Consider the following 115,343-nt stretch of genomic DNA (forward strand, 5'->3'; position numbering starts at 1 on the left):
TGCGGGAATATGTGAATCAGCATCCGGAAAACGCTCTGATAGGGTCAGTCATGACATTGGGACCCCACGAGGACTTTATCAGCCCGTCATTAATCGAAAATCAAAATAATCACTCTCACTAACGTTATCAGCCCATGATGCTGTTAACCCTTTTCTTAAGCGCCTGACCAGGGAGCCGAAAACACCTTCCTGATATCGGGCGGGTGTTTTCTTTATTTGACATTCAATCAAGGAAATACCGATGAACCCGATTTTTTTACCGGCATCAGATGAAGCCGGTACGACATTCCATGAAGACATTTTTACCGTACAGGTCACCGGCCTGATGCAACACCCGCAAGCGAGGCAATCACTGCGGGAAGAAACCCTGGCCGTGTGCGAAGCGGCCTCGGTAACCGAAGCGGTGCAGCGCCTGAAAGTTATCCATTTACTGGGTGACTGGCCGGTGCCGGAAACGTTATCTCATCAAACGCAGGGCGTTTTTTCCCCGCTGACCGTGATGATTTATGACGCCGGGGACAGAAAAGTGCTCGGTGGCCGGTTTTATGACGAGATTGTCTGGGCGCAGCCGGTGACACGGGCATCAGAACGCCTGTCACTGGAAAAGCAACAGCAGCAGTTGTGTCAGTCAGCCGTGCTTGAGCAGGGGTGGCAGAATACAGAGGCTGCCCGGGCATTATGGCATAAGGCGCATTTATTGTCGCTGCATGCGGTTTCGCCCTGTTACCAACAGTGCCGTGAAGTGCAGGATATTCTCCGGCACGGCACGACAGTCAGCGTTTAACCCATGAGGTATGACTATGGCACCTTTACGTTTAACCGTCTGGCAGGTGATTGCCGGTACGCTGCTGAAGCGGCATTTTGGCCTGAACCTGGAGGACACGGCGCTGTGTGAAACAGACACGGTCGCTGAACTGATACAAAACGGCATCCGGCCCTCTGAGGCCATTAACGAATTAGTCGATAAGTACGATTTAACCCGGCTGAATGCTCCGGTCATCACGCACAGTACGCCTTACCTGGAGGTGCATGACGAACTGATGGTCATTTTCGACAGTCAGCTGGCTGATGTTTTCAAACCGGATAGTCACTAAATCCTTTTTTACTTACCCAACGGGGGAACTGACTCCCCGCCGGGACAGTTCCTCCTTTATTTAACATTATCAATCAAGAGGAACTTAACCATGGCAGAGTGGATCACGAATCAACTGGACATCACCGGCAAATCCGTTTGTATCGATGTGATGCAGCAATGGGTCTGTGGCGAAGAAGCGCCCCGTTACCGTCAGGCAGTCTTGCAGAGTCTGCGGCTGTTTCTGGCCGGGTGCGCCGGGATACTGAAACCCACCAAACCCCAGACTTATGCCCCGTATCCGGAACTGGTACGGGGGACGGCGGCCCCGACGGCGCAGCATCTGGCGTTTGAACAGTGGCTGATGCTGTTGCAGGACAATGTGCCGTTAAACAGTGACAACATTAAACGTATCGATAACCTGTACCGCCAGTCGGGTCTCAGCCTGCTGCGCTGGGAGAATGTACCGGCGCCGGCGCGTGACATCATGGCTTCTCTGCTGACCCGCCAGTATACCGACTGGTTTGGGATGGTGAGCTGGTCTGAGACGCCTGATATTGGTGCCTGCTGGGATAAACTGAATACGTACCCGGCAGCGGCGCAACCCTGCGATATGCTGATGATGATGCCGACCCGACTGGCCTGTGAGATTAACGGTAACAGTGGGTTGCTGAAAGGCATTGCCAGTACTGTGCAGTTTTACGGTGAGCAATACGGTCTGGAGTGGCCGTTCGGTCATCATGTCCGCTGGGAGCGCCGCCATGTCAGCAGCCTGACCGTGCGGTTTGACTCCCCCTGGGCACCGCCGTCGGCCGAACTGATGGGCGAGCTGTCATCGGTGTTTGACTGTGAAATCCGGCACTGGTACAGCGAATCGTCAGGTCAACTCAAAGGCTACGATTGCTATGACCAGGGCAAGCATGTGGACAGTGGTAACGGGCTGTCAGGACGGGAGAACCGGCCCGCGCTTTATCTGGTCAACGAGGAAAAGCGGGCGGTGAACCTGCCCGTGCCGGCCATCGCGGTCGGGCAATAGCCATTTGTTTAGCTCATCATTAAGTTACTTTTTTATCTTCACTTCAACCGAAAGGGGAAAACAGGCTCCCCTTTCGGAACGTGTTTTCCCTATTTTTATGCGACAAGGAAAACACGCCATGGCGTCTCGTACCGATTACCAACAGGAATTTATCTCGCTGTTTAATCAAACCGCCCGCTATCAGCCTCGTTATCAGGTCTTCCGGGATTTTTGTCACTGCGCAATGGCGGCCATTCACAATAAATATTGTTTCAGTGAGGAACTGGAGCAGTTTTACCTGAAAACCATCAGGAAATATGCGCGGGAAGATGTTGACCGGATTGTAAAACTCTTTTCCACTGCCGTGCTGGCACTGGCAGAAGCGCCCGGCGATTTTCTCGGCACGGTGTTTATGCGGCTGGAGCTGGGGAATAAACACCTTCAGCAGTTCTTTACGCCCTGGAGTGTCGCCAGAATGATGGCGGAGATACAGTTGCAGGATGTTTCCACACGCTTGCAGGAGAAACCCTTTGTGACCCTGTACGAGCCGGCTTGTGGGGCGGGCTGTATGACACTGGCCGCTGCCGACGTCTTGAGAGAGCAGGGGCATGATCCGTTATGCAGTTTGTGGGTGTCAGCGATTGATATTGACCCGCTGGCCGCGGTGATGGCTTACGTCCAGCTTTCCCTGACCGGCATTCCGGCCGCGGTGACTATCGGTGATGCCCTGCATGATGGCGGCAGCAAACGGACACGTTACACACCGGCACACTATCTGGGTAACTGGTCGAGCCGTTTACGGGCGCATCAACAGCCACAGGCCGCCTGAATTTTTTCAGCTTCTATCCTATTACTCTAATGCGCCTTTCGGGGCGCTTTTTATTTTTAAATCATATTAATATATTGATTTATAATGGAAATTAAGATGACTGAGTAAGCGAGTCAATGAATGAATCGTATCAGTTTAATTTTCATTTCCGCAAAAAGAGTTTTTCCTTGTTTCAGACTGGGATTCACCGACACTGGGCCCAATTTGAACCGAAAGAGGAAAAGCCATGTTTCAGCGTTTTAAATCGCATTTTGCCCGTCAGTCTGCCACACCGCAAAAATCATCCGAACAACAACCGGAAGCCATTCGTGACAGCCGGGGCTATTTCCGGCCACAATCGGTAGATGAGTTACTGACCACCCCACTGCGCCGTCAGTGTCTTCAGCAATTATGGCAAAACAGTGCCCTGCCCGAAGGGTTGTATCAGCGTTTTTATCTCTCGCCGGTGAAGCAATTGCTGGGCAGTGTGCAGCAGGTGCCCGCCACACCGGATGGCGACTGGTCAGGAGCAGGGGGATTTGCTGACCTGACGCTGCAATTTACCGCCTGTGCCGTGCGACTGGCGAAAGGGCATCTGTTACCGCCGGGGGCGGCACCGGAAACACAGGCCGCCCAGAGCCTGTTATGGCAGGCCGTCGTGTTCTGGATGGCGTTGTTTTATCACCTGCCATTGTTGCGGCAACTGGAAGGGGAGCTGGATGACGGGCATTTTTGGCAGCCGGGTGTCTGTGTCCCCGGTAGCGCTTTTCGTTTCCGCTTTCGCACACCGGAAAATGCCCTGACGGTGCCACAGGAAGCCTTGCTGGCCGCCAGTTTGTTACCGGAAAAAGCCATCATGTGGCTGGTTTCCGTGCCGGAAGCCTGGCATTGCCTGATGTTGCACCTCAATGGTCGTCCCTCCTCCGTCCCCCTGATTGACGCGTTGCTTCAGGACGCAGCCGGGCAGGTGCATTCCCCGCTAGTGAAACAGGGGGGGTTGCCAACGGCAGCCGAAACTGCCCTGGCTTCCGAAGCTGGTACAAGGCCGGAAACTCAATCGGCTGCCTCCACAAGTGAAATGAAAAGTCCCTCTCCATCGACGGCCGACGATACCCGGACGTTATTGTCATTATTTCAATCCAATGATGAAGTTTCATTGCTCATTAATGCAAATGAGAATGATAACAATTTGAAAATAAGCAAACGCACAGGCAGGCCGTCAGAAAATGTTGCTCCTGCCGGGAATGAGTCGTCATGATATTAACAATGAAACAATTTTAGTTTGTAATTAATTTTAACGGAATGATTAACGGCTTTCTATATTGAAAAGCCGCCGGGTTGGGTTGTTGATAACAGGAAAAAATGATGCACGGAACAGAAGAAATAATGGGCTGGGAAGAATTATTAGACGAGTACTTTTTTTCACATATCCTGAGACCGGATACCGAGTGGAGTTACCGTAAAGTGGCGAAGGGATTTACCCAGTTTATGGGGGAAGCGGCCTCACCAGCGCAGGTTATTCACCGGGATGTGCTGCGGTGGCGGCGCCATCTTCTGGTGGAGAAAAAACAGTCGAGCCACACCTGGAATAATAAGGTGGCTCACCTGCGGGCGATCTTTAATTTCGGCATGGAACAAAAACTGCTGCCCCACACCGAAAACCCGTTTAACAATGCGGTGGTTAAAAAAGAGAAGAAAAAGAAGAAGATTTTGAGTCAATCGCAGATAACCCGTATTAATCTGTTGATGGGAAAGTTTGCTGAAGAAGAAAGAACCGGGGTGATGCCACGGGGAGGGCGTTGCGCCCTGTATCCGACCTGGTATTGGTCAACAGTATTGGCGACATTGCGCTTTACGGGGATGCGCCAGAACCAGTTACTGCACCTGCGGCTGCGGGATATTAATCTGGAAAGCAATTATATTGAACTGGGGCTGGAAGGCAGTAAAAACCACAGTGAATGGGAAGTACCGATTATCCCGCCGCTCAAACCCCGGCTGGCAAAATTAGTGGAAAGGGCGATGGCTGCCGGCGCTAAAGCCGACGATCCGATTTTCGATCTCAGCCGGTTAAGTGTGCCGCACCCCAGCCGGCTTTCCCGTTACCAATATGATATCAACCGGGAAAAACAGCAGCTCCGTTCTTTCTTTCGCCGGCTGTCCAGAGAGTGTGATTTTGCGGTCTCGCCCCACCGTTTTCGTCATACCGTGGCCACGACATTGATGAAATCGCCGGATCGGAACCTGCCGTTGGTAAAAAGATTACTGGGGCATCGTAATGTCGCGACCACGATGGAGTACATTGATCTCGATATGGAAGTAACGGGCAAAACGCTGGAGCGGGAATTGGGTTTGTACACCGATCGTTCTGATGATAAGGAATAAAACGGATTAAAAAGAACAGGGCGGCTTTCAGTCAGGAGGATGGTATTGACTGAACTGCCCTGCATCAACAATGGATGGTATATGGTATGAAAAGATGATTAATACCGGACTGGCATCCCGCGAAGTTTTCACCTCTTTCAATCCCCTCCAAAGTTAAGAAAATGTAACCAGTTGATTTTTGCATTGGTTTGTACGCTCAAACTACTGAGTGTACAACATGATAATTCTTCCGATAATTTCCCCCAAAGGTGGCGAAGGTAAATCCACCCATGCCGCGAATCTGGCTGGCTTTTTTGCTGATGCCGGTCTACAGACTCTCCTGATTGATGCCGATTATTCACAACCCACGGCCAGCAGTATTTTTAACCTGGACTATGAAGCTCCGGCGGGTTTGTATGAATTGCTGATGCAGACGGTGGATCTGAAGGAATCGAATCAGATTATTTCGCGTTCGACGATCCATAATCTCGATATTATTGTCTCCAATGATCCCGATGAGCTGCTGCCGACAGCCATGCTGCACGCCCCGGATGGTCGCTTGCGTCTGCGTAATATTCTGCAACATCCCCTGTTTCATCAGTATGACGTCATTCTCATCGACTCCAAGGGCGCGACCGGCGTGATGACGGAACTGGTAGTACTGACTGCAACTCAGTTTGTGCTGGGGATCATTAAACCTATCCTGCCGGATGTCCGTGAGTTTCTGCGCGGCACGTTGCGGATGCTGATCCGACTGCAATCCTTTGAGAATTACGGTATTCAGCTGCCGCTGATTCAGATACTGGCCAATGGCATTGAAGGCACCAATCTGGACAGAGATACACTCAATGAACTGACCGATATTATCGAACAGCAACGGTATGATGCGTCCGCGCTGGGCGGCAGGTGTGTTTATCAGTTGCTGAACACCCGAATAGATCTGCTGGATATCTACAAACTGGGTCATGTTCGTGCCCAGCCCGTTCATCGTCTTGAGTATAAAACTCCCCGTAAAAGTCCCGCCGCTGCCCAGACCATACACAGCCTGGCCTGTGAACTGTTCCCTGAATGGCAAGCGAAATTTGATGCCGTGCTGGTCAACCAACCGACGGGGAACGCGCAATGAATGTTATCTGGCGAGCCGTCTGTTTTTGTTATGACAATGCAGAATTACCCTTTACGGATACACAGGATGAATGGTTTGTGTTTGTCGATGCGCCGGATCGTAAAGCGGCACTGGCGAAATTCCAGACATTATTACCCATTATCTGGGAAGTGTCGCCTGAGAAAGTCGAGCATTTCAGTCCCCGTCATGAAGACGAATTGCGCGAGCTGTCACTGATGCCCGGTACACCAGATGATTTGGCCCTGCTGGAGTGTGGCTGGGAAAATGGCAAGCCGCAGTATTTAACCGCCAACGAAGTACTGTTCTGGGTTTCTTCTCCATGTCTGCAACAGCGGTTAGTGCGGGCGCTCACTCTTGTCAGCAGGGAGGCGGATAATGAACAGGGATCATGATTTCTTAGAGATGGTCAGCAAAGAGCAGCCCAGCAATGGTTATGCGGAAGTTTCCGTGATTGGCGGACTGATACTGGACAATGATCGCTGGGATGACCTTGTTCAGCTACTCACCCCTGACGATTTTTTCTTTCCGGCACACCGAATAATGTTTCAGGCTATGGCCGAGCTGACAGAAAAAAATACGCCGTATGATCTGTTGACACTGACGGATTTACTGGCACATCAGGGGCGTCTGGACAGTGTGGGGGGCTTTGCGTATGTGGCCGAAGTGTGCAAAAACACGCCCAGTGCCGCCAATATTGTGGAATACGCCCGCATGGTGGCAGAAAAAAGCCAGTTACGTCAGTTGCTGGCGCTGGGTAACTCGTTGCGTGCTGACGTCTTTCAGCCGAATGTACAGGCTGAAACGCTGATTGAGCAGGCAGAAAGTCAGCTGTTTAGTCTGGCAGAAAAAGGCGCTGCCCGCCAACAGCAGGCAGTGACTCTGCTGCAAGGGGCGGAGGCGCTGATTTCCCATCTGGAGCGCATACAGGGCAGCAACGGGATCACCGGCACACCGACCGGGTTTCAGGCGCTGGATGAAATGACCTGTGGCTTACAGCCGGGGACCTTATCCTGCTGGCCGCCCGTCCTTCCATGGGGAAAACCGCACTGGGGCTGGCCTGTTGTCTCGGTGCGTTGCGACATCAAGACGATGCGGTGGTACAGATTTTCAGCCTGGAAATGCCGGCTTCACAACTGATGATGCGTCTGTCTGCCATGGAAGGTGGCGTGGTATTAACCGCGCTGCGCAGTGGCCTGCTGGACGACGAACAGTGGGGACGCATCAGCCAGAGTCTGGATCAGTTTGCTCAATGGGATCAACGATTGATTATCGATGATTGCAGTCACCAGACCCCGCGCTGTTGCGCGCCCGGGCCCGCCGTTATACCCGCCAATACGGCAAACCTGCTTTGATTATGGTGGATTACCTCCAGTTGATGTGTGCCCCCGGACAGGAAAACCGCACACAGGAAATTGCCGATATCTCCCGCAGCCTGAAAGCGTTGGGCAAAGAATTGGATTGCCCGGTACTGGCGCTGTCCCAGCTTAACCGGCAGGTGGAAGGCCGCGCCGATAAACGTCCCAACAATGGCGATCTGCGTGATTCCGGCTCACTGGAGCAGGATGCGGATTTGATCCTGCACCTTTACCGCGATGAAGTCTATCACGAGGATAGCCCGGATGCGGGGATGGCCGAAATCATTATAGGCAAACAGCGTCAGGGACCGACTGGCACAGTACGTGTACGGTTTGAGGCGCAATATACCCGTTTTTCGGATTTCGATGGCAGCGGGAGGTAAAGGATGGGACGTAATACACTGAATTTAAGCAGCGCTTTGTTACAGCAGGGGCGGCAAGCCGTGGCCATGCTTAATAATGGTCAGCCGATGGCCGAAATGCCGATTGTGTTAACGCTGGATCAACTTCGCCCTAATCCGGATAACCCCCGTACCAGCCGCAACCCGCGTTATGACGATATCAAAGCCTCGATCAAAGTCCGTGGACTGGATACGGTGCCGAAAGTCACCCGTGATCCGGACGGTGACGAGGTTTACATCTTCAGTGATGGCGGGAATACGCGTTACCAAATTTTGTCCGAGCTGTTGCAGGAGACTGGCGATGAACGTTTTTACCGCATTCACTGCCTGTTTAAACCGTGGCCGGGGCGATTGCAGTGTGTGATCGGGCATCTGGCGGAAAACGAGCTGCGGGGTGAACTCAGCTTTATTGAAAAAGCGCAGGGCGTATCCGCAAGGCAAGGGCAATTTATGAAGCGCAGCAACAAAAAAATCTCCCTGCAAAATGAATTGTCAGCGCTGTTGCGTCAAGCGGGTTTCCCTGTCAGTCGATGGTCACATCAGCCGGATGGAGCATACTGTGAAATACCTGTACCCGTGGATGCCTAATCTGCTGAATCCGGGCTGGGTTCGTCACAGGTAAGGCCTTTACTGGCCTTGCGGCTGGATGCCGAGGCGGTCTGGCAACAGCATGTGACCAGTATAAACCCGGAATCCACCGTCACCTTTGATGAAGTCTTTGGTAACTGCTGCCGCAAGTTTGACGCACTGGAAGCCTGGTCGCCGGAGATGTTTCGCGATGAGCTGATTGGCGATTTATTGCAGGCCCTGCCACACCCGCAACTCAATTATGACCGCTGGATACTGGAATTAGATCCGAAAGAAAGCAATCGAAGACAACTCTTTGGCGAACAGGCCACCGCGTTTGAATACAGGCCGGCAGTTTCTGCTGCACCCCATAACATGGCACCGGTTCGAGCGCCAAACCGGGAATCGCACCCGCGGAATGTTTCTCAACCCGCCACTGATGAGGTGCAGGCACCGGAACCAGAACACGCCCGGTCGGAAGCACAAACGCCTGCATCCGTCTCTCCCGAAAAAATCCGGTGCTTCCGCCTTATCAGCCGGATAACGAGGATAATCCGCCTGAATCGCCTCAGCCTGCTCCGGAGGCCGAATGCCTGCACTTTGCCCAAACCGGGCTGGAGCCGGTCAGTTCGGTCTGGGAGATTTCCCCGATGCAGGACGATGTCGAGCATCTGCAAGGGATGGCGTTCCGGCTGGCGTTTGAACTGGCCGAAGTGATGGGCTGTGACCACGATTTGTTGTCGGTGTCGGATGCCCGTTCAGCTGGCTTTTGTCTGGTGAATGCGCAGGCAGCGCATCCTTTTTCGCGTTTATTGCACGCCCTGACCGGAGAAACCACGGCTGACAGCAGTGAACTGACACTGACGGCTGTTCTGCTTGGTACCGCCAGGCGGGAAGAATCGCCTCTGCTGGATGATACCCAGACCGTGAAGTTTCTGCGGCTTATCCGGGTTATCCGTCGTTTGCGTGAGCTTCAGCGTGAAATTGTACCGGGGACGTTGACGATATAGCGATGTCGGTGCGGGGTGCCTGCTTTTCAGTGTGTTGTTCATTCATTGCGTTTTGACTGGCCTGATAGTGGAGGAAGTGTATGAATCATTTATCGCAAGCCACCAACAGCCTGCTGATGCAGCTGGTGATGGATTTGAAGAACGGCTATATCCGCCGTTGTGAGGCATTGGGTCTGGCACCCTCAGAGATGCTGATGTTGCAGCGCCTGACGATTGAAGATTTGCATTACTTAGGCAACAGCCCGGTGTCGGTGCTGAGCGTTCATATTCATCACGCCAATCTGGTGCGCATCTTACATCAGGCGCGTATCGAGCAGCAGCGGATGAAACGGATTGACCGGGCACTGGAATTAGGCGGCTCTATTGAACTGATGCACTATTTTTTTGGCCTGTCCAGTCTGGAAATCGCCGCCCGGCGACGCATTGCTGGCATGGCAGTCCGGCCGGGGCGTGGCTCGCCACTGACGGAAGATGAAAATCGTGACCTGTGGCAGCGCTGGCAGGCGGCAACGATTGCCGATGCGGACAGTGCCGAAGGGCTGGATCTCATGATGGAGATGGCTGAACACCATGCGGTCTCGCTGACGTCCGTCTGGCGTGCGGTGAAGGACTGGCAGCAGAGTGGTAAAGCGATGCCGGTAAAAAAACAGGCATAAAACAGGGAATGAAGGAAACGATGTCAGGAAAATTAACGGAAATGATGCCCGGCCTGCATGTCCCCTTGACGGCACCGCTGTCATTTCGCCGCAAGGCACAACATCAGGTGAGGTGCTACCAGCGGGGCGAACGCAATTACAGCCGGCTGAAAGAAAAAGGCACCGGGTATCTGAAAATCAATGTGGGGCTGTTCTGGCGGCTGTTAAGCCGCGATAACGGGCAGTCGTGGGAACTGATGCACCATGAACGCTACAACAATGAAATTCGTAAATCGTAAATATTGAAGTCGTGTCATTCTGCACCTTGTCTTTGCTACAGGGTGCAGCCCTGACATTATTTTTACAGGTTAACGCCGGAGAAGAGGGATCATGATAAACCTGTCCGCAGACAGCATAATTGCACACACTGTTGCCAAAATGAAAGTGCGTCTGGCACAACGCGCAGACGATGACGTTTCACAACTGCGCAGTGGTCTGCTGTTTATGGGCAACATTCATGATGCCTATCCCCGCCGTCTGTTGCTGGATGATCGTTTGTCGCCGCTGGATAAAACGGGCTGGATGATGATCCGCCTGTACGCGCAGCAAAATGAAGGGGCGGTTTTCCCCAGTTATGACGAATTGCAGGTACTGCTGGCCTCGCCTTATAAAGGTAAAGCCTCCCGTGAAACGGTCAGCCGGGTATTACTGATGCTGCGAATCACCGGCTGGCTGAGTTTGTGCAAGCGTATCCGGGATGAACACGGACGGGTGCGGGGCAATATCTATGCGCAGCACGATGAGCCGCTGACCTGCCGTGATGCTGAAATTCTCGATCCCCACTGGCTGGATACGGTGGCGGAAGCCTGTCGCAGTAAAAACCGCACCATCAGTCAGACTGCCTGGGATGTCCTGACCGATATCAAAGACGATCCGCTGATGCGCCATCGTCACAGCCATATCCGTTTGCTGGAAGAACGGCTGAATGCCGTGCAGACCCCGCAGCAAAGGGTGATGCGCCAGAACTTTCAACAAGGAAAACAGCTAACCGAACTCAGTCATATAAAGCCGGGTTCGGAAACCGAACTGAGTCAGCAAAAGGAACACACTGTGCTGAATTCGGTATCCGAACTCAGTCTTAAATCAACGTGTTATAGTGATCCCGTTAAACCGAACCGTTATGTACGTTCTTTCACACAGGGTGTGAATAAAAAAACATACGTAGCAGACCCGCAGTCCGCTCTTTTTCTGCCAGAGGGACTTTGCCGACAACTGGAGCCGGAAGCGGTGACGATGCTGAACAGCCAGCTGCAGGCGTTGCCTGATGAACAGGCGCAGACCGTGCTGAATTGTCTGGATAAGGCGTTACAGGCCGGAAAAATCGGCAATCCGGTCGGCTGGCTGTTGGCGATGATGAAACGGGCACGGGAGGGAAAATTATATGGACAACCTGAAACCGTTGTTACCGCGCCTGCCGCTGCGAAGAAGCCAGTTGAATTCACCCAACATGTTGAGCGTCCTGCTTCACCTTCCTCACAAGCCCATGTCCGCAACATAGTGAAAGACATCCGTCAAAAGCTGACGCTGGCAAAATATCACCGCGATGTTATTGATTAAAAAACGCCCGCTGCTGGCACTGCCAGCACTGACTAAAAAATCGTCTTTTTACCATGAGCAGACTTCCTGTGGAAAGACAGTCTGGTCAGGATGGCACTTTGCTTTTTCTTCATTCCCGATGATGTTTCGATCAAATCAGGTCGTATGACGCTTCTGTTTTTATTGTTGTATGAATATCATACACTGCTGGCAGTGCCAGCATTGACTAAAAAATCACCATTTTTACGATGAGCAGACTTGCTGTGGAACGACAGCCTGGCCAGGATGGCACTTTGCTTTTTCTTCATTCCCGATGATGTTTCGATCAAATCAGGTCGTATGACGCTTCTGTTTTTATTGTTGCATGAATATCATACAATGCTGGCAGTGCCAGCATTGCCTGAAAAATAATCGATTTTAACCTCAAGTCAATCCCGTCGATTTTTCCTCTTGTTCCATAACTGGTTATCCATTGAGTCACCGCCTCCTTTGCCTTAATAGTTTGACTGACTTATCAAGGCCAAACAGGAGTTTTTGTGCATGTCTGATGCAGAAGAAAAAACCGCATCTCAGCCGCGTTTACGCGCCGGTGTCTTAACATCCTCGTTATCGATTGAATTACATACCCACTATGCGATCCGGCTCTGGGCGGGACGTCGACGGGAAGACATCAGCAAGACACATCAGGTTACGGAGATCCTCGGAATGCCGCAGGTGATTAAACGTGCAGCCAACATCAGTGTGGATTCCGCAGCGGATAATCCGTATGCCGATGTCTGGCTGGTGAAGCTGGAACAGGCGTTAGAAGCCGCATCGGCCAATCTCAGGCAGAATCTGGCTATTTTGCAGGATACCCTGAATGCCGTCCCACCACAGATCACCTTATCCGCCGTTTCCTCTGTCGAACCGCTGAATATCGGGGTTTACAGTCATTCTCCGTTAGGCTATCGCTGTGTCTGGCTGCTGGTTGGCTATGACCAGCTCGCCATGAAAACGTTTCAGGTTTTCCATTATGGGCTGATTTCACGGGCAGAGCGTGATGCCTTTCTGCACAATGGCAGCCGTGCCATTCGTCAGATTTACGGCATGGTACGTTCCTACCGTTCACTGGCGGTCACCCGGCATGATATTGCGGAAAAAACGCCGGCCGGGCTTGAGGCGATTAAACTGCTGGGTGAACCCCATCCCGATATTTTGTCAGGCAAGTTGCGTTCGGTTTTCTCTTCACCTTTACGTTCGGTTGAACCAAATTAATGGAGGGGATGCGATGCAGCTTTATCTGTGTGAAAAGCCCTCTCAGGCCAAAGACATTGCCAAAGTCCTGGGGGTAAGACAGCGCGGGCAGGGATTTCTCTTCAGTGCCCGTATCATTGTCACCTGGGCCATCGGGCATTTACTGGAGATAGCCGCGCCCGAACAGTATGGCGAGCAGTTTGCTCCGCCGTGGCGCATGGATGTATTGCCGGTGCTGCCCGCTCAATGGCAATGGTCGGTAAAAAAAGAGACCGCTGACCAATTTGCCGTTATCCGGCAGTTATTGAAACAGGTGGATGAGGTGATTATTGCCACCGATGCCGACCGTGAAGGCGAAGTGATTGCCCGTGAGTTGCTGGAATATTGCCGTTTCACCGGCACGGTCAGGCGGCTGTGGCTGTCGGCTCTGGATGAAACCAGCATCCGGCAGGCGCTGGCGGCCATCTTGCCGGGTGAGCAAACGGCAGCACTCTATCAGGCCGGACTGGGGCGGGCACGGGCCGACTGGCTGACGGGCATCAACCTGACCCGACTGTATACCCTGAAAGCACAGGCACTGGGCTTTGGTGAGGTGTTGTCCATCGGGCGGGTGCAGACTCCGACACTGGCACTGGTGGTGAACCGGGATAAGGCCATCAGTCAGTTTGTGCCAAAACCGTACTGGCAGGTTCTGGCGAAGCTGGAAAAAGACACTGTCCGCTTTCAGGCTAAATGGTTGCCTTCAGAAAATGATTGTGATGATGAGAACCGCTGTATCCGGGAGGCTGTGGCGCAGGGCGTGCAGCAACGTTGTCAGCAGGCAACACACGCCACCGTGATGGAAGCCAGCAAAAAACGGGAGAAAACCCCGCCCCCGCTGTGTTTTGATTTAGGTACGTTGCAGCAGACCGCTTCCCGTCACTGGGGCATGGGGGCGAGCCAGGTGCTGGCGATTGCCCAGTCTCTGTATGAAACCCATAAAGCCACGACTTACCCGCGCACGGATTGCGGCTATCTGCCTGTGTCCATGCAGGACGATATTCCGGTGGTGTTGACAGCACTGGCGCGAACCGACCCGGCTATGGAGACCATTATCGGCCAGTTGGATAAACAACGTGTTTCCCGCATCTGGAATGACAAAAAAATTACGGCCCACCATGCCATTATTCCCACGCGTCACATCTTTGATATCACCCGCTTAACGACCGATGAGCTAAAGGTTTATCAGCTTATCCGTCAGTACTATCTGGCGCAGTTTCTTCCTGCTCAGGAAACCGATGTGACTGAGGTAACACTGGAGATCGGCGGGCAATTATTCCGGGTAAAAGGTCGGGTTAATGTGGTTACGGGCTGGAAAGCGCTGTTTGCAGATGGAACGGGAGAGCATGAGAAGGAAGAAGAGCAGGAAGTTGATTTACCGTTACCGCCCCTTAATCAGGGTGATCGCTGTCAGATTATTGAGGTAAAAATTCAGCCACTCCACACCAAACCGCCGGCACCGTTTACTGAAGGTACGCTGATTGCCGCGATGAAAAACGCCGCCAGTCTGGTCAGTGATCCACAACTGAAACAAGTCTTGCGAGAAAGTGCCGGGTTGGGTACGGAAGCGACCCGGGCCGGCATTCTGGACACCTTGTTTAAACGCCAGCTGATTGAGCGGAAAAAGAAAGCGATTCAGTCAACGCCACTGGCACAGGAACTGATTGCCGGGTTGCCGGAGGTACTGACCAGTCCGGGCATGACGGCGTTATGGGAGCAGTCGCTGGAGGATATTGCGCAGGGCAAAGCATCGCTGGCGGTTTTTATGCAAAAACAGGCGCAGTGGATTTTGCATTTAGTTGAGCGGGGCAAGGCACAACCCCTTCATCTGACGTTGCCGAAAACCCCGGCCTGCCCGAACTGTGGCAGCCGGATGCGACAACGGCAGGGAAAAACCTCGCCGTTCTGGGGTTGCGTGAATTATCCGGCCTGTAAAGGCATGCTGAATGACAAAGCGGTAACACAATCGCGCAAGGTCAGGCGGGCAAATCAGAAAGTTTGAAGATCTGGTTGTTGATTGACGTTCAGACCGGATGCTTTAAGAATCACCCTGTTTCTTAAATGATCGGTGAGCCTGCAACGATCGCCTTTGGGTGGCTGTAAAACTCCCGTAGCCTGAAAGGGAGCGCGTGACTGCGGTACATCTGCTCACCTTTGAAAGCAGATATTGCCGATCCAACGGCAATGAAGGTTCATTATTCTTTATCAGAACGTCAGCAACGTATATGTCTGACGCCCGGCGGGAAAAACCATTCCCGTCAGGGAGTAGGGTTTTCTCCGTCATTCCTTATTGTTACCTCCATGGAGAAAATCGTATGTCTGAGAACACAACTTTGTTAACCAAAAATGACTATTTCAATCTGAATATTAAGGGACTCGGCTATTTGAATAATATCCGCCATGTCAGCACTGCCAATGGTACGTTCCTGAGCTGCGTGATCAATGCGTTAAATGGCCCGAGTGATAATCCGGTCTATGTGCGTTTTGATATTACTGTGGTCGGCAAGGAGGCGACCAGTCTGATTGCCCGTTGCCAGAAATCGGTAGATGAGGACAAAAAAGTGTTGCTGGGCTTCACATTAAGCAACCCGTCCACCGATATTTTTACCCTGAAACGCGGGGATCATGCCGGTGAACAGCGCGTCAGCCTGAAAGCCCGTTTGATTAAGGTGGACTGGATTAAAATCGGTCAGGACAAGGTCTATCAGGCCGAACAATCCGATTCGACGCCGCCACAAAACGGTGTTGCGCAAACTGAATATGCAGAAAATTCATTCTGATATCATTTACTCCACTGACTTGCCCTGAATGTTTTCAGGGCAGTCTCTTTTTAACAAATACAATAGGGTACAGATATGAGTATCACCCCCATTGGAATTCTGGCACTGCAATATTGTCATAAGCAATTACCGTTAACGGTGTTGCAAACCCGTGCAGGCTTTTATATCGGTACAATAGAGGGCGGCGTGCCCTGCTCCCGTGAGTCCGTAGAATATTTTGCCACCGTGAACAGGCGGAGTTTGCCCTGAAGCAGGGGCAATGGACACAACGTCAGTCATCGTAACAGAGAGGAAATGGGTATGTCTTCACGTGGAGTAAACAAGGTCATTTTACTGGGGCATCTGGGGCAAGATCCGGAAATCCGCTACTTGCCTACGGGTGGCACGGTAGCAACACTGTCACTGGCGACCTCAGAAAATTGGCGGGATAAACAAACTGGCGAAATTCGGGAGAAAACCGAATGGCACCGGGTGGTGATCTTTGGCAAATTAGCGGAAATCGCGGCGGAGTACCTGCAAAAAGGGACTCAGGTTTACATTGAAGGCCAGTTACAAACCCGCAAGTGGCAGGATAATCAGGGACAGGATCGCTATTCAACCGAAGTGGTGGTGAATGTGAATGGCACGATGCAGATGTTGGGCAGCCGTGGCTATACAAAGAATACGACGGTACAACAAGCTGGGCATCAGCCCGCACAGCAGCAACCGCCTTCTAAACCCACCAGTAAGGAGAGAAAAAAACAAATAACCCCAATGAAGTTTGTATTAATTTATTTAAATCAATATGTTATATGATTTCATTGCGTTTGTGAAGGTTAAATCTTCATTCTGATTGCTAAGAAAATGATCATATTGACAATAACATCTATCGGCAGTATTATATAAGTGCAGTTTGTGGCGATAGGAGAGTCCCACGTAAAAAACAGAAGCCTCCAAACAGAAGTACAGTGGTGGTAGGAGAACCCCACGTAAAAAACAGAAGCCTCCAAACAGAATTAACTGCCAGAAAAAGCCCCTGAACTGGGGTTTTTTTTGTTTCAGACAAAAGTGATCAGGATGAAATTAAGAAAATTAGATCAAGCCTTCTATGATGAGAACTCTCATCTTATACAAGCGCTTGATAATGAAGATGGAAAGTGGACGCCCGGTAAAACTCGCGGACATGGTATTGTTGTAATTAACATCAACCAATTAACTTTTGCAATTCCATTGAGAACTTCAATTAAACATAACGCAACATATATTACTCAAAAGTCTAACCAGAAAGGGATTAAAGGGAAAGGATTAGATTACTCGAAAGCGTTATTAATCATTAATCCAAAATATATTTCTGATGAAATATTTTTGATCCCGCCAGAGCAGCATAAAAATATTCAGGGAAAAGAATTTTTCATCAAAAAAAAATTTGAAAAGTACGTAGAAAAATATATTAAAGCAGTTAGAAAAAGGGATAAACATGTTCTTAACAGCCTGGAATATCGTTTTACGACGCTTCAAAATTACCATAACCAGTTAGGTATATGAGTATATTATAAGCGCTTTATTATTGTTCTGTATTCTATTTGAGCTATAGCAGTAACTCAAACAGTTTAATTTACGGGTTAAACTTACATGTTCAATTATTGAATCCGGTAACACAATCGGTTAAAGTAAAAAAGCTATCGGCAAAATCCGATAGTCGGGGATTAGCAACCCCGTAAGTTATCCACTGGTAGGAAGTTTCTACCAGTGTGCCTGTTATCGTCCCTTCTATGGCGGTTCAGGCAGGGGAGACTTCGGTCTCGCCGGCTGATAACTCCGGTATTGCTAACCCTGTCTGAACTACCACCAATAATCAACAGAAGGGGAAGCAGGTATGACGATGATTCACACTCAGAAAGACTGGCACCCAGCCGAAATTATTTGTGCATTACGCAAACGTGGTACGACACTCGCCGCTTTATCCCGCGAATCGGGACTCAGTTCTTCCACACTGGCAAATACTCTGTCTCGTTCATGGCCTAAAGGAGAGCTGATCATCGCCACCCGTTTGGGAATGGAACCCGCTGAAATCTGGCCCAGCCGTTATTTCGATGACTACGGTAATTTTATTGAGCGAAAAGTACGTCAGCCCGTTGATGAAAGCCAGCCAATGGCTGAATAACGCGCTGATATAAACAATAATGTGATAACACCTTTTTCGGCATGTTAATTTCCAGCAAACACAATTGAGTTGTTCATTGAATACATCACAAGGTTCCTTGCATAGTCAGGATTATTTTACGACTGAGCAGGAACCTATTTGGCATGAAAATAACTGTGTTAATCGGCTTAATCGCGGTCATACTGACGGGATGCACGGCCCCTGTAAAACAACCGCTATCTCAGCCTTCCCAAAATAGCTTTTCTTCCGTTACGCTGACACGAAACATTCAATCTGTTTCACCGGATATTTATCAGCAAATGCCTGAAGTCGTCCGTTACGGACGCTATTTACTGGTGAGTACCGATCCGACAGAAGTCCAGCGTGACCCACTTTCCCAATTGATTGATATTCAGATTCCCGCTTCCCAGTATCCCTCTGTTGCCGATGCGATGCGTTATGCATTACGTCAGTCCGGCTACACACTCTGTGCACCTGACAAGAAGAATGACATTTTATATCGTCAACCGCTACCTTCAGTACACATGCAGTTAGGTCCCATCCGGTTGCGCACGGCATTGCAGGTGATGTCAGGCCCGGCCTGGCAACTGGAAGTGGACGAGGTGCAACGTGTGGTTTGCCACCATTTACGGCAGGGTTATCAACTCCCGACTCCGGTCAAACATACTCAATCGGGAGGGCATTGATGAAATTACAGCGACTCGGTGTATTGGTATGGTTGCTGAGTAATTCGGTATGGGCAGCAACACTGACACCGTTAGCTTCGCAGCAGACACAAACGACAGAAAGTCAGCCGCAATCCCTGAATAATCAGGCTGAACAGTGGCAATTAAGTGCCGATGAATATCAGCGTTATCAGCACCTGATGAATGGGCCACGGGGTATCCGGTCGCCGGGGCTTGATCCGTTGACCGCATTAGGTATTGAAGCCGAAAACGATGTCGAGCGCCGCCGTTATGCTGAACAGTGGGTTAAGTCAGAGTTTTCCCGCACTGAAAAAGAGCTGCGTTTCCAGCGGGAAGTGAATGCTGCCTGGCAGCGGCTGTTTCCTGATGTTTTGCCGGTCAATATGGAAAAATCGCATGAAGCAAACGGTCGGCTGGCTCTGTTTGTCAGAACCAAAGATTGCCCGCAATGTGACACCCGTTTGGCCGAAGTGCTGGCGGCAAAGCAGCCGGTGGATATCTATCTGGTCGACAGCCAACGTAATGATGACACCTTACGGCAGTGGGCTAAAGCACATCGTATTCCGGTTGAACAGGTACGTAACCGACAAATCACGCTGAATCATGATGCGGGATACTGGTTCCGGTTTGGTAAAGGATTGATGCCGGTATTATTACGACAGGGGGAACAAGGATGGCAGGTCACGTCATTACAATGAAACGGCTGAGCGTATTCCCCATTATCGGTCTGTTATGGATGACTCCCTGCCAGGCCGAACTGAACGTGATTGCCGATTTAGGCGGCAAAGATGCCTCGCCCTTCTATGAAAGCATTAATGCCCAGCCGGGTTATCGTTCTGCACAACCACACCATTTCTCGCCAGAAGTGGCGGGTGAAGCGGCCATGTTGCCGGTCAACACACCGGAACTGACACTGGGAAAAGTGGTAAACCGCTCACTGCAATTGCCGGGGATTGGAGCGTTATTTTTGATTGGCGATGATCCCGACTCACGTCAGTGGCTAAGCCAGCATGCAGCCCGGCTTACGCAATTGCATGCAGTGGGGCTGGTCGTCAATGTCAGTGAAATGGCAGGCTTACAGTCACTGCGGGCATTAGCGCCGGATGTCTTGTTATCGCCTGCTTCCGGTTCGGAATTGGCTCGCCGTTTGCAACTGCGACATTATCCGGTGTTAATCACCGAAACTGCGCTCTCTCAGTAGTTATCACCATGAGCCGCCGTTATGTTGTTGAAGCCCTGTTACGTCCTGCCGTCGAGCTGAATACCGCGGTGGTCTCAGCCGTTGCTGCGTTTGTCTGCATCAGAGCGCCCTGGGCTATCGCACTGGCCCCCTCATTCAGTTATGTGATGGCAGGCGGTTTTGCGGTATTAGCGATCATACGCACGTGGCAGGGCATACAGGTACTCTGCTATCGCCGAAACCTGCGTCGCTTGCCGCGTTATCAGATGAGTACAAAGCAGATCCCCGTCAGCCATCAGCGTCTGTTTCTGGGCCGGGGTTTTCGTTGGCAGCAGAAGCATACCCAGCGTTTGCAGGATACGCGGCGACCGGAAGTAGAACGATTTGTGCAACCCTCTAAGGTTTATCAGCTTGCCCGTTTACTGGAGCATCGAACCGAATACCGCTGGCCAGCATTGTCAAATCTGTTGCGCAAAGATTCCCCGTTAAATCCGGTGCGACCACTGCCTCCGGTTGGGGGCAATTCCATGATCCACGGTATTGAACCACAGGAAGCGGAAGTGTTTATGGATCTGCGTGAGCGCGTTGGGCATACCCTGGTGATGGGTACCACGCGTGTAGGAAAAACCCGGCTGGCTGAACTGCTGATAACTCAGGATATCCGACGTGGCGAAGTGGTGATTGTCTTTGATCCCAAAGGGGATGCCGATCTGTTAAGACGCATCTGGGCAGAAGCGCACCGGGCAGGTCGTGGCAGTGAACTTTCCCTCTTTCATCTGGGCTGGCCGGAAATTTCGGCACGTTATAATGCGGTCGGGCGGTTTGGCCGGGTCTCGGAAGTCGCTTCCCGTCTGGCGGGGCAACTCAGTGGCGAAGGCAACAGTGCGGCGTTCCGGGAGTTTGCCTGGCGGTTTGTCAATATTGTCGCCCGTGCGTTAGTGGCACTGGGGCACCGGCCGGATTACACGCTTATCACGCGTTACGTCAATAATATCAGCGAACTGTATCAGCTCTATGCCACTAAAGTGATGGCAGACAGGCAGCCTGCGCTGCTGGAACAAATCAATCAAACCCTCGGCAAGCTGAAAGAAAAAGATATCCCGCGCAATATGCAGGGGCAGCCGGATGCACTCCGGCTCTGGGCAATGGAAGTCACGCTAAGTTCAGACGCAGGTAAACAACTCTATGACCCCATTCTGGACGGGTTACGCTCTGCTGTGCGTTATGACCGCACCTATTTTGATAAAATTGTCGCCTCACTACTGCCTCTGCTGGAAAAACTGACCACCGGAAAAATCGCAGAACTGTTATCACCGGATTATCTCAATATGGCCGATTTACGCCCGATTTTCGACTGGGAACAGGTGATCCGCAAGAACGGCATTGTCTATATCGGGCTGGATGCGTTATCTGACAGCGATGTGGCTTCGGCAGTGGGCAACAGCATGTTTGCCGATTTGGTCAGTGTGGCCGGGCAGATTTATAAGTACGGTATGAATGCGGGGTTGCCGGTGCGTCAGGACGGAAAACTGGCGATTAACCTGCATTGTGACGAATTCAATGAACTGATGGGGATGAGTTTATCCCGTTGATCAATAAAGGCGGTGGTGCCGGTATGCAGGTCACGGCCTATACCCAGACCTCCTCGGATATTGAAGCCCGTATCGGCAGCCCGGCCAAAACGGCGCAGGTGATAGGCAACTTCAATACCCTGATTATGCTGCGGGTACGGGATAACCGGACGGCAGAGCTGCTCACCAGCCAGTTGCCCGAAGTGGAAATCTACAGTAAAGACCTGGTCTCAGGGCATTCCGATATTGCCGATGTTGAACAAGGGCAGGATTTCACCTCGTCCACGCAGGACAGGGTTGGCACGGTCAAAACACCGCTGGTGACGCCGGCTGAGATGATTAACCTGCCGAAAGGACAGGCGTTTGCATTATTGGAAGGCGGACAGTTGTGGAAGATTCGCATGCCTTTGCCAACCGGCGATGACGATGATGCCCTGATGCCGGCAAGTTTGCAGAAAATCGCCGAACAGATGCGACGGCACTACCGCACCAGTGAAGCCTGGTGGGAAGAAAAAGGATAATTTCTGCTTATGGCACAATCAGAACCGGCTTCCCGTCAATCCACTCAACCACCGCGTAAGCACAGCCTGCTGTATCGTGTGTTATGGGAATGGCCGTGGCAACTCATTGGGTTTATTGTGATGTCGTGGCTATTCAGCCTGTTACTGGAATATCTCGGGATGACTTTTTCTGGCAGAATGAGGGTGCCTCCCACAGCCAGACGATGATGAACACCGAACTGCAATTTTTATCCACGGAATTTACCCAGAGCCTGCTGTTATCCGAACCTTCACAAACGGTCTCTAACTGGCTGGCACAGGCTTATCAATGGCTATTTGTGGACAGTGGTTTTATGCACTGGATACAGGGGCAGCGACAATATCAGCTCAATAGCCGCAATGATTTTATGCGTGAATTCAATGCGGTATTACTTGGCGTATCGGGCTATTTACAGGAATATTGGCTGGCTACGATGTTTATCACGATGGTCACGTTGACCCGGCTGGCGATCCTGGTGCTATCCGTTCCGCTGTTTATGATGGTGATTTTAATCGCATTGGTTGACGGATTGGGACGGCGGGATTTACGCCGTTATGGCGCAGGGTATGAATCCAGTTTTGTTTATCATCATGCCAAACGGGGAATTAAACCGGCCTGCACTATTCCCTGTGTGCTGTATTTATCTTGGCCGAGTGTGGTGTATCCCACGGTGATATTGTTGCCAGCGGCGATAGTGCTGGGTATGGCGGTGGTAATAACAACCTCAATGTTTAAGAAATATATATGAGGCGCTGGATGATGGAATACAAAACGGATTTTTGTTTTGTATTCCATCGTCAGCAGACAAGCCGCACAGCGGCGCGTCAGTCTTCCCGGTTAATGCTGATATTTTGATGGCACATTCACTACCTGCGTCATCCATTCAAACCAATCTCCGGCAGTATAGGCGCCCTTGCTTGCGCTCAGCACCGTATTTTCCATATCAATATGAAAACGCTGGTGCGAGATATCCTGACAATAGCCCATAAAAGGCTCGTCGATACGATGAAGCTGAATGGCGGCGGCTTCCTTTCTGGAGGAAGGAAAAATGCCCCACCGACTTCCGCAAACATGTCCGCATCATCCTGTTGTGCACCACAATGTTCGCAGTGATTTATCCAGTGCGTTCGGCGTATTCGCCGCCCCACTGTTTTACGCAAAGCGTGGTGAAAGCCAGATAACACGTTGCGTACGGTGGTGGGAATATCGGCGACATAAAAGAGAAACGCCGGGCTGTCCTGCTCTGAGTAGTCAACTTCAGCGTTGTTTTCGTCGTCATCTTCTTCATCGTCATCATCCGTTTCCAGCATTTTATGCCCGGAAGGCAACATAAATGCGGTGACGGTGGTGTGTTCATGGCACTGTGGGCACAGCGTCCGGGTTTGGGCGAGATACCAAAAGGCCGCATGCACATTGTAGAACGGTAACCAGTGCATAAACGGGGTCGGGTCAAAACGGTCGTCGATATACCAGATTTGGGCGGCTGCATCCCAGTGTGCGCCCAATTTGCGTGCCTTCTCGTGTTCTTCATCGGGGACATTTAAATCAATCCGCAGCATATTACTTCCTTTATTCTTCATGGTTAAGTCTTGGCTAAATACGTTAGTCAGACTATTTAGCTAATTTTCACCAAAGCATAAAGAGTTTATTGCTGATCGCAGGTAAAAAACGCTGCATCCTTGGTATTTTGGAACCCATCATAAGGTGAGTGTTTATGCGCGGTGGCTTTTCAATATCCTGTTCTGCCTGCCTGCTGGGGCTGGCTGTGTGGTGTATGCCGCTGGCTCAGGCGGACGAAAAAGACGAACTGGCGAGTGCAAAGCGTCTGATTGAGCAGGTGCAGATAGCACTGGAGCGTGCCAGCATCACAGAAAAGCAATCGGATACGTCAAAATTTCCTCGTTATGACTTTGATTATCAGCGTATCCAGGCTGATCTCAACACCATCAAAGCCGGTATCGATCACTACCTCACGCCTTCCCGCGACCAGCCCCATGAATCCGGCCCGTTATCCGGCCATTACCGTCAGGAAAACCCGCAATGACTGACGCACAACGCAATGCCTTTGAAGTGGCCTCCGGGCACTTTGATATCACTTTTCTGTATCTGGTGTGCGTCGGGTTTTTCCTGGCCACCTTGTTTTTCTGGGCGGCCTGGGCCGCGGTGGATGTCTGGCATGGCTGGGCGAATGAAAAAGTGCGTAATCAGACCCTCAGCCAGTTTGCCCTTCGAACCGCGGTATTACTGGTCGTGGCTGTCTGGATGTTTGCCAGTTAATGCAGCGAACATAATGAAAAGGAACAGAGTCAATATGAAGCAAATTTTTACCGTCTGCCGGCGTATCAGCACAAACCTGATGACCAGAATAAACGCCTTTCTTTTATTGTGCTGCCTTTCCTGTGAATCCGCCTGGGCGGATTTGCCGGCTATCGAACCGCCCAAAAGTGGTGGCGGGGGCGGATTGCTGGGACAGGCGAAAGGGTACGCGCAGGATGGTATTGTGATTGGCGGTTGATCCTCTCCGCTGTGGCTTTTTTTAAAGTGGCCTCGGCCGCCGTCGAAACCTTTTCCGAAGTGCGGGATGGCAAATCGACCTGGACCCAGTTTGGTGCCATCGTCGTGGTCGGCGTGGTGTTGCTGGTTGCCGTGATTTGGCTGCTGTCGAAATCGGCCAGCATTATTTTTTAAGGCCGTCACCATGCAGACGATCGCTTTCTTACCTGACCGTTTAAACGCCGAACCGGTGGTGTTTCGCGGGTTCACCACGCCGGAGATGGGACTGGCCGCACTGGCCGGGATCGTGCTCGGACTGGCCGTCAATCTTCCCCTGATCCCGTTAGCCGGTTGGGTCATGATACCGACCGGCATGCTGGTGATGCCCTTGTTACTGATTAGCTTTGGCGGACGCTGGCTTGCGCAGGTTAAACGTGGCAAGCCGGAGAATTATATTTGGCTGAAGCTGGAAGAGAAAAAACGCCGGCTGGGTCTCGGTGATCCAACGTTGATTATTGCCGTCCGGGGCTGGTCGTTACGCCGCAGCAGGAGAATGCGATGAGTCGTTTTCGTCATGCAGTCAAAAACCGGGATCAGCATATTCTGACCCTGCGGATCGCCTGTGGGATTTTGGTGGGGGTGCTGCTGCTGAGCCTGCTGGGCTGGATGGCTTCCCCGCGCAATCTCACTATTCATAACCCGCCGGATTTACGCAGCGGCAGCACCCGCCCGTGGTGGGAAGTGCCTGCGCACCAGTGTCTACAGCTTTGCCTTTTATATTTTCCAGCAACTGAATGCCTGGCCGAAAAACGGGGCACAGGACTATCCGGCCAAAATTTATGCGCTTTCCCCTTATCTGACGCCGGCCTGTCAGGATTTTCTGCGGGAAGATGCCAAAACCCGTGCCGACAGTGGCGAGCTGCTTGACCGGGTGCGGGTGGTGTATGAAATTCCCGGCCGGGGCTATGGGACGCGCAGTGTGACGGTGCGTGACCGGGATAACTGGGTGGTCCGGCTGGATTTGGTGGCCGATGAATACTATCACGCTGAACCGGTCAAACGGGCATTGGTACGTTATCCGCTGAAAGTGGTGCGCTGGGAAGGGGATGCCGAGCGTAATCCCTTCGGGCTGGCACTGGATTGTTACGACGGCATGCCCCAGCGGCTGGAAGCGATGCCACAACCACAGGAAGAGAAAAAGGGCGTGTTTCAATGAGAGGATATCTACCTGGCTGCCGTCGTATTTGGTTAGGACTGGTCAGCATATTGCTGTTCAGCGTGGGCGCAAAAGCTGATGAACTGATGAAATGGGAACGCATTCCGTTGTCCATTGCACTCAAGGTCGGTCAGGAGCGGATAATTTTTGCTGACCGGAATATCCGTGTCGGTTTTCCACCAACGCTTCGCGATAAATTGCGGGTACAAAGTGCCGGCGGGGCGGTTTACCTGAAAGCCCACAATGCCTTTTCGCCAACGCGTCTGCAATTGCAGGACAGCGAAAACGGCGAAATCATTTTACTGGATATCACCGCAAGTAAAACGGGTGCAACGGAACCCGTGCGTATTGTTTACCCAGATGAAAAACAACCCCTTCCGACTGATAAATCGCAACAGTTGAACAACACCAAATTATCTGCGCCCGTTCCGGTGCCTTAACCCGCTATGCCGCGCAGCAACTGTATGCGCCGTTGCGTACCGTCGAGCCGGTGACGGCATCCAGCCGGTGAATCTGCATCTGCCCCCGTCCATCACGACGCTTTACCCGTCAGAGCCGATTGCGATTACGCCGCTGGCAGGCTGGCGATTACACCCTCACACGGTCATCGCGCTGAAACTGCGCAATACGGCCAAACGCAAAATCACGCTCGACCCGCGAGCTTTACAAGGGAAATTTGTCGCGGCCACGTTCCAGCATCGCTGGCTGGGGGAAGCGGGAACACCGGAGGATACCACGGTATTGTACCTCGTCACAAAAGGGCTGCCGGATAATGCCTTTATCCCTGAGCCGGTATCGGTGAAACCGGGAGACCGTCATGGAGGTTAAGTCCAATGCGTTGGTGAAAATACTGGTGCCGACAGTGCTGGTTATTGGTGGATTTATCGGTATCAAAAGTTGCAGCTCAACGGAAGGTGCCGCGCCCGGCACGACGTCGAATAATGTGCTGGCCACGCTGTCACCGGAGGAGTTACAGGCGCTGGGTGTCGGGGGCGATACGCCGGAAGATACCCTGCGTACCCTGGTGGGTGCCCTCAATAAAGTACGGGCAGAGCAGAACACTTAAGCCAGCAGAATAGCGATATCCTGAAAGAAAATGACCAGTTAAGAAACCAGAGCCATGATGTTGCCGGCCAGATAGATGCAGCGGTTGCGGCTATCCGTCAGGAAAATGAACAGCGCCGGCGCGAGTTACAGGATGAGCAGCAGGGATTGCTGGCACAGATTGATTTGCTGACGGAACGATTAAATTCAGCACCGTTGCCTGCTCAGGATAGTTCAATACCCCTTGGGTTGGGACTGGCAGGGAATCAGTATGCGGCCAGTCCAGTCAGGGGGCAGGATGAACTCATCTGGGTGACGCCTGCCGATGAAAAACCGGTTGATACCCAAAACGTGGTTTACGGCAAACCGTCGCGAAATTCCCGACTTCTTTTTTAAGTGAACAACCGGCAACGGAACAAAATACCCACCGAATCCCTCGCTTAAGGAAAAGAACGAAACCCCGGTCTATACCCTGCCGGAAAATGCCACGCTGGTCGGCAGTCAGGCGATGACCGCGTTATTAGGCCGGGTGCCTGTCAATGGCACAGTCACTGACCCTTACCCGTTCAAGATTCTGATTGGCAAAGACAACCTGACCGCCAACGGCATCGAACTGCCGGAAGTGGAAGGCGCGGTGGTTTCCGGCTCGGCCAGTGGTGACTGGACCCTCTCCTGTGTGCGCGGACAGGTCAATTCCATCACCTTTGTGTTTCAGGATGGCACCGTGCGTACCCTGCCGGGCACAGGGCAACATCAGCAGGGTATCGGCTGGCTGTCTGATGAAAACGGCATTCCCTGTATCAGCGGTGAGCGTAAATCCAATGCCAGCACCTATCTGCCGACCCTGTTTGCCCTTTCAGCCATGAATTCGGCCGGGGATGCCCTGAACGAAAGTCAGCGCACCGCCCAAACCCACGGCACTGGCGGCATCACTTCCGCTTTAACGGGCAATGCCGGACAGGCGGCATTAGGAAAAGCCCTGGCCGGTGGCATGAATGACATCACCGAATGGCTCAAACAACGTTACAGCCAGACGTTTGATGCGGTCTACGTCCCGCCCGGTGCTGGTGTTGTGGTACATATCACCCAAAGTCTGGCGATGGATTACGAAACGAAAGGCCGTAAAGTGCGCTACGACTTTAGTGAACCTACTCAACATGATATTCAGGAAGATTTAGATTAATGGAACACACGCCTTCTCACTGGCTGTTTTGCACCAGCCAGCCTTACTGTCTGCAAATCAATATGACGCCCTGTGTTGAACAGGCACCGATTCAGCTTGACTGGCGACCCTCTCATAAAAAAGACAGCCGATTATATCTCACCATTGGCAATAGATGCCGGCTACTGAGTGACGGTGATTTTACCGTCTTTCGTCTGACAGAAATCCAGTGGCAAGCGGTTATTGCAGGCAAAATCAGGGCTAAGTCTGAACAGTGGGAACGTCTGCCGTTTACGGTATCGGAACTGGCCGTCCATCCTGAATTTGCCACCTTTACCGCCATTGGCATTACGGAGATTCAGCTATGCGAAAAATAAACGCTGTTGTCGTGTTGTGTCTGTCAGGGCTGATGGCCGGTTGTTCAACCTCGAAAGACACGTTGCTGCCTGCCGGCGAGCAGACGGTGCTGGCGATGTGGCAGGGCAATAAAGCGGGTCACACTGCCGTGCAGGCCAGAACCGCATTGCGCAGAACGTTGACCGGGACCGAACGGCGCCGGGCACTGGAAGCGCCCTGTCATTACAGCCGTTCGGTTGAGCAGGAAATCAGCCAGCAGTTTCCCCGTCTCCCCAATCCCGATATGGTGATGTATATCTTCCCGCATCTGGCGGCCGGCAATACGCCGATACCGGGCTACAGCACGGTGTTCCCGTTTTATCAGCAGGTGCAGTACGCCCTGCCGGGTGAACGCACGGAGGCCCTGTGATGGAAATTCCCAAACCGCTGCACCGCCCCGGCAAGTTGCGTGAAGCCGATGAAGCCGCGATTTACCGGGCCAGTCCCTCCATCATTGATTACCTGCCCTGGGTGGAATATCTGGAAGACGGGCAATGCCTGTTGCTGGATGACGGGATTTCCGTGGGTGCGGTCTATCGCATCGAACCTGTTGCTACCGAAGGGCGTCCAATGGAGCGGCTGATTGAAATCCGGGATCAGCTGGAAGATGCGATCCAGGACAGTCTGGAGGAAGACGATATTTCGCCGTGGGTGGTACAGTTCTTTTGTCAGGACGAAGATGATCCATCCAGTTACCTCAACACGATACGAAACTATGTCAAACCCTGGGCGCAAGGTACCGCTTTTACGGCGGCCTTTCTGGCCGAGTCCGAACGCCATCTGAACAGCATTGCCCGGCCTGAGGGGATATTTCACGACAGCTTAATTACCGGGCAACCGTGGCGCGGACAGCAGCGCCAGACGCGTATGGCCGTCTATCGCTGGCTGCCTGCTCACCAATCGCAGGCAAACAACCCGACGTCATCTTCCGTTGCTGCACTCAATCAGGTCTGTGCACGACTGGTTTCCTCACTGGCATCAGCCGGTATTGTGGCAACCCGGCAAGATGGCGAGCAGATCCACAGCTGGTTGCTGCGTCATTTTAATCCATCCCCGGACTGGGGCATGGCAAAAGCCGATTTTTACCGTACGGTGAGTTATGAAACCTCTACGTCACCCGAACTCCCAGTTAACAATGACTTTGCTGAAAGCCTGTGGTTTAACCCACCGGTATCTGATCCCGAAAACGGACTCTGGTGGTTTGATGGATTGCCGCATAAAGCCATTCCGGTTGAACGTCTGCGTCGCCCGCCGGAGCCGGGCACGCTGACGGGTGAAGTGAAACGGGGCGATAATATCAATACGCTGATGGATATGATGCCGGGAGGCACCGTAGTTTCCCTGACCATTGTGGCGCAGGCACAGGATACGCTGGAAGAAAATTTTACCCGGCTGGCAAAAAATGCCGTGGGGGAAAATACCGAATCGGCGCGTGTCCGGCAGGATGTGCAGGAGGTCAAAGCCTTACTGGGACGACGCCATAAACTGTACCGCAGTGCACTGACCTTTCTGATGTGCGGCAAGGATGTCACTGACCTGAACCAGCGGGTGCATCAGTTATCGTCAACCCTGCTGAGCACCGGATTACAACCGGTGCGACCAGAGTTCAGTGTTTCCCCGCTGAATGCCTATTTACGCGCCCTGCCCATGTGTTTTAACCCACAGAAGGACAGGAAATATTGGTACAGCCGTCTGACCTGGGTACAGCATCTGGCCGGGTTATTGCCGGTTACCGGGCGTTCAACCGGCACCGGGCATCCGGGGTTCAGCTTCTTTAATCGCGGTATTGCTGTTTGGTCCGACCGGGGCAGGCAAATCCGCCACCCTGTGTGCTTCTCTGGTTCAACTGATGGCTATCCACCGACCGCGCCTGTTTATTGTCGAAGCGGGGAACAGTTTTGGTTTACTCGCCGATTACTACGCCAGTCTGGGGCTGACGGTCAATAAAATCGGTATCAAACCGGGCTGTGGCGTCAGTCTGGCGCTGTTTGCCGATGCCCATCAACTGCTGCAACTCAGCCCCAATCAATGGCAGGACATTCCTGATGAATCACAGGAAGACGACAATAATGATGAACAGCGCGATATTCTGGGCGAGATGGAAATTGCTGCCCGGCTGATGATCACCGGCGGTGAGAAAAGAGAGGAAGAGCGCCTGACCCGCTCAGATCGCGGTTTGATCCGCGAAGCCATTATGATGGCGGCTCACACCAGTCATGAAGAACAACGCCAGATGATCGCCTCAGATTTACAGAATGCGCTGTATGCCATCGCCCGCAATCATCAACAGGATGAACACGGCCAGCCGTTAATCACGGCACATCGTCGGGCACGGGCGGATGAAATGGCCGGCGCCATGTCGATGTTTACCCAGGGTTTTGAAGGGGAACTGTTTAACCGTCCCGGCACCCCGTGGCCGGAAGTCGACGTCACGTTGATTGATTTAGGTACGCTGGCGCGTGAAAACTATTCGGCACAAATGGCGCTGGCGATGGTGTCACTGATTAACAGTGTGAATAATCTGGCCGAACGCGACCAGTATCAGGACAGAGAACTGCAACTGGTGATTGATGAAGGCCATATCACCACCACCAACCCGCTGCTCTCCCCCTATATGACCAAGGTCGTCAAGATGTGGCGTAAACTGGGCGCCTGGCTGTGGCTCGCTACACAAAACCTCGCTGACTACCCGGATACGGCTGAAAAAATGCTGAATATGGCGGAATGGTGGCTGTGCCTGACTATGCCTCCGGATGAAGTCGAGCAAATCGCCCGTTTCAAAAAACTGAATGAAGAGCAGAAAGCCGTGTTGCTCTCTGCCAGTAAACTTCCCCGTTGTTATACCGAAGGGGTAGTGCTGGCGAAAAAAATCGAAGCGTTGTTCCGGGTGGTGCCACCGAGCCTGTATCTGGCGCTGGGTATGACGGAAAAAGAAGAAAAGGCTGAACGGCGGGCGTTAATGCGCGAGCATCAGTGCAGTGAACTGGAAGCGGCGGTGTTGGTGGCTGAAAAAATGGATATTGTACGTGGATTACGTCTTGAATCCAATGGGTGACCGTCGTTTAATTTTCATGTTCGAAAAAAGAATTAAGCGCGGTACTTAAGCTGTTTTTTCGGCATGTTACCCCTTTCAGCATTAATGAAAAGGGTCACAATTCGTGGTGCAAAAAATCCAATCCCGTCGCTTCAGCAGGGCGAAATCTTCGATTGTCGGCTTGTTAAGCCTGTCACTCAGTTTTCCCGGTCAGGCCACACCAGAGGATCAACAGGCACAAAAGCTGGCCGAAATCACCGCGCAATGGGGGCAACTCACGCAGTCACAATCCCCCAACGAAGCAGCAAAAACAATGGCTGCACAGCAGTTATCGTCTGCGGTGACATCAACACTGACACCCTGGTTGAACCAATATGGCAATGCCCGTATCACACTCCCTTTCGACAGCCACCTTTCGTTAAAAGACGTTTCATTTGAGGGGTTGTTGCCTTTTTATCAATCGGTTTCAGGTACGGCATTCAGCCAACTAGGAGTAAAAACCCACCACGGTCAGACAACAACGGCAGTCGGATTCGGCTATCGCTATTTAGCCGATAATGGGTTATGGGGTGCCAATGTCTTCTGGGATGCGTTGTGGCCGGAGCAGCATCACCGTTATAGTCTTGGGTTAGAAGCCTGGCATGATAACGTCAAACTCTCTGCCAACCTTTATCAGCGTTTATCCCATTGGAAGCCCTCCCGACTTACGGATTTTGACGCAAGACCCGCCAATGGCTGGGATATTCAGGCCGAAGCCGGGTTGCCGGCTTTTCCGCACTGGAGCGGGCAGTTGAAGTATGAACACTATGACGGACAGGAAGTCGCGTTATTCGGTGGATCAGAACGCCAGAAAAACCCGTACAGTGTCACCGCCAGGCTGACTTACACGCCCGTGCCGTTCGTGACACTGGGCGCCGATTTTCGGCAGGGTAAACAAGGGGTCAGTGAAAACCGTTTTACCCTGAACCTCAATTATCGGTTGGGTGTTCCATTCAGCCAACAATTTGATCCAAACGCGGTCGCACCACTGCGCAATCTGAGATCCAGTCAGTGGGATTTTGTGAACCGGCGCAGTGATATGGTACTGGATTATCAGAAGCAAACGCTGCTGACGCTGGCCTTTCCGACTTCGGTTAAAGGCTATGAAGGCAAGGAAGTGACCTTTTTTCCCGTTATCCACACCAAATATCCGTTGGCACGTTTAGAGCTGGATACGGCTGAATTACAGCAAGCAGGCGGGAAAATACTTGATCAGCAACCAGGTAAAGTGACATTACGGTTGCCGAAAACCACGAAAAACCCCGTCCGGCTTTCGGGGGTTGCCGTTGATAATCGGGGTAATCGTTCCAACCGGGCAGAAATCCTGATAGTGAGTCTGCCGACCGAAAAGCGATGGCAGGTGACAGCGAATAAAACGCAGGCCAAAGCCGATGGTCATGACAGTGTAAGCTACACCGTCCTTGTTACCGATCAGGAAAGCGCTCCCATTTCCAATCAGGCCGTTATCTGGTCAAGTGATAAAGGCGAATTATCCCAAACCCGGCAGAACACGGATACGCAGGGGCAGGCATCGGTCGTGCTGCGCAGCCGTCAGCAGGGGCTGCACACAGTACGTGTTTCCGTGGATGGAGAGGCTGTCATTGCACCTTCGGTACAGTTTGATGCGGTGCTGATACCCGACATCGCCGTTGATAAGCACAGCGTTAAAGCGGATGGGAAATCAAGGGCAACCTTGACTGTCACGGTTAAAAACGCCGATGGTCAACCTGTGCCCAATCAGGCCGTTGGCTGGCAGACCCCGCTCGGCCAGTTTTCCTCATTTTCATTAATGACTGATGCGAAAGGGCAGGCCACGGCTTATTTAACCAGCAAAATATCAGGAAATGCAGAAGTGACAGTGGCGGTTGGCAGTGAAACGGCAATATCTTCTCCGATCCGCTTTATTGCCTCGCTAACGCATACGCTTCAGGCGGACAAACAAACCGCGATTGCCGATGGTCAGGACAGTATCCTTTATACAGTGAACGTGCGCGATGCAGCAGATCACCCCGTTGCCAACAGCAAAGTGCAGTGGTCTGCGGATAACGGGCAACTGCTGGACAGGCAGGAACAGACAAACAGTCAGGGAGAAGCGACAGCCCGGTTAATCAGCCACATCGCAGGGAGGGCAACGGTGAAAGCCGAGGTGGCGGGAAAAAACCTTGATGCTGCTCCGGTGATGTTTGAACGCCGGCTGAAACCCGCGATCACGGTGGATAAAGTCCGGGCTAAAGGCGATGGGCAGGATGCGGTGGTGTTAACGGCCAGGGTGAAAGATTCACTGGGATCACCCGTGGAAAATCAGCCGGTGATTTGGCAAACGGATCGCGGTGTGTTGTCTTCAGAACGGACAGAAACAGACAGTCAGGGACAAACACAGGTTAAGCTGAGCAGTACGTTGACAGGCGAGCATCAGGTGCAGATCCAGGTCGGCGATCATAAAGTGGCCGCCCCTGTAGTCACGTTTGATGCAGTGCTGTTATCCACCATTCGGGTCAATAAAACCCGTGCTGTGGCGGATGGCGAAGATCGGGTGACTTTTACTGTCACCGTCACCGATATTCATGGGCAGGGGCTTGCGGATAAAGCGGTTGACTGGTCTGGAAATTTTGGCGAGATGACTTTCGCAGAAGACAGAACAGACCGTCAGGGAAATGCAACCGCAATCCTTGTCAGTCATCATGCCGGGCAGGCTTCGGTCACTGCTGACGTTGGTGAGCAGCAAGTCGTCTCCTCTGTGGAATTTATCCTGCCGTTACGCCTGGTTGATACCGTTGCCGTTGACCGCCAGGGTGGCAATGCCAACCAGAAATCGTTTGGTCTCCGGGGGCCTTCCGTACTCTGGCGTGGTGCAAAATTTCGCCTTATCACAACAGGCAATACAGACCGGGTGAACTGGCAGAGTAACTCGCCCGCGATTGCGGTATCGGGTGATAGGGTGACGGTACAGCAAAATCCTGACGGAGCCAGGCTCACCGGTACTGATGAGACCGGGCAGCAGGTCGAATTGACCTTGACGGTTCACACCTGGTTTGAGCGCTCCGGCCTGACGAAAGCGTTTTATTCAGAGGCAAAACAACTTTGTCAATCACTCGGCAGCCGGATTGCCTCCAAATATGCCCTGGAACGGCTTTATGAGGAATGGGGGAACTTTTATCTCTATGATGGCTGGGTGAGGGAATTTTATGTGACATCAACGGATTATCTTACCGCCAGCTCAGGCTCAGCAGAACATCAGGCGAAATGGGCGTTTTGGACAGAGACAGACCGATGGATGCGAAATGCCTGGGCGATGACGGCATTTGCGTGTAGTCGTTAACGGAGCAGTGTTGGCTTCCCCGAATTCTTCAATAAAACTATCGAAATATTTATCGTGCATTATTTATACTCATAATAAATACATAAAGTGACTGTTTTAACAGTCACTTTAGCAATAGAAAATAATCAAATCTCTTGAATGTCTGGATCTGCAAATTGACGAAGAATATCTAGGTGGATATGCATATCCAATTTTCTGATATTTTCTAGTTTAATTTCACCGCCTAATACAATGGCAGGTTCGAAACCAAAGATTTCATTTTCATTTAATGGGCCATGTTTTTTTACGGCTTGGGCGAAAATACCTGTTTTTTTGCCACCTTTTAAATCAAAGTGGTTAATTGATTTGCTTGAGAAGAAACTAACGATATCAAGTTCTAAATCTTTTTCATTCTTATTAAAGTTATTGTCTTTATCGTATGTAATTTTATTAAAAATACAAGATATTGATAAATTTATCCCTGTTTTTTCACCACAAAGATAGATTTTACCAAATCCACTTCTAGCAATAACATGATAAGCATCCATTGACTCAAATGGTGTATCTTCTAACCATATATCGACAATGTCTTCATAATCATCGGGATTGACAATACTAAACAACCCATCTTGATAGCTGCTCCAACCCTCAGTTTCCCAATAATGTAATAATTTATTTGGTAATTTTCCTCTCCATTTTTCTATAGCTTCAGTCGGAACAGTTTTATGCTGCGTCGCCTCTCCTAGTTCTTTAATAAAAAATGCAAAAAATTTATCACGCATTATTTTTTCCCCTTACCCCGACATAATTCTAATTGAACATTCATCTTAGCGTCGCCTAAGCCACTGTCAACTGCATCTTTTGCACCAGAGTCAAGAGATTTGATGCGTTTTCCACTCCAACTCCCTCCGATAGCACTGTTAATTTTAGAATCTCCCATTTTTTTAGGTGCATATTGTCCAAAACCACCTGCAACCATATCGGGTTCATGTAATGCAGCTAATCCTTGAAGTGCTTCTTTGGCTTTTACATTTGCTATTTCTTTTGCTTCACTTGGGTCTTTTCCTTTTCTAATAAGACCCCGGTATATTTTGTCCGATATATCTCGTTCTGTATCATTTCGAAAGTCTTCTTGAGCACTGGCTGCTTTGCTATTCCGTTTATTTTTCTTATAAGCATCCCTAGCAGTTTTAAACTCACTAGGTGACATATTATTAATGGCATCCTGCTGCCTACGGAGCTGATCTGCATACTCTTTCAAAAACGCCTGTCGTTCTTTCTCCGTTTTTAACTTCTTATATCGTTTACTGTTATAAGGTGAAAAACACGGCACTTTAGTCTTTTTAACCCCTTTTACCTTACCGCCGTTTTTGGCTTCTCGCTTCTCTGTGAGATCCTTTTTAAGTTTTTCTAAATCTTCTTTCGATTTTTGATGATTGGAGGTATTCCGCTCAATTTTTTTGCCCGCTTTGGTAGTTGCCTTTGCTCCTCCCTTGGCGGTAATTTTGGAAATCACCTTAGTTCCACCTTTAATTGCACCCTTTATTAAGCCTTTAGGGTTAAAATCAGCAATGAAATCCCCAAATTCTTCTGCCGATCCCCCCATTGTATACCGCTCCCAATTGGTATTACTCGCGTTTTCTCTGACAGCGTTGGCTGCATCACGTAGCTGCTTCGAATCCGCCTCATTACCCCAGGCACCTTGCATCATCGCAGCGTGTTCCATTTCTGCCGCAGCGGCATATTGAACACCTTTCCATGCGAGTTCTCCAACATCCATGGCAGTATTTCCCAGGTTTTTTGCGATACCTGTTCCCACGCCTATCGCTGCGTTACCCACAGCTTTTCCGGCATCTACCACAGCATTTCCTATCTTAGCTAGACCATTCAAGAACCCACCTTCATCTTGGGTATTCGGTTTGATAACTGGGTTGGCTTTCTTAGGCACCTGGGTTGATTTCGGTGGTTGCCCCGTGATTTCCCCTAACGTATTACCCTCACCGGTCGGAACATCGTTATGTATCCGTTTTTTCCATAACGCCTCATCACGGGCTGGTTTGGGCGGGATTTTTTTGATTTTCGCCATATCCTTATGCTCCGTTCATCCAGAATTTGTCACCGTGGCGTAGTATCAATTTATTACCGGCACGCACGCTTTTCGAATGCTCATCTGTTTTGGGATGGCATTTGCCACCCACCGTACCGCTTTTGATGCCATTCGCTACACCAGGTTGATCGCCCAGCGTCTGTGGAACGAATGATTGTGCAAAAACCACCACAGGCTTGCCATTGGTGCGCACGGATTTCACTATTGCATCACTGTCGGCCAGTTTGGCCATCACGGGGTAAGGAATAGGTGGCGTGGATGCACCAATCGGGGTTTTACAGACATCCGGCAAAATACCGATGACCATCCACTGGGTGCCTGTCCGGGCAATGTAGTTATCAGCCATAAATATGTATCTCCCTTTCGTCTTTGTTATCAGGTGACGCAAGTCTTATCAGCGGTGCAGCCGGGTCCATTTCAAAACGGGCTTCCATTACCCGCAGGGGCGATGCGGCTTCAATGTGGTAACGGTAAGTCATGGAAAGTGTGAGCGCTTCGCTGTCGATAATGAGGGTATCGGCGTACATCCGTTCCGGGAGCATTTCACCACTGAGCATTCTCAACAGAATCAGTGGTCGGTGCCCCGGCAACTGGACATGCAGTTCACCGTCACGGGTCAGGTTGAACAGGCTAATACGGATATCAGGGGCGGGAAAGTCAATTTGCTGGTCGTCCGGCGCGTTATTCCAGTAACGAAAACTGAAATCATCGGGAAGATAAGGGTGGCGTTCTGTCACCCACTGTTCATCATAGGTGCCTGCCAGTGTGCGGCGGGGCAGCCAGGCCCGCCCGATAATACCCAGTCCCGCAGGCTGACAGACCTTTTCCGTGATGGACGACGGCGAATTCAGCCACTGCGCAAAGTGGGCTGCCGTTATCGGGGCATCAGGGTGTTCAATGCGCGGTGCCGGGTAGCGGGAAAGATCTTTTGCTTTCGCATACCACGGGGTGATAAAGCCCGTCCCCAGCGGATTGTATTCCCATGTGGCATGGGCAATGGGGGCATTGTCTTTTTCCGGGTGCTGTTCCTGCTGGGTGTCGGTCAGACGGGCCTCTTCGGGCACGGAAGCAGCCGCGTCATCCTTTTCATACACTTTGCATTCCCCGCCAAAGGCATCGCAGTAATCCACCGGTAACGTCGTGAATTTTTGGGGCGGCGTCAGTTGCCATTCACCTTGTGAAGCACGCTGAAACTCACGCTCTCCCCAGACATGCAGGGTTTTATCAATCAGTGCTTGCCCGTCACACGTGGTGACCTGTAACCGGACTGGCACTTTTTCACAGGCTTCCCCCCCTGGCGCATAGGCGACACCATTGACAATCACGTCACATTTGAATTTCAGCGGCGCTAAATCACTTTCCTGCAAAACCGATGATCGGTTCATTTCGCCGGAAAAGGTATCCTGTACCGTCAGTTCGCCATAAGGGGCGGCCAGTACAGGTCGGTAATGCCCCGAACCCACCGGCTGGAGCTGGTAGACGATTTTCATGGCAACAACATGATATTCCTCGTCTTCGGTATCCAGCATTTTGTAATTAATGACAGAAAACGGGGTCAGGTTTCTGAATTCCATTGTTTGGCTCCTTAGTTCAGATCAATGTCTTGCGCACTGATTTGGATGGCATCAGCGGCGTCAAACAGGAATTTGGTGCCCTGGATCGTGACATTGCCGAACTTGTCCATCCGCAGACAGCTACTGCCGCAACGCAGTTCAATCACATCGCCGACCGTAATGGCTAACGATTCGCCCACCGTGTGCGTATGAGTGATCCCGACGTCCTCTTCCTTGTGCTCGAAGACATTGATGGTTTGGTTTTTTTCGACGGTTTCACTGTGGTTAGCCAGCACATGGGTTTCGCGGTTGTTGAGCACTGTGGTTTTCATGTCTTTTTGGGCATGAATAAACACTTCCTCACTGCCTTTCGCATCCTCAAAGCGCAGTTCGTTGAAGCCTTCCCCTTTGTGGGTTTTGGTTTTAAACGTGGTGCAGGTCTTCGCGGCGGGTAAATCCAGCGGCGGGCGGTTGACGGCGTTATAAACACTGCCGGTCACTATCGGCCGGTCAATATCGCCGTTAAGGTAAGAAACAATCACCTCCTGCCCAATGCGCGGAATGGCCATAAAGCCAAAACCGTTGCCATTCCAGCCCTGCGCCACCCGCACCCAGCAGGATGCGCTGTCATCCGCTTTGTCGTAGCGGTTCCAGTGAAAGTGGACTTTAATCGCGCCGTCTTTGTTGACAAAGATTTCTTCCCCTTCCGGCCCGACCACGGTGGCACTCTCATCCCCATCCGCCAGGGGCTTATAATGAAATGGCGGTCGCCAGTCGGCATAGCCATCGATAAAACTGAAATTATTGCTGAGTGTGGTGCCCTCGCCGCCATTGTCACCCAGTGCCTGCGGGCAGCGACCCTGATGGTTGATCCCGACAATCTGCCAGCAAGTATTGAGCGGGGCATGGGGATGGGCAGCAATGTTGAAAATTTGCCCCGGCATCAGTTTGATGCAGTTACTTTGCCCGTTGCCACTCTGCATTTGGTTTTTCAGGGCTTCGTGGCGGTACTTAACGAACGGTTTGGCTTCGGCATCCTTCTGAAAACGGCCATAGCTTTCGTAAACGGTATAGGGTGTCGTTGAACCGAACGCCTGATATTCGGGGTTGCTTTCCAGATGGGAGAGCGCGTAAAATGGGTGTTCCGGGTTGAAGTCTTTGTTGATGGTGCGCTGGGGCATCATCCCCACCCCCAGACGAACCTGATAAATCGTATCGATCCCGTGTGCAGTTTCTGGCTGGGCGTTGTAACTGAGCGTCAGGTCTGCCGCCATGGGCAGGTGACTGTCACTGAAAAACAGCGTTTCATCCTCAAACCAGAAGCTGATCCCCTCTTCAGCGGCTAACCGGCAAAAAAAAGCATAATCGGATTCCCGTTTCTGGGTGATATACTCTCTGCTTTGATGGGCATCTTCCAGTTTTGAATCAGCGCGAATATGATGTTTTTTCAGCAACAGCTTCAGGATATCCGGCACACTTTGCCGGTGATAAATACGGCTGTCCTGATTGAGCGTGAGCCGCCAGAGGGACGGGCGCACAGTAAAGGTATACAGGTTTTTGTTGCCATCGGTGCCGCACCAGTCGGCATGGGAAATTATCCCGGTGATTTTGCGTTGCTCCCTCACACCGTGGAAGATTTGCAGTACCGCTTCCTGCATCAGCAGCGCGGTTAAATCGATTTCCGGCTTCGGTTTAAAGGGATTGTCGGGCAGAGACTGAACCAGTGTCAGGTTCAGGGTGAACAGATCGGAAAGCCCTTCCCGCAGGGTAAAATCGGCCACGGCAAATGTACTTTCAGGTAATCCCCCTATCCGGCAAACAAAACGTAATCCGCTTTTTAGCATGCTTATCTCCTGATTTTTATGTTTCTATTTTATATTGTTACATTTCACTGCGCAGACCGACCCGCTGCGGGAATGTCCATAACGCTGCCTGCTCACCCTGCCGATAAATTTCTAACAAAATGAAATTATCCCGCACGACAAAGCACGCCAACAGCTGGTCGATAACCTGACAGAACTGATACATCATGCCGTCATTTTCATAACACGCTGGATCAAGGTGTAAATGCAGGGTGTTGCCATTAATGAGGCGTCCCTGACCTCGTTTGCTGAAGTCAAGACGGCTGCCCGGCAGGGTTTCCATATCGACAATACCGTCAATATGCTGCTGCATCCGGCGGCTGAGAGCGCGATCATGTTCGGCATAACAATCATACAAACGCAGAAAATCTTTCAGTGATACCGGATTGAAAAGCAAAAACGGCGTGGTGTTGAGCACACCAATCAGTGACCAGTCTGATTTTCCCATCACCATCGGGGGAAAATCCGGTGAGACAGGCGTGATATTGCGGGCACGCAGATGAGCAGGGACGGATTCCTGGGATTCGGTAATATCGCCTGGCGTCAATGTCATTGCCTGCGTATGGTAGCCGATGAAATGCGCACAGACTGGTTGTGGCGGCAGGCGGGTAGCGTCTTTTCCATCCGTACCCAAAAAATGTATCCGATTCTGAATACGCCCAAGCAGATCGATGGAGAGCTGGGGCTGGAAATAGAGGTTATTGGGTTGCCCTTCATCAAGCAGCCAGTCATTTTTCTCGTGGAACTGCGCCACAGGCTGGAAATGAAGGGTTTTACCGTGAGATTGTTTTCCACCGAGTTGCCTGGCCGTTTGGATACCCTGTAACTGGAATAACCGCTCAGTTTCTAACAACGGAATGGCATAATATGCGTTATTTTCTTCAGGCAGGATCGGCTGGCTTGACATCGTTTCCAGGTGAACGGCAGGGACACAGCCTAACTGGAACGCATCGCCTAATGTCTCCAGCGGCAGCTCGCCTTCCAGCCTGAATATCAGCTCAAATGAACCGTCGCGGTTTAATGGTAACTCGCGGTAATCCAGCGCATCAAAGGTCACAAAATCAAAAACATGAGGCAGGCAGTAGTATTCCGTCATCCGTTGCAGACGGTCAAAATGGTTATGGCTGGTAGGCAGTATACTGTGAGGGTCATGAGCATCACACCCGTACAACTTGCTGTATCTGAGTCTTTTTTCTTCGTTTTGCGTGCGCAGGTAAATCTCATCAAGATACTGTTCCAGCCACAGACTCAGCTGAGCCGCTCGTTCACGGTCTGTACCAAGAAAAAATTGAAGCTGCCCTACCTGCCAACGGTCTGACACTGCCCCCGTTTGGCGCAGTGTCAACGTTATCTCGCTGTATTCCCGTGTTTTTTGGATCTGTCTGTTCAGGACAATGAACGGTTCAATATGCAAGGGGCGGCAGGTGCGAAACCGTAGCGCTTTTTCCTGCTCAGCCGTGGTTATCGGGGCGCCCGGAGGGATATCTACGGCGCCCTGATGGACGCCCTGATGGGGTGTGAACTGAATGATCGTCGTCGGTGGCACAGGGCGTAAGGTATGTGGCCAGATGCGTCTGAGCATGTCATGGGTTATTTGCGGAAAACTGTCTTCAATGGTGCTGCGTAGATTTGAGGTTAATAATGAAAAACCTTCAAACAGGCGTTCAATATCCGGATCATGAGAGGTACTCAGAAAAGATTCCAGATGCGGACACTCCGCTGCCATCAACTTTGCTTTTTCACGCAAGTAAGCTAACTCTTGCAGGTATAGCGATTCCTTGTTGTTTTTCATTGATTGTTATCTCTCATGTTACGGTGAATAATTGATCGGCATTTTTTTGAGAAAGTTTATATTAAATGAATGTGTTAAAAGGAAAGGTTGCTTACCACACAGATTTTTTTATTAAAAAAAGTTAATATTATTCTTTTTTATAATAGGGAGGAGTGTGATGGGCGGTGTCGGTTCTTTTTTGCCACAGGCAAAAAAGAATTGTTTGCTGATGTTTCGTCATTTTTCCTGCACACTTGCCGTCTGTGTTCAGAGACGGGAAGGTGAGAATGAGAAAGCGCTATACCTTATTATTCTGGCTGGGATGCATGACCGCGTCAGCGAGTCATGCCAAAACGGTGATTTACACTGACAGCCAACACGTCCCCGTTAACCTTTCCCCGGACACACAAATTGTCTGGCTGGATGCGGCTGAGCAACAGCGGCAGAAAATCTTTTCTCACCTTTCTGCCAACCCTCAACAAGCGGCGAGACAGGCACAATCTATGCTGCAATCTCCCCAATGGCATCAGCAGGAACAGCAACTGATTCAGTCTTATCGTGACGTTGTTGATGCCTGGCAATCAGGTGTGCGTAAGTACCCTGCCGTGGTCTTTGATGACCGGGACGTCGTGTATGGTACAGCGGATGTGGCAAAGGCGAGTGCCCTCAGGGAGCAGAGTCAACGATGAAGATACCCCGCCTTGCTTTTCCTGTTGTCATCACTCTGGTCGCTGCGTTTGCTCCCTTTGCGCAGGCTTCCCTCAACACCGCCCAGATTGTAGCCAGCAGCCTTTCGCCATCCTGTATTCAGTGGCGGGTCAGCGGCCTTTGTTACTGGCTGTTTTGTTCCTGGCATGGCTGCACGGTAAAAACCTCAGTCAAAGTCACCCATTATCTCCCCGAAGCGGTGGTATCCACCTATCATGCCCCCGGCGGCAATCCATGGACAGAAATGGCACAGGTCAGCCGATTATCCGGCGGACTGGAAAATGCCGTGATCGGTATGTTATCCCACCTGACCGCCGGCGGCGGTCACCACAATAGCCAGATTGCAGGCCAGCGCCGTACCAGTTTGCGTTTCAAATACGCTGATGCCATTGGACATCCTGCGACTGGCCTGATAGGCGGGCAAATTCCCGGTTATTCCTGCCGAAGTGCGGCCATCCCGTTGATGCCTTATTTTCTCAGCACATTGGATACTGTCGCGTGGCGCACCGGGTTGCCGGAATCGTTTTATCCGGAAGCGCTTATTCCCGGTCAGCGGGAACTGGGCAGCCCAATATCCGCCAATCTGTGGAGCCATATTTACCCGCGCTCAGGTTTCATCAATCAGACCGATGATGACAAGGCATCTGCCGTGGTGGCGCAACGGGTGGCTGACATTATCACCCGTGCCGGGCAGCCGCATGTTTATCAGACATTAAAAGGTCAACGCGCTGTCGGTTATTGGCCGCCCGAACCAGTGACAGAAAATACCGGCACCCAAAATCATCAATGGCAACGGTTATCACCGACGTTAAATCAGTCCTGCGCCGTATTTCCGGACGGGGAACACACAGCGGCCATTGATGGCAATCAGGCGTATGCCCTGTGGCAGCCTTACAGTTGTTGCCAGCGGCGTGGACAGCGTTTTCTCAGCAGTACGGATATCTGAATACAGGAATAAATGATGAGAAAAATAAATATGTTATGGCTGATAGCCGGTGGGCTTGTCATCGTGTCTGCACAGGCTAACGCCACGGGGCTGTCTTTGACATTACCGCAGGTGAACCGAAGCGCATTGGGCTATGGGGCAGAGGCCAGCGGTGCGGTGTCCGATACGCTGTTCTATACCCTGGGGGGCGGTTCGGTGATTTCTGAACCCGCCAGTCGCAGTGGCTCTGCCACACTCGGTGGACTGGAGCTGGGCTGGCGCTCAGATTTGATGTGCGGCAATTTTGACCTGAAAGCCACAGTCAGCAATCAGTTGAACGGTATCACGGCCGGATTTAAGAATCTGATGGGGGATGTGATTCAGGGGGCCACCGGAGCGGTGGCCAGCCTGCCGGCGATGATTATCCAGCGGGCTAATCCGGGGTTGTATGACATGCTGACTAATGGCGTGTTGCAGGCCAATGTGGCATTCGACAAAGCCCAGTTCAATTGCCGGGCGATGGCCAATAAGATGATGGATTTTGCGCAGAACACCAAATGGACGCAATCGGCTGCTTTGCAGGAATACAAAACGCTGGTCAATGGCGGCGATGGTGATGCGGTGCGTGTGAATAACGCCGGCAGCAAAGCGACCGGTGCCAGCGGGCATCCGTGGATTGGGGGGCAGAGGCAGGGTGGTAAGGGACAAAATGCCATTCGCCCGACCCGGGATTTAGCCAGTGCCGGCTTTAATATGATGAATCAGTTGCCGGTACTGAGTCAGTCGTCGGTCAGTAGCCTGAAGTGCGAGGGCAGTGCCTGCCGTAAATTCAGCAATGCGCAAGAAGCGGCTGAGGCGGTGGTCAGCGTGCTGGGCGACCGGGCCATCCGGACCTGCACCCAGGCGGCAGACTGCACCAGCGGCGGAGAAAAACACCAGCCGGGCACCACCGTCGCGGGCACGGGCTTTGCCCCGATGCTGGAAGCACACACCAAAACCAATACGGAACAGCTGGTGAAGCTGGTCAGCGGCACGGAAAAATTGACGATGGCCAATCTGACGAAACTGAAAACCGGCAGTCTGACGGTAACCAAAGGTGTCATTCAGGCGTTGCAGCGCGACCCGGACAGGGCTGCCCTGACGGGACGTTTAGCGGGTGAACTGGCGATGGCGGAAACCGTGGAAACGGCGTTACTGATGCGGCGGATGCTGATTACCGGCATGTCTGAACCCAATGCAGCAGCACAGTCAGAAGCGCTGGCCGAAGGGGAACGGCGGATTGATGCGCTGGACCGGGAAATCAATGCGCTGAAAAATGAAATGCAGCTGAAACAGGCGCTGTCCCGTAATGCCATTCTGACCATTATTGAGCGGGACACCCGGCGCATCAACATGCATCCGCAAAAACAGGTGCCGGACAGCACGGATGCGCGTTTTTATCAGCTGGAAATGCCAAATCGTGAGCGCAGGTAAGGCGGATGATGGCAGAGAAGCATTCAGTATTCAGAAAAGGTGCCGTGTTATCACTGCTCATTGTGTTGGTAATGGGCATCACTTTGGCGACAGGCTGGGCCGGGGTGCATCAGGCAGAAAAATTTAACCGCATTCACCACTGGGTGACTCAAACCGGGGGAGTCTGGTTAGTCTGGCGGTCAGGCCTGTATGCCATACTGGGCTGGGGAGGCCAGAAAATTTGGCACAGGACAAAACATCTTCCGGAATACCGCGCAACGCTGATACGGATGATGGTGGCCAGCCTGCTGTTTATTTTGCTGGGTGAATATGCCCTGTCAGGCCATATTGAGGGAACACGATGACGACTAACAGCTATCTGGAATACTTTCTGACGTTGCTCGGCTGGGTCGTCAATAACGGATTATGGCACATTCTGATTGCAACCGGGTTGTTTACGCTGCCGTTAGTGATAAAAGTGATTGCTATTTGGCTGAAAGTCAGAGAGTGCGGTGAAGAAGACGGCAATGGCGGATTACAGTCGCTTGCCCGGACTGAAAATACCCTGTACTGCGCCTTTTTCGTCATGGTGGTGTGTTGTGTGCCGCAGGTGAATGTCAGCCTGACAACGCTTCAGTATGACCCCTCCCGCGCCAAAAGCTGTGGTACCTGGACACCAAAAGCCCCGGAAAGCAGTGGCTATGCGCCGGTGATGTCCAGCCTGAACAACCAAACAGCCGCTGTGCCGCTCTGGTGGGCGGTGGTGCACCGGTTGTCAAAAGGATTAACACAGGCAGCGGTGGCCGCCATTCCCTGTCGCCCCGATCTGCGGCAACTGCGCTTTGAAGTGCAGCATACCCGTATCCGTCACCCGGCTCTGGCGGCGGAGTTGCAGGATTTTACCCACGATTGCTATGCCCTGGCACTGTATCAGTGGAAACAACGCGATCGGGAACACACCACCGATCCGGTTATCCTGAATGATATCGGCTGGCTGGGCAGCCGCACGTTTTTAGCCGGCGATTACCAGACACTGCAATCCCGTACACCCCGGGTGGACTTTCCGTGGCAGGAAAGCCGGGACAACGGGCGGCCTTATACCGGGCCGAACGGTTACCCGACCTGTAAAGCCTGGTGGTCAGCCGCTAAAATTGGCCTGAAAGACCGGGTACTGGCGCAGGCCGATCCGGGGTTATGGTTGCGTCTGTCAGCGACACTGAAAATATTGGGGAAAAACACACAGGCTTATCAGGAAGCGGTCATTCGTCGTCTGGTCAGCCCGGTGAATCTGACGGTTTCTCAGGAGGGCTATGTCTACGCAGGCTATGGCGGCAATGCCGATCCCAGCTTATTGGATGGCGCTAACCGCATCGGGTCTTCCGCAGGGGCGTTGTTGGGGGGATTACTCAGTATGCCGATGTTCGATGCAGTACGACAGGCACTGCCGATGATGCAGGCGGTGATTTTGATGGCACTGTATATCTTAATTCCGTTAATCCTGCTGTTTGCGGCCTATGAGTTTAAGACCGTCTTTACGCTGACGTTTGTGATTTTCGCGCTGAATTTCCTGACCTTCTGGTGGGAAACCGCCCGCTGGCTGGACAGTTATTTACTGGAAGCCCTGTATGGCTCAGACACCCACAGCCTGTTTAATCTGGCGGGTATTCAGAATACCTCGGACGATTTAATTATGGGGCTGGTGATGGGCACCCTGTTTATTGTGCTGCCGATGGTCTGGCTGGGCGCATTAGCCTGGGCCGGGGTGCGAATGGGTGATGTGGCCGGTATGATGAGCCAGGGCGTGGGGCAGGTCAGGCAATCTGCGGGGATGTTCGGACAGACGGTGATGCAGAAGATGTTGTCGAAGGGAAAGTAGGCGTAAAAAATAAGGCATGAATGAGGAGAAAGAATATTAATAGCAAATACTACTTACTGGAACCGAACCACCACCAACAAAGCACGCAAGGCGGATTATTTGATTATCCAGCCACTGTAGATCTGGCTGTTGAGATTTATCCGCATTGTTTACACAACGCTTCCTGTCGATGCAACGGCAACCGGTGTTGTATTTGCTGGTGTTTAGATTGCTGGTCACGATGCATTTGGGCTGATTTCCCATCATCAGTGAAAGGATGGCAATCACATCATTTGATAATGACTTTTTGTAATAATTTTACATAATTATTGCCATAACACTAATTTAGAATTGGAAGAGGTTACCTTCATTTTTTTTGGTTTGGTGTTTGATGAGCATTGTTTCATGAAATTTATCAATTAGTGTTATGGTATCTTCCCAGCTTAAACAAGCATCAGTAATAGATTGCCCATAAACTAACGGATTAATAATTGGCTGATTACCACCTTTAATAAAACTTTCAGCCATCACTCCTCTTATAGATATAATGCCTTTTTCTATTTGCCGACATATAGACTCAGCTACTATTGGTTGCTGCATGTGATTCTTTTGACTATTTCCATGACTTAAGTCTACCATGATACTTTGGAGTACTCCTTGTTTCTTTAGTTTCTCATTAATTTTTGTAATATTAGCTTCATGATAGTTGGGTTCTTTTCCTCCTCGAAGGATTACTTGAATGTTGCCATCAGTATTATTTTTAAAACCAACTGCATAAGGTAATCCAGATACGAGTTCCCGATGTGGTTGTGATTCTGTTGTCCTTGCACCGATTGCCGCCCAACTAATCAAATCAGAATAATAAGTATGTAAATATGGATTGAGAATCTCTGTAGCAGTAGCTACACCTATTTGATTAATTTTATAAAGAAGTTTTCGTGAACGGTATAATCCATCTATGTAGTGGGCAGAACCATCTAAATCAGGATCAGAAATAAATCCTTTCCATCCTAATGTTGTTCTAGGTTTTTCTAAATAAGTTCTCATTACAATAAATAATGAATCTTGATATTGCAGCATTGCACTCTTTAATCTCCATGCGTATTCTAGGCATGCACTTTCATCATGAACAGAACAGGGACCAATAATTGCTAACAATCTATCGTCTTCCCCATTTAAAATTCTTTTGATGATTTTCCTGCTATTGCTTACATGTGATATCACTTCATGGTCGAGTTCTATTTTAGATAAAAGTTGGTTAGGTTCAGGTAAATCCGATAACAATTTAATACGGTTGAAATTCATATATAACCTCTGGAGGATAATGATAATGCTGGATTAACACGATAAGTGCAATAAGCGAAATATTAAAATAAAGGAGTGAAGTGTGACATATTTCACTTAACAGAAACAATGGTCCTAAATGTATAAAAAAAGAATAAGCCAATGATTAACTCAGCTATGCATTAGCTATATTTTATTGTTTTTATTAATATAAATACATGTGGTTAGAGATCAAGATACATAAAATAGGCTATAACTTAAGAATACCGATTATATAGGGATTATATGAATCAGATTTATTATTTTTTATTAATTTTTAATCATACTACATTGATTGTTATTTAAAAGTAAAATCTCTTGGTAAGAAAAATAAAAAAATGCGATGATAGTCACAATTAATTTTCATATAATAATAGTGATAATGAATAAGCTTATAATTCAGGGCTAACGCATGAATGCTAGTAAAATGAGCTAAGTGATTGAAAGTGAGTTTTTAACATAGACATATATATTTATTTCTGTGCAAAATAAAGACATTATTGCTAGCAGAGGTTATTTATTCAGTGTAAAAAACGTTTATGCATTAGCCCTGGCTTATAATTATATCCAGATAGTTAAACTTGATTTTAATCTTGTCGTTTCATATTAGTTTGTTTTCTCTATGAAAGTTTAAAACTACTGGAAATTTAATCGATTTTTGTTAGCTGAGATACTATGCTGCATGAGAGGTGAAAAATGGATTGCAGATATTTTTATGACAACCACATGATAATGACAACCACATGATATTGTAGACTGAATATCATTTCATGTTTGTAATATAGATAATATAGAATATTTTCATTGTCATGTTTCTATTTGTTATTATTTTCTCTATATGAATTTATTGATGAGCAACTAGGCAACTAAGTAATTAAACAATTAAACAATTAAACAATTAAACAGCGAAGTATAGTTTGGTTTTAATAAAATTATAAAACAACACTTGCAATAAATTTAGAGTTAAAATATCATATTTTAATATGGCTATTTATTCTCATTGATACGTTTTGTTTTTAATATAAAAGCAGTAACTATTTTATACTTTAACTTGTTGTTACTAATATAATTAAACTACTAAATCTGGTAGTCTATATTTTCATAATCCAAGATTTTATGCGGATTTTAGTTAGTTACATAAGGTGATTATAAAAATTTCATTAAATTAGTTAATAAATAGTTTGTATTTCGATATGGAATGTCATATATCTAACAATGGAGAAGGAGATATCAAAGAGATTATTTAAGTGTAAATAAATATTTACCATTATAAACATTACAGCCAGTAGTTATTAAACTGGCATTAAATGTTTTTTTAAATATATTTTGTGTTTAATTATTAAAACGTAGACATAAAAATACCTAATTAATAGCTTTTTGTTTAATCTCATTTTTATTGAAGGCATAAAATATTAATACGAACGCCTTTACCACTGATTATGAGTGGTCTTGAGGACTTGAATATGTCAAAAAGAGTTTATCCTCTTTTATCTGATAGAAAATTTGTAGAACGTTTGAGGGTAATGATGCAGGCATTAACAGATACACCTCTTAGTGCTGAGGGAAAGGCTGTAGCTGCTCATTCGTTTTGTTCGGGTATTATCCAAGAAATCTCCACAGTTATACAACTGAAAAGGGGGGGCATAATATTAGATGAAGAGTTTTTGTATGAGCTTGTTATCTCTGGTTGGGGTAAAACTTTGGGGCAATACATTGATATTAAATCAATTGAAGGTTTTGAGGTAACGGATCATGAAACGTTGCGATTAACGCAATTGGCAATTAGAACAGGATCAGCGCTATTCGCAATATATTATATTATTAGGGAAGGTTACCAACGATTCTACATATCAATACACCATGCACTTGCCGACGAACATACCCTCATGATCATTAGAGATCTAGTACAAGTAGCCAGTGCAGGAGGTATGGATTTAGCATTACATAACATGAGGCAAGGTCGGCAACTCTATAATAGTTATGTGGAACGCCAACTCATAGAAGCAAAAGACGATAGTGTACTAAGTATGCGGTGCAATCAAACAATGACTCCTTTGCGGTTGTCAGAAACGGGGCGGTTAGCATGGAGTATTCGGGCGAAAAGAATAACTTTACATCGCATAGTTCAAATTGAGCCAGTTAATAATGAGAAAAAACAGCCCACAGAGGAAGTAATTCTTAAGATGCTATGTAACACAACGAATGTGGTACGGGAAGGAAATACTGTATGTTCATCGCATAACTGGCGTTTATCACATGAGTCAAGAGCTGTAGGTATGATGACAGGTCTTCTTGCTATTCCTTTTGGATGGAAAAAATACGCTCCCTACAACCTAAAGGTTAGCTTAGAAGCATGTGCCCGACATAGCTCGGTTTTTCGCGAAGCGCTAGCATGCTGTCGTGCGTCTGAGTTGTTCATTAATGGGGCAGTTTCCCGCGGAATTCCAGCATCTCAAGTTATTAGTTCTACATTTCCTGTGGGGATTGAAATAAAACATATAAATCCCTCAGAGATTCGGTTGGAGATAGAAGGGACACTTTGTAGTAGGGCTGCAGTAGCTGACTTACTTAATGAGTTAACTGATGTACTTTCGAATAGAAGGAAACAAAATGGTTGACTATATTGAAACGAAGAAAAAAAAACTTACTGACGAAATAAATCGAATAATTAATGTATTTAGTGATGTTCTTAATATCGAGTTTGTTTCACCAAATGATAATTTCTTCAAGCTTGGCGGTGATTCTTTCGATGCTATTCGTGTGGTATCTCGATTAGGTGGAAATTTACAAATAGTATCTATTTTCGAAAATCCAACAGCAGAAAATTTAGCCAAGTATGTTCTTTCTAGAAATACTAACCGTAGTGCACAACTTATCCCTCTATATGATGAAGGCTCTACCAGTGGATCAATTGCTGTAATTGGTGTTCCGTTTGGTGGAGGAGACCCTACAGTATATAAAGACTTGTTTCGTGAAAGTCAGGGAATACGTGTATTTGGAGTAGATTTTGGTGATCTAGATATCAAGACTGCATCAGATTTTTCCATATTAGTTAGTACACTTGTTAGTGAAATTAAAGACATTAATGCTAATCAATTCATTATTTATGGGCATTGTGCTGGGGCAGCGATGGCTACCTGCTTAGCCTCGGCTATGTCATCCATGACTACTTCTCTATCTCTTGTGGTGGCTGCATCAAGCCCAATGGATGATCCAGATATAGCAATATATGAATCTGAGAACACTTCAGATTATGTATGGGGTCAATATCTAAGATCTTTAGGAGCATTTTCTGGACTGACTGATGAAGAAATTAATGAAATGTTAATCCGAGGCAGGAGAGATCATTTAATCGCAGCGGAAGCATATAAAACTTTAATGCAACAGCCAGCACGTGGAATACCTGCACTAGTACTATTGGGTGACTCAGATCCTGCTACACCTCAATTCAGTGACGTAGTAGAAAAATGGAAAAGTTTTGTCGATGTCGTTGATTCAATAAGTTTGGTCGGTGGTGGACATTACTTCGTGCGTACACATTCTAGAGAAGTTTCTGATACGGTTCTTTCATTTGTAACAAACAAAAGAACAATAGCAAAAGAAAGGATACAAAATGATAGTCAATAATAAATTACTCCAGAACCAAGCCAGTCTACTGCAAAGAGGTTTAGCTGATTTAGAAATACAAGATGGAGAACTTGCAAAGCTCTTAGATGACGAAGTAAGACGTCAGCACCGAACATTGTCGCTAGTTGCGTCTTGCTGTGCCGTTACTCCTAGAACTCTAGCAGCATCAGCTTCTGCGTTAGTAAATGTTACAGCAGAAGGCATTCCTGGTCGACGGTATCATGCAGGATGTGAGAACGTTGATTTAGTCGAATCCTTAGCCATCAGAAGAGCACTGGAGTTATTTGGTGCTCAATATGCAGGTGTGCAGTCGCATTCAGCATCAAGTGCAAATTATCAGGTACTTTCAGCTTTACTTGAACCTGGAGATACTTTGCTAGGTATGAGCCTTGATCATGGGGGGCACCTTACTCACGGTAGCCCTGTTACATTTTCGGGTACATATTACCGAGCAATTGGATATGGTACCACATCAGAAGGGCTTATAGATTATGATGAAGTGAGAAGGTTAGCTCATATTCATCATCCTCGTATAATTATCTGTGGTGCTACCGCTTATTCAAGAATTGTAGATTTTGAACAATTCAGAGAAATTGCCGATGAAACAGGAGCAATTTTGCTTGCTGACATTTCGCATATTGCAGGACTTGTTGCAACTGGACGACACCCTAGCCCAATCAATTTCGCACATATAACTACTACTTGTACTCATAAACAGCTTGCGGGACCACGCGGTGGTTTGATTATGTCTGGACGTGATGCCAACGAAAAGGTTTCAGGCTTGAAAACAACATTTGCACGTACTTTGGAACAAGCAGTATTCCCTCGAATGCAGGGAGCCCCAGCTATCAATATGATTGCTGCGAAAGCAGCAGCTTTTGGCTATGCGATGTCGTCAGAGTTTGACGCTTATATGGAACGAATTCGAATCATAGCTGACACAATAGCAAGAGAGTTTCAGAAACATGGCTATGAAGTTATAGGGGGAAGGACTGAGAACCACACAATTCTAATTCGTCTGCATGGCTCTATCACTGGTTCCATTGCTGAATCAGCACTGGAGCAATGTGGAATTATAGTTAACAAGAATAGAGTACCCGGAGAGACTCGTTCTTCATTCGTCACAAGTGGGTTACGTATTGGTACGGGATCCTTGGCACAACGCCACATAGACCAGCTAGGGTGTGTTCAAGTTGTTGATTTGTTTTGTCGGATATTAGATGCAGTGAAGCCGCTTGATGAGCATAAATTTGTGCTAGACCCAGTTATACATGAAGTGTTTCGTTCAGAGGCTGAAGAATTATGCACAATGTATCCTTTAATCAATTACATGGAACTTTAAATAACTGGCTAATTGATTCCGGCTGCGGAAATGTCATGTTGGTTCTGATTTGGGTTAATTAGGCGCTATGGAAAAGATTATGACGAATAAAATCAGGTATGTCGCTATTAATGGATCTGAGAGAGTCGATGGAAACAACGCACGAGCCTTAGAATGGGCAAAGAATTATCTAAAAAATCAAAGTGTTATTCTAGAAATTTTTTCTTTAGCCGAGTTTAATATTGAACCATGTGGGGCATGTGGAGACTGTAATTTTCGTAATGAACCATGCATACAAAATGATGATGCAGCACGTGCAGTCCATCTAATGGAAGCTAGTGACGGTGTTATTTTTGCGTGTGCTGTGCACGGGTTTGGTGCAACACCCTTGATGTCTGCTTTCTTAGAGCGGATTGGCACTGGTTTTTTGCGACATAACCGAACACTAACTAATAAGGTGGCTGGAGTAATGGTTACGGGGAGAAGAATGGGGCATGTCGAAGTGTACAATCAAATGCTCCAATGTGCGCTCTTAAATCGAATGATTTTAGTTGGGTATGGTTTTCCAGCTATCTTAATGGGTGACAAAAAAGGTGAAGTGCTTAGAGATCAAGAAGGAATGGAGATGCTGCGTCGGATGCTCGACCGTATGGTATCAATGACCCAACTCATACGTGAATACGAGCAAATAACAGGACAAAAAGCACTACAGGTTTTAGAACCTGGAGAGCGTCATCGTATGAATGAGAATGGTGAATTCTACGTCCCATCAAAACTAGATATGTACTAGATAATGCTTATATGTGGGCATTAGTGGGAATGAAGTAGCTTATTCCGTTATGTAATTTGTATTCGTTGTGTGTATTTGTGTCTTTTATTCTAATGTGATTTTAAGTAACTAACATCCTTCTAATTAGTGAGATACACAGAAAAAATGAAGCATATTAAGATTAACTGGGATGGGATACCTAACAATTTTCTAGCTGAATGGATTGTATCGGAACATTTTGAACGCTTTGAAAAAGCAACTGTAAAGGAAGTCGCTAAGACTTATGTTGGAGTGTATTCAACTCGCCCAACTAGTTGGCTAGCCTTTTTGACTCGCAATAATAATATTGAGCGAACAAAAGCTATTTTTATGGAAGCTGATCCTGAGCTAGTTCGGATACCAGGAATGCGACGCTCAAAATTTTTAATCCCTCAATCTTTGGCTGCTACAGTATTTAGTGCTACACGTTTGTCTTTGGTCAATCATGAATGGCGGTTGCGTGATGTTGGTCTTACTTTGGCAGATTATAAGCATATATTATCTGATCTTACGGAATTCACTACAAGTGCTCCTGTCCGCTTGCAAGAGATTGGGAACGCTCTTGGGTTAACTGGTTCTCAGGCTCGTGCGTGCGTCTCTGTTGCTACTTACGACGGCATTTTAATTCGGATCCCTCCTCAAAATATTTGGTCTAACAGGTGGCTATATGCTGCTGCTCCTAGTGGACTGCTTCAAAGTGATGACACATTATTAACTAGTGAATGGTTATTGCAGGACATTGCTGTTCGTTACGTTGAACATTATGGGCCAGTCACAATCGATGACTTAGCTTGGTGGCTGTCAGTTTCAAAGGAAAAGTCTCGTTGGCTTATGGAAAATTCTAGGGCGTGCGAGATCGGGGGAGGAATGTGGGTAAGTATAACTAAGCAAGAGTTGTTTGAGCATTGTATTTCCAAAACAGCTCAAAAACTAAATACTGATGTGCGTTTTTTGCCTGCTTGGGATCCGTTGGTAATGGGGTATGCCCCTGGTTCAAGGCAACGTCTTTGTCTCGGGCTTGATCAGGTTGGTGGATACGATGCAGCGGGAAATGGTCTCCCAGTTGTTTTAATGGGAGCACGGGCTGTGGCTACTTGGAGCATAAAAGTCAATGGTTCCAAACGTTCTATTCAGATTGATCTCTCAAATGTTACAGGCAAGGAACAAGAAGATATTCAAAAAGCTGCCTCAATTTGGGCTAACCGAATCGGAGCATTCTACGATCCTAATAACCAAAGAATTTACAACGGATAAGGTTGGGTGACATGAAGAATGACATGATGTTAACAGTACCTGAACTAAATAATAATCAGTTAGATAACAAGAAATTTGAGAAATTTCCCCATACTGCTCGGACAATATGGGATGCTTTTGAATGCTGTTCCATTGATCAACCAACATTGGTAGAACGGGTAGAAGAGGAAATTATTTTACCTGATGGACTTGTTGCATCTGTCGATAGCCTTATTGTTATTGCTGCAATGTTGGGGTCTTTACTCAGCACTGAAGGAAAAATAACTATAGGAATATACTATGATATATCAGTAAATTATCTTGAGATTGATACGAATGATTTATGTGGTGTTGATGATGTTCGTACCTATATTACAGAGCTGCGTAAAATAACAGAGCTGACGCAACCAAATGTTCTGCCCCATGCTGCTGATATAGAGGTGGCTGATGGTCAAAATGTTCCACCTTTGGAATCATTAGTATGGCTTGTGGCAAAGAGAGATAAGTGTGTACTGTCTGTGAGGAAAGATCGTATTGACCAAGCTGCTCGTGAACACTTACTAAAAGTTACACTCTTCGCATGTACACGAGTATTTAACACTATAGCAATTCCTATGCCTGAGACTTTACCTACACGCCCTCTGTATGAATTAAGTCAGCGTAATTCATTGATAAAAAATATATTTAATCACATGCAGGTTTCTTCAGGAATGTCTTCCCGACTCTGTGCTGACTACTGGCAGTATGGTAGAAAGAGTACGCAATCTCACAAGCTGTCCTATATTGGAAATAGGTAAAGAAGATATACAGCTAACACAGGTTGACTGGGAATGCGGTAATTGGATTGAAACGACCAATGAGGAGTGCTTCATTTCTGGTACCTCTGGAACGACAGGTCGACCCAAAGCTGTTTGTTTGTCCTATCGTGGGATGGCTGCCACACTTGATGCCGTTATTAAATGTGCTGAGCTGGGGGAAAATTCACGAGGAACATGGTTGACATCACCAGGGTATGGAATGGTTGAGGTTGATCCTCTGCCAGTACTATATGCAGGTGGAACAGTATGTATTCCTTCACCTGAAATCTTACAGGATATAAGGCTACTAGCTCTTTGGTTTGTAAAGAACAATGTTACACATACATTAGTAATGACGTCTATTGCTGAAGCGTTTTGGGCTAGTGAATGGCAAACGGGCCTACACACTATGTTGATTGCTGGAGAGAGATGTAAGCAGTGGCCTCCTACTAATCTTAGCTACCAAGTACTCAATGTTTATGGTTCCGCAGAAGCTGCGGTGGTTTCGATTGGAAATTTGTCATCTCCTCGGTGTCACACTTTGTTGCCTTCTGTGGGACACGCAGTCGCTGGAGCAAATATGTATGTAGTTGATAATAAAGGTCAAGAGCTCCCAGCGAATTGTGTTGGAGAATTAGTTATTACCGGAGAAACTCTCTCTGTAGGCTATATCAATATTGAGGATACTAGGAAATCTTTTCATCCGAATAGATTCGATGATACTTCACCATTGCAATATCTCACTGGAGATCGAGCACGGATGAGTTTGGATGGCACCGTCGAAATTTTTGGGCGATTGGATTCGATCGTAAAAATTCGCGGGCATAGGGTAGATCTAACAGAAATAGAAATTTCTGCTCTTGAAGTCGTTGGAGTAGCAAAAGCTGCCGCAATTTGCTTCACCAACGATACTGGAACAACTCTAGTACTATTTATTGAACCTGTCTCAGACACTACGGGAAGCATGGATGTCGTGGATACCGTACGTAAACACCTTAGTAAGAGATTAAAACCTGCAGCTCAACCGAATCAAATAGTTGTTGATGTGCTACCAATGGGACGAAACGGTAAGGTGGACTATCGTGCTCTGAAGATATCTCCGGCTGATCCAGATATGACGAATACCGTTTTTTCTCCAAGTACAGAAATTGAAAATATATTGCGTTCTTGTTGGTTGAACTGGACGGGATGTGATGAGGCAATCCTTGAATCTAATTTCTTCAGCACAGGAGGAGATTCCTTACGAGCGATGAGAATGTTAGGCGAAATTGCTTGTAAACATGGAATTCATATAGAGATGAGTTCCTTTCTCGAAGAGCCTGTGTTGTCGAATCTTATACGTCTGGGCAACGATTCACGTGACAGCAAGTTACCGACGTTTGAACATCTGCCTGCCGACAAACAGCTACAGCCTTTTATACTTAATGAAAGTCAGCAAGCTCTGTGGATTGGGCGTGGATCTGACTTCGATTACGGTGGTGTTGGCTGCCAAGGATATTTTGAGTGGGAAGTAGAAGACCTGAAACAAGAAAGATTTGTACGTGCTGTGAGTTTGTTAGTTGACCGCCACCCAATGTTACGAATGACGATTAATGAAAACGGTTATCAGCAAATTGGTGTAGTCAATGGAAGTGAGGCAGTCGAATATATAGATCTGAGTGGTCTTCCCGATAGTGAAATAAATGACAAAATTAACCTAGTACGTCGCCGTATGGCGGATGATGAAATTGGAACAACACAATGGCCCTTATTTAAGTTTGTCGTGAGTAAAATTAGCTCGCACTTAAGTAGAGTGCACTTCAGTATTGACATGCTGATCGCTGATGCATGGTCAATATTTCAGGTGATTATTCCTGATTTGATCGACTTATATATTGAGGAAAATCCTCAGTTACCAAAACTTAAAACTTCATTTTTCGACTATATTGCTTATAGGCACAAGGTTATTCAAAGCGAACAATATCGTGCTGATCGAGAATATTGGTTACAAAAAATCGTAGAATTGCCGTCAGCTCCTCAATTACCGCAGCTTGAAATAGGAGAATCTGCTGTTGTCCCCTCAAGATTTAAAAGATATGAAGGTACACTCGAACAAGAATCTTGGGATAGGTTAAAAGCCCAAGCTCAAGAACGAAATATTTCACCTTCAGGGGTTGTAGCTTTAGTCTTGTGTGAAGTTCTACGTTGTTGGAGCGAAGAAAGTCGGTTTACATTAAATTTCCCTGTCTCAGATCGAATGCCAGTTAGTGATGATATTGATTCAGTTGTTGGAGATTTCACCAACACATTACTTGTTCCTTACGAAACTATCCCTGACGATACACTCGAGAAGCGTGGCCAGAAACTACAGAACGCTATCTGGAATGCACTTGATCATAGGCTTTTTACTGGAGTTGAGGTATTGCGAGAACTGTCTCGGATACGGAGAAATGGGCGTGCACCATTGATGCCAGTAGTGTTGACAAGCCTTCTTGGTCATCCTGGACGACACGATGTTGCTCGGTTAGGCCGAGAAGTCTTCGGTGTGTCGCAAACTCCTCAAGTGACGTTGGATGTTCAGGTCAGAGAATCAGATAGGGTGCTATATTTCAAGTGGGACTATCTTACAGGTGTTATTCGCCCTGATGTAATTGAAGCTATGTTTGGTGCATTTTGTAAATTACTGCAACAGCTAGCATATGATTCAGAAAGTTGGAAACGTACATGGCTTGACTTACGGCCAGCATCGCAGATTACTATACGAAATATTGTTAACTCAACACAGAAATCAGTACCTGAAGTTCACTTGCGGGACTTATTTTTAGATTGTCTTTCGAATCGTGTAAATGAACCAGCAGTCATAGATACCCTTAGAACATATTCTTGGGGTGAGATAGGCAATGCAGCAGCACAAGTCAACTTTCTAATTAAGAAAGTTTGCTCTCCTCGTGATCGATTTGTCGGAATCGTATTACCTAAGGGAGTGATGCAGTATGTTGCTGTTTATGGATGTTTACTGGCTGGTGTCGGTTATATTCCTATAGATATTGATCTACCGCTTGAGCGAATAGATACAATGCTCACACAGTCTGGGGTACAAACTGTAATCTCATCACCAGAGACTATATTATCCCAAGGTATCCATAGGATAGAGTGTACGGCTGCAAACCTTAATATTTGGATTCAACAAGATACTGAAATTTTTATTGAACCCATTCGGGAAAATTATGCACCATATGTGATCTTTACTTCAGGTTCTACTGGTAATCCAAAGGGAGTTGAAATTCCAGAGATCGCAGTGGTCAATCATGTATTCGATGTCGTTGAACGTTTTGGTCTGGATATATCAACCAGGCATCTCGCTACTGCTGCTCTGCATTTCGATATGTCAGTATTTGATATTTTTGGTCCCTTAGTACATGGCGGCTCAGTCGTGGTGCCTGAGCAAGCAGCTGGACCGGATCCTGATACTTGGCTACGGTTACATCGTCGCCATAAGGTGACATTTTGGGCATGTGTCCCTGCTATTATGGAACTTGTATGTAGTGTGGCTGAAGTTGCTCGTACTACATATTTTATTGAGTCAGTAACCAAAATAGTAATGGCTGGTGATTGGATCCCACTGTCATTATTACCACGAGCGAGAACGCTCTTCCCTTCTGCTCAGATGTTTTCGTGTGGGGGGCCGACAGAGACCACTAATTGGTCAATTATACATGAAATTAATGAATGTGAAGGCAGCATGGTTCGCTCAGTTATTTATGGTATACCGATGCGGAATTCTGCATATCACATTGTTGCTGACGACTGGACAGATTGTCCGGACTGGGTGCCAGGTGAAATGCTGGTAGAAAGTGACATTTCGTTGGCTCGTGGATACATAGGCCAGACAGAACTTACTCAACGTGCTTTCACTTATCATCCTAGAACTAAACGTCGAATGTATCGTACAGGAGATTTGGGACGCTATTTGCCTAATGGTGAAATTGAAATCCTTGGGCGTATAGATAATCAGATCAAAATTAATGGACTCAGGATAGAGCTTGGAGAAATCGAAAATATAGTTCAATCCTGTGACGGGGTATCTAGAGCATGTGCAGTTGCACTGCCTGGCCTAGATGGGCATCCAAAACAGATAGCATTGGCCTATATTGGTACTCCTAACTATGAAACCATTATCAGTGAAGTAATTACACGATATCTACCTACCTATATGATTCCAAAAACTATTAAGCACATGACGAAACTACCTTTATCAAAAAACGGTAAGGTGGATGTAATAGCTTTACGTAATATGCTGAGGGATGACATGAAAGAACCTAATATCAGAAATCAACAGACTATCTTACGAGAAGTTATACGAGTAATTTCAGTCCAACTTGCCGAACCAGTTGTATTACCAGAAGACAACTTCTTCGATTTAGGAGGTAATTCATTGACTGCGATGAAGATTAAAATCGAATTAGAGTCTAAATTTGAACTTTCAATTCCACTTGAAAGTATTATGTTGACCGAGTCAATCCGTGAATGTGCTGAACAAATTGCAGAAAGGAGTCTGTCATGACCAATAAGCAATTACATCGAGAATGGCTTGAATATGTTACTGCATACCTGAGTGGGCAAATAAAACCTCATGGTCTATATCAAAAAACCGAATTACGGGTACAAGAAATACTGAAATATGTTGCGGATAAATCGCCATTTTATCGCAAACACTTACATAATAAGCAAGGCTCTTCAAGTTCACTCAAGATTCTTGACGGTATTCCTTTTACTACCAAAGACGATCTTCGTACTGCAGGTACGGCTGTCTGCTGTGTCTCATTCAACGAGATAGCTATGTATTATGAAACGACAGGAACCACTGGGCAGCCAACACCATGCCCACGGGCATCAATTGATGTTGAGACTAGTGGAATCTACGTTCAAAGAGCTATCGAAGAGGTATACCAATCAACTTTCGGTACGATGCAGGCGCTTACTGCTATCATGGGTCCATCAGAATTGTATGCGTTTGGGGATACCTATGGTGAGATTTGCCGGAATCTGGGGATTCCATTTGTACGATTATGGCCGGAAAGTCCACGAGTTGGTTTGGATAAAGCGTCCAGCCTTATCACTGATCTTGGTGTGCGTTCATTAATTTGCTCTCCGGCAATAGCGCTGGCGTTAGCTCGTCTCTATATAAGTCTTGGAATCGACCCTAAAAAAACTTCAGTGGAGCAGATTTTTGTTCTTGGAGAATTATGTACACCCGAAATGCTTTCGAATATATCCCATATCTGGGATGTGCATTGTACTCATGGACTATATGGATCACAAGAAGCTCATGCAATTGCGACGGGTTGTTCAAAAGGTAACTTACATCTTTCAGAGACAAATTATTTTGCAGAAATTCTTCCAATCCCTGGATTAGATGGTGATGTAGGAGAATTATGTTCTGACGATGCTAGTACCTGGAGCTAAGCCGTTAATTCGGTTTCGTACAGGTGATTTAGCTTGTCTTCAGTCACCAGAAGTTTGCGGTTGTGGTGACCACTCCCGTTGTTTGAGAGTATTTGGCCGGATCAATGATGTTATGACACTTGGTGGCCGCTTGATTTTACCTTCATCAATTGAATCTGCTGTTTTAAGAACATCTGAGCGGGTTTGGGGATATCAGGTTACAGTTTTGGAGACAAATAGCGGGGCTGATGAGATCGAGATATCTATGATTGCTCAGATTGAGGGGCGATCAGTTACTCAGACTCAAAAGCAGATGGAGGAATTTTTTAATGTTCCAGTTAGGCTACATTTGGTAGAGCAGTTGGATCCAAGAACGGAGACGGGTGCCTATATATCTTGGAAGTATGCTCGCATTCAGGATAAGAGGAATCCAACACTATGATTGAACAGCATCTGAAACATTCGTGGATTGTAGAACAATATGAGATTCCAGAGGCTGCTCCGATAATACAAGTACGGAAGGAGCTTCTCAGTTTGTACCCTAACCCAGCCTTGTTCGAAACTGGAGCTGGTTTTCAAGCTGTTGATGGTTCACAAACGATGTTCATGATTGACTTGCTGTTTGAACTCATATTAGTGAATGATACTTGGAGAATTAGGGGCAATGGTCCCTTTGAGGAGTACATTGCGGCATGTGAATTAGTGGTAAATGACTGCAATAAACTTCTATGGAAACGTTTACGAGAGGTGACACAAATTTTCGCACTGCCAGATGGTTTTCCGTTAATGTTAGTACTAGGGTATAGTGCAGCTCGTTTTGTGGAACACCTGCCTGGAATAGGAACTGAGGAAGGAGTACCAGAAGTAGTGATCCGTATCTACCGATACGTTATACGCTACGATGGCACAGGCAATGGTGCGAAACTTGATGTATTGAAGCTTAGCCCAGATGAGGTTATAGATACCACAATTTTAGTGGCAGCACTCAACAAACCAAGGACAGTTCTAACGCCTACCAGTCCATGGGATTTTGGTGTTATTAAGGATTTAACTGACCGTAACGCATTTTGTTCCGCAGTAGAACGAGCAAAAGAATATATTAGAGCCGGTGACATTTACCAAGTACAACTTTGTCGTCGTGCTGTATCGAATGCAACAATTCCTCCAATAGACTTATATGAACGACTTGTTTCAGTTAATCCTGCTCCTTACATGTACTATTTAGGTCTTGATAATCAGTACGTAGTATCATCCAGCCCAGAACTTATGATCCGTGTTCGTGATGGTGTAGCTCAAGTTCGCCCTATAGCTGGAACTATGGCTCGGGAAGATATGAAAGACAATCAGCTGGATCAGATTCCTAAAGAAACGGCTGAGCATCTGATGCTTGTGGATCTAGCACGTAACGATTTAGCTCGTTGCGCGATTCCTGGCGGGGTGAAGGTAACTTCGTTTATGAAGGAAGATGTCTACGGTTCACTTCTCCATTTGGTTTCTACAATTGAAACTGAGGTTCGTAATAATTGCGATATATGGGATTTGATTATAGCAAATTTCCCTGCAGGAACAATGACTGGGGCACCTAAGATTCGAGCAATGGAAATTATTACGGAGTTAGAAGGAATGCCCCGTGGATTGTTCACTGGATGCGCGGGATACCTTATGGGGGAAAAATGTGGGGTTCTTGCTTTGACGATACGAACAATTATTGGGAATGCTGGTTGTTATGTATTGCAGTCTGCTGCGGGTATTGTTGCTGATTCGCAAGCATCAGCTGAGTGGGAGGAAACCGGAGCTAAGATCAAATCATTTGCTCGAGCAATGGGGGAAGGGATATGAAAGTATTATTGGTGGATGCTTTCGACAGTTTTGTATTTGTTATTGAGCAGTACTATTCCATGGTTAGGGCACAAACGCAAGTGGTGCGTGTTAATGATGATCCAATAGGTAGGTATCAAAAATGGAAGCCACAACTTTTAGTCTTAGGACCAGGTCCCGGAACTCCTCAAGAACATGGTTATCCTGAAATAATTCGTGCAGTGGGTGAAGATCAGGCCATATTTGGGGTTTGTTTAGGCCACCAAGCAATTGGGGAGTATTTTGGTTGGAAGCTTATGCGATCACCTACTGTGGAGCATGGTAAGTATTCACAGGTACAACACGATGGTCAAGGTATTTTTCGTGATATTCCATCACCTGTTAATGTTGTGCGTTACCATTCACTATCTATCATTAATTCTGGAATTGAAAATGAATTAGTGGCGACTGCATATACTGAAAGAAATACAGTAAACATGGCTGTACGTCATCGCACTCGTCCCATCGAAAGCGTGCAGTTTCATCCCGAAAGTATAGGTACGGAATATGGACTCAAAATGATTCAGAATTCATTATCTTTAGTTAATCGCAAAAACATGCAGTACTAGTTCTATTACTACATTCGTGCTGGCTTTTTAATAAAAAATCCATTTCATACAAGAGATTGAAATAATATAAGCTCTCAGTTTGTTGAATATCTTATAATAAATTTATTTTTCCATATGAAGGTTAAAACCACCAATTTTGGTTGATCAGCTTTAGTTGCAATACTGTGTTGTATGGAAGATGTAAATGGACTGCAGATACGGTAGTCACACTGTATTTCAAGTTAAATATCATGTTGAGTGGGTAATGAAATATAGACACAAATTGCTAGTAGGTAATGATAAAGGCCTATAGTGCATTATTTTAAATCGTTCAGTATGGATAATTGACGCATCTTTCAGCCAATGCGTATCCGGACTTTTAGTCCGTTAATTACTAACTCACCGACTTTAGTCGGAGGTTGTTGAGCTTGCAATCTTCACGGCTGTAGTACTAAAAAATAGGGCTGTATTAACGGAGTAGAACCAGCTTTAATTGACCCCAAAATTTAGAGGAAGGAACTATGGATACTGTAAGTAAAAAGAGATGGCAAGCGCTAGGTGTAATCTCTATTATTCAGTTAATATTACTGCTTGATGCTACTGTAGTTAATGTAGCACTACCACGGATTAAGTATGATCTAGGACTCACAGATGGATCTTTAACTTGGATTGTAAATGCGTATTTAATTACTGCTGGCTCGTTACTATTACTTGGGGGACGTATAGGTGATACCTGTGGAGTATTGCGCACATTCCAAGTAGGCCTTGCTATCTTTGGGGGAAGTTCTCTTGTAGCGACGATCGCTCCTAACGCTACTATTTTAATCATAGGTCGCGCTGGGCAAGGGGTCGGTGAAGCTTTAGCTTCGGCGACTGGTTTAGCGATGATATCCTTGTTATTCCCTTCAGGCCCTGATCGCGGTAAAGCATTTTCAGTCTGGGCAGCTCTTGGTGGACTTGGCTCAATAATTGGGGTTTTATTATCCGGCGTAATCACAGAACAACTTTCATGGCGCTGGATTTTTGGAATTAATATACCGGTTGTGTTGATTCTAGCTATAGCTACAGTATTAGTGATACCAAAATTTTCCAACCAAATATCTACTCGATTAGATCTTAGTAATGCCATGATGTTAGCGGTTGCCGTATGTATAACAGTGCTTGGCCTAATTGGTTCTGGAATCGAACAACTTTTATGGCTCCGAATTGTGATGTTCTTATTGGGCGTATTCGGTATTACTATAGTGTTAATGCGCTGTAAGCGTTCTGAGAATAGCCTCATCCCTGCCCGACTAATGACCAGGTCACCAAGATTAATAGGGTACGCTATTATTGCAATTCAAGCGGGAACATCTGGTGCTGTTTTTTATCTTGGTGTTTTGTTAATGCAAGATTATATTGGAATGACTCCTTTGCAAACAGGTCTCGCTTGGCTACCATTCTGTTTTGGCTTCTTCCCTGGAATTTTTCTATCTCAGTTTATGAATCAGAGGTGGAATTCTCAGATTGCTGCTATTTTGGGTTTATCTATCTCTGCTTTTGGTTTCCTATTGTTTGCTATCGGGATACCTATGCAAAATTACTGGGTTGGAATGATGCCTGCAATGCTTGTCACGTCTGTTGGTTTTGGTTGTGTTGCCCCAATTGCACAATCTCTCGCAACTACTGGGCTTTCTGAATCTGATGCTGGAGCTGGATCAGGTATAGCAACAACAATTCAACAGTTGTTTCAAGTGGGAGGAATGACACTTCTAGTCGCTATCGCTATTAGTTTTACGGATGGAATTGGAATTTCGACTATTGAATCTAATGGTTTTATCGCCGCATTTACTATATCTGCAATGATTTTTATCGGTGGAGCAATTCTTATTAGGATCAAGCGTAATGCATTAATCCTAAATGTAGAAAACACAGAAATTAAACATTAGGTGCTTTTATGTATCAGAACTCTCTAATTTCATTTGGGGAAGAACTTCCTATAGTTGTACCAAGTACAATAAGCCTACGTGAAAAATGGATCGGAGCAATGTTAGATCAAACGGGAAAGGCTTACTCCGGAGCATTACGACTCGATTTTTCTCCTGGGTGTGTGCCGGAACGAGTATTTAATGCAGTTATTGATACAATAATACAGCATCCTATTTTAGCTGCTCAATTTGATATTGAAGGTGATACACTTGTTGGTCACGCTCCATGCAAGACTAAGTTATATAATGCTCTTTGGGACTGCTTGAATGCTAATCATACAGGTATAACAGATGAAATGTTCCTAGCTTATCGAGCAAATAGGGCTAGTGAACTTGGACTCAGAATAGCATCAGACATTGATGATACTGGGATTCACGTGTGGATAGGATTTTGGACCTATACTTGCGATGGCACATCAATTGATTTGTTAATTGAAGACATCGTTCAATGTTATTGTTATAAGCCTAGAATATCTACGTGCTGGATAGAATATGCCCATATGGTAAATTCTCATGTATCAAAAAAAATAATAAGTTTACAGGAACGAATTGAAGTTTACCCAGAGGTTGGCCCCTATGGAATTGATTCAATTAGAAAAACACCGAATTACTCTGTAGGAGTTATGCAGAGCGTAAAGTTTAGTACCTCTGTATTGCGTAGTAATGTTTTGGCTTATGCAAAAGCTTGCCGTGTCACTCCATTTGTATTGTTATTCTCTATTTTCCAACGCGCGATCAGTGCGGTCAGCGAAGTCTCTACTGTTGTCACAGGTGTTCCATTTATTAATCGAAAGAACCCCGATGAGTTCACCGTTGTTGGCCCTCTGTCGAATACTGTTCCGATCACGACTTGCCATATACTAGGTGAATCGCTACATAACATACTTAGTCGGGTACAACGTGACATAATTAAAGCTTCGACTCGTCAGGACATAGAATCGGCTGCTTTGTATCCCGATGGCATTTCTGCCCGAACTGTAGCCTATGAACTCCCTTTTCCTCAACTATTTAATGCTTGGAATTCACAATGTGACGGTACACGAATACCTCTAGGAGATAGTGAGTGGATGAATCTTCAGTTGCTACCAAATGGTACTTGCCGAGTAGGTTTTGAAATTACCTTGGATGAACACTCTGAATATATATCGGGGAGAATTGATATGGATGTTAATGCGTATGGTATGTGTGTAGAACAGGTAATTAAATATATGATTGATGATTTAGAGAGTATTAATTTGGATTAGGCTCAGATCCTATGAATCAATTGTACCTGTTTTCCACAAATCAAGAGTGATTTCTTCATTACACGCGACTCCACATTTTTTATTACTGTGGAGTTCCTATTAGTGAAGTTGTAATATGGCTCGGCTCATCATCGCGCGTTAATTATTCAACAACCACTGACTAAAGTCGGTGAGTTAGTAATTAACGGACTGAAAGTCCGGATACGCATTGGCTGAACGATGCATCAATTATCCATCCTGTTGTGGAATATTAATCATGTATAAATGAGTCGGTTTGCCCCAGACAAAAAGGGCTGGACAAAAATTTGATCTTGCTTGAATAAATCGTTAATATCTTTTTGTTATCTCATGATCCCTCGCCTGCAACGAAAACTCCCGTAGCCTGAAAGGGAGTGCATGCATTGCGGTACATCTGCGCACTTTTGGAAGCAGATATCCTCGGACACCTAACCCTCCGTCTGATGATGAAAGTCTCCCGGTGTGATTCACCACCGGCTATTCACATAACCGAGCAGGACATGCTCTGTCTTACGTTAAACGATACCGTTTTCATCGGTACAACATTCATCTGCGTTTTCAATTCATCACGATCAACGTCCCAAATATTGCGCGGCGTCACTTGTGTTAACGCGCAGCGATTACCAAGTGACGTCGCCGGGCGTCAGCGTCCAGAGCGCATTCGGTCTGCCTTCACGACCGATTTGAACCCTGAATTACTCAGTGAAACCATGCAAAACAGATTATTAACAGACATTTTGTTTGATTGACGAACGAATTCCAGATCTGGTTTTCAACCCACCGCCTTAAAACAGGCTGATGCAGTAAAAAAAGGAGAGATGACATACGTCAAGATAATGAGGCGTTCATCCTGAGCTGATCAGGCAATGAACGGGGAGCCTTCCATCGCTGTGCTCAGCACATCGCGAGCTCCTGCAATAACTCAACACAACCTCACTCTGCTACACATTATCTGACGCACCACGGACGGTGAACCCGAACCGACACGCAGAGACTTGTTTAAGAAATCGATAAAAAAGAGAAAAAGTGACAAGAGAGGCGGGAATGGCGCAGAAATCGGCACGCTCAAAAATTGAGTTGTTCAGGAAAACATTTATTACCCATGCCCGACAGTCGGGCGGGAGTTTTGTCACGGTGGCGGATCGTGAGCGGATTGCCCGGCAGTTCCTGAATTTTCTAAAAGATAGCGGGATCAAGCTCCGGCAGATGGACAGCCTTAAAGCGAAATATATTGAGCGCTATATTGCAGAGAGAAAGGTCAATTCTATTAGCCACCGAACCCTGCAAAATGAAATGTCCGTGCTGAGAGGTGTGTTAGCGCAAGCCGGAAAGCATAAGCTGGCTGATCCTGATAATGTTCGCCTGAGCAACCGGGCACTCGGTATTGCTGAAATCGACCGAAAAGGCACAAAAACGGCGCTGACACCAGCGGCATTCAGCAAAATCTTTCAGCAGGTCGAACAAAAAGACCGGAATGTGGCGGCGGTGATGCAACTGGCCTATGTGTTGGGACTGCGTACCAAAGAAGCCGTGGAAGCCTATAAATCCTTAGCCACCTGGAAAAAAGCCCTGGAAAATGGGCAGACCTCTGTGCGGGTGATATTTGGCACCAAAGGCGGACGGCCGAGGCAGACGACCATATTGGATCGGGCAGCGCTGCAACATGCCATTGCTTATGCCGAGCGAGAGCAGGCAGAGCGGGGTGGAAAACTGATTGATAAACCGACGATCACGCAGGCCATAGACCGCTACCGCTATATTGTCAGAAGCTCTGGACTGGCGGGTAAGAATGCCCCGCACAGTATGCGCTACCATTTTGCCCAGCAGTCCGGTGAATATTACAAAGCGCAGGGATTCAGTGAGCGGGAAGCGCTGGCATTGGCATCAATGGATTTGGGGCACGGTGATGGACGTGGGCGCTATATCCGGCAGGTGTATTACCAGAAAGATGAGGCGGAATAACACTATTTTCCCTGATAAAAGATAATTATCTGGATTAATCGCTACCCTGCCTGACCGTCAGCTATGAGCGAAACAACAGGCGCTTAGCCTACGATAGAAATAGCATAGAGATGTCTGGATGATTCGTGACTATTCAAAGTTAAAACTACATGCAATAACACTTCCTTATTTCTGTATTCCGTGCGATTCTTTGATATAAATCCCTTAGAGTGGTGGTAGTTAAAATGTTAAGAACTGTTTATCACTTCACAACATTAGATTCAGCAAAACTAATAGTAAGAAAACAAAAATTAAAAGTATCGCGTATTAATAAATTAAATGACCCATTTGAATTGTTATCAGCAAAAATTGGAGACAAGGAATATCGGCTTAAAATAAAAAAACAAAAAGAAAGTGCAAATGATTTATATGGGATAATTTCATTCAGTAAATCATGGAAAAACCCTGTACAATGGGCACATTATGCTGAACGGCATAATGGCGTTTGCCTAGCTTTTTCTATTGAAAAAGACTTGTTGACTGATATTGTTTATCATTCTAAGAGGATACACCAAAATGATATTTTAGAACCAAAAACCGCTTTGAAGTATAAATTTAAAAGCTGGAGTTACGAGCAAGAGACAAGATTGATAATAGAATTACAAGATAAACTTATAATTAAGTGTGGTGATATGCATTTTATTCCATTTAACGATAAAATAAAACTTGATGAAATTATATTCGGTGCAAATACAACTAAAGAAACTGAAGGTGAACTTTACCGAGAAGTCAATCCTAATCATTCCATCAAATATAATAAGGCACGACCAGCATTCAAGTCTTTTAGAATGACATATAAAAAAAATTGGAAAAATGAAATGATTAAATCATTGTAAATTACTAATACCAGTTTTAACTGCCTCCAGCAACGTCCGTTTCTGACACAATATATACATTCACACCCCAGAATTACACTGTTAGGTGATTCAGGGTATGCACTTACTGGTTACGAATAATGAGCGAGAATCATTCGATGATCGCCGCTTTTCTTTTGAGTCAGTAAGTGCTCCACGTTCGCTAACGAATACTCAGGGCATGCAACAAACTGCTGGCTATATTGCTTTCGAAGAGCGTGGAGTGCATACCCATCCCCGATGGAAAAAAGGAGAGGGTAATGACGGCGATAAATCAGTTTACTGCTCATATTGGTCTGGATTGGGCAGATAAAAAGCACGATGTCTGTGTTCAATTTAAAAACTAAAAACGGTGAGCGCGTATTCCATGTGATTAAACATACACCAGAAGCACTTGATACCTGGCTCAAAAGTTACACAAACAGGTGAAAGGCAAGATAGCTATTGCCCTTGAGCAGAAAAAAGTCCCGTGGTGTACGCTCTTCAAAAATACCCATTTATCACCGTTTTTCCAATACACGCGTTGTCACTGGCCCGCTATCGGCAGACCTTTTGGCCCAGTGGCGCTGAGGATGATCCGCAGGATGCCGAATTAGCGTTAGAACTCATGCTGCGCTATCCCCAAAAGATAAAAGCTATTGAACCCGACAATGCGGATATCTGATTGCTCCAACAATTAGTTGAACAGCGTCGCCAACTCGTTGAAGACAAACGTCGCTTTGTAAATCGGCTCATCAACACGCTGAAACGGTACTACCCACAACCTCTGGAGTGGTTCTCTCATCGGGACAGCACGCTATTCTGTGACCTGATTACCCGCTGGCCCAGCCTGCAACAATTACAACGGTCCAGAAGTGACACCGTTCGTCGTTTTATGAACGCCAAAGGTGGCCCCTCTGTTGCCCATACAGAACAGCGCGTAGCGAGCATTGCCAATGCGATTTCCCTCACCATACATACAAGTGTCATTGAGGCAAATGCACCCATGGCAACAGCACTGGCATCACAAATCAAACGGGTGAATGATATTATCCGAACCCACAACGAACGAATCGAAATGTTGTTCGATACCATGCCAGATGCAGATCTGTTTAAATCATTTCCCGGTATGGGGCCCTGTATGGGCCCACGAATGCTTGCGGCATTGGGCGATAACCGTAACCGCTTTAGCAGTGCAGAAGAAATTCAAAACTACACAGGTATCGCGCCGGTCACCGAGCGAAGTGGTCAGAAATCGTGGGTACACTGGCGATAGCAATGTGCCAGGTTCGTCAGGCAGCCGTTTGTTGAATGGGCTGTCAAGACAGTTCAATCATCATACTGGGCCAAACTGTACTATCAGGGGCAACGTGAAAAAGGAAAGTCTCATCAATCCGCTATCCGGGCGCTGGCGTTTAAATGGATAAAGATAATTTACCGCTGTTGGAAAACCAGAACCTGTTACGACGAAACAAAATACTTACTGGCACTCAAAGATAGAAATTCGCCTTTGCTTAAAGAATAAAAAACTTGTCAAATGTCTCAGGGCGTGATGCGGACCTGTGGGAGCATCGGGTCAGGCGGACCTACGTTCAGGGCTTCGAACGATGCAGGGATGCTCCGGTTTTATACATGCCTGATTTATTATGCTGCCCTTTGAGATGTATACAATTCAGTACTTAAAACATTAAGTCACCTTCTGCATCATTCTCCTGCTCTTTATTGATTAACTCATTGAATGTAATCGTTTTACTTTGGGGTTTCTGGTCGTGAGGAAGCTCCGCCACTCTCAGTTTAAGCGGCATCGGGCTGACTATACCGCTGAATATGCAGGTTCCGGTGGAGAGAGTCGGGATGGACTCCTCTGTCAACCGATCTATATAAGAAACGGATTTTTCAATTGCATAAAGATCGTTCTGGTTAATAAGGCGATGAATAAAATAGTTGTGCGCCTGAGAAATAATAGTTGAGGAAATATCGTTCGGACGCTGGCTGGAAATAGTAACAAACACGCCAAATTTACGGCCCTCTTTGATAATTTCTTCAAAGGTCTCAAGTCTGTAATCTTTCCAGCTTTCAGTTTCCCGAAATGACGTGTTTGATAGGATATTATGCGCTTCATCAATAACGATATGAAGCGTTGAAGGCAGGGTAGACAACTTCTTCATGTTATAAGCCCATTTGGCAATCAGAAGAGGAAGCGTCTTCTTCATGGTAATGTTAACCATATTGAGATTAATGACGGTAAAATTACCTCCATTCCAGAAGTCTCTCTGCCCCGTGGTATCAAATATTTTGGCTATATCCTTCCGGTTAGCTTTCATTCTGTTTATAACAGGTAAGACGTGTTCCGGATTCGCTTTATTTGAAAAAAACTCATAGATAAGCTTCAGCCACATAAAATCCAAGAGGCTCTCTATCATATTTTTTTTAAAATCGAATACACAGGCTTTTTTGTAGATATAAGATCGTTCCACATCAACTTCAGAGTTGAAATGATATCTCTCATTTCTTATTTTCCATTTAGGGCCTCCTGAATGAAATTCAAGATCGGAAAATAACTCTGGGTCGTCACAGAAAATCTGACTTAACATCGCATTAATCGCATCACTTTTAATTTTGTCACCACTAAACAGGTTCTGTTTTATCTTTTTCTTGAGCATATTTCTCATGTACTCAAGAGCATTATCAGCCCCCATAACTTCTGCTTGGAACTCCAGAACACGTTTTAGGAACGGCTTCTGGGTCTTGTCCGTCGCGTCGGTCAGAACGGAGAGCATGTCATGTTCAAGCAGGGCTTCTCTAGGAAGGGGAAGTTTATCGCCATTTGAATGGTGCGTATTCAGGTTGTAAACCGTTTTCTCATCAGTAATACAGTTTTGTGCTGTATATTCTCCGTTAAAGTCTAAGAGAATAAACCTGCATCTTTCTTTGAAGCGGTCGCCCAGCATCTGCTTTATCTGAGCAGTACCAGCTTTATAAAGTGCTGCTAGCGTGTTTGATTTTCCGCTGCCGGTGTTACCGAAAATCGCGATATGCGAATTAATAAGGCCGTTGACCGGCAGCGCAATCTCTATATCTTCGAGGTCAGTGCGGGTGAAAGTCATCACCGTTTCGTCTGCATTCGCGATCTGATACACCGTCTGTATCATTTCTTCGGTCACCACAAAGGCCTCGTTACCTATGAGAGGCAGTTCACGTGAACCGCCAACGAAGCTGCCCCTGCGGTCGATATATCCCGTTAGCGTGGCCGTCAGGTAGCGACGATAACGCCAGGCATCGCTGCCGCTGCCGGCGGGGTGTTTTTCTTCAATGATTCTCTCCGCTTCCACTTTGCCAATCAGGCTCATGAATCCTTTCTTGATCTCAATGAAGCTACCTACGGAAACGTTTCTCAGCACCTTTCCCTGATAAAATAAGTCGCTGAGATTCTTGTTTTTATCCACGAGGATAATTACCGCTCGCCCAGATATTTCGCAGACTTCGCCAACCCGTAGCACCGCTTCCTCATCCGTAAAATGCCCGCTCACCTCGCCCCTCCCAGATAACTTGTGATAATGTTATTCATTGCCGGAAAATCTATATTACCTCCCGGGCGGTAGATTACTTCTACGTTGGAATAATCACGGAATTTATCCATAAAGCCGTTAACGCTAGCTTCGTCGAAAGCAAATATTAGTAGTTTAAGAGTGGCATTGCGCAGGGCTTTTTTTGTCAGCGTTTCAAGATGCTCATCGGCAAATGAAAAACCAAAGACGACGAGAAGGGTAGCCTCTTTATCCAGCTCATTTGAATAGACCCGCAGCAAATCATAATAAACGTTTTGCAGAAGCGTTTCTTTGAATTTTTCCTTTCTCGGAAGAATAAGAGCGTGAGCGAGAACCCACTTTTTCTTTTCATCATCCGAGTTAAACCCCAGAAGTTTCACCTTATCGAGGTTGTAGATAATTTTCCCCATGAAGTTTTTCCATGAAAGAGAACCATGAAGCTTAATAAGATTAACGGTAGGAAGTTCGACTTTATAGTTATATAGGTTGCCAGTAGCGCTTACAGAATAGTTAAAACTGCCTGCGTCAAATTCCTCATCTCCCCAGAGATTCGTCCGTTTGCTGAATCCATCATTGAAAATGACATTATTATTGCGTGTGGCTGCCTCCTCAATAAATAAATCATAATTAGTCGTGAATACGTTTATCCGCCGTGGAAGCAAACCGGTACGGCGGCGCGTAAGTATTTTTTCCAGAGAAGAGATGAAGGCATTATAGTTCTTTTTGGTGGCATCTACGTTCGGGATAACAAGGGGATCGTTACTGCAGTTCAGCATGCATTTATGCGGAAGCCAGACCGCAGATAAAAACTCGGCGGCCATATCAAAATACGCCTCTTCCTTCTCATTATTAATACGCTGCTGGAGATCGTTTTCGATTGTTCCCAGTACTCTGATAGCGGGCAGCGATGCGCCTGACCCGATGAGAAAGTTGATATTGGCCGACTGAAACACTCGCTCAAAGTAGTCTCTGTCGCCTTCGTTACCGTAATATGCTCGCTTAACTGCCATCTGACACGTCCATGAAGTATTAGGATTAAACTGTATCAGATCATTTTAACGGTCACCGCGTACTTTTACATCAATTCTTTCTGTTCTTGGCCCCTATCAACAGCAAGCTAAACGCAGTTTTGGACTTTACCTGACCTGCGCTCAATTTAGTTATGTACCTTGATTTATGTTATGTTCGCCCCTGGCACAGACTGTGTAAAAACCCTTGATCACCTTTTGGTCTAAATACGATGTACTTATGATCAATGGGTCTTAGTTACCGATCCAATTTCAAAGCCAAGTCCAGTCCAATATCATCAGATTGGTAAGCATAATCATGGAGATTCTGGCCTGTCTCACCATATTACTGGTCAATCAAGGCATCAATCCACGCCCTTTCCAGAACTCATGGACGACTTTGTTAGCGAAGATAACCCAGTGCGAGTTATTGATGTCTTTGTTGAACATCTAGATTGACTCGACTTAGGTTTTGAAAGCGTGAATCCCAAGTCAACTGGCCGTCCTGGATATCACCCTGCCACGATGCTCAAGCTCTGCATTTACGGTTATTTAAATCGAATTCAATCATCGCGACGGCTGGAGAAGGAATGCAACCGCAATGTCGAGTTAATGTGGCTGCCTGAACGTTTATCTCCCGACTTCAAAACGATTGCAAACTTCAGAAAGGATAATGGTAAGGGAATTAAAAACGTTTGCCGTAAATTCGTCGAGTTATGCCGACAACTCAACATGTTTGAAGATGCCGTGTTCGCTATTGATGGTAGTAAATTCAAAGCCGTCAATAATAAATCCAAAAATTACACCTCCAGTAAAGTGCAGTTTCATATCGAGCGAGTTGAAAAAAGTATCGAGAAATATTTAAGCCAGATGGATGCCAAAGATGGGAACGAAAAAGAGTCTGAGCCGACCGTCGCAGCATCGAAATTAGCCTGGCTAAAGCAGCGCTTGGTTGAGCTAAAAGCACTCGAAAAACAAGTTAATGAGCATCCGGACAAACAGATATCACAGACGGATCCTGATGCCCGCTTGATGAAAACACACCACATGGAAAGACAAGTCTGCTACAACGTGTAAACGGCGGTCGATACAAAGCACCCTCTCATCGTTTGCCACGACATCGTCATGACAACAGACCGAGGTCAACTGACATTAGTTGCCGAGCAAGTCCAAAAGGTTTTGGGGAAGAAATCTATTACAGTGTTAGCCGACAAAGGCTACTTCAGTCGAAATGATATCAAAGACGCGCATGATCAAGGCATCAGGGCGAATGTGCCACAAATTGACATTTCAGGTTCGGAGAGCAAAGGCATTTTTAACAAGTCTCTCTTCAAGTACGACAACGGCAGTGATGTGGCGGGTAAAAGGTTACAAAAGCGAATGAAGGTCATGGAGAAAGGTGTAGAACGGGATATTTACTTCAACAACTTAGCGTGCAATGAATGTCCAATCCGGTCTCAATGCACAACATCAAAGAAAGATCCCCGTCGCATAAGACGATGGATACATGAATCGATTATTGATGACAGGCAAAAACGGTTGGACGAGAATCCGGAATTCCCGGTGATAAGGAAACAGCGTGTTGAGCATCCGTTTAGCACGATAAAAATGTGGATGGGAGCGACTCACTGTTTGACTAAACGCCTCAAAAATGTGAGCACTGAAATCAGCCTCAGTGTTCTTGCTTACAACCTGAAACGTATGATGACCATACTGGGAACTGTCGGTTTGATGGCTGCCATCAGTCTGAGCCAAGTGATAAAGTAAGCTTGGTTTCACCAAAAATCTGCCCCAAACGCTCAAGGCACGCTGCTTTTAAATGACTTCATATTACAAGCCACCAATCTGCATCAGAACATTGTGAATGTGATGAGCGCTAATCGGATGCTTAAATGCAACCCAAATCGATGTTTGTTGGATGAAATCTACAACTAACTCACGTTTGTCCAGAAACGCGTTAGTGCATTTGGTCATACCCTGAAATTTGGGTTGTGATATCAATTTATTGATCATGTATAATCTTTCTATTTGGAGAACATTCAAATGGCAAAGATTGATGTAACCTGCCCCGCTTGTTGTGCTTTTAAAGGGATCCATCGCAATGGGCGCTCACGTTCTGGTCATCAACGTTATCTTTGCCAATCCTGCCGTCATTCTTGGCAACTTGAGTTCACTTATGCCGCATGTCGCCCCGGAACCCATAAGCAAATCGTCGATATGGCCATGAATGGCATGGGATGTCGGGCGACAGCGCGGGTGATGGGGATTGGCCTAAATACCGTGCTTCGCCACTTAAAAAGCTCAGACCCAAATCGGTAACAGAAGCCATTGCGCCCGGCACCGAAGTGATTATCTGCTGTGAAATGGATGAACAATGGTCGTACGTGAAGTCAAAGAAACAGCCGCGCTGGCTCTTTTACGCCTACGACAGGACAAGACGAAAAGTGATCGCCCATGTTTTTGGTTCAAGGACAAAGAAAACATTAATGCGCCTGATGGCCTTGCTGGCACCTTTCAATATCGTTATTTATATGATGGCTGGAAAAGTTATGAAAAAGCATTGGCAGGGAAACGGCATGTGGTCAGTAAGCGTTATACCCAACGTATAGAGAGGCATAATCTGAACCTTCGTCAGCATTTGGCAAGACTGACTCGAAAAACATTATCTTTTTCAAAATCCATAGAAATGCATGACAGAGTTATAGGATATTATCTGAACATTCATCACTATCAATAAATGGTAGTCATAACCGAAATTTGAGTGGCAGCGTGCATTCTAATCAATTCAAATGAGTAACATCACGCTTCTGATATTATTTCCTGTACCCAAAAATGAATTACCGCTTGATCGTACTGTTCCCATTGGTTAGCGTAATCAGACTTATCAATGATCCAGTCGCTTGTGAGGATCACCTTCGGGCAGCGACACCCACACTCCCGTAGCCTGCAAGGGAGTACACACTGTGTGGTACATCTGCTCACCTTTGGAAGCAGATATCATCTTTTTTGTTGATGATGAAGGTTATTTAATCCACCCTGGCATGACGCCAGCCACCCAACGGGGAATACGTTTCCCGTCGGGCAAGGTGTTCTCCGTTGTTTTTAAGGAGTCCACAATGCAACAAAACAAAACCAGGACAACGGTGCATGCTGTACCGGCGTCTGAATTGTCCCCTTTTGCGGACGTCTTTCCGCGAAGCAGTCCCCTTGAACTGATACTGCTGGAACACACGGTCATTAAAGCGGCGGTCACGCTGTGTGAAGATTACCGGTGTGATACATGGCAGTGCCGGAAAGTGTCGGACAACATTGCCTATGCTGTGCCGACACGCGCTGACACGTATGGGGTCAAAATCGAGACCACTGACTTTAACGGCGAAGTATCCGCGGATACGTTCGGGCTGATGGTCACCCTGAGCGTACTGGGCTATCTGACGGCACTGATGAAGCAGGATGAAGTCGCTGAACGGTTTTGTGATTTGCGGGCATACGCGCTGCAACATCCCCAGGCTCAGTGTATTCGGGCGGCTTTAGGTTTAGCGGGAGCATGACGATAATCTAATCTACTCTGGCACGATGCCAGTCACCCGGACGGGGAACAGCTTCCCGTCGGGCAGGGTGTTCTCCGTCTTTTTTATTGACAGGAGAACATGATGCAAAAAAGTGACCTTATCATGCTGGACAGTCCTGCGCTGTCTGCTGTGTTTCCCGGCAAAAAACCGCTGGAGCGGTTGTTTCTGGGGTTTCTGATTGCCAATACCGCCGCGCATTTATGTGGTGAATACCGGTATGAATACTGGGACAGGCGGGATGCCACTGGGCAGCTGACTTATCTGGTGCCGACATCCGCCGCCACCTATTCTGTCCATTTGCCGGACAATGCGTTAACCGTCACGCTGTCTGCTGATGCCTTCGGGCTGGCGGTGACGACAGCGGTGTTTGCCCGTATCGCGGTACTGGATGAATCCAATGAGGATGCCTGTCGGTTTCGCGAATTGCGGGAATATGTGAATCAGCATCCGGAAAACGCTCTGATAGGGTCAGTCATGACATTGGGACCCCACGAGGACTTTATCAGCCCGTCATTAATCGAAAATCAAAATAATCACTCTCACTAACGTTATCAGCCCATGATGCTGTTAACCCTTTTCTTAAGCGCCTGACCAGGGAGCCGAAAACACCTTCCTGATATCGGGCGGGTGTTTTCTTTATTTGACATTCAATCAAGGAAATACCGATGAACCCGATTTTTTTACCGGCATCAGATGAAGCCGGTACGACATTCCATGAAGACATTTTTACCGTACAGGTCACCGGCCTGATGCAACACCCGCAAGCGAGGCAATCACTGCGGGAAGAAACCCTGGCCGTGTGCGAAGCGGCCTCGGTAACCGAAGCGGTGCAGCGCCTGAAAGTTATCCATTTACTGGGTGACTGGCCGGTGCCGGAAACGTTATCTCATCAAACGCAGGGCGTTTTTTCCCCGCTGACCGTGATGATTTATGACGCCGGGGACAGAAAAGTGCTCGGTGGCCGGTTTTATGACGAGATTGTCTGGGCGCAACCGGTGACACGGGCCTCAGAACGCCTGTCACTGGAAAAACAACAGCAGCAGTTGTGTCAGTCAGCCGTGCTTGAGCAAAGCTGGCAGAATACACAGGCTGCCCGGTCCTTATGGCATAAGGCGCATTTATTGTCGCTGCATGCGGTTTCGCCCAGTTATCAACAGTGCCGTGAAGTGCAGGATATTCTCCGGCACGGCACAACAGTCAGCATTTAACACATAAGGTATGACTATGGCACCTTTACGTTTAACCGTCTGGCAGGTGATTGCCGGTATGCTGCTGAAGCGGCATTTTGGCCTGAACCTGGAGGATACGGCACTGTGTGAAACAGACACGGTCGCTGAACTGATACAAAACGGCATCCGACCCTCTGAGGCCATTAACGAATTAGTCGATAAGTACGATTTAACCCGGCTGAATGCCCCGGTCATCACGCCCGGTACGCCTTACCTGGAGGTGCATGACGAACTGATGGTCATTTTCGACAGTCAGCTGGCTGGTATTTTCAAACCGGATAGTCACTAAATCCTTTTTTACTTACCCGACGGGGGAACTGACTCCCCGCCGGGACAGTTCCTCCTTTATTTAACATTATCAATCAAGAGGAACTTAACCATGGCAGAGTGGATCACGAATCAACTGGACATCACCGGCAAATCCGTCTGTATCGATGTGATGCAGCAATGGGTCTGTGGCGAAGAAGCGCCCCGTTACCGTCAGGCAGTCTTGCAGAGTCTGCGGCTGTTTCTGGCCGGGTGCGCCGGGATACTGAAACCCACCAAACCCCTGACTTACGCGCCTTATCCGGCGCTGATACGAGGTACTGCGGCACCGACTGCGCAACATCTGGCCTTTGAGCAGTGGCTGATGTTGTTACAGGATAATGCGCTGCTAACCGGCGACACCATTAAACGTATCGACCATCTGTACCGTCAGTCGGGCTTAAGTCTGCTGCGCTGGGAAAATATTCCGGAACCGGCGCGTGAGATTATCGCATCACTCCTGATCCGCCAGTATACCGACTGGTTCGGTATGGTGAGCTGGTCTGATAGTCCCGATACCGGCGCCTGCTGGGACAGGCTGAATGTGTCTCCGACATCCGCCCAGCCCTGCGATATGCTGATGATCATGCCGACCCGGTTAGCGACCGAGATTAACGGCAGCAGCGGATTGCTGAAAGGCATTGCCTCCACCGTACAGTTCTACGACGAGCACTACGGGCTGGAATGGCCGTTCGGTCACCATGTCCGCTGGGAACGGCGTAATGTCAGCAGCTTAACCGTGCGTTTTGATTCACCGTGGGCACCGCCCTCTGCGGAACTGATGGGGGAACTGTCAGCGATGTTTGATTGCGAGATCCGCCATTGGTACAGCGAACCGTCAGGAAGCCTCAAAGGCTACGATTGTTATGATCAGGGTGAGCATGTAGACAGCGGTAACGGCTTACCCGGACGCGAAAACCGGCCTGCACTCTATCTGGTTAACGGTGAACAACCCGAAATCAGTCAGGCACTGCCGGCGATTGCTGTCGGACAGTAGCGATTTGTTCAGTACCTTATTCTTTATTTTCACTTCAACCGAAGGGGGAAGCACGTTCCCCTTCCGGGGCGTGTTTTCCCTATTTTTATGCGACAAGGAAAACACGCCATGGCGTCTCGTACCGATTACCAACAGGAATTTATCTCGCTGTTTAATCAAACCGCCCGCTATCAGCCTCGTTATCAGGTCTTCCGGGATTTTTGTCACTGCGCAATGGCGGCCATTCACAATAAATATTGTTTCAGTGAGGAGCTGGAGCAGTTTTATCTGAAAACCATCAGGAAATATGCGCGGGAAGATGTTGACCGGATTGTAAAACTCTTTTCCACTGCCGTGCTGGCACTGGCAGAAGCGCCCGGCGATTTTCTCGGCACGGTGTTTATGCGGCTGGAGCTGGGGAATAAACACCTTCAGCAGTTCTTTACGCCCTGGAGTGTCGCCAGAATGATGGCGGAGATACAGTTGCAGGATGTTTCCGCACGCTTGCAGGAGAAACCCTTTGTGACCCTGTACGAGCCGGCTTGTGGGGCGGGCTGTATGACACTGGCCGCTGCCGACGTCTTGAGAGAGCAGGGGCATGATCCGTTATGCAGCCTGTGGGTGTCAGCGATTGATATTGATCCGCTGGCCGCGGTGATGGCTTACGTCCAGCTTTCTCTGGCCGGCATTCCGGCAGCGGTCACTGTCGGCAATGCGCTGGATGATGGCGGCAGCAAACGGACACGTTACACGCCGGCCCATTATCTGGGTAACTGGTCGAACCGTTTACGGGAGCATCAGCAGCCACAGGCCGCCTGAATTTTTTCAGCCTCTGTTCTGTTACTCTAATGCGCCTTTCGGGGCGCTTTCTTATTTTCGAGTAGTTTTAATATATTGATTTATAGTGAAAATTAAGGTGATCCGATAAGCGAGTCGGTGGGTGAATCGAGTCAGTTTAATTTTCATTTCCGTAAAAAGAGTTTTTCCTTGTTTCAGACCGGGATTCACCGACACTGAGCCCAATTTGAACCGAAAGAGGAAAAGCCATGTTTCAGCGTTTTAAATCGCATTTTGCCCGCCAGTCTGCCACACCGCAAAAATCATCCGAACAACAACCGGAAGCCATTCGTGACAGCCGGGGCTATTTCCGGCCGCAATCGGTGGATAAGTTACTGGCCACCCCACTGCGCCGTCAGTGTCTGACGCAATTATGGCAAAACACTGCCTTGCCCGAAGGGCTGTATCAGCGTTTTTATTTCGCACCGGTGAAGCAATTGCTGAGCCGTGTCCAACAGGTGCCGGCAACACCGGAAGGTAACTGGTCGGGCAGCGGGGATTTTGCTGACCTGACGCTAAAGTTTACCACCTGTGCCGTGCGGCTGGCGAAGGGACATCTGTTACCCCCCGGGGCAGCACCGGAAACACAGGCAGCCCAGAGCTTGCTATGGCAGGCGGTTGTGTTCTGGACGGCATTATTTTACCACCTGCCCCTGTTGCAGCACCTGGAAGGGGAGCTGGATGATGGGCATGACTGGCAGCCGGGATTGTGGACGCCAGGCCGTCGCTTTCGTTTCCGGTTCCGGTCGTCCCGGCCAGATTTGTCTGTGCCACTGAACGCCATGATGGCAGCCCGTTTACTGCCGGAAGATGCGGTGACCTGGTTGTTTCTGGTACCGGACGCATGGACTTGCCTGACATTGCATCTTGGTGGCCATTCATCCTCTGTACCGTTGATTGATGAATTACTTCAGGAAGCCGCCGGACAGGTGGAGTCGCCTTTATTGAAACCGGGGAATTCTGCAGAATTGTCTGATGTCGCTGGGGTATCACCTGAACCTGGCCAGGCTTCTCCGGATTCCCCATTAGAAATGGCACCGGCATCTGAGCCATCCGGCGAGAGTGATACCCAGACGTTATTGTCTTTATTTCAATCCGGTCATGGGTCCTCTCATCAGGAGAAGGCAAAAAATCATCATCACGGCTCGAAATTCGCCAAACAGTCTGTATCGGATAAAGAAAATGTTGCCAGAAAAGATAACCACAATACATTATTGTAATGTAAATAGTTTAACTGATTATTTATATCTTGTATTTCCATAAAACCGTTTATGAACAATTGAGTGTCATGATTTATTTAATATATTAAGGAAAAAATAACATGTTGCCTGCCGCAGAAAAAATCAGTTGGGATGAGTTATTGGAAGAGTACTTTTTTTCACATATGTTGCGACCGGCCACCGAGTGGAGTTATCGCAAAGTTACCCGGGTCTTTATCCAGTTTATGGGAGAAACGGTGTTGCCGGAACAGGTCACTCACCGGGATGTGCTACGGTGGCGGCGTCATCTTTTGATGGAGAAAAAACAGTCGAGCCATACCTGGAACAATAAGGTGGCCCACCTGCGGGCTATTTTTAACTTCGTAATGGACAGGAAACTGCTGCCATTTACCGAGAACCCGTTTAGCAATGCGGCGGTGAAAAAAGAGAAGAAAAAGAAGAAAATTCTGAGTAAAGTCCAGATAACCCGTCTCTACCTGCTGATGGGGCAGTATGGGGAAGAAGAGCGAACACAGGTTGCTCCCCGGGGAGGGCGTTGTGCTTTATACCCGACCGGGTATTGGCTGACGGTGCTGGATACGTTCCGGCTGACAGGCATGCGTCAGAACCAGTTACTGCACCTGCGATTACGGGATATCAACCTGGATGGCAATTATATTGTATTGTGCGTCGAGGGCAGTAAAAATCACAGTGAGTGGCGGATACCGATGATCCGGCAGCTTAAACCCCGGCTGGCGCAACTCCTTGAACAGGCGAGAGCCTGTGGAGCGAAAGAGGATGATCCGCTGTTTGATTTAAGCCGTCTGAGTTTTCGTCATCACGGGCGGATGGCCAGTTACCAGTATGATCACGATAAAGAAAGGCAGCATATTCGTTCTTTTTTCAATCGGTTGTCGAAAGAGTGTGGTTTTGCGGTCTCACCTCACCGTTTTCGTCATACACTGGCAACAGAGCTGATGAAAGCACCGGATCGTAATTTGCAGCTGGTCAGGTGTTTGCTGGGTCATCGTAGTCTGGCAACCACCCTGGAATATATTGATATCGATATGGAAATCGCGGGTAAAACGCTGGAGAATGAACTGGCGATATATCTGGATATTTCGGTGTAAGGATATCAGGGAAAAAAAGACAGGGCAGGCCTCAGACAGGATTAGGAGGTGGAGGTCTTAGTGAACGGCCCTGCATCAATATCGATGGTATGAAAAATGGCTAATACCGATCCGGCATCCCGTAAAGTTTTTCCCTTACTTGACATCAGAATCAATTACTGAAATCATTATTTTAAATGAAAAAAGAGTGCTTGCAAATGCAGGCACCCTGTATTCATTATTTACGGCTTTCTTAAACATTGAGTGTGCAAATTAGGCGATCAATTGTTTAACATTGAATTAACAGCCCTAAATTTTAACTTATTTGTTAATTATCTGATAATATTCAACAAATTAGCTTTAAAATCTTGGTGCCCGGAGGCGGAATCGAACCACCGACACGGGGATTTTCAATCCCCTGCTCTACCGACTGAGCTATCCGGGCTAACGGGGACGTATTAAACCGTATTAGTTCCAATCCGTCAACGACTTTCTGCGAAAAAAACGTGAAAAATGGTTGTTGGATGTATTTTTATACTGCTCTGGTGTGATTATTCAACGTTGGCTACTTTTTATCAGCTCAAAGCTCCGTCTTTCCGGCATTTAGCAATGATCAGAATATCCTGAGCCAGTAGTTTTGCCGTAATCACAACCTCAAGTTCTCTTTTCACCAATAGCTTGCTGAGACAGCCTTCAAGGATAAGTTCCATCTGTTTGGCAATCTGTTCACTATCTTCAATATCAATTTGCTGTAATAACCCGATCGTATAGTGAAAAGAATTCTGTTTTTGTAACTCTGCAAGTTGGTGAATCGGATGGTCACTATCAGGAAAAGCGCCACAAGCTGCAATGAACAAACAGCCGGGATAGCGCTGCTCTTGTACTTTTTCCTCTAGCGTATCGTAACGAGCCAATAATTTCTGCTCTGGGCTTAAGGTTTCATCCAGCAAGATGTGACGCTGCCAGGCTTCAATTTGCTGACTATGATAGCGTAGACAATCGTAGAGCAGGGCCTCACGATCAGGCCAGAAATGTTTTATGTGGTTGATATCAATATTGAGGGGAGTTAAAAGTGTCTCCAATGTTGCTGACAGACCATGCTGCTCAAGTAAGTTCAGACTATGACTAAGCACATATTCACGTTGCACAGTTGTTCTCCTTTTAAATAATTTCTGTTTACCCTTCATCTTGCTTTGCTGGTTCCGGTTAGGAGTCTATTGGATATAGATGCTGTAAGTGGCGGTTGAAACGTTCTGCATCCATAAATCCATTAACTCGTGAATCGGATAGTTCTTTTCCTTGAGAGTCAAAAAACAAAATAGTGGGAAGCCCCATCACCTTCAATTTTTGTAGCAGTTCTTTCTGTTTGGGGCTATTTTCTGTGACATTAACCTGTAACAGGAGGAAGTTGCTTAACTGTTTTTGCACCTGTGGGGCGCTGAAGGTATATTTTTCGAACTCTTTACAGGCCACACACCAATCTGCATACAGATCCAACATTATCGGTTGGTGGCGGTTTGCAGCCAGAATTTGGCTCAATTCCTGCCAGTCGCTGACTTGTTGAAATTTCAAATATGCTTGTTGTTGTGCTGTGGCCTGAGTTCCCCATACCCAATCCTGCAAGGGGCGTGACGAGATTAAAGCCAGTGTCAGTAGAATGAGTTGTAGGGTACGTAACCAACCATTTTTGTTGTTGAGTGTTAACACAAAAGCCCAGCTAAAGAAAGCCACACCCAACATGCTCCACAATCTTATTCCCCAGGTTTCACCGAAAACCCTTTCCAGTAAAAAAATTGGCAGTGCAAGAATAATAAAGCCGAATGCTTCTTTAACGTATTGCATCCATGGGCCGCTGCGGGGTAAAAATTTGTGGCCAAATAAAGTAACAGCGATGAGTGGTAACCCCATTCCCAGTGCATAAAGGTAAAGTGTCAGGCCACCAAGCACAGTGTTACCACTTTGAGCGATGTAAAGTAAAATGGCGCTAAGTGGGGCGGTTGTACAGGGAGAGGCAATCAGTCCTGCCAGCATTCCCATAATAAATACCCCCAAATAGGAACCACTTTTCTGCTGGTTACTCCAGTTCACTAGACGCGTTTGAATAGAAGAAGGGAGTTGTAGTGAATATGTTCCAAACATCGATAACGCCAGTAGAATAAACAGTACAGACAGCCCTATCAGAATATAAGGATTTTGTAACGCGGCCTGAAATTGTAAACCTGCCGCAGCGACGATTAACCCCAATACAGTATAAGTAATAGCCATTCCTTGCACATAACTCATCGCCAGCCAGAAAATACGTTTCAGGCTTTCGGGTCTCTGTTGCCCCAAAATAATGCCGGAAATCAATGGGTACATAGGCAGAATGCAAGGCGTAAATGCGATACCAATACCAATCAGTAACGCCCATAACGGTGAAAAGGGAGTCTCATGTGTTTTGGGGAGTGTTTCTTTCTGTAGTGAAGGTTCACTCTGAGAGACATTTGGTGAAGAAGAAGCAATGACAGCACGCAGCGGTACGGTAATTGTTTCCGGGGGATAACAATATCCCGCTTCTGCACAGCCTTGATAAGAGACCTGAAGAGTAGAGTCATTTGTTGCAGCAAGAATGGGGATGTAAATATGTGCTGATTGGAAATAGACCTCGGTTTTGCCAAAAAACTCATCCTCATGAGCTGTCGCTTTGGAAAAATCGATATGACCTATTGTAGCTTGTTGGTTTGGTGTGATGATGAACTGTTTTCTATAGAGGTAATAACCGGGTTTAATGTCCCAGCTCAGTGTGAGTTGGCCCCCTTTCTGCTGAAAATCAAACATGAATGCTTGTTCAGCGGGAAGGTATGAATTTTGTCCGGGGCGTTCAAACAGGGCGTTAGCTGTCATGGGAGAAGTAGCTAATGCACTGAATAGTAGAAACAATATGAGAATACGTTTCATCATAAGATATCTTTTGCCTGCCTGTTTTTTATAGGGTTGATGGGGAAAATTTACCAGAATCAGTACTGTTACCAAAATCAGTGCTATTACCGATGAGATCCACGGCAAAAGGCTGCTTGCCTAATATTAAAACAGTGCGGTGTTTTTTTCAGGAAAGTTTATTGGCAGCAAATATGGGAAAGAAAATATTCAGGGGCTTTTTAAGCCCCTGAGATAACACTAAGCCAGTTTAAAAATTACAGAACCATGTCTCCAAATAGGAAACCGAATGCTACAGCTAATCCAACAGCAATTGTTCCCGGAATGAAGAACGGATGATTGAAAACGAAACGTCCGATCCGGGTGGTGCCGGTATCATCCATTTGCACTGCTGCAACCAGTGTCGGATAGGTTGGCAGAATGAATAGACCGGAAACCGCAGAGAACGAAGCAATCGCAGTCAATGGTGTAACATGTAAAGCCAATGCCATAGGCATCAATGCCTTGGCTGTAACTGCTTGTGAATAGAGTAAAGCAGAGCAAAAGAAGAAAATAACAGCCAATAACCATGGTTGTGCATGGATCAGATTACCCGCAGTTTCTTTGATCCAAGTAATATTGGCCTGAACAAAAGTATCCCCTAGCCATGCGACTCCCAGAATACAGATACAAGCACTCATTCCTGCTTTAAAAGTGCTTGAGTTCAGTATAGCGTCAGTATTGGCGGAGCAGATAACAGTGATAATGGTTGCGACACTTAACATAATAATCAGAATCGCACTGGTGGTGTTCATCAGCGGTTTTTCAATTAATCCCACACTAGGGCTATTGATAACTGCGTAGATAATGACGCCGGTAACACCTAACAAAAACAGCAGAACAGACAGTTTTGCCCTCGGCTTAATTTGGATCTGAGCAGAGCCACGCATTTCTACTAAGCCAGCAGTAAGGCGTTTTTGATAGATAGGGTCGTTAGCCAGTTTGGAATCGAAAAGCCATGAAACAATGAATGACATTAATACGATGGCAAAAAATGTAGCTGGCAGCAGTATCATGAGCAAATGAATATAACTGACACCTTGTTCTTCCATCATTGAGGCCATATAAACTACTGCCGCAGAAATTGGAGAAGCGGTGATCCCTATTTGAGCAGAGACAACAGCGGTTGAGAGCGGGCGGCATGGTTTGATGCCTTGTTCTTTAGCGACCTCCGCAATAACAGGTAATGTTGCCAGTGAGATATTTCCCGTACCCGCAAATAAAGTCAGAAAGTAAGTGACGATAGGCGCAAGGATAGTGATGTACTTTGGATTCCTGCGCAGTAATTTTTCGGTTTGTTGGACGAGATAATCTAATCCTCCAGCCATTTGCATAGCTGATATTGCAGCAATAACAGCCATAATAATTGAAATAACATCGAATGGAATGCTGCCTGGTTTGACACCAATGGCGGCAAGGATCAAAACGCCAATCCCACCTGCAAATCCAATGCCTATTCCCCCTAATCTTGCCCCCAGAAAAATGGCCAGCAGAACAATAACCAATTCTACGGCTAACATGTTGCATACTCCTTCATTTATTTGATTTTATGAAAATCTATGGTTAATAATTTGTGTTTGCTGCCAATTAAAAAGGCACGCTTCCGGTTGGAATAGCGTGCCTTAAAAATTAAGACGAACTCGTTATTATAATCATTTAATTAGTCATCAAAACGTTTTGCTTTATAAGTCGGATGTTTTAGGTTCTCAACAGAGAAAATATCATCTAATTGCGCTTCTGTCAGCAGGCCTCGCTCCAGAACGACTTCCCGGACACTTTTACCCGTTTCTGCACAGATCTTACCTACGATATCACCATTATGGTGACCGATGAATGGGTTCAGATAGGTTACGATACCGATAGAGTTAAAGACAAAGCTTTCGCATACATCTTTATTAGCTGTAATACCATTAACACATTTTTCAACCAGATTGCGGCATGCATTGCTCAGGATCGTAATAGATTCAAACATTGCCTGACCAATTGCTGGCTCCATCACGTTCAATTGTAATTGACCTGCTTCTGCGGCCATGGTAATGCAGGTATCGTTACCAATAACCTTAAAACAAACCTGATTAACAACTTCTGGAACCACTGGGTTCACTTTGGCTGGCATAATAGAAGAGCCTGCCTGCAATTCTGGCAGATTGATTTCGTTCAGACCAGCGCGCGGGCCGGAAGAGAGCAGACGCAGATCGTTACAAATTTTGGACAATTTTACTGCCAGACGTTTCAGTGCTCCATGAACCATCACATAAGCACCACAATCGGAAGTTGCTTCAATCAGGTCTTCTGCGGGTACACAAGGCAGGCCAGTGACTTCTGCCAATTTTTCCACAGCCAGTTTCTGGTAGCCGGGTGCTGTATTCAAACCAGTACCGATAGCAGTTGCTCCGAGGTTGACTTCCAATAACAATTCCGCTGTACGAGTGATATTTTTAGTCTCTTCTTTCAATAAAATAGAGAAAGCACGGAACTCCTGACCCAAAGTCATCGGCACAGCGTCTTGCAACTGAGTACGACCCATTTTCAGAATGTCATCGAACTCAATACCTTTTTTGTCGAAGCCTGCTTTTAATAGTTCAATAGAATCGATCAACTGTATGATTGAGTTGTAGACAGCAATACGGAAACCCGTAGGATAAGCATCGTTGGTTGACTGGCTTCTGTTCAGATGATCATTGGGATTCAGGTACTCATATTCACCTTTCTGATGCCCCATCAGTTCAAGACCTATATTTGCCAATACCTCATTCGTATTCATGTTTAGTGAGGTGCCTGCACCGCCCTGAAAAACATCAACTGGGAACTGATCCATACATTTACCAGTATTGAGCAGCTCATCACAGGCTCTGACAATGATATCTGCAACTTTGGCGGGAATAGTATGGAGCTCTTTGTTTGCCAGTGCTGCCGCTTTTTTCACCATTACCATGCCACGGATGAATTCAGGTACGTCGTTGATGGAGCGGTCACTGATATAGAAGTTTTCAATCGCACGTAGAGTGTGAATACCGTAATAGGCTTCAGCAGGGACTTCACGTTTACCTAACAGGTCTTCTTCGATACGAATGTTGTTTGACATGAGAACCTTCTTAAGATTGGATACGTTTTTACTATTTGTTATGTGTTTGTTTAGATAATGTTGCCGACAGCAATTGCTGTGATATTAGCCAATTACCACTAAATTGCTGGCGCGATCATATTTGGATTTGTTAGAAATGCCTTGAACCTGGATCACTTTATAGTACGATTTTATTTAATGAAATGGCATATGTGTGATTAAGGTCACGGTTACTCAGCTTAAAAGTCAAGCGTGACAAGTATTGAAAACCGTTATTGTTATCCCCACACTATGTTATCTGGCGCGTATCATCTGGAGAGTTATCATTAATGAATATGGTCATAAGGAAGAAGACTGCATTCATAATCGGATGAAAATGCCAATTTATCCCCTTCATCTTTCAGGTTGCCTCAACTAACTGTGCCTCAACTAACTGTGCCTCAACTAAAGGAGAACAACGTGCGCTGGTTTCCACTTATCCTGATATGCCTGCTGGTTTATATTGAATCAGTTCTGTTCGTCCGCATTGCTTCTGAAGTCGGGGTCTTGCTAACCCTATTATTGGTGGTTCTGACTTCTTGTGTTGGTGTTTCCCTTGTCCGTAATCAGGGAATCAAAAATTTTATGGCAATGCAGCAGAAAATTGCTGCCGGAGAAAGCCCAGCGGCAGAAGCCATTAAAAGTGTTTCTTTAGTGATAGCGGGATTCCTGTTAATACTCCCCGGCTTTTTTACCGATTTTCTTGGGTTATTGTTGCTGCTGTCTCCTGTACAAAAATTCCTGACAGCAAAATTACTGCCACATATTACCTTTTACCGCCCGAATATCCGTAGAGGAGATGGTCAGGATAATGATCGTGGGCAAACATTTGAAGGAGAGTATCAGCGCAAGCAAGATGATGCTTCCTATACTATTACTCGTGATGATCAAAAACATGATGACCAAAAACGCCATGATGATAGTTATAACAAGAAGTAATTTCGGCTTATGTTGTCTGAAATTTCAGAGGGTAATAAAAAAGTGAAATATTTTTTGCTATCCCCCCTTGAAGTATTATTTATATGCCCCAACTTGTAGCTTCATGATACTGGTTCTATTGGGTTCTGGTATCAATCCTCTTACCTGATATGGACTTTATTTATAGGAGATCTATCAATGAAAATTCGTCCATTACATGACCGCGTTATTGTCAAGCGTCAAGAAGTTGAATCAAAATCTGCCGGCGGAATTGTTCTGACTGGTTCTGCTGCGGGTAAATCTACCCGTGGTGAAGTTCTGGCTGTTGGCAATGGTCGCATTCTAGAAAGCGGAGATGTGAAAGCGCTGGATGTTAAAGTAGGTGATGTCGTTATTTTTAACGAAGGTTATGGTGTTAAAATAGAGAAGATCGATAACGAAGAAGTGTTGATCATGTCTGAAAGCGATATTCTGGCAATTGTTGAAGCGTAATTGAAAAAACTACGCTTAGATCTTCTTAATTGAACGAATTTAAAGGAAAGACACAATGGCAGCTAAAGACGTAAAATTTGGTAATGATGCTCGCAGCAAAATGTTGCGTGGTGTAAATGTACTGGCTGATGCAGTTAAAGTGACTTTGGGTCCTAAAGGCCGTAATGTTGTTTTGGATAAATCTTTTGGCGCACCTGTAATTACTAAAGATGGTGTTTCTGTAGCACGTGAAATCGAATTGGAAGACAAATTCGAGAACATGGGTGCACAGATGGTTAAAGAAGTTGCCTCTAAAGCTAATGATGCAGCAGGTGACGGTACAACCACTGCAACTGTACTGGCTCAAGCGATCGTCACCGAAGGTCTAAAAGCAGTTGCTGCTGGCATGAACCCAATGGATCTGAAACGTGGTATCGATAAAGCAGTAATTTCTGCGGTTGAAGAGTTGAAGAAACTGTCCGTACCTTGCTCTGATTCCACTTCCATTGCACAGGTTGGTACAATCTCTGCGAACTCCGACGAAACCGTAGGTAAACTGATCGCAGAAGCGATGGATAAAGTCGGTAAAGAAGGTGTAATCACCGTTGAAGAAGGTACTGGTCTGGAAGACGAGCTAGACGTTGTTGAAGGTATGCAGTTCGATCGTGGTTACCTCTCTCCTTATTTCATCAACAAACCAGAAGCAGGTTCTGTTGAGCTGGAAAACCCATACATCCTGTTGGTAGACAAAAAAGTTTCCAACATCCGTGAACTGTTGCCAGTTCTGGAAGGCGTAGCTAAGGCGAGCAAGCCTCTGGCTATCATCGCTGAAGATGTTGAAGGCGAAGCACTGGCCACTCTGGTCGTGAACAACATGCGTGGTATCGTGAAAGTTGCAGCGGTTAAAGCACCAGGTTTCGGTGATCGCCGTAAAGCAATGCTACAGGATATCGCTATTCTGACTAACGGTACTGTGATTTCTGAAGAGATCGGTCTGGAGCTGGAAAAAGCAACTCTGGAAGATCTGGGTCAGGCAAAACGTATCGTTATCAGCAAAGACACGACCACTATCATTGATGGTGTAGGTGAAGCAAGCGCAATTGAAGCGCGTGTTAGCCAAATCCGTCAACAAATCGAAGAGTCAACTTCTGACTATGACCGTGAAAAACTGCAGGAGCGCGTAGCGAAACTGGCAGGCGGTGTTGCTGTGATCAAAGTTGGTGCAGCAACTGAAGTTGAAATGAAAGAAAAACGTGCACGTGTTGATGATGCTCTGCATGCAACTCGCGCAGCAGTAGAAGAAGGTGTTGTTGCTGGTGGTGGTGTTGCTCTGGTTCGCGCAGCGGCAGCTATCGCAGATCTGGTTGGAGACAACGAAGATCAGAACGTAGGTATCCGTGTTGCACTGCGTGCAATGGAAGCACCAATGCGTCAGATCGTAGACAACGCGGGTGAAGAGTCATCTGTTGTTGTGAACAACGTGAAAGCAGGTCAGGGCAACCACGGTTATAACGCTGCAACTGAACAGTACGGCGACATGATCGAAATGGGTATTTTGGATCCAACTAAAGTAACACGTTCTGCACTGCAATTCGCAGCTTCTATTGCTGGTCTGATGATCACGACTGAAGCGATGATCACTGATCTGCCAAAAGATGACAAAGCTGACTTAGGCGCAGCTGGTGGCATGGGCGGTATGGGTGGAATGGGCGGCATGATGTAGTGCTGTTCATCCTGATAATGGAATTACCCGTCCATTAGGATAAAAGTTTGAAGGCGAGCAGAAAATATCTACTCGCCTTTTTACTTTTTACTCTTAATGAAATACAAAAGGGTATATTTATCATTGTGGTATAAGTTCCAACAACCGATGAGGGAAGAAATGCGAATTAAAATTTTGCTCGGAATGTCTGTACTGCTGCTGGCTGGTTGCACAACGAATAATCAATTAACTGCCGCTGGCTCTAATGTACGTTTTGTGGATACTCAGCCGGGGAGCGAATGCCAGCGGTTAGGTGAAGTGACTGGTACTCAGAGCAACTGGTTCAATGGTATTGGTAATGAGAGCAGCTCTATGCGTGGTGCAGCTAATGATTTACGTAATAAAGCGGCTGCAATGGGGGGAAATGTCATTTATGGTGCAAATAGTCCATCAGAAAATCTGTTGGGTAGCTTTGTTCCCCTTGATAGTAAAATGGTTGGACAAGTCTATAAATGTCCTTAGGCATCAGTAAGAAGGCACAGCAAAAGAACATAATGCAGTTTGGGCAATGTCCAGAAAAACGTTTTGTAACACGATAATTGATCGGTTTGTTTGAATTTCTGTGCACTGCCCATTATGAAATGTTTTCGACGGTGAGTTTATTGAATCAGTGATGGCTGAACACCATCTTGATGAATTAATGCTACCCTAAGCCTAAATCCAGTGGTGTTTTACTCGGTTCGCCACCTATTTCCTTTGTCAAACGCGGAACCAAATAGCCGGAGACTTTAGTCAATAGCTCCCTCATAATGGTTTTTGCTTCCTCATCAGTGACAAGAAAATGTGCAGCTCCCTGAACTTTATCCAGCACATGGATATAGTAAGGTAAAATACCCGCATCAAATAACGCATTACTTAACTCTGCCAGAATATCGGCATTGCCATTTACATCACGCAATATGACGCTCTGGTTCAACAGTGTTACTCCCACTTGTTTCAATCGCATCATGCTATTGCGAAAAGTATCATCAATTTCGTTTGCATGGTTAATATGAGTTACCATAATCACTTGCAAATCTGATTGTGCTAAGCGGTTGCATAATGAAAGAGTGATCCTGTCGGGGATGACGACAGGTAAGCGGGTATGAATACGTAATCGCTTAATATGCGGGATGGATTCAAGATGAGTAATTAGCCAATCCAGTTCATGATCTTTCGCCATAAGCGGGTCACCACCAGAGAAGATGATCTCATTCAGTTCAGTATGCTGTTCAATATAATTAAGTGCTGCATGCCAGTTGTTTTTATTACCTTTATTGTCTTGATAAGGGAAATGGCGTCGGAAGCAATAACGGCAATTTACCGCGCAGCCTCCTTTGACCAGTAATAAAGCACGGTTGCGATACTTATGCAGCAATCCGGGAACCACTGGATGTTGTTCATCTAATGGATCAGTGGAAAAACCGGTTGGAGTATCAAACTCTTCTCGTGCAGTCAGAACTTGTAGTAATAAGGGATCCCGCGGATCGCCTTTTTTCATTCGTGATACAAATGCTCTTGGCACGCGCAAAGGAAATAGACGCCGCGCCTCATTGCCTTCATTTAATATGGCGTGCGTGCTCAGGGACAACAATTGCAACAACTCATTGGGATCAGTGATAACATCTGTAAGTTGTTGTAGCCAGACTTCTCTGGCAGGGTGAATTTGGGTTATAATGTGTGCCATTTTTTGGCTAAGCCATTTCGTTAAAAATTAGAGGATCTCCATGGCTACTTATAGTACCAATGAATTCCGTTCAGGTCTTAAAATCATGTTAGATGGCGAGCCGTGCGCTATTCTTGACAGTGAATTTGTTAAACCTGGTAAAGGGCAGGCATTTGCCCGCGTCCGTATTCGTAAGTTGATTTCTGGTAAACTGTTGGAAAAAACTTTTAAATCAACAGACTCTGTTGAAAGTGCAGATGTTATGGATATCAACCTGACTTATCTGTACAACGACGGTGAATTCTGGCATTTCATGAACAACGAAACTTTCGAGCAATTAGCTGCGGATGCAAAAGCCGTTGGTGACAATGCTAAGTGGCTAATCGACCAGGCAGAATGCATTCTGACTCTGTGGGATGGCCGTCCTATCGCTGTTACTCCACCAAACTTTGTTGAACTGGAAATTGTTGACACTGATCCGGGCCTGAAAGGTGATACCGCAGGTACTGGTGGTAAACCAGCGACTCTGAGCACTGGCGCGGTAGTGAAAGTACCTCTGTTTGTACAGATCGGTGAAGTCATTAAAGTTGATACCCGCTCTAACGAATACGTTTCTCGCGTTAAATAATCGCGTATTGTTATTTTAAAAAAACCGTAGCCTCTTCGTCTAGAGGTTGCGGTTTTTTGTTGTTCTCGATTTTGTTACACGTTGCGACTCTCTGATCTAATAGTTATAATCCTGTTGCATTTCTTATCGTTATCTGGGACGACCTGGATAAACGCCATCTGATTGGGGACGGCCCCGCTTTTCATTGGATAATGTTCCATTAGATATAAGGTGAAAAGGCATGTCTTGGTTGATACTGCTCATCGCGGGTTTACTTGAAGTTGTGTGGGCTGTGGGCCTGAAATACACTCAGGGTTTTTCTCGCTTAGTTCCGAGTCTAATTACCATCAGTGCGATGAGTGTCAGCGTAGGGTTACTGGCTTATGCCATGAAAAACTTACCAGCAGGAACTGCCTATGCGGTATGGACAGGAGTTGGGGCTGTAGGTACTGCGATCTTCGGTATCATGGTATTGGGGGAATCTGCGAATTTTGCCAGGATATTGAGTCTTGGCCTGATTATTGTTGGTATTATTGGCCTGAAACTTACCAGTTGACTGTTAGTAAGGTCTGATGATTTGTAAATGAACCCAGCATAATGCTGGGTTTCATCTTTGCTCATTTTTTCTCATAACGAGAAGGCCATATCTCTTCCGGTGTCAGTCCTAGTGCGGCTGCGATAAGACGTTCTCCTTTTGGCCAATGGCGTTGTAGAGCATTGGCAAGCGTTGATGATGCTAACCCGGCAGTACGTGATACTTCTGATAGTGTTGTGCCTCTTTTTTTCAATTCAGCAATGATATCAGCAGAATGCCAATCTTTATTTTCCATTCTTAAGTTCTCCTGTTACCTGTCATTTTTCAATTAAAAAGAAATGAATTAATAGTAGACTATGAGTCACGTATAATAACATAACTAAGATTTAAATGTGACTCATAGTCCGTGGTCGGATAAGTAACATGAATCGATACTTATCGGATGAAAACATCGAACAACATCAAATCCATTTTTGGACAAAGAATTAGATATCTCAGGAAGGAAGCTGGGATGTCGCAGGAGGCTTTTGCCGATAAATGTGGTTTGGATCGAACTTATGTCAGCGGCATTGAACGTGGTGTCAGAAATCCTACCTTAGAAATTATTTATGTCATTGCGAATGGATTGCAAATTGAGTTGAATGAACTGTTCAGTTTTGAGACTTCCATCACTCCTAATTAAAATTTCTACAAATTATCTCATTAGTCATGCTAAGAGACGGTCTAAAACTCTATGGCGTAAAACCACCTTTGGACTTCGTAAACTCCATGCCCAAAGGTGATATTGAATATAGGGCATAATGTTATCAGAGCGCTGTCTCCCCAATATTATTTAGGGCATCAATGACCATCTGCCAAAATTTGTTTTGATCCAGCTTTACGGCAACTTGAGTATGGCAATCTTCTGGGGGAGGAGTGCGAAAGTCAGCGACGGTCATACCTGTCGTTAAAGCGCCTGTCATCTCGATATTTATGGGGACTTTTTGGGTAGTCATAACCGTAGGATCAATGACATAAGCAACTGCGCAGGGATCATGGACTGGAGGATACTTGAAGCCTTGCCATATCCGATAACTTTCTCCATAAAACTCCAGTGCATCCAATACGAACTGAGCTGGACGTGTTTTTATCCGGGCGATTGCCTCAATCACTTCTGGGGTTGCCTGAGCTTGATGGGTAAGATCTAATCCGACCATTGTTAGTGGCCATTTTTCATTAAAAACAATGTGGGCAGCTTCAGGGTCAATCAAGATATTAAATTCAGCAACAGCGCTCCTGTTACCTATATGATAACCACCTCCCATTAATACAACTTCTTTTATTCGTTCGACAATGTGGGGGGCTTTTCGGGCAGCAAGGGCGATATTAGTCAAACCTGCCGTTGGAACTAACGTCACGCTTTTAGGTGGATGTTCCATGATGATATCAATGATTAAATCAACTGCATGCCGGGGATCCAGTTTTATTACAGGCTCAGGTAATTCAGTGCCATCCAGACCGGTTTCTCCATGAATGTCAGGTGCAGTTTTGATCTCCCTTACCAGTGGGCGATGGCATCCCGCAGCAAACGGAACATTGTGGATATTAGCGATATGGGCAATGGAAAGCGCATTACGGGTGACTTTATCTAAGGTTTGGTTACCAACAACAGTCGTCACAGCTAAGAGTTCGATATTGGGATTTCCATGGGCAAGCAGCATGGCAATGGCATCATCGTGACCAGGATCACAATCGAGGATAATTTTCTTAGGAAGCATATTTATTCCTTTTACAGTGCCTAAAAATTATGGTGCTCAAATATACACATCAAGAATAATTCACCATCAGTAAAAATTCTTCTACTGACTATCACAAAATGACATGATAAAAATCATAACTTATTAACAATAACTTTAATTATTGTGATGTAATTAACATACAAATAACAAACAATTTGAGCATTTCTAATACATATGATTCATATATAGAGCGAATATTTGTGGATGAACTTTTCTTATTTTAATTAACTTATTAATAATTTATTTTCGTATCCTTTTGTTATTCCAATTGAATAAAAAATGTTACTGAATAAAAGATTTTAAATAAACGCGATACACGTCCCTGAATAGAAAGCGGTTGGCAGTGCATATCAGGGAAAAGACTGATGCTCACGGGGTGTAATATGAACAATCAGATCGATTCATTAACATACTATGCGGCAACTAAAAAATATGACCTTCGCTTCCCAACATTGACAGAAGATCTGGATGTCGATGTTGTTATCATTGGTGGTGGATTTTCAGGTGTAAATACAGCTCTGGAACTGGCAGAAAAAGGCATTACCAATATCGCGATTTTGGAAGGAATGACTCTGGGATATGGTGGAACGGGGCGCAATGGCGGGCAAGTTATGACTGGCATTGGTCATGATTTGGATCGGATTAAACACCATGTCGGTGAAAAAGGTCTGGAGACAATATTTAAAATCAGCAACATGGGGGCTGGAATTATTCGTGACCGGATCGCCAAATATGATATTAAGGCGGATTTCAGCCGGGGTTATAGTTATCTGGGTTATAACTCCCGACAAGAGAGGACACTGCGTGGCTGGCTGAAAGGATTTCGGGAAGCTAGTCCTGATGAAGAGATTGAACTTTATACTGGCTCAGAAGTTAAGAAAGTCATTGGTTCAAATCTTTACACTTCTGCATTGAAACATATGGGCGGAGGGCATGTTCATTCATTGAACCTATTGTTGGGCGAAGCCAAAGCGGTCACAGAGTATGGTGTCAAAATTTTTGAAAATAGCCAGGTTTTGAGTGTGGAATATGGCCCAAGGGTTACCGTTCGTACAGCAATAGGCTCTGTGCGGGCAAACAAAATGCTATGGGCGTGCAATGCTTTTCTGAATGGTCTTGAACCAACTATTTATAAAAAAACGATTAATACTTACGCATTCCAGTTAATGACAGAAGAACTCTCAGATGAACTGATAGAAAAAATCAGCCCGATCCGTGGAGCATATAGTGATATCAACCCTGTTATCAATTATTACCGGGTCACCAAAGAGAACCGATTGCTATTTGGTAGTGCGACAAGATATTTCGAATATATTCCTTCGGATTTAAAAGAATGGAACCGCAAGCGGATGCTGGATGTTTATCCCTACCTGAAAGATGTGAAAATTGAATTAGCATGGGGTGGACCTATGAATTGTAGCGCCAATCTCTTCCCGCAAATAGGCTCTTTACCAAAACATAACAACGTGTTCTATGTCCAAGGTTATTCGGGTTTTGGTGTAACGCCAAGCCATATTATCTGCAAGATACTGGCAGAAGGAATGAGTGAAGGCTCTGAGCGCTATTCACTGCTAAGTTCTATCCCACATCTTAATATTATCGGCAAAGATAAATTGAGGCATTTGCTTCTTTCTGCCGGAAAGATTTGGCATCAAGCGTCAGGCTATTGGAAAGGGCGCCGTTAATGTTATTGATTTTTGGATTTTCACTATCTTTTGCACATGAACTTTTTTGCACAATTAATTCTGAAAGGTAAAAGTCATGATAAAGCCGTTATTGTTAGATAAAGCACTTCCTGAATTAATACCGATTGGTAGTGTCACCAATCTTGGCTCTATTGTTGTAGAAGGCGATCCACAGGCAAGCGGTGCAATGATCCACGGAGAGCCAACGGATAACCTGACTTGCGGTATTTTTGCCTGTACTAAAGGGAAATTTAAGATGGTTTATCCCTTCGATGAAATGGCAACTGTTTATGAAGGCTCCGTGAAACTGACGGATGTTAAAACGGGAGTTATGGTCGAATACCACAAAGGTAACTCATGGTTTGCGGCGAAAGGCACTGAAGTCTTGTGGGAAATCACCAGTGAACGCTTCGTTAAACACTATATGGCGTGTGTCAATGCTCAGGTTTCAGACTGACAAGAGGGAAATGTAATGAGTGAAATCACTTTGCTAGAGTCCGTTACAGCTTTTTTGCAACGTTCTCATGGCCATTATATCAATGGACAAGCTGTTCGTGGTCAGGAAGGCAAAACCTTTTCGGTCGTCAATCCAGCATCTAATGAGGTGATTGCTACCGTCAACCAGGGAAGCCAGACAGAAGCTAATGCTGCTATGGAGGCTGCATCAACGGCTTTTCATGGTTCATGGGCACAAACTTCTCCTATGGAACGTGGCAACTGCCTGATTCGATTGGCAGATTTACTGCAAAAACATAGTGAAGAACTTGCCCAGCTTGAAAGTCTGTGTTCAGGAAAAACCATTCAGTTATCACGTATGCTGGAAGTTGGTGCTTCTGCTGAATACTTGCGCTACTTTGCCGGTTGGTCGAGTAAAATAAGCGGTGAAACGCTGAATGTTTCATTGCCATCGTTCAAAGGGGAGCAATATACCGCCTTTACCCGCCGTGAACCTGTTGGTGTGGTAGTCGGGATTATTCCATGGAATTTCTCGATTATGATCGCCAGTTGGAAACTGGGGGCGGCATTGGCTTGTGGTTGTACGATTGTTCTGAAACCCAGTGAATATACCCCCTTAACTATGCTGCGTGTAGCAGAACTGGCGAAAGAAGCTGGAATTCCTGATGGTGTGATCAACATTGTCAACGGTTCTGGTGCTGGTGTGGGTGCGGAACTACTCGCCCATCCACTATGTGCTAAGGTGACTTTTACCGGATCAGTCCCTGTTGGCATGTCGATTGGTAAATCTGCCATGGAGCATGGTCGTTTGCTCCGTACAACGCTGGAATTGGGTGGCAAAAATGCAGCCGCTTTCCTGCCAGATATGCCGGTCGAGAAAATTGTTGAAGGAGTATTAGAAGCTGGTTATATGAATCAGGGGCAAATTTGTGCGGCGGCAGAATGTTTCTATATTCCCTCTGTTCACATGGATGCGGTTTTGAAATTACTTTCTGAACGCTTGTCTGCGATGAAGATTGGCTCTCCCCTTGATGAAACAACAGAGATGGGACCTTTGGCAAACAAAGAGCATTACGAAAAAATTCTGTCCCTATTTGAAAAAGCACGTCAGGAAGGAAATGAAATCATATATGGTGGACATGCACTGGAAGGGAAAGGTTTTTTTGTTATGCCAACCGTGATCCGGGCGAAAAGTGCCGAAGATACGTTAATGAAAGAAGAAACGTTCGGCCCGATAGGGGCTTTCCTCAGTTATGATAATGAGGAAGAACTGATTGCCATGATGAATGCAACGCCATTCGGCCTATCTGCCAGTTTATGGACAAACGACTTAAGTAAGGCAATGCGCATGATCCCACGTATCCGGGCGGGTATTTTATGGATTAACATGCACACGTTCCTTGATCCCGCAGTTCCATTTGGTGGTATGAAATCTTCAGGAATTGGTCGTGAGTTTGGTAAGGCATTCATTGAGCATTACACAGAACTCAAATCGGTCATGATGCGGTACTGATAGCAACAGGCACTTATATCTAACGAATTTCAGGTTGTTTCACTGAGTGAAAACGAGGCAACCTGAAAAATATCGAACATAGTCGCTGGGCTGTTTCTTACAATTTGCAGGGATGTCTATAGTTACAATACATATTGTAAGAAATTGTCATAAATATGTTATTAGCCTTTCACAATAATGTCATATTAAGTGTTCACTATTCGGGGAATAAATTCATATTCATGGTGTTTTGTTGAATTTTCCTGAAAGAAAGGAACACGCTATGCTTTATCGCCACATACCCTCCCGTAATTACACAAAAAACTTGCTATCTCTTACTATTACCATATTTATTATCGCTATAGTGATGTCAGGAACCTGTTTATCTGCCCAAGCCAATAATGCAGATAACATCATGGCAGAACCCCGTTTAGCTCATGGAGATATCACCCAGTTTGGTGGTGCCCGCCGTCTTGCCGAAGACCAAACGAATGCTCTTAAGGCAGCATTGAATAATAAGAAAGCGAAGAATGTTATTCTGTTTATTGGTGATGGTATGGGGGATTCTGAAATCACATTAGCCCGCAATTATTCACAAGGCGCTGGTGGTTTTTTTAAGGGAATCGATGCACTGCCTTTTACTGGTCAATACACTCATTACTCTCTGAATAAAGAAACAAAGAAACCAAATTATGTCACGGATTCTGCGGCTTCTGCCACTGCATGGTCAACAGGGACGAAAACCTATAATGGTGCGTTGGGCATTGATGTTTTTGGTAAAGCACATCAGTCATTACTGGAGTTAGCAAAGAAAAACGGAAAAGCGACAGGAAATGTTACGACTGCCGAAATTCAGGATGCTACACCAGCCGCGCTGTATGCTCATGTCACAAACCGTAAATGCTATGGGCCACAAGAAACCCCGGAAAAATGCCCTATTGATGCTTTAGAAAACGGTGGTAAAGGTTCTATCACAGAACAGCTTTTAGTTGTGCGTCCCGATATTACTTTGGGGGGAGGCGCTAAAAGTTTTGAGCAACAATCGTTATCCGGCGTCAATAAAGGAAAAATTCTGAAGCAACAAGCCCTGGAACAAGGGTATCAATGGGTAACAGATATAAAGTCATTAAATGGTATTCAAGAGGCCAATCAGAAAAAACCCCTGTTGGGATTGTTCAATGATGGAAATATGGATGTGATCTGGGAAGGGCCAAAAGCGGTTTATCATGGCAACATTAATGAAGCACCAGTGAAGTGTAAAATTAACACTAATCGCAATTCCGCTGAACCCACATTGGCACAACTGACCGAAAAAGCGATTGATTTATTGAAAACCAATAAGAACGGATTCTTCTTACAGGTGGAAAGTGCTTCGATTGATAAACAAGATCATAAAGCTAACCCTTGTGCCCAAATTGGGGAAACAGTGGCATTAGATGAAGCTGTACAAGCGGGTTTGAAATTTGCGAAGCAACATGGAGACACCTTAGTTATTGTTACGGCTGATCATGCCCATTCCAGCCAGATTATCGAACCCGATGTTAAATCCCCCGGACTGACCCGCTCATTGATTACCAAAGATGGTGCAGTCATCACTGTAAGCTATGGCAATTCAGAAGAAGACGAACAAAATCATACCGGAACACAATTACGTGTTGCCGCTTATGGCCCTTATGCAGCCAATGTTGTTGGTTTAACTGATCAAACTGATTTGTTCTTTACCATACGTAATGCGATGGGATTGAAATATTAGTCCAGAGATAAAATACATTATCAAGCCACCAAGAAGTCACAAATCAAATAGCCATTGCCCTTCCCAAGTGGGTGGGCAATACCAACATGTTGATTTTTGTATCAATCATGCTTTCTCTCGATAAGGAATGATTGCTGTTGTACTCGTTTTGATCGGTGTTGCAGCTTGCGTTGTTTAGGTCACTTTCATTTTCGAGAGTAATGAGGTGTATTACAGGGACAAAACCCCAAAGAGAACGGAGAAAAAACGGGAGAGGACGAAACAAATAAGATGAGCAGATAAATATTAACAGTGGTGCGAAGGGGGGGACTTGAACCCCCACGTCCGTAAGGACACTAACACCTGAAGCTAGCGCGTCTACCAATTCCGCCACCCTCGCAGGTACTGCTATTTATCTGCTTTGTTTAACTGATTTATCCAGTTGATTCGTTTAACCGATAGCTATCTGATTTGGTGCGAAGGGGGGGACTTGAACCCCCACGTTCGTAAGAACACTAACACCTGAAGCTAGCGCGTCTACCAATTCCGCCACCCTCGCAAATTCAGATACTATTTAAACAGAAAACCACTTAAACAGATAACATGGAGGCGCATTCTAGAGATTTTACGGCCGACGTCAATCATTATTTATCGAGAGAAAGTATGATTGATGGAAAAATCAACATGTTGGTATTGCCCACCCACTTGGGAAGGGCAATGGCTATTTGATTTGTTATTTCTTGGTGGCTTGATAAATTTTGAATTTACCTGTCTGAGCAATCACTTCGTGTCTACCAAAAGCGCTATCCAGCAGCGCAGGGTAAGGTAAAAAAGCATTTGCTACGATCCGGAGCTTACCACCAGATCTTAGATAGTTAGGTGCCATGCGGATCATATCGTCAGCCGCTGACAGACTTGTCTTCAGGCCTTCATGGAATGGCGGATTGGAAATGATCCAGTCGAATTTTTCTTCGATAGCGGAGTAAACATTACTGGTAATGACGTTCCCTTCCAGTTTATTTGCTTTCAATGTCGCTTTACTGGAGGTGATAGCGGCTGCATTGACATCACTGAGTGTCAGTGACAAGCCGGGGTTATTTTTACCCAACACCGTTGCTAAGACACCAGAGCCACAAGCGATATCCAGCAGGCTGCCAGAAATCGGTGTATCAAACGTAGAGAGCAGAAGACGGCTGCCAACATCCAGATCATCCTGACTGAATACGCCGGGCAATGTATTGATGGTGACATCGCCGACTTGATAACTGTTCCACCAATTGTTCTGATCAAATTGAACCTGTTGCTCCAGTTGACCGTAAAAAAGGCTACAACGGCGGGCACTGTCTATTTTATGGAAAGTGGCAATACCTTCCATCAGCTTATCAACGCTACGGACACCACTGCGATTTTCGCCGACAATAAAAACATCGGTTCCGACAGGCAGGATGGAAAACAGACTGCGGAGTTGGAAACGTGCTTCATGCTTGCTTTTTGGCCAGTAATAAATCAGCGTATCACATCCTTTGACAAATATGCTGTCCGCCGTAAGACCAAACGAGGCATTATCACCCAGTGTGCGGATCAGCGACTGCCAGTGATGATATTGATTAGTATGTACTCGCACACTTGCAGCTTCAATTTCCGTCGCCAGAGTATCCTGAAGGTCACCAGCAAAAAGCAGATGATGGGAGCGGAATTGCTCTTGATGGCGCAGGATAACCTCACTGGCCGGTGTTAATACTGACATCTATGATTAGCTCCTTATAAATCTTTATTTAGTAATCATTATCTGTGGGCAAATCTGAGATGCCGTGTTGATTGGCGCAGAGATAAGCCCTCTGATAATATACCTTTCGTCTTTCAAGTCGCAGTTTTGTTGGCTGTAACTTGAAATCTACTAGGTATATATTACCTGTTATTTTTTATGGCAGATGGAATAAAACACGATGACAAAGCGTGACAGATCACTTACTCGATTGGGCATTACCCAATGGGTTTTGCGTAGCCCTGCGACCCTGCGAGGTGAATTATCTGTCCTCATCCCTGACTCAACCCGTCTGTTGATCATTAGCCATGATAACATTGACTTAAGTCATTCATTATTTGCTGATATTTTCACAACCATGGGGATTAATGTCTCATCAGTTTATTGCATCACGACAAAAGACGTTGAGTTACTTTCGGAATCAATCCACTGCCCATGCTGGCTGTTGGGGGTTGATATTACCTTATCAATACAAGGGATTTCTTTGAGAAGCCCTGCATTAAATGATTTATCCCTTGATGGGGATGCAAAACGCGCTCTTTGGCAACAAATTTACCATTATGAAGAATATTTCTCTATTAACTCCCGTTGATCTTCCCGTTGCATTTCAAATAGAACAGGCCAGCCATGCTTTTCCCTGGAGTGAAAAAACTTTTTACTCTAATCAGGGAGAACGTTATCTCAATTACAAAATCACGCTTAATGACCAGATAATTGGTTTTGCAATAGTGCAGTGTGTTTTGGATGAAGCAACACTCTTTAATATAGCTATTCATCCTGAATATCAGTCACAGGGGCATGGGAAAACATTGCTGAAATACTTGATTGATGTATTGCCTCACAAACAGATCAATACACTATGGCTTGAAGTACGACGTTCAAACAGGTCGGCGATTCGTTTGTATGAAGACTTGGGATTTAACGAAGTTTCCATTCGCAAAAACTATTACCCAACCGCGACAGGAAAAGAAGACGCAATCATTATGGCATTGCCGTTATTTGGAGAGTAACGGAGTTTCATACCATCTTGAGTATCATGAGTTGTTTATAACGCCAAGTTCAGCGAAAATAAGCACCAATCACGATTAACATGCCGGATTCGAAGATGAAGCGTCATTCTGTGCTTCACAAATGGTAGCTATCCGCGCGTAGACGAGAAGATTTCAATTAATGTCAAATTCCTCATTCTTGCAAGAAGTCGCGAAGCGAAGAACCTTTGCAATAATTTCTCACCCCGATGCCGGTAAAACGACTATTACTGAAAAGGTATTGCTGTTCGGACAGGCGATTCAGAAAGCGGGTACGGTAAAAGGCCGGGGTTCCAATCAGCACGCTAAATCAGACTGGATGGAGATGGAAAAGCAACGTGGTATCTCCATTACCACCTCGGTGATGCAATTCCCTTATAGTGATTGTCTGGTTAACTTACTGGATACTCCGGGGCATGAGGATTTCTCCGAAGATACTTACCGTACGTTGACTGCGGTTGACTGCTGTTTGATGGTAATTGACGCTGCAAAAGGTGTTGAAGATCGTACCCGTAAACTGATGGAAGTCACCCGTCTGCGTGATACGCCGATCCTGACATTCATGAATAAACTCGACCGTGATATCCGCGATCCGATGGAATTGATGGATGAAGTGGAAAACGAGTTGAATATCGCCTGTAGCCCAATCACATGGCCGATTGGCTGTGGTAAATCATTTAAAGGGGTTTATCATCTCTATCAGGATGAAATTTATCTGTATCAATCTGGTCAGGGGCATACGATTCAGGAAGTCCGGGCTATTAAAGGGCTGGATAACCCTGAGCTGGATGCGGCAGTTGGTGAAGATCTGGCTAATCAGTTACGTGAAGAGTTGGAACTGGTCAAAGGTGCATCACACGAATTCGATTTGGATGCCTTCTTACAAGGTGAATTAACCCCGGTATTTTTCGGTACTGCACTCGGTAATTTTGGTGTTGATCACATGCTGGATGGCCTTGTTAAATGGGCACCGATGCCAATGCCTCGTCAGACTGATGCGCGTGAAGTTACTGCAAAAGAAGAAAAATTCACGGGTTTTGTTTTCAAAATTCAGGCCAATATGGACCCGAAACACCGTGACCGTGTGGCATTTTTGCGGGTTGTTTCTGGTAAATACGAAAAAGGCATGAAACTGCGTCAGGTGCGCACTAAAAAAGATGTGGTTATCTCCGATGCGCTGACCTTTATGGCCGGAGATCGTTCCCATGTCGAAGATGCATATCCGGGAGATATTATTGGCCTGCACAACCATGGTACGATTCAGATTGGTGATACCTTTACTCAAGGTGAAGAGCTGAAATTCACAGGCATTCCAAACTTTGCCCCTGAATTGTTCCGCCGTATTCGGTTGCGTGATCCACTGAAACAAAAACAATTGTTGAAAGGTCTTGTTCAGTTATCAGAAGAAGGCGCAGTACAGGTATTTCGCCCATTAACCAATAATGACCTGATCGTTGGGGCAGTGGGTGTACTTCAGTTTGATGTCGTTGTTGCTCGTTTGAAGAGTGAATATAACGTTGAAGCGCTGTATGAACCTGTCAATGTTTCTACTGCACGTTGGGTAGAATGTAATGATGTCAAGAAACTGGAAGAGTTCAAACGCAAGAATGAGCAAAATCTGGCACTTGATGGTGGCGATAACCTGACTTATATTGCACCAACTATGGTTAATTTAAATCTGACCAGTGAGCGTTATCCTGATATTGTTTTCCGTAAGACGCGGGAACACTAATATTTTTTTGGGCTAACAAATAGTTGGCCCTTTTAAATTTGTTACTCCATTCTAAAATATATTGGTTATGTTTTATTTAATGCATAATTTTCTGGCTTAAGAAAATATACGTTATTTATTGTAAAGCCCATTTCATCCCCGTAATTTGATGATATATCATCTTTTGACAATTTGGCTTAGTTAAGGGAAGGTAGTAGGATGAAAAAATCACCGTTCACACACTCACTCCTGGCCGTTATTTTAGGTTCGGTTTTAGGCTTGGTATTGATAAATGGCAGCGTATCAGCCGCAGAAACATCTTCAGGCAATACTACAGAAGGTAATTCTTTAGAAAAGAAAACATTAGAAGATAAAACTTTAGAAAATATGGGCCAGAAAATTGATAATTCAATCAAGAATGCAGAGGAAAAAATTGATAATTCACTGAAACAAGTAGGTAGTTCTATTGATGATAGTGTGATTACTGCCAAAATAAAAGAAAAGTTGTTGGAATATAAAGGGATTAATAGTAACACTATTTCAGTGAAAACGGAAAAAGGCGTAGTTTATCTTTCCGGTTTTGTCAAAAATGAAGAACAGGTTAAGCGGGTGATCAAAGTTGCCCATCAAGTAGATGGTGTTAAGTTTGTAAACAGTACGTTAACTATCAAAAAATAATGCGTATTTTGATGGAGTGGCAGATAATAGGCCACTCTTTTTGTTTCTATTCTCAAATAAAATCCAACCTGATTAAGCGAGTCATTTTTCAAGAAGCATAAATAATATGTGCTGTCTATTCAGAAAGTAAGCAAATGCTTGCCTGTTTGTGAATTAATCTTCATTATTTAATGCAAGTTTTATAAGCACATTGTTCTTACAACCACAATTGTTTTTACAAGTACACTGTTTTTTTACAAGCACTTTGTTTGCATAACAATATACTGATAGATAGTCATATGCCCAAAGGATGTCAAGAGGCGTCGCAGCCAACAAAGAGACAACTTGAAAAACGAAGGGTATAACTCAAATTGCATTTTGAAACTGACATTGATTTTTTAGGGGGGGCTATGGGGAAACATATTCCGATTACGCTGGGTAATATAGAGCCGTTAGCTTATACATCACGGATCAAACCGGGAAAAATTGCACTTGTCTGTGAAGGTGGTGGGCAGCGGGGAATTTTTACCGCAGGTGTGTTGGATGAATTTCTCCGGCTTGACTTCAACCCATTCGAATTGTTTCTTGGTACTTCCGCAGGTGCCCAGAACCTTTCTGCTTATATCTGTGGTCAGAGAGGATATGCCCGTAAGGTAATTAAAAATTACACAACTAATACTACCTTTTTTAATCCGTTGCGCTTTGTCCGGGGTGGGCATCTCATCGATCTGGATTGGTATATTGATATCGTTTCTAAAAAATCACCTTTGAATATCCCTATTGCGATGCGACATTTTGATGCAGGGCGTGAATTCTATATGTGCGCCTGTCGAGCCGATGATTTTGAAGCTAATTATTTACATCCTGAGGAAAAAAATTGGATGGAGATCATAAAGGCTTCCAGCGCTATTCCTGGCTTTTATCGTAATGGCGTGACGCTTGATGGCACTGTTTATCAAGATGGTGGCATTTGTGATGCTATCCCAGTAGAAGAGGCTTATCGCCGTGGTGCAGATACCATTGTGGTGGTCAGGACAGTACCTTCACAGCTCTATTACACGCAACAGTGGATTAAACGAATAGAGCGCTGGCTGGAAAGCAGTAGCTCACAAAAGATGATTCAGATGTTGAAGCTGCATGCTAAAAGTTACTATCGAACACAGCAATTTATTGAAAATCCGCCAGATGATGTGCAGGTATTCGAAATTTATCCACCAGCACCCTTGGCCACAATGGCACTGGGAAGCAGGATCAGTGCATTGGATAAGGATTATCACCTGGGGCGGCGCTGTGGGCGGTATTTTCTGGCCACCATCGGACATACTTTTGTCGGAGGTAAATTTGGTGTGGCAGAACGTAAAAGTTATGGTGTTTGTCGCAACGGTTTAAATCATGATGGAATGAACCGTAATGTTTTCAGGCACAATGGCTTTTTGGACAATATGAATCGCCCGGAGATTGAGGGAACAGAGGTCAATGATATTACCTCGACTCCACGGACAGGTTACCATGATGGATAAGTAGATGTTTATCGATACACATTGCCATTTTGATTTTCCCCCTTTTACTGGCGATGAAACAGCAAGTTTAGCGCGCGCCAGACAAACAGGGGTAGAAAAAATCATTGTCCCGACAGTCAGTCAGTTGAATTTTCAACGTGTTGCCGATCTGGCTGCTACCTATGACTCAATTTATGCTGCGTTTGGGTTACATCCTTTATATATCAATGAACATCATGACGTGCATCTGGATGCGCTGGAACAGAAACTCAAGGAAAAACAGGCTAACTGTGTAGCGGTAGGTGAAATCGGGCTTGATCTGTATATGCCGGAACCTCAGTTTGAGAAGCAAAAAGGCCTCTTAGCAGCGCAGCTCATGCTGGCCAGCAAGTATGAATTGCCTGTGATACTTCACTCTCGCAAAAGCCACGACCAATTGGCAGCAATGTTACGGAAACACAGTGTGCCACGTACTGGTGTGATCCATGGCTTTGCCGGAAGTTTGTCTCAGGCACAGGCTTTTATTCGTTTGGGTTTTTACATTGGTGTTGGTGGAACTATTACTTATGAGAGAGCAAAAAAGACGCGAGATACGATTGCACGATTACCACTGTCATCTCTTGTATTAGAAACGGATGCACCTGATATGCCCTTATCAGGGTTTCAGGGGCAACCAAACCGACCAGAAAGAGTTGCTCAGGTTTTTTCTGCATTGTGTAAGTTGCGTTCTGAATCTGTAGATGAAATTTCCGGCAAAATTTATCAAAATAGCGTGACATTGTTTGCATTAAGCTAGTTTCTATTGAATAAAAATCAGGCCATTTTTGTCAGACAAAAGATGGACTTCCGTTTTAAATAAATATTAATAATATTAAACTGGCATTATCTTCTTATTTCTCCCTTTTTTTCCGCAAGATTATCTAATCCCTGAGAAATAATGTGACTATATGTGATGTATGTCTCATTTTCTGTTTTTATATTACTTTTTGCTGTATTAATTTGTGATGTTAGTTGCTTGTTCTTTTTTACTACTAGGTATAATCGCCTCCACACACAGTGTCAGTAGGAACTTACAAAATAACTGACATATTTTTAATTCATTTAGTGAACAGGGATTCTTCCAATGCAACTCATTATGAGCCTGATAGGGATGGTAGTGCTGATTTTTATCGCAGTACTTTTCTCCAGTAATTACCGAGCTATTAAAATCCGCACTGTCCTCGGCGCCTTTCTTATTCAGGTAGCTATTGGGGCATTTGTACTTTATGTGCCGGCAGGTAAAGACATTCTGGGTGGAATGTCAAAAGGTGTTTCCAATGTAATCGGATATGGTCAGAAGGGAACTGATTTCATCTTCGGTGGATTGGTTTCTGACAAAATGTTTGAACTGTTTGGCGGCGGTGGCTTTATCTTTGCTCTGCGCGTTCTGCCAGTCATTGTTTTCTTCTCTTCTCTGATTGCAGTTCTGTATTACATCGGTGTTATGCAGCTTATCATTAAAGTTCTTGGTGGTGGCTTGCAAAAAGTGTTGGGAACATCACGTACAGAGTCTCTGTCCGCAACAGCGAATATTTTCGTAGGTCAGACAGAAGCCCCTCTGGTTGTTCGTCCTTATATCGCGACCATGACTCAATCTGAGTTGTTTGCTGTTATGTGTGGTGGTCTGGCTTCTGTAGCAGGCTCTGTATTAGCAGGCTACGCATCCATGGGTGTTCCATTGGAATACCTGATCGCGGCTTCATTCATGGCAGCACCGGGTGGCCTTTTGTTTGCAAAATTGATGGTGCCAGAAACTGAAAAAACACACGATACTGTTGATGCAATGTCTCTGGTTACTGCGGAAGAGCGTCCGGCTAATATTATTGATGCGGCGGCATCTGGTGCGGCATCCGGTATGCAACTGGCTCTGAATGTAGGTGCAATGTTGTTGGCATTTACTGCATTGATTGCTTTGTTGAATGGTATGCTAGGTGGCATCGGTGGTTGGTTCAGTTATCCTCAATTGTCAATGGAATTGATTCTGGGTTGGGTGTTTGCGCCAATTGCTTATCTGATTGGTATACCGTGGCATGAAGCAACAGTTGCAGGTTCTTTTATTGGACAGAAACTGGTTGTTAATGAATTCGTTGCATTCATGAGCTTTGGTGAATATCTGAAACCAGATGACGTAGTTAAGGCAGCAGGTCTGCAAGTACTTTCTGATCACACCAAAGCGATTATTTCTTTCGCATTGTGTGGTTTTGCTAATTTGTCTTCTGTTGCCGTTCTGCTCGGTGGTCTGGGGGGGATGGCACCAAACCGCCGCGGTGACATTGCGCGCTTCGGTCTGAAAGCCGTATTGGCTGGTTCACTCTCTAACCTGATGAGTGCCACAATTGCCGGATTTTTCTTCTCTCTGTAATAGTTAGAGAAATCTAATTAGAAAACATCTACTAAATGAGATGCAGGTGGGTTGACCTCACCTGCATTTTATTTTTCTCAAGGTCAATTATCACGATTAACATCACAATAAAATGATTATCATTGCAATTCTCATTTAATTAATGTGAGTTTACACACGCCTTATTGTGCGTTTACATGTTCAAATAATGATGTTCTAAGATTTCATGGAGTAAGCTAATGCCTGCCGGTGCAGTATAATCTAAATAAAATCAGACTAAAGAACCACGTGCGGAGAAAAGGAACTCTGTTGTTGCTGGGAAATATAATCATCGCAACATCTTCAAGGAACCAAGTCCGCTCGCCAACATAAGAACTGACTCATCATTCAGGACAATTATTCAACATAAGCGTTTCAAGAAAGTGTGAACTGATTGAATCACAATAATACCGTTGGAGAGTTTTATGACCGATTTAACCGCAGTTGCTCAGCGTGCGCTGAGTTTGATGGATTTAACCACACTCAATGATGACGATACTAATGAAAAGGTAATGGCACTTTGTCATCAGGCGAACAGCCCGGCAGGGCATACCGCAGCTATCTGTATCTACCCACGTTTTATTCCGGTTGCACGTAAGGTATTAAGTGAACAAGGAACACCTGACGTTCGTATTGCCACTGTTACCAACTTCCCGCATGGTAATGACGATATTGATATCGCACTGGCGGAAACCCGTGCAGCCATTGCTTATGGTGCTGACGAAGTGGACGTTGTTTTCCCTTATCGTGCCCTGATAGCGGGTAACGAACAAATCGGTTTTGATTTGGTTAAAGCCTGCAAGGCTGCCTGCGCTGGAGCTGGTGTCTGGCTAAAAGTTATTATTGAAACTGGCGAACTGAAAGAGGTTGATCTGATCCGTAAAGCATCTGAAATATCAATTAAAGCGGGAGCAGATTTTATTAAAACATCAACCGGAAAAGTACCCGTGAATGCGACACTGGAAAGTGCAGAGATCATGCTCAGCGTTATCCGTGATATGGGGGTAGGAGATACTGTTGGATTTAAACCTGCGGGCGGTGTGCGTACCACAGAAGAAGCAGCACAGTATCTGGCTCTGGCAGATAGAATCATGGGTGATAAATGGGTAGACTCCCGCCATTTCCGTTTTGGTGCTTCCAGTTTATTGGGGAGCTTATTGACAACGTTAGGGCACCAGGGACAAAAACAAAGCAGTGGTTATTGATAACCCATATTTAGAACCATCATTGATTGAAAACAATCGTTATTGAGATCAATAACAACATATGAAGGTTCGCTAAGATAAGGTGCATTACTGCCATTCTTTTCAGATAATAATGATGATTGGGAGGTAGCTTTGTTTCTGGCACAGGAAATTATCCGCAAAAAGAGAGAGGGTTATCCACTGAGTGAAGAGGAAATCCGTTTCTTTATTAATGGCGTGTGTAATAACACAGTATCCGAAGGGCAAATCGCTGCATTAGCAATGACCATTTATTTCCGGGATATGACGATGGAGGAACGTATTGCTTTAACATTGGCAGTACGTGATTCCGGTACAGTTCTGGATTGGAATAAATTGAACTTGCATGGCCCAGTTGTCGATAAACATTCGACGGGCGGGGTTGGTGATGTAACATCCCTGATGTTAGGGCCGATGGTAGCAGCATGTGGAGGTTATGTCCCGATGATCTCAGGGCGCGGATTGGGGCATACCGGAGGAACGTTGGATAAATTAGAATCCATTCCCGGTTTTGACATTTTCCCTGATGAACATCGTTTCCGTGACATTATCCGGGATGTTGGCATTGCGATTATCGGTCAGACCCATTCATTGGCACCTGCGGATAAGCGTTTTTATGCAACACGTGATATTACTGCTACTGTTGACTCTATTCCACTGATTACCGCCTCTATTCTGGGCAAAAAACTGGCTGAGGGATTGGATGCTTTGGTCATGGATGTGAAAGTAGGTTCCGGGGCATTTATGCCAACTTATGAGCAATCGGAACAACTGGCAGAATCCATCGTCGCGGTAGCTAATGGCGCGGGTTGCAAAACGACAGCATTGTTAACCGATATGAATCAGGTGCTGGCATCCAGTGCGGGTAATGCACTGGAAGTACGTGAAGCGGTTCAGTTTTTGACGGGAGAATACCGTAATCCCCGGCTATTTGAAGTCACTATGGCATTGGCTGCTGAAATGCTGGTATCAGGTAAATTGGCAGAAAACCGTGAAGCTGCATATTGTAAGTTACAGGCGGTTCTCGACAGTGGTAAAGCAGCGGAAGTTTTTGGACGTATGGTTGCTGCACAAAAAGGGCCTGCCGATTTTGTCGAAAACTATGCTCATTATTTGCCAACGGCCTCTTTCAGCAGACCTGTATTTGCTGAAAAGTGTGTTATTGAAGAACAATGCATTGTGACAGAGATGGATACCCGGGCTTTGGGAATGGCCGTGGTGACGTTAGGGGGTGGCCGTCGCAAGGTCACGGATACGATTAATTATAGTGTGGGGCTGAGTGATATTATTGCACTTGGTTCAGAAGTTAACACAGATACCCCTCTGATGACGATCCATGCCAATAGTGAAAATGAGTGGCATGCAGCGGCGGAGGCTGTGCGTAAGTCGTTTGTTCTACAACATAAAGTGTTACAACAGGCGGATGCTTCACAAAAGACGAATGTTTTGGCAGCATCGAATGTAGGAACGAAAGTCGCCACACAGATGGTTTATCGTCATATTAGTTGATAAACCGACATAGGCACTGAAAATAGATTTTAATAGCTGGCAGTTTCCGCATTGATAGCGTGAATTGACGCAGGAGAAAATTATGAAACGTACATTCATCATGGTATTGGATTCCTTTGGCATTGGTGCGAGTGCAGATGCAGACAGATTTGGTGACAAAGGATCTAACACCTTAGGACATATTGCGGAGCAATGTGCCCGTGGTGAAGCTGATATCGGCCGTCAGGGATTATTGAAGTTGCCGAATCTGAGCCGCTTGGGGCTAGGTAAAGCGGCAGAAGAATCCAGCGGAACTTTCCCGATTGGTTTAGATAAAGATGCCGACATTATTGGTGCCTATGGCTATGCAAGTGAACTTTCTTCTGGTAAAGACACGCCATCAGGTCATTGGGAAATTGCTGGTGTTCCGGTTTTGTTCGATTGGGGCTATTTTCAGGATTTAGAAAACAGCTTTCCGCAGGAATTACTGGATAAACTGGTTGAGCGCGCTAATCTCCCAGGGTATTTGGGCAATTGCCACTCTTCCGGTACAGTTATTCTGGACAGATTGGGAGAAGAGCACATGGAAACCGGTAA

99 protein-coding genes, 3 tRNA genes and 13 pseudogenes (1 of these 115 running past the window's edge) are annotated in these 115,343 nt (G+C 46.4%); 91 read left to right on the top strand and 24 right to left on the bottom strand.

All coding sequences use genetic code 11. From position 1 onward, the window contains the following. Positions 1-241 precede the first annotated feature (241 nt). The 13 genes and pseudogenes from AAC852_RS13930 to AAC852_RS13995 all read left to right on the top strand — a co-directional run bounded on the left by AAC852_RS13930 (position 242) and on the right by AAC852_RS13995 (position 11,967). Complete coding sequence (locus AAC852_RS13930) at positions 242-784, top strand: hypothetical protein (protein WP_340621535.1); 543 nt, start codon at positions 242-244, stop codon at positions 782-784. A gap of 16 nt (positions 785-800) precedes the next feature. After that, the gene (locus tag AAC852_RS13935) at positions 801-1,094 is read left to right on the top strand and encodes a TA system toxin CbtA family protein (RefSeq protein WP_340621491.1); all 294 of its coding nucleotides are present in this window, start codon (positions 801-803) and stop codon (positions 1,092-1,094) included. Positions 1,095-1,184: 90 nt separating this feature from the next. Beyond that, on the top strand, positions 1,185-2,108 hold the full coding sequence (locus AAC852_RS13940; RefSeq protein WP_340621536.1) for a DUF1281 domain-containing protein: 924 nt from the start codon (positions 1,185-1,187) through the stop codon (positions 2,106-2,108). Between the two features lie 118 nt (positions 2,109-2,226). Then, positions 2,227-2,916 (top strand): N-6 DNA methylase, encoded by a 690-nt coding sequence (locus AAC852_RS13945; protein ID WP_340621537.1) that lies wholly within the window; start codon positions 2,227-2,229, stop codon positions 2,914-2,916. A gap of 226 nt (positions 2,917-3,142) precedes the next feature. Then, positions 3,143-4,153 carry a TraI domain-containing protein gene (locus AAC852_RS13950; protein WP_340621538.1) on the top strand — a complete coding sequence of 337 codons (1,011 nt, stop codon included), beginning with the start codon at positions 3,143-3,145 and terminating at the stop codon, positions 4,151-4,153. 107 nt (positions 4,154-4,260) lie between these two features. Then, a complete protein-coding gene (locus AAC852_RS13955) occupies positions 4,261-5,277 on the top strand; it encodes a tyrosine-type recombinase/integrase (protein WP_340621539.1) in 1,017 nt (338 codons plus the stop codon). A 217-nt stretch (positions 5,278-5,494) separates the two neighbouring features. After that, on the top strand, positions 5,495-6,382 hold the full coding sequence (locus AAC852_RS13960; RefSeq protein WP_340621540.1) for a ParA family protein: 888 nt from the start codon (positions 5,495-5,497) through the stop codon (positions 6,380-6,382). After that, the gene (locus tag AAC852_RS13965; protein WP_340621541.1) at positions 6,379-6,774 is read left to right on the top strand and encodes a hypothetical protein; all 396 of its coding nucleotides are present in this window, start codon (positions 6,379-6,381) and stop codon (positions 6,772-6,774) included. Before AAC852_RS13960 ends, AAC852_RS13965 begins: the two co-directional genes overlap by 4 nt. Continuing rightward, positions 6,758-8,120: pseudogene (gene dnaB-PI / locus AAC852_RS13970) on the top strand (SPI-7-type island replicative DNA helicase). The gene AAC852_RS13965 and the pseudogene dnaB-PI overlap by 17 nt, the downstream one beginning before the upstream one ends. Positions 8,121-8,123: 3 nt before the next feature. Continuing rightward, positions 8,124-9,715: pseudogene (locus tag AAC852_RS20045) on the top strand (ParB family protein). A gap of 80 nt (positions 9,716-9,795) precedes the next feature. Further along, positions 9,796-10,371: a DUF2857 domain-containing protein gene (locus AAC852_RS13985; RefSeq protein WP_047683987.1), complete on the top strand. Its 576-nt coding sequence runs from the start codon at positions 9,796-9,798 to the stop codon at positions 10,369-10,371. 20 nt (positions 10,372-10,391) lie between these two features. Continuing rightward, positions 10,392-10,649 carry a ParE family toxin-like protein gene (locus tag AAC852_RS13990; RefSeq protein WP_047683990.1) on the top strand — a complete coding sequence of 86 codons (258 nt, stop codon included), beginning with the start codon at positions 10,392-10,394 and terminating at the stop codon, positions 10,647-10,649. A 91-nt stretch (positions 10,650-10,740) separates the two neighbouring features. Continuing rightward, on the top strand, positions 10,741-11,967 hold the full coding sequence (locus AAC852_RS13995; protein WP_340621543.1) for an STY4528 family pathogenicity island replication protein: 1,227 nt from the start codon (positions 10,741-10,743) through the stop codon (positions 11,965-11,967). A 304-nt stretch (positions 11,968-12,271) separates the two neighbouring features. On the opposite strand, the gene AAC852_RS14000 is transcribed toward AAC852_RS13995, so the two are convergent. Next, positions 12,272-12,427, bottom strand: coding sequence for a hypothetical protein (locus AAC852_RS14000; RefSeq protein ID WP_340621544.1), 156 nt, complete (start codon positions 12,425-12,427; stop codon positions 12,272-12,274). Between the two features lie 59 nt (positions 12,428-12,486). Here AAC852_RS14000 and AAC852_RS14005 point away from each other — a divergent pair, with 59 nt between their 5' ends. After that, positions 12,487-13,200 carry a PFL_4669 family integrating conjugative element protein gene (locus AAC852_RS14005; RefSeq protein WP_340621545.1) on the top strand — a complete coding sequence of 238 codons (714 nt, stop codon included), beginning with the start codon at positions 12,487-12,489 and terminating at the stop codon, positions 13,198-13,200. A gap of 13 nt (positions 13,201-13,213) precedes the next feature. After that, positions 13,214-15,220, top strand: a complete 2,007-nt coding sequence (locus tag AAC852_RS14010; RefSeq protein ID WP_340621546.1) for a DNA topoisomerase III — start codon at positions 13,214-13,216, stop codon at positions 15,218-15,220. A 36-nt stretch (positions 15,221-15,256) separates the two neighbouring features. On the opposite strand, the gene AAC852_RS14015 is transcribed toward AAC852_RS14010, so the two are convergent. After that, entirely contained in the window at positions 15,257-15,502 is a 246-nt protein-coding gene (locus AAC852_RS14015; protein ID WP_340621547.1) for a hypothetical protein, read from the bottom strand. 31 nt (positions 15,503-15,533) lie between these two features. Between AAC852_RS14015 and AAC852_RS14020 the strand changes: the two genes are divergently transcribed. The 10 genes and pseudogenes from AAC852_RS14020 (at position 15,534) to AAC852_RS14065 (ending at position 22,866) form a co-directional block, all read left to right on the top strand. Next, positions 15,534-15,998: an STY4534 family ICE replication protein gene (locus AAC852_RS14020; protein ID WP_340621548.1), complete on the top strand. Its 465-nt coding sequence runs from the start codon at positions 15,534-15,536 to the stop codon at positions 15,996-15,998. Between the two features lie 75 nt (positions 15,999-16,073). Next, positions 16,074-16,247, top strand: coding sequence for a hypothetical protein (locus AAC852_RS14025; protein ID WP_422824304.1), 174 nt, complete (start codon positions 16,074-16,076; stop codon positions 16,245-16,247). Positions 16,248-16,298: 51 nt separating this feature from the next. Next, positions 16,299-16,793 (top strand): single-stranded DNA-binding protein, encoded by a 495-nt coding sequence (ssb, locus tag AAC852_RS14030; RefSeq protein ID WP_340621549.1) that lies wholly within the window; start codon positions 16,299-16,301, stop codon positions 16,791-16,793. Between the two features lie 261 nt (positions 16,794-17,054). Next, on the top strand, positions 17,055-17,522 hold the full coding sequence (tenpIN, locus tag AAC852_RS14035) for a type III toxin-antitoxin system TenpIN family toxin (RefSeq protein WP_340621550.1): 468 nt from the start codon (positions 17,055-17,057) through the stop codon (positions 17,520-17,522). 331 nt (positions 17,523-17,853) lie between these two features. Next, positions 17,854-18,141, top strand: coding sequence for a helix-turn-helix domain-containing protein (locus tag AAC852_RS14040; RefSeq protein ID WP_340621551.1), 288 nt, complete (start codon positions 17,854-17,856; stop codon positions 18,139-18,141). Between the two features lie 143 nt (positions 18,142-18,284). Beyond that, a complete protein-coding gene (gene pilL2, locus AAC852_RS14045; RefSeq protein ID WP_340621552.1) occupies positions 18,285-18,827 on the top strand; it encodes a PFGI-1 class ICE element type IV pilus protein PilL2 in 543 nt (180 codons plus the stop codon). Further along, positions 18,827-19,525, top strand: a complete 699-nt coding sequence (locus AAC852_RS14050) for a TIGR03759 family integrating conjugative element protein (RefSeq protein WP_340621553.1) — start codon at positions 18,827-18,829, stop codon at positions 19,523-19,525. The genes pilL2 and AAC852_RS14050 overlap by 1 nt, the downstream gene beginning before the upstream one ends. After that, a complete protein-coding gene (locus tag AAC852_RS14055; RefSeq protein ID WP_340621554.1) occupies positions 19,501-20,028 on the top strand; it encodes an integrating conjugative element protein in 528 nt (175 codons plus the stop codon). The genes AAC852_RS14050 and AAC852_RS14055 overlap by 25 nt, the downstream gene beginning before the upstream one ends. A gap of 8 nt (positions 20,029-20,036) precedes the next feature. Further along, positions 20,037-22,099: pseudogene (gene traD / locus AAC852_RS14060) on the top strand (type IV conjugative transfer system coupling protein TraD). Positions 22,100-22,108: 9 nt separating this feature from the next. Continuing rightward, positions 22,109-22,866 (top strand): annotated as a pseudogene (locus AAC852_RS14065) (TIGR03747 family integrating conjugative element membrane protein). Positions 22,867-23,041: 175 nt separating this feature from the next. Here AAC852_RS14065 and AAC852_RS14070 read toward each other — a convergent pair. Then, positions 23,042-23,677 (bottom strand): DUF5710 domain-containing protein, encoded by a 636-nt coding sequence (locus tag AAC852_RS14070; RefSeq protein ID WP_340621555.1) that lies wholly within the window; start codon positions 23,675-23,677, stop codon positions 23,042-23,044. A gap of 155 nt (positions 23,678-23,832) precedes the next feature. Between AAC852_RS14070 and AAC852_RS14075 the strand changes: the two genes are divergently transcribed. From AAC852_RS14075 to AAC852_RS14125, 11 genes and pseudogenes are all read left to right on the top strand, one after another. Next, positions 23,833-24,162 (top strand): integrative conjugative element protein, RAQPRD family, encoded by a 330-nt coding sequence (locus AAC852_RS14075; protein ID WP_340621556.1) that lies wholly within the window; start codon positions 23,833-23,835, stop codon positions 24,160-24,162. Next, the gene (locus AAC852_RS14080; RefSeq protein WP_047684760.1) at positions 24,159-24,395 is read left to right on the top strand and encodes a TIGR03758 family integrating conjugative element protein; all 237 of its coding nucleotides are present in this window, start codon (positions 24,159-24,161) and stop codon (positions 24,393-24,395) included. The genes AAC852_RS14075 and AAC852_RS14080 overlap by 4 nt, the downstream gene beginning before the upstream one ends. A gap of 79 nt (positions 24,396-24,474) precedes the next feature. After that, a pseudogene (locus AAC852_RS14085) lies at positions 24,475-24,806 on the top strand (TIGR03745 family integrating conjugative element membrane protein). Between the two features lie 10 nt (positions 24,807-24,816). Further along, positions 24,817-25,173: a TIGR03750 family conjugal transfer protein gene (locus tag AAC852_RS14090; protein ID WP_340621557.1), complete on the top strand. Its 357-nt coding sequence runs from the start codon at positions 24,817-24,819 to the stop codon at positions 25,171-25,173. After that, positions 25,170-25,827, top strand: a pseudogene (locus tag AAC852_RS14095) (PFL_4703 family integrating conjugative element protein). The gene AAC852_RS14090 and the pseudogene AAC852_RS14095 overlap by 4 nt, the downstream one beginning before the upstream one ends. Beyond that, positions 25,824-26,655 (top strand): annotated as a pseudogene (locus tag AAC852_RS14100) (TIGR03749 family integrating conjugative element protein). Before AAC852_RS14095 ends, AAC852_RS14100 begins: the two co-directional pseudogenes overlap by 4 nt. After that, positions 26,645-28,054: pseudogene (locus AAC852_RS14105) on the top strand (TIGR03752 family integrating conjugative element protein). The pseudogenes AAC852_RS14100 and AAC852_RS14105 overlap by 11 nt, the downstream one beginning before the upstream one ends. Beyond that, positions 28,054-28,410, top strand: a complete 357-nt coding sequence (locus AAC852_RS14110; protein ID WP_340621558.1) for a hypothetical protein — start codon at positions 28,054-28,056, stop codon at positions 28,408-28,410. Before AAC852_RS14105 ends, AAC852_RS14110 begins: the two are co-directional and overlap by 1 nt. Beyond that, positions 28,398-28,799: a TIGR03751 family conjugal transfer lipoprotein gene (locus tag AAC852_RS14115; RefSeq protein WP_340621559.1), complete on the top strand. Its 402-nt coding sequence runs from the start codon at positions 28,398-28,400 to the stop codon at positions 28,797-28,799. Before AAC852_RS14110 ends, AAC852_RS14115 begins: the two co-directional genes overlap by 13 nt. Beyond that, a pseudogene (locus AAC852_RS14120) lies at positions 28,799-31,484 on the top strand (conjugative transfer ATPase). The gene AAC852_RS14115 and the pseudogene AAC852_RS14120 overlap by 1 nt, the downstream one beginning before the upstream one ends. Positions 31,485-31,587: 103 nt before the next feature. Then, a complete protein-coding gene (locus AAC852_RS14125) occupies positions 31,588-34,821 on the top strand; it encodes an Ig-like domain-containing protein (RefSeq protein ID WP_340621560.1) in 3,234 nt (1,077 codons plus the stop codon). 125 nt (positions 34,822-34,946) lie between these two features. Here AAC852_RS14125 and AAC852_RS14130 read toward each other — a convergent pair whose 3' ends face one another. Genes AAC852_RS14130 through tssF form a run of 6 tightly spaced genes read right to left on the bottom strand, consistent with a single transcriptional unit; the run spans position 34,947 to position 42,114 of the window. After that, on the bottom strand, positions 34,947-35,582 hold the full coding sequence (locus AAC852_RS14130; protein ID WP_340621561.1) for a GAD-like domain-containing protein: 636 nt from the start codon (positions 35,580-35,582) through the stop codon (positions 34,947-34,949). After that, complete coding sequence (locus tag AAC852_RS14135; RefSeq protein ID WP_340621562.1) at positions 35,582-36,886, bottom strand: polymorphic toxin type 15 domain-containing protein; 1,305 nt, start codon at positions 36,884-36,886, stop codon at positions 35,582-35,584. Before AAC852_RS14135 ends, AAC852_RS14130 begins: the two co-directional genes overlap by 1 nt. Positions 36,887-36,890: 4 nt before the next feature. After that, a complete protein-coding gene (locus tag AAC852_RS14140; protein ID WP_340621563.1) occupies positions 36,891-37,253 on the bottom strand; it encodes a DUF4150 domain-containing protein in 363 nt (120 codons plus the stop codon). Then, positions 37,246-38,481 (bottom strand): DUF2169 family type VI secretion system accessory protein, encoded by a 1,236-nt coding sequence (locus AAC852_RS14145; RefSeq protein WP_340621564.1) that lies wholly within the window; start codon positions 38,479-38,481, stop codon positions 37,246-37,248. Before AAC852_RS14145 ends, AAC852_RS14140 begins: the two co-directional genes overlap by 8 nt. 11 nt (positions 38,482-38,492) lie before the next feature. Next, positions 38,493-40,304: a type VI secretion system tip protein TssI/VgrG gene (tssI, locus tag AAC852_RS14150; protein ID WP_340621565.1), complete on the bottom strand. Its 1,812-nt coding sequence runs from the start codon at positions 40,302-40,304 to the stop codon at positions 38,493-38,495. A gap of 37 nt (positions 40,305-40,341) precedes the next feature. Further along, a complete protein-coding gene (gene tssF / locus AAC852_RS14155; protein ID WP_340621566.1) occupies positions 40,342-42,114 on the bottom strand; it encodes a type VI secretion system baseplate subunit TssF in 1,773 nt (590 codons plus the stop codon). A gap of 266 nt (positions 42,115-42,380) precedes the next feature. On the opposite strand from tssF, the gene AAC852_RS14160 reads away from it, so the two are divergent. Genes AAC852_RS14160 through AAC852_RS14180 form a run of 5 tightly spaced genes read left to right on the top strand, consistent with a single transcriptional unit; the run spans position 42,381 to position 47,054 of the window. Next, a complete protein-coding gene (locus AAC852_RS14160) occupies positions 42,381-42,782 on the top strand; it encodes a TIGR03757 family integrating conjugative element protein (RefSeq protein ID WP_340621567.1) in 402 nt (133 codons plus the stop codon). After that, positions 42,779-43,747, top strand: coding sequence for a TIGR03756 family integrating conjugative element protein (locus tag AAC852_RS14165; RefSeq protein ID WP_340621568.1), 969 nt, complete (start codon positions 42,779-42,781; stop codon positions 43,745-43,747). The genes AAC852_RS14160 and AAC852_RS14165 overlap by 4 nt, the downstream gene beginning before the upstream one ends. A 12-nt stretch (positions 43,748-43,759) precedes the next feature. Beyond that, positions 43,760-45,199, top strand: a complete 1,440-nt coding sequence (locus AAC852_RS14170) for an integrating conjugative element protein (protein WP_340621569.1) — start codon at positions 43,760-43,762, stop codon at positions 45,197-45,199. Positions 45,200-45,204: 5 nt separating this feature from the next. Further along, positions 45,205-45,543, top strand: a complete 339-nt coding sequence (locus tag AAC852_RS14175) for a hypothetical protein (protein WP_340621570.1) — start codon at positions 45,205-45,207, stop codon at positions 45,541-45,543. Beyond that, on the top strand, positions 45,540-47,054 hold the full coding sequence (locus AAC852_RS14180; protein WP_340621571.1) for a conjugal transfer protein TraG N-terminal domain-containing protein: 1,515 nt from the start codon (positions 45,540-45,542) through the stop codon (positions 47,052-47,054). The genes AAC852_RS14175 and AAC852_RS14180 overlap by 4 nt, the downstream gene beginning before the upstream one ends. A gap of 324 nt (positions 47,055-47,378) precedes the next feature. On the opposite strand, the gene AAC852_RS14185 is transcribed toward AAC852_RS14180, so the two are convergent. Beyond that, complete coding sequence (locus AAC852_RS14185) at positions 47,379-48,338, bottom strand: 3-deoxy-7-phosphoheptulonate synthase (protein ID WP_340621572.1); 960 nt, start codon at positions 48,336-48,338, stop codon at positions 47,379-47,381. 1,481 nt (positions 48,339-49,819) lie between these two features. Here AAC852_RS14185 and AAC852_RS14190 point away from each other — a divergent pair. From AAC852_RS14190 to AAC852_RS14280, 19 genes and pseudogenes are all read left to right on the top strand, one after another. Further along, positions 49,820-50,974, top strand: a complete 1,155-nt coding sequence (locus AAC852_RS14190) for a hypothetical protein (protein WP_340621573.1) — start codon at positions 49,820-49,822, stop codon at positions 50,972-50,974. Next, positions 50,967-51,983 carry an alpha/beta fold hydrolase gene (locus tag AAC852_RS14195; RefSeq protein ID WP_340621574.1) on the top strand — a complete coding sequence of 339 codons (1,017 nt, stop codon included), beginning with the start codon at positions 50,967-50,969 and terminating at the stop codon, positions 51,981-51,983. The genes AAC852_RS14190 and AAC852_RS14195 overlap by 8 nt, the downstream gene beginning before the upstream one ends. Further along, positions 51,970-53,325, top strand: coding sequence for a serine hydroxymethyltransferase (locus AAC852_RS14200; RefSeq protein WP_340621575.1), 1,356 nt, complete (start codon positions 51,970-51,972; stop codon positions 53,323-53,325). The genes AAC852_RS14195 and AAC852_RS14200 overlap by 14 nt, the downstream gene beginning before the upstream one ends. A 79-nt stretch (positions 53,326-53,404) precedes the next feature. Then, the gene (locus AAC852_RS14205) at positions 53,405-54,094 is read left to right on the top strand and encodes a flavodoxin family protein (RefSeq protein WP_340621576.1); all 690 of its coding nucleotides are present in this window, start codon (positions 53,405-53,407) and stop codon (positions 54,092-54,094) included. Positions 54,095-54,238: 144 nt separating this feature from the next. Beyond that, positions 54,239-55,366, top strand: coding sequence for a DNA glycosylase AlkZ-like family protein (locus AAC852_RS14210; RefSeq protein ID WP_340621577.1), 1,128 nt, complete (start codon positions 54,239-54,241; stop codon positions 55,364-55,366). 11 nt (positions 55,367-55,377) lie between these two features. Further along, entirely contained in the window at positions 55,378-56,142 is a 765-nt protein-coding gene (locus AAC852_RS14215) for a hypothetical protein (RefSeq protein ID WP_340621578.1), read from the top strand. Continuing rightward, positions 56,129-60,685, top strand: a complete 4,557-nt coding sequence (locus AAC852_RS14220; RefSeq protein WP_340621579.1) for an amino acid adenylation domain-containing protein — start codon at positions 56,129-56,131, stop codon at positions 60,683-60,685. The genes AAC852_RS14215 and AAC852_RS14220 overlap by 14 nt, the downstream gene beginning before the upstream one ends. After that, entirely contained in the window at positions 60,682-61,587 is a 906-nt protein-coding gene (locus AAC852_RS14225; RefSeq protein ID WP_340621580.1) for a phenylacetate--CoA ligase family protein, read from the top strand. Before AAC852_RS14220 ends, AAC852_RS14225 begins: the two co-directional genes overlap by 4 nt. Further along, positions 61,568-62,008: a phenylacetate--CoA ligase family protein gene (locus AAC852_RS14230; protein WP_340621581.1), complete on the top strand. Its 441-nt coding sequence runs from the start codon at positions 61,568-61,570 to the stop codon at positions 62,006-62,008. The genes AAC852_RS14225 and AAC852_RS14230 overlap by 20 nt, the downstream gene beginning before the upstream one ends. Continuing rightward, complete coding sequence (locus AAC852_RS14235) at positions 62,005-63,405, top strand: anthranilate synthase component I family protein (RefSeq protein ID WP_340621582.1); 1,401 nt, start codon at positions 62,005-62,007, stop codon at positions 63,403-63,405. Before AAC852_RS14230 ends, AAC852_RS14235 begins: the two co-directional genes overlap by 4 nt. Continuing rightward, the gene (locus tag AAC852_RS14240) at positions 63,402-63,992 is read left to right on the top strand and encodes an aminodeoxychorismate/anthranilate synthase component II (RefSeq protein ID WP_340621583.1); all 591 of its coding nucleotides are present in this window, start codon (positions 63,402-63,404) and stop codon (positions 63,990-63,992) included. Before AAC852_RS14235 ends, AAC852_RS14240 begins: the two co-directional genes overlap by 4 nt. 184 nt (positions 63,993-64,176) lie before the next feature. After that, positions 64,177-64,266 (top strand): annotated as a pseudogene (locus AAC852_RS14245) (IS200/IS605 family transposase); the annotation flags it as partial. A 226-nt stretch (positions 64,267-64,492) separates the two neighbouring features. Next, positions 64,493-65,899: an MFS transporter gene (locus AAC852_RS14250; protein ID WP_340621584.1), complete on the top strand. Its 1,407-nt coding sequence runs from the start codon at positions 64,493-64,495 to the stop codon at positions 65,897-65,899. A gap of 8 nt (positions 65,900-65,907) precedes the next feature. Then, on the top strand, positions 65,908-67,182 hold the full coding sequence (locus AAC852_RS14255; RefSeq protein ID WP_340621585.1) for a condensation domain-containing protein: 1,275 nt from the start codon (positions 65,908-65,910) through the stop codon (positions 67,180-67,182). 401 nt (positions 67,183-67,583) lie between these two features. Then, the gene (locus tag AAC852_RS14260; RefSeq protein WP_340621586.1) at positions 67,584-67,949 is read left to right on the top strand and encodes a hypothetical protein; all 366 of its coding nucleotides are present in this window, start codon (positions 67,584-67,586) and stop codon (positions 67,947-67,949) included. Between the two features lie 295 nt (positions 67,950-68,244). Further along, positions 68,245-69,162 (top strand): integrase domain-containing protein, encoded by a 918-nt coding sequence (locus tag AAC852_RS14265; protein ID WP_340621587.1) that lies wholly within the window; start codon positions 68,245-68,247, stop codon positions 69,160-69,162. A 224-nt stretch (positions 69,163-69,386) separates the two neighbouring features. Next, complete coding sequence (locus AAC852_RS14270) at positions 69,387-70,037, top strand: DUF2971 domain-containing protein (protein ID WP_340621588.1); 651 nt, start codon at positions 69,387-69,389, stop codon at positions 70,035-70,037. A gap of 97 nt (positions 70,038-70,134) precedes the next feature. Further along, complete coding sequence (locus AAC852_RS14275) at positions 70,135-70,368, top strand: hypothetical protein (RefSeq protein ID WP_340621589.1); 234 nt, start codon at positions 70,135-70,137, stop codon at positions 70,366-70,368. Beyond that, positions 70,316-71,559 (top strand): annotated as a pseudogene (locus AAC852_RS14280) (IS110 family RNA-guided transposase). The gene AAC852_RS14275 and the pseudogene AAC852_RS14280 overlap by 53 nt, the downstream one beginning before the upstream one ends. 154 nt (positions 71,560-71,713) lie before the next feature. Here the strand turns inward: AAC852_RS14280 and AAC852_RS14285 are convergent. Then, positions 71,714-73,564, bottom strand: coding sequence for an ATP-binding protein (locus AAC852_RS14285; protein ID WP_340621590.1), 1,851 nt, complete (start codon positions 73,562-73,564; stop codon positions 71,714-71,716). Then, entirely contained in the window at positions 73,561-74,592 is a 1,032-nt protein-coding gene (locus AAC852_RS14290) for an SIR2 family protein (protein ID WP_340621591.1), read from the bottom strand. The genes AAC852_RS14285 and AAC852_RS14290 overlap by 4 nt, the downstream gene beginning before the upstream one ends. A 330-nt stretch (positions 74,593-74,922) precedes the next feature. Between AAC852_RS14290 and AAC852_RS14295 the strand changes: the two are divergent. Then, a pseudogene (locus AAC852_RS14295) lies at positions 74,923-76,356 on the top strand (IS1182 family transposase). A gap of 63 nt (positions 76,357-76,419) precedes the next feature. Here the strand turns inward: AAC852_RS14295 and AAC852_RS14300 are convergent. Further along, positions 76,420-76,602 (bottom strand): hypothetical protein, encoded by a 183-nt coding sequence (locus AAC852_RS14300; RefSeq protein WP_340621592.1) that lies wholly within the window; start codon positions 76,600-76,602, stop codon positions 76,420-76,422. A 30-nt stretch (positions 76,603-76,632) separates the two neighbouring features. Here AAC852_RS14300 and AAC852_RS14305 point away from each other — a divergent pair. The 9 genes and pseudogenes from AAC852_RS14305 (at position 76,633) to AAC852_RS14345 (ending at position 83,838) form a co-directional block, all read left to right on the top strand. After that, positions 76,633-77,326: pseudogene (locus AAC852_RS14305) on the top strand (IS1 family transposase). A gap of 226 nt (positions 77,327-77,552) precedes the next feature. Then, the gene (locus AAC852_RS14310; protein WP_340621593.1) at positions 77,553-78,140 is read left to right on the top strand and encodes an antirestriction protein; all 588 of its coding nucleotides are present in this window, start codon (positions 77,553-77,555) and stop codon (positions 78,138-78,140) included. 102 nt (positions 78,141-78,242) lie between these two features. Continuing rightward, positions 78,243-78,707, top strand: coding sequence for an antirestriction protein (locus AAC852_RS14315; RefSeq protein WP_340621594.1), 465 nt, complete (start codon positions 78,243-78,245; stop codon positions 78,705-78,707). 119 nt (positions 78,708-78,826) lie between these two features. Further along, positions 78,827-79,369 carry a hypothetical protein gene (locus AAC852_RS14320; protein WP_340621595.1) on the top strand — a complete coding sequence of 181 codons (543 nt, stop codon included), beginning with the start codon at positions 78,827-78,829 and terminating at the stop codon, positions 79,367-79,369. A 16-nt stretch (positions 79,370-79,385) separates the two neighbouring features. Next, positions 79,386-79,679, top strand: coding sequence for a TA system toxin CbtA family protein (locus AAC852_RS14325; RefSeq protein ID WP_340621596.1), 294 nt, complete (start codon positions 79,386-79,388; stop codon positions 79,677-79,679). 90 nt (positions 79,680-79,769) lie between these two features. After that, positions 79,770-80,693: a DUF1281 domain-containing protein gene (locus AAC852_RS14330; RefSeq protein ID WP_099108873.1), complete on the top strand. Its 924-nt coding sequence runs from the start codon at positions 79,770-79,772 to the stop codon at positions 80,691-80,693. Between the two features lie 108 nt (positions 80,694-80,801). After that, complete coding sequence (locus tag AAC852_RS14335) at positions 80,802-81,491, top strand: N-6 DNA methylase (RefSeq protein ID WP_340621597.1); 690 nt, start codon at positions 80,802-80,804, stop codon at positions 81,489-81,491. A gap of 227 nt (positions 81,492-81,718) precedes the next feature. Further along, positions 81,719-82,729: a TraI domain-containing protein gene (locus tag AAC852_RS14340; RefSeq protein ID WP_340620969.1), complete on the top strand. Its 1,011-nt coding sequence runs from the start codon at positions 81,719-81,721 to the stop codon at positions 82,727-82,729. A 101-nt stretch (positions 82,730-82,830) separates the two neighbouring features. Next, positions 82,831-83,838 (top strand): tyrosine-type recombinase/integrase, encoded by a 1,008-nt coding sequence (locus AAC852_RS14345; RefSeq protein ID WP_340620970.1) that lies wholly within the window; start codon positions 82,831-82,833, stop codon positions 83,836-83,838. 348 nt (positions 83,839-84,186) lie between these two features. Here the strand turns inward: AAC852_RS14345 and AAC852_RS14350 are convergent. The 5 genes from AAC852_RS14350 to aspA all read right to left on the bottom strand — a co-directional run bounded on the left by AAC852_RS14350 (position 84,187) and on the right by aspA (position 89,857). Beyond that, a tRNA-Phe gene (locus tag AAC852_RS14350) sits at positions 84,187-84,262 on the bottom strand. 130 nt (positions 84,263-84,392) lie between these two features. Beyond that, positions 84,393-84,965: a division control transcriptional repressor DicD gene (dicD, locus tag AAC852_RS14355; RefSeq protein ID WP_340621598.1), complete on the bottom strand. Its 573-nt coding sequence runs from the start codon at positions 84,963-84,965 to the stop codon at positions 84,393-84,395. A gap of 58 nt (positions 84,966-85,023) precedes the next feature. After that, complete coding sequence (locus AAC852_RS14360) at positions 85,024-86,757, bottom strand: protein-disulfide reductase DsbD (RefSeq protein WP_340621599.1); 1,734 nt, start codon at positions 86,755-86,757, stop codon at positions 85,024-85,026. Between the two features lie 233 nt (positions 86,758-86,990). After that, positions 86,991-88,292 carry an anaerobic C4-dicarboxylate transporter gene (locus tag AAC852_RS14365; protein WP_340621600.1) on the bottom strand — a complete coding sequence of 434 codons (1,302 nt, stop codon included), beginning with the start codon at positions 88,290-88,292 and terminating at the stop codon, positions 86,991-86,993. 140 nt (positions 88,293-88,432) lie between these two features. Further along, entirely contained in the window at positions 88,433-89,857 is a 1,425-nt protein-coding gene (aspA, locus tag AAC852_RS14370) for an aspartate ammonia-lyase (RefSeq protein ID WP_340621601.1), read from the bottom strand. Between the two features lie 438 nt (positions 89,858-90,295). Here aspA and AAC852_RS14375 point away from each other — a divergent pair, with 438 nt between their 5' ends. The 4 genes from AAC852_RS14375 to AAC852_RS14390 all read left to right on the top strand — a co-directional run bounded on the left by AAC852_RS14375 (position 90,296) and on the right by AAC852_RS14390 (position 93,488). Next, the gene (locus AAC852_RS14375) at positions 90,296-90,814 is read left to right on the top strand and encodes an FxsA family protein (protein ID WP_340621602.1); all 519 of its coding nucleotides are present in this window, start codon (positions 90,296-90,298) and stop codon (positions 90,812-90,814) included. A gap of 177 nt (positions 90,815-90,991) precedes the next feature. Then, entirely contained in the window at positions 90,992-91,285 is a 294-nt protein-coding gene (locus AAC852_RS14380) for a co-chaperone GroES (protein WP_340621603.1), read from the top strand. Between the two features lie 55 nt (positions 91,286-91,340). Further along, positions 91,341-92,987 (top strand): chaperonin GroEL, encoded by a 1,647-nt coding sequence (gene groL / locus AAC852_RS14385; protein ID WP_340621604.1) that lies wholly within the window; start codon positions 91,341-91,343, stop codon positions 92,985-92,987. Positions 92,988-93,146: 159 nt separating this feature from the next. Beyond that, entirely contained in the window at positions 93,147-93,488 is a 342-nt protein-coding gene (locus AAC852_RS14390) for a DUF4156 domain-containing protein (protein ID WP_340621605.1), read from the top strand. 181 nt (positions 93,489-93,669) lie between these two features. Here the strand turns inward: AAC852_RS14390 and epmB are convergent, their stop codons facing one another. After that, positions 93,670-94,692 (bottom strand): EF-P beta-lysylation protein EpmB, encoded by a 1,023-nt coding sequence (epmB, locus tag AAC852_RS14395; protein ID WP_340621606.1) that lies wholly within the window; start codon positions 94,690-94,692, stop codon positions 93,670-93,672. Between the two features lie 40 nt (positions 94,693-94,732). On the opposite strand from epmB, the gene efp reads away from it, so the two are divergent. Next, entirely contained in the window at positions 94,733-95,299 is a 567-nt protein-coding gene (efp, locus tag AAC852_RS14400) for an elongation factor P (RefSeq protein WP_047683220.1), read from the top strand. A gap of 220 nt (positions 95,300-95,519) precedes the next feature. After that, positions 95,520-95,834 carry a quaternary ammonium compound efflux SMR transporter SugE gene (gene sugE, locus AAC852_RS14405; RefSeq protein ID WP_047683218.1) on the top strand — a complete coding sequence of 105 codons (315 nt, stop codon included), beginning with the start codon at positions 95,520-95,522 and terminating at the stop codon, positions 95,832-95,834. A 61-nt stretch (positions 95,835-95,895) separates the two neighbouring features. Here sugE and AAC852_RS14410 read toward each other — a convergent pair whose 3' ends face one another. Further along, positions 95,896-96,108, bottom strand: coding sequence for a helix-turn-helix domain-containing protein (locus tag AAC852_RS14410; RefSeq protein WP_038260439.1), 213 nt, complete (start codon positions 96,106-96,108; stop codon positions 95,896-95,898). A 147-nt stretch (positions 96,109-96,255) separates the two neighbouring features. On the opposite strand from AAC852_RS14410, the gene AAC852_RS14415 reads away from it, so the two are divergent. After that, entirely contained in the window at positions 96,256-96,495 is a 240-nt protein-coding gene (locus AAC852_RS14415) for a helix-turn-helix domain-containing protein (protein ID WP_340621607.1), read from the top strand. A 124-nt stretch (positions 96,496-96,619) separates the two neighbouring features. On the opposite strand, the gene uriH is transcribed toward AAC852_RS14415, so the two are convergent. Then, positions 96,620-97,570: a uridine-preferring nucleoside hydrolase UriH gene (gene uriH, locus AAC852_RS14420; protein ID WP_340621608.1), complete on the bottom strand. Its 951-nt coding sequence runs from the start codon at positions 97,568-97,570 to the stop codon at positions 96,620-96,622. 404 nt (positions 97,571-97,974) lie between these two features. Here uriH and AAC852_RS14425 point away from each other — a divergent pair, with 404 nt between their 5' ends. The 4 genes from AAC852_RS14425 to phoA all read left to right on the top strand — a co-directional run bounded on the left by AAC852_RS14425 (position 97,975) and on the right by phoA (position 102,977). After that, positions 97,975-99,276, top strand: coding sequence for an NAD(P)/FAD-dependent oxidoreductase (locus AAC852_RS14425; RefSeq protein ID WP_340621609.1), 1,302 nt, complete (start codon positions 97,975-97,977; stop codon positions 99,274-99,276). A gap of 76 nt (positions 99,277-99,352) precedes the next feature. Further along, on the top strand, positions 99,353-99,733 hold the full coding sequence (locus tag AAC852_RS14430) for a cupin domain-containing protein (RefSeq protein WP_340621610.1): 381 nt from the start codon (positions 99,353-99,355) through the stop codon (positions 99,731-99,733). Between the two features lie 15 nt (positions 99,734-99,748). Continuing rightward, on the top strand, positions 99,749-101,245 hold the full coding sequence (locus AAC852_RS14435) for an aldehyde dehydrogenase family protein (protein WP_340621611.1): 1,497 nt from the start codon (positions 99,749-99,751) through the stop codon (positions 101,243-101,245). Positions 101,246-101,507: 262 nt separating this feature from the next. Further along, the gene (phoA, locus tag AAC852_RS14440; protein WP_340621612.1) at positions 101,508-102,977 is read left to right on the top strand and encodes an alkaline phosphatase; all 1,470 of its coding nucleotides are present in this window, start codon (positions 101,508-101,510) and stop codon (positions 102,975-102,977) included. 292 nt (positions 102,978-103,269) lie between these two features. Here the strand turns inward: phoA and AAC852_RS14445 are convergent. From AAC852_RS14445 to rsmC, 3 genes are all read right to left on the bottom strand, one after another. Continuing rightward, positions 103,270-103,356: transfer RNA gene (locus AAC852_RS14445), tRNA-Leu, on the bottom strand. Between the two features lie 72 nt (positions 103,357-103,428). Next, a tRNA-Leu gene (locus AAC852_RS14450) sits at positions 103,429-103,515 on the bottom strand. A gap of 174 nt (positions 103,516-103,689) precedes the next feature. Continuing rightward, positions 103,690-104,703, bottom strand: a complete 1,014-nt coding sequence (rsmC, locus tag AAC852_RS14455) for a 16S rRNA (guanine(1207)-N(2))-methyltransferase RsmC (protein ID WP_340621613.1) — start codon at positions 104,701-104,703, stop codon at positions 103,690-103,692. Positions 104,704-104,902: 199 nt separating this feature from the next. On the opposite strand from rsmC, the gene AAC852_RS14460 reads away from it, so the two are divergent. The 10 genes from AAC852_RS14460 to deoB form a co-directional block, all read left to right on the top strand. Continuing rightward, a complete protein-coding gene (locus tag AAC852_RS14460; protein ID WP_340621614.1) occupies positions 104,903-105,313 on the top strand; it encodes a DNA polymerase III subunit psi in 411 nt (136 codons plus the stop codon). Beyond that, positions 105,282-105,731: a ribosomal protein S18-alanine N-acetyltransferase gene (gene rimI / locus AAC852_RS14465; protein ID WP_340621615.1), complete on the top strand. Its 450-nt coding sequence runs from the start codon at positions 105,282-105,284 to the stop codon at positions 105,729-105,731. Before AAC852_RS14460 ends, rimI begins: the two co-directional genes overlap by 32 nt. 160 nt (positions 105,732-105,891) lie before the next feature. Next, positions 105,892-107,481, top strand: coding sequence for a peptide chain release factor 3 (gene prfC / locus AAC852_RS14470; protein ID WP_340621616.1), 1,590 nt, complete (start codon positions 105,892-105,894; stop codon positions 107,479-107,481). Positions 107,482-107,679: 198 nt separating this feature from the next. Then, positions 107,680-108,138: a BON domain-containing protein gene (locus AAC852_RS14475; RefSeq protein ID WP_340621617.1), complete on the top strand. Its 459-nt coding sequence runs from the start codon at positions 107,680-107,682 to the stop codon at positions 108,136-108,138. Between the two features lie 389 nt (positions 108,139-108,527). After that, a complete protein-coding gene (locus AAC852_RS14480; RefSeq protein ID WP_340621618.1) occupies positions 108,528-109,637 on the top strand; it encodes a patatin-like phospholipase family protein in 1,110 nt (369 codons plus the stop codon). Positions 109,638-109,641: 4 nt separating this feature from the next. Continuing rightward, the gene (locus AAC852_RS14485; protein WP_340621619.1) at positions 109,642-110,412 is read left to right on the top strand and encodes a TatD family hydrolase; all 771 of its coding nucleotides are present in this window, start codon (positions 109,642-109,644) and stop codon (positions 110,410-110,412) included. Positions 110,413-110,751: 339 nt separating this feature from the next. After that, positions 110,752-112,017 (top strand): NupC/NupG family nucleoside CNT transporter, encoded by a 1,266-nt coding sequence (locus tag AAC852_RS14490; RefSeq protein WP_340621838.1) that lies wholly within the window; start codon positions 110,752-110,754, stop codon positions 112,015-112,017. Positions 112,018-112,460: 443 nt separating this feature from the next. After that, the gene (gene deoC / locus AAC852_RS14495; protein ID WP_340621620.1) at positions 112,461-113,240 is read left to right on the top strand and encodes a deoxyribose-phosphate aldolase; all 780 of its coding nucleotides are present in this window, start codon (positions 112,461-112,463) and stop codon (positions 113,238-113,240) included. A 132-nt stretch (positions 113,241-113,372) separates the two neighbouring features. Continuing rightward, positions 113,373-114,767: a thymidine phosphorylase gene (gene deoA / locus AAC852_RS14500; RefSeq protein ID WP_340621621.1), complete on the top strand. Its 1,395-nt coding sequence runs from the start codon at positions 113,373-113,375 to the stop codon at positions 114,765-114,767. Positions 114,768-114,849: 82 nt separating this feature from the next. Continuing rightward, positions 114,850-115,343: the 5' portion of a phosphopentomutase gene (gene deoB / locus AAC852_RS14505; protein WP_340621622.1), read on the top strand. Its footprint extends 730 nt past the window's final position; 494 of the gene's 1,224 nt are visible here — the first part of the coding sequence; its start codon is at positions 114,850-114,852; its stop codon lies off the right edge, out of view.

Source organism: Xenorhabdus siamensis (assembly GCF_037996745.1).
Lineage (GTDB): Bacteria > Pseudomonadota > Gammaproteobacteria > Enterobacterales > Enterobacteriaceae > Xenorhabdus > Xenorhabdus indica.

Excerpts from the sequence above, each read along its gene's own strand:
- AAC852_RS13930 (WP_340621535.1), top strand. The coding sequence starts at position 242 with ATGAACCCGATTTTTTTACCGGCATCAGATGAAGCCGGTACGACATTC.
- AAC852_RS13935 (WP_340621491.1), top strand. The coding sequence starts at position 801 with ATGGCACCTTTACGTTTAACCGTCTGGCAGGTGATTGCCGGTACGCTG.
- AAC852_RS13940 (WP_340621536.1), top strand. The coding sequence starts at position 1,185 with ATGGCAGAGTGGATCACGAATCAACTGGACATCACCGGCAAATCCGTT.
- AAC852_RS13945 (WP_340621537.1), top strand. The coding sequence starts at position 2,227 with ATGGCGTCTCGTACCGATTACCAACAGGAATTTATCTCGCTGTTTAAT.
- AAC852_RS13950 (WP_340621538.1), top strand. The coding sequence starts at position 3,143 with ATGTTTCAGCGTTTTAAATCGCATTTTGCCCGTCAGTCTGCCACACCG.
- AAC852_RS13955 (WP_340621539.1), top strand. The coding sequence starts at position 4,261 with ATGCACGGAACAGAAGAAATAATGGGCTGGGAAGAATTATTAGACGAG.
- AAC852_RS13960 (WP_340621540.1), top strand. The coding sequence starts at position 5,495 with ATGATAATTCTTCCGATAATTTCCCCCAAAGGTGGCGAAGGTAAATCC.
- AAC852_RS13965 (WP_340621541.1), top strand. The coding sequence starts at position 6,379 with ATGAATGTTATCTGGCGAGCCGTCTGTTTTTGTTATGACAATGCAGAA.
- AAC852_RS13985 (WP_047683987.1), top strand. The coding sequence starts at position 9,796 with ATGAATCATTTATCGCAAGCCACCAACAGCCTGCTGATGCAGCTGGTG.
- AAC852_RS13990 (WP_047683990.1), top strand. The coding sequence starts at position 10,392 with ATGTCAGGAAAATTAACGGAAATGATGCCCGGCCTGCATGTCCCCTTG.
- AAC852_RS13995 (WP_340621543.1), top strand. The coding sequence starts at position 10,741 with ATGATAAACCTGTCCGCAGACAGCATAATTGCACACACTGTTGCCAAA.
- AAC852_RS14005 (WP_340621545.1), top strand. The coding sequence starts at position 12,487 with ATGTCTGATGCAGAAGAAAAAACCGCATCTCAGCCGCGTTTACGCGCC.
- AAC852_RS14010 (WP_340621546.1), top strand. The coding sequence starts at position 13,214 with ATGCAGCTTTATCTGTGTGAAAAGCCCTCTCAGGCCAAAGACATTGCC.
- AAC852_RS14015 (WP_340621547.1), bottom strand. The coding sequence starts at position 15,502 with ATGACGGAGAAAACCCTACTCCCTGACGGGAATGGTTTTTCCCGCCGG.
- AAC852_RS14020 (WP_340621548.1), top strand. The coding sequence starts at position 15,534 with ATGTCTGAGAACACAACTTTGTTAACCAAAAATGACTATTTCAATCTG.
- AAC852_RS14025 (WP_422824304.1), top strand. The coding sequence starts at position 16,074 with ATGAGTATCACCCCCATTGGAATTCTGGCACTGCAATATTGTCATAAG.
- ssb (WP_340621549.1), top strand. The coding sequence starts at position 16,299 with ATGTCTTCACGTGGAGTAAACAAGGTCATTTTACTGGGGCATCTGGGG.
- tenpIN (WP_340621550.1), top strand. The coding sequence starts at position 17,055 with ATGAAATTAAGAAAATTAGATCAAGCCTTCTATGATGAGAACTCTCAT.
- AAC852_RS14040 (WP_340621551.1), top strand. The coding sequence starts at position 17,854 with ATGACGATGATTCACACTCAGAAAGACTGGCACCCAGCCGAAATTATT.
- pilL2 (WP_340621552.1), top strand. The coding sequence starts at position 18,285 with ATGAAAATAACTGTGTTAATCGGCTTAATCGCGGTCATACTGACGGGA.
- AAC852_RS14050 (WP_340621553.1), top strand. The coding sequence starts at position 18,827 with ATGAAATTACAGCGACTCGGTGTATTGGTATGGTTGCTGAGTAATTCG.
- AAC852_RS14055 (WP_340621554.1), top strand. The coding sequence starts at position 19,501 with ATGGCAGGTCACGTCATTACAATGAAACGGCTGAGCGTATTCCCCATT.
- AAC852_RS14070 (WP_340621555.1), bottom strand. The coding sequence starts at position 23,677 with ATGCTGCGGATTGATTTAAATGTCCCCGATGAAGAACACGAGAAGGCA.
- AAC852_RS14075 (WP_340621556.1), top strand. The coding sequence starts at position 23,833 with ATGCGCGGTGGCTTTTCAATATCCTGTTCTGCCTGCCTGCTGGGGCTG.
- AAC852_RS14080 (WP_047684760.1), top strand. The coding sequence starts at position 24,159 with ATGACTGACGCACAACGCAATGCCTTTGAAGTGGCCTCCGGGCACTTT.
- AAC852_RS14090 (WP_340621557.1), top strand. The coding sequence starts at position 24,817 with ATGCAGACGATCGCTTTCTTACCTGACCGTTTAAACGCCGAACCGGTG.
- AAC852_RS14110 (WP_340621558.1), top strand. The coding sequence starts at position 28,054 with ATGGAACACACGCCTTCTCACTGGCTGTTTTGCACCAGCCAGCCTTAC.
- AAC852_RS14115 (WP_340621559.1), top strand. The coding sequence starts at position 28,398 with ATGCGAAAAATAAACGCTGTTGTCGTGTTGTGTCTGTCAGGGCTGATG.
- AAC852_RS14130 (WP_340621561.1), bottom strand. The coding sequence starts at position 35,582 with ATGCGTGATAAATTTTTTGCATTTTTTATTAAAGAACTAGGAGAGGCG.
- AAC852_RS14135 (WP_340621562.1), bottom strand. The coding sequence starts at position 36,886 with ATGGCGAAAATCAAAAAAATCCCGCCCAAACCAGCCCGTGATGAGGCG.
- AAC852_RS14140 (WP_340621563.1), bottom strand. The coding sequence starts at position 37,253 with ATGGCTGATAACTACATTGCCCGGACAGGCACCCAGTGGATGGTCATC.
- AAC852_RS14145 (WP_340621564.1), bottom strand. The coding sequence starts at position 38,481 with ATGGAATTCAGAAACCTGACCCCGTTTTCTGTCATTAATTACAAAATG.
- tssI (WP_340621565.1), bottom strand. The coding sequence starts at position 40,304 with ATGCTAAAAAGCGGATTACGTTTTGTTTGCCGGATAGGGGGATTACCT.
- tssF (WP_340621566.1), bottom strand. The coding sequence starts at position 42,114 with ATGAAAAACAACAAGGAATCGCTATACCTGCAAGAGTTAGCTTACTTG.
- AAC852_RS14160 (WP_340621567.1), top strand. The coding sequence starts at position 42,381 with ATGAGAAAGCGCTATACCTTATTATTCTGGCTGGGATGCATGACCGCG.
- AAC852_RS14165 (WP_340621568.1), top strand. The coding sequence starts at position 42,779 with ATGAAGATACCCCGCCTTGCTTTTCCTGTTGTCATCACTCTGGTCGCT.
- AAC852_RS14170 (WP_340621569.1), top strand. The coding sequence starts at position 43,760 with ATGATGAGAAAAATAAATATGTTATGGCTGATAGCCGGTGGGCTTGTC.
- AAC852_RS14175 (WP_340621570.1), top strand. The coding sequence starts at position 45,205 with ATGATGGCAGAGAAGCATTCAGTATTCAGAAAAGGTGCCGTGTTATCA.
- AAC852_RS14180 (WP_340621571.1), top strand. The coding sequence starts at position 45,540 with ATGACGACTAACAGCTATCTGGAATACTTTCTGACGTTGCTCGGCTGG.
- AAC852_RS14185 (WP_340621572.1), bottom strand. The coding sequence starts at position 48,338 with ATGAATTTCAACCGTATTAAATTGTTATCGGATTTACCTGAACCTAAC.
- AAC852_RS14190 (WP_340621573.1), top strand. The coding sequence starts at position 49,820 with ATGTCAAAAAGAGTTTATCCTCTTTTATCTGATAGAAAATTTGTAGAA.
- AAC852_RS14195 (WP_340621574.1), top strand. The coding sequence starts at position 50,967 with ATGGTTGACTATATTGAAACGAAGAAAAAAAAACTTACTGACGAAATA.
- AAC852_RS14200 (WP_340621575.1), top strand. The coding sequence starts at position 51,970 with ATGATAGTCAATAATAAATTACTCCAGAACCAAGCCAGTCTACTGCAA.
- AAC852_RS14205 (WP_340621576.1), top strand. The coding sequence starts at position 53,405 with ATGACGAATAAAATCAGGTATGTCGCTATTAATGGATCTGAGAGAGTC.
- AAC852_RS14210 (WP_340621577.1), top strand. The coding sequence starts at position 54,239 with ATGAAGCATATTAAGATTAACTGGGATGGGATACCTAACAATTTTCTA.
- AAC852_RS14215 (WP_340621578.1), top strand. The coding sequence starts at position 55,378 with ATGAAGAATGACATGATGTTAACAGTACCTGAACTAAATAATAATCAG.
- AAC852_RS14225 (WP_340621580.1), top strand. The coding sequence starts at position 60,682 with ATGACCAATAAGCAATTACATCGAGAATGGCTTGAATATGTTACTGCA.
- AAC852_RS14230 (WP_340621581.1), top strand. The coding sequence starts at position 61,568 with ATGCTAGTACCTGGAGCTAAGCCGTTAATTCGGTTTCGTACAGGTGAT.
- AAC852_RS14235 (WP_340621582.1), top strand. The coding sequence starts at position 62,005 with ATGATTGAACAGCATCTGAAACATTCGTGGATTGTAGAACAATATGAG.
- AAC852_RS14240 (WP_340621583.1), top strand. The coding sequence starts at position 63,402 with ATGAAAGTATTATTGGTGGATGCTTTCGACAGTTTTGTATTTGTTATT.
- AAC852_RS14250 (WP_340621584.1), top strand. The coding sequence starts at position 64,493 with ATGGATACTGTAAGTAAAAAGAGATGGCAAGCGCTAGGTGTAATCTCT.
- AAC852_RS14255 (WP_340621585.1), top strand. The coding sequence starts at position 65,908 with ATGTATCAGAACTCTCTAATTTCATTTGGGGAAGAACTTCCTATAGTT.
- AAC852_RS14265 (WP_340621587.1), top strand. The coding sequence starts at position 68,245 with ATGGCGCAGAAATCGGCACGCTCAAAAATTGAGTTGTTCAGGAAAACA.
- AAC852_RS14270 (WP_340621588.1), top strand. The coding sequence starts at position 69,387 with ATGTTAAGAACTGTTTATCACTTCACAACATTAGATTCAGCAAAACTA.
- AAC852_RS14275 (WP_340621589.1), top strand. The coding sequence starts at position 70,135 with ATGCACTTACTGGTTACGAATAATGAGCGAGAATCATTCGATGATCGC.
- AAC852_RS14290 (WP_340621591.1), bottom strand. The coding sequence starts at position 74,592 with ATGGCAGTTAAGCGAGCATATTACGGTAACGAAGGCGACAGAGACTAC.
- AAC852_RS14300 (WP_340621592.1), bottom strand. The coding sequence starts at position 76,602 with ATGATCAATAAATTGATATCACAACCCAAATTTCAGGGTATGACCAAA.
- AAC852_RS14315 (WP_340621594.1), top strand. The coding sequence starts at position 78,243 with ATGCAAAAAAGTGACCTTATCATGCTGGACAGTCCTGCGCTGTCTGCT.
- AAC852_RS14320 (WP_340621595.1), top strand. The coding sequence starts at position 78,827 with ATGAACCCGATTTTTTTACCGGCATCAGATGAAGCCGGTACGACATTC.
- AAC852_RS14325 (WP_340621596.1), top strand. The coding sequence starts at position 79,386 with ATGGCACCTTTACGTTTAACCGTCTGGCAGGTGATTGCCGGTATGCTG.
- AAC852_RS14330 (WP_099108873.1), top strand. The coding sequence starts at position 79,770 with ATGGCAGAGTGGATCACGAATCAACTGGACATCACCGGCAAATCCGTC.
- AAC852_RS14335 (WP_340621597.1), top strand. The coding sequence starts at position 80,802 with ATGGCGTCTCGTACCGATTACCAACAGGAATTTATCTCGCTGTTTAAT.
- AAC852_RS14340 (WP_340620969.1), top strand. The coding sequence starts at position 81,719 with ATGTTTCAGCGTTTTAAATCGCATTTTGCCCGCCAGTCTGCCACACCG.
- AAC852_RS14345 (WP_340620970.1), top strand. The coding sequence starts at position 82,831 with ATGTTGCCTGCCGCAGAAAAAATCAGTTGGGATGAGTTATTGGAAGAG.
- AAC852_RS14360 (WP_340621599.1), bottom strand. The coding sequence starts at position 86,757 with ATGATGAAACGTATTCTCATATTGTTTCTACTATTCAGTGCATTAGCT.
- AAC852_RS14365 (WP_340621600.1), bottom strand. The coding sequence starts at position 88,292 with ATGTTAGCCGTAGAATTGGTTATTGTTCTGCTGGCCATTTTTCTGGGG.
- aspA (WP_340621601.1), bottom strand. The coding sequence starts at position 89,857 with ATGTCAAACAACATTCGTATCGAAGAAGACCTGTTAGGTAAACGTGAA.
- AAC852_RS14380 (WP_340621603.1), top strand. The coding sequence starts at position 90,992 with ATGAAAATTCGTCCATTACATGACCGCGTTATTGTCAAGCGTCAAGAA.
- groL (WP_340621604.1), top strand. The coding sequence starts at position 91,341 with ATGGCAGCTAAAGACGTAAAATTTGGTAATGATGCTCGCAGCAAAATG.
- AAC852_RS14390 (WP_340621605.1), top strand. The coding sequence starts at position 93,147 with ATGCGAATTAAAATTTTGCTCGGAATGTCTGTACTGCTGCTGGCTGGT.
- epmB (WP_340621606.1), bottom strand. The coding sequence starts at position 94,692 with ATGGCACACATTATAACCCAAATTCACCCTGCCAGAGAAGTCTGGCTA.
- efp (WP_047683220.1), top strand. The coding sequence starts at position 94,733 with ATGGCTACTTATAGTACCAATGAATTCCGTTCAGGTCTTAAAATCATG.
- sugE (WP_047683218.1), top strand. The coding sequence starts at position 95,520 with ATGTCTTGGTTGATACTGCTCATCGCGGGTTTACTTGAAGTTGTGTGG.
- AAC852_RS14410 (WP_038260439.1), bottom strand. The coding sequence starts at position 96,108 with ATGGAAAATAAAGATTGGCATTCTGCTGATATCATTGCTGAATTGAAA.
- AAC852_RS14415 (WP_340621607.1), top strand. The coding sequence starts at position 96,256 with ATGAAAACATCGAACAACATCAAATCCATTTTTGGACAAAGAATTAGA.
- uriH (WP_340621608.1), bottom strand. The coding sequence starts at position 97,570 with ATGCTTCCTAAGAAAATTATCCTCGATTGTGATCCTGGTCACGATGAT.
- AAC852_RS14425 (WP_340621609.1), top strand. The coding sequence starts at position 97,975 with ATGAACAATCAGATCGATTCATTAACATACTATGCGGCAACTAAAAAA.
- AAC852_RS14430 (WP_340621610.1), top strand. The coding sequence starts at position 99,353 with ATGATAAAGCCGTTATTGTTAGATAAAGCACTTCCTGAATTAATACCG.
- AAC852_RS14435 (WP_340621611.1), top strand. The coding sequence starts at position 99,749 with ATGAGTGAAATCACTTTGCTAGAGTCCGTTACAGCTTTTTTGCAACGT.
- phoA (WP_340621612.1), top strand. The coding sequence starts at position 101,508 with ATGCTTTATCGCCACATACCCTCCCGTAATTACACAAAAAACTTGCTA.
- rsmC (WP_340621613.1), bottom strand. The coding sequence starts at position 104,703 with ATGTCAGTATTAACACCGGCCAGTGAGGTTATCCTGCGCCATCAAGAG.
- AAC852_RS14460 (WP_340621614.1), top strand. The coding sequence starts at position 104,903 with ATGACAAAGCGTGACAGATCACTTACTCGATTGGGCATTACCCAATGG.
- rimI (WP_340621615.1), top strand. The coding sequence starts at position 105,282 with ATGAAGAATATTTCTCTATTAACTCCCGTTGATCTTCCCGTTGCATTT.
- prfC (WP_340621616.1), top strand. The coding sequence starts at position 105,892 with ATGTCAAATTCCTCATTCTTGCAAGAAGTCGCGAAGCGAAGAACCTTT.
- AAC852_RS14475 (WP_340621617.1), top strand. The coding sequence starts at position 107,680 with ATGAAAAAATCACCGTTCACACACTCACTCCTGGCCGTTATTTTAGGT.
- AAC852_RS14480 (WP_340621618.1), top strand. The coding sequence starts at position 108,528 with ATGGGGAAACATATTCCGATTACGCTGGGTAATATAGAGCCGTTAGCT.
- AAC852_RS14485 (WP_340621619.1), top strand. The coding sequence starts at position 109,642 with ATGTTTATCGATACACATTGCCATTTTGATTTTCCCCCTTTTACTGGC.
- AAC852_RS14490 (WP_340621838.1), top strand. The coding sequence starts at position 110,752 with ATGAGCCTGATAGGGATGGTAGTGCTGATTTTTATCGCAGTACTTTTC.
- deoC (WP_340621620.1), top strand. The coding sequence starts at position 112,461 with ATGACCGATTTAACCGCAGTTGCTCAGCGTGCGCTGAGTTTGATGGAT.